Annotated in this window: 99 protein-coding genes and 2 pseudogenes (1 of these 101 running past the window's edge); 54 read left to right on the forward strand and 47 right to left on the reverse strand. The window is 64.6% G+C overall.

The window, feature by feature from the left end; translation table 11 throughout:
* Positions 1-293: transposase (locus tag ACP7BZ_RS17070; RefSeq protein ID WP_426115308.1), on the reverse strand; the 293-nt coding region annotated here is incomplete at its 3' end.
* Positions 294-737: 444 nt separating this feature from the next.
* Between ACP7BZ_RS17070 and ACP7BZ_RS17075 the strand changes: the two genes are divergently transcribed.
* Positions 738-1499, forward strand: a complete 762-nt coding sequence (locus ACP7BZ_RS17075; protein WP_426115310.1) for an ice-binding family protein — start codon at positions 738-740, stop codon at positions 1497-1499.
* Between the two features lie 713 nt (positions 1500-2212).
* Entirely contained in the window at positions 2213-2614 is a 402-nt protein-coding gene (locus tag ACP7BZ_RS17080) for a hypothetical protein (protein WP_426115312.1), read from the forward strand.
* A gap of 37 nt (positions 2615-2651) precedes the next feature.
* Here the strand turns inward: ACP7BZ_RS17080 and ACP7BZ_RS17085 are convergent, their stop codons facing one another.
* Positions 2652-4412: an Eco57I restriction-modification methylase domain-containing protein gene (locus ACP7BZ_RS17085; RefSeq protein ID WP_426115314.1), complete on the reverse strand. Its 1761-nt coding sequence runs from the start codon at positions 4410-4412 to the stop codon at positions 2652-2654.
* A gap of 169 nt (positions 4413-4581) precedes the next feature.
* On the opposite strand from ACP7BZ_RS17085, the gene ACP7BZ_RS17090 reads away from it, so the two are divergent.
* A complete protein-coding gene (locus ACP7BZ_RS17090; protein ID WP_426115752.1) occupies positions 4582-5277 on the forward strand; it encodes an SDR family NAD(P)-dependent oxidoreductase in 696 nt (231 codons plus the stop codon).
* An 18-nt stretch (positions 5278-5295) separates the two neighbouring features.
* Here the strand turns inward: ACP7BZ_RS17090 and ACP7BZ_RS17095 are convergent, their stop codons facing one another.
* Complete coding sequence (locus ACP7BZ_RS17095) at positions 5296-6402, reverse strand: hypothetical protein (protein ID WP_426115316.1); 1107 nt, start codon at positions 6400-6402, stop codon at positions 5296-5298.
* A gap of 123 nt (positions 6403-6525) precedes the next feature.
* Between ACP7BZ_RS17095 and ACP7BZ_RS17100 the strand changes: the two genes are divergently transcribed.
* From ACP7BZ_RS17100 to ACP7BZ_RS17115, 4 genes are all read left to right on the forward strand, one after another.
* On the forward strand, positions 6526-7104 hold the full coding sequence (locus ACP7BZ_RS17100) for a hypothetical protein (RefSeq protein ID WP_426115317.1): 579 nt from the start codon (positions 6526-6528) through the stop codon (positions 7102-7104).
* Between the two features lie 142 nt (positions 7105-7246).
* Positions 7247-8053: a mechanosensitive ion channel family protein gene (locus tag ACP7BZ_RS17105; protein ID WP_426115319.1), complete on the forward strand. Its 807-nt coding sequence runs from the start codon at positions 7247-7249 to the stop codon at positions 8051-8053.
* Between the two features lie 29 nt (positions 8054-8082).
* The gene (gene aqpZ / locus ACP7BZ_RS17110) at positions 8083-8874 is read left to right on the forward strand and encodes an aquaporin Z (protein ID WP_426115322.1); all 792 of its coding nucleotides are present in this window, start codon (positions 8083-8085) and stop codon (positions 8872-8874) included.
* Positions 8875-9303: 429 nt separating this feature from the next.
* Positions 9304-9942, forward strand: coding sequence for an NAD(P)H-dependent oxidoreductase (locus ACP7BZ_RS17115; protein WP_426115325.1), 639 nt, complete (start codon positions 9304-9306; stop codon positions 9940-9942).
* Between the two features lie 73 nt (positions 9943-10015).
* Here ACP7BZ_RS17115 and ACP7BZ_RS17120 read toward each other — a convergent pair whose 3' ends face one another.
* Positions 10016-13246: a response regulator gene (locus tag ACP7BZ_RS17120; protein WP_426115327.1), complete on the reverse strand. Its 3231-nt coding sequence runs from the start codon at positions 13244-13246 to the stop codon at positions 10016-10018.
* Positions 13247-13406: 160 nt separating this feature from the next.
* Between ACP7BZ_RS17120 and ACP7BZ_RS17125 the strand changes: the two genes are divergently transcribed.
* From ACP7BZ_RS17125 to ACP7BZ_RS17165, 9 genes are all read left to right on the forward strand, one after another.
* Positions 13407-13676 carry a hypothetical protein gene (locus ACP7BZ_RS17125; RefSeq protein WP_426115329.1) on the forward strand — a complete coding sequence of 90 codons (270 nt, stop codon included), beginning with the start codon at positions 13407-13409 and terminating at the stop codon, positions 13674-13676.
* Positions 13677-13851: 175 nt separating this feature from the next.
* A complete protein-coding gene (locus ACP7BZ_RS17130) occupies positions 13852-14478 on the forward strand; it encodes a TetR/AcrR family transcriptional regulator (RefSeq protein WP_426115331.1) in 627 nt (208 codons plus the stop codon).
* 68 nt (positions 14479-14546) lie between these two features.
* Positions 14547-15704, forward strand: a complete 1158-nt coding sequence (locus tag ACP7BZ_RS17135) for an iron-containing alcohol dehydrogenase (RefSeq protein ID WP_426115333.1) — start codon at positions 14547-14549, stop codon at positions 15702-15704.
* 57 nt (positions 15705-15761) lie between these two features.
* On the forward strand, positions 15762-16793 hold the full coding sequence (locus ACP7BZ_RS17140; protein ID WP_426115335.1) for an NADP-dependent oxidoreductase: 1032 nt from the start codon (positions 15762-15764) through the stop codon (positions 16791-16793).
* A gap of 76 nt (positions 16794-16869) precedes the next feature.
* Positions 16870-17547, forward strand: a complete 678-nt coding sequence (locus ACP7BZ_RS17145) for a type 1 glutamine amidotransferase domain-containing protein (RefSeq protein ID WP_426115337.1) — start codon at positions 16870-16872, stop codon at positions 17545-17547.
* Between the two features lie 251 nt (positions 17548-17798).
* Positions 17799-19037 carry a hypothetical protein gene (locus ACP7BZ_RS17150; protein WP_426115339.1) on the forward strand — a complete coding sequence of 413 codons (1239 nt, stop codon included), beginning with the start codon at positions 17799-17801 and terminating at the stop codon, positions 19035-19037.
* Entirely contained in the window at positions 19034-20248 is a 1215-nt protein-coding gene (locus tag ACP7BZ_RS17155) for a tetratricopeptide repeat protein (RefSeq protein ID WP_426115341.1), read from the forward strand. Before ACP7BZ_RS17150 ends, ACP7BZ_RS17155 begins: the two co-directional genes overlap by 4 nt.
* 10 nt (positions 20249-20258) lie before the next feature.
* Complete coding sequence (locus tag ACP7BZ_RS17160) at positions 20259-20549, forward strand: hypothetical protein (protein ID WP_426115343.1); 291 nt, start codon at positions 20259-20261, stop codon at positions 20547-20549.
* 4 nt (positions 20550-20553) lie between these two features.
* Entirely contained in the window at positions 20554-21372 is an 819-nt protein-coding gene (locus ACP7BZ_RS17165; protein WP_426115345.1) for a hypothetical protein, read from the forward strand.
* A 3-nt stretch (positions 21373-21375) separates the two neighbouring features.
* On the opposite strand, the gene ACP7BZ_RS17170 is transcribed toward ACP7BZ_RS17165, so the two are convergent.
* The 3 genes from ACP7BZ_RS17170 to ACP7BZ_RS17180 all read right to left on the reverse strand — a co-directional run bounded on the left by ACP7BZ_RS17170 (position 21376) and on the right by ACP7BZ_RS17180 (position 24886).
* Positions 21376-22833, reverse strand: a complete 1458-nt coding sequence (locus ACP7BZ_RS17170; protein WP_426115347.1) for an ATP-binding protein — start codon at positions 22831-22833, stop codon at positions 21376-21378.
* Positions 22826-23533 (reverse strand): response regulator, encoded by a 708-nt coding sequence (locus ACP7BZ_RS17175; RefSeq protein WP_426115349.1) that lies wholly within the window; start codon positions 23531-23533, stop codon positions 22826-22828. Before ACP7BZ_RS17175 ends, ACP7BZ_RS17170 begins: the two co-directional genes overlap by 8 nt.
* Before the next feature lie 63 nt (positions 23534-23596).
* Entirely contained in the window at positions 23597-24886 is a 1290-nt protein-coding gene (locus tag ACP7BZ_RS17180) for an ABC transporter substrate-binding protein (RefSeq protein WP_426115351.1), read from the reverse strand.
* Between the two features lie 416 nt (positions 24887-25302).
* Between ACP7BZ_RS17180 and ACP7BZ_RS17185 the strand changes: the two genes are divergently transcribed.
* The 5 genes from ACP7BZ_RS17185 to ACP7BZ_RS17205 all read left to right on the forward strand — a co-directional run bounded on the left by ACP7BZ_RS17185 (position 25303) and on the right by ACP7BZ_RS17205 (position 30890).
* On the forward strand, positions 25303-26550 hold the full coding sequence (locus tag ACP7BZ_RS17185) for a maltoporin (RefSeq protein ID WP_426115353.1): 1248 nt from the start codon (positions 25303-25305) through the stop codon (positions 26548-26550).
* 115 nt (positions 26551-26665) lie between these two features.
* The gene (locus ACP7BZ_RS17190) at positions 26666-27907 is read left to right on the forward strand and encodes an ABC transporter substrate-binding protein (RefSeq protein ID WP_426115355.1); all 1242 of its coding nucleotides are present in this window, start codon (positions 26666-26668) and stop codon (positions 27905-27907) included.
* A 76-nt stretch (positions 27908-27983) separates the two neighbouring features.
* Complete coding sequence (locus ACP7BZ_RS17195) at positions 27984-28868, forward strand: carbohydrate ABC transporter permease (protein WP_426115357.1); 885 nt, start codon at positions 27984-27986, stop codon at positions 28866-28868.
* Complete coding sequence (locus ACP7BZ_RS17200) at positions 28865-29722, forward strand: carbohydrate ABC transporter permease (RefSeq protein ID WP_426115359.1); 858 nt, start codon at positions 28865-28867, stop codon at positions 29720-29722. The genes ACP7BZ_RS17195 and ACP7BZ_RS17200 overlap by 4 nt, the downstream gene beginning before the upstream one ends.
* A gap of 55 nt (positions 29723-29777) precedes the next feature.
* Entirely contained in the window at positions 29778-30890 is a 1113-nt protein-coding gene (locus ACP7BZ_RS17205) for an ABC transporter ATP-binding protein (RefSeq protein ID WP_426115361.1), read from the forward strand.
* A gap of 15 nt (positions 30891-30905) precedes the next feature.
* On the opposite strand, the gene ACP7BZ_RS17210 is transcribed toward ACP7BZ_RS17205, so the two are convergent.
* Positions 30906-31844 carry a bestrophin family protein gene (locus tag ACP7BZ_RS17210; protein ID WP_426115363.1) on the reverse strand — a complete coding sequence of 313 codons (939 nt, stop codon included), beginning with the start codon at positions 31842-31844 and terminating at the stop codon, positions 30906-30908.
* A 124-nt stretch (positions 31845-31968) separates the two neighbouring features.
* Between ACP7BZ_RS17210 and hpaR the strand changes: the two genes are divergently transcribed.
* Positions 31969-32433, forward strand: a complete 465-nt coding sequence (hpaR, locus tag ACP7BZ_RS17215) for a homoprotocatechuate degradation operon regulator HpaR (RefSeq protein ID WP_426115365.1) — start codon at positions 31969-31971, stop codon at positions 32431-32433.
* Positions 32434-32724: 291 nt separating this feature from the next.
* Here hpaR and ACP7BZ_RS17220 read toward each other — a convergent pair whose 3' ends face one another.
* Entirely contained in the window at positions 32725-33261 is a 537-nt protein-coding gene (locus ACP7BZ_RS17220; RefSeq protein WP_426115367.1) for a DUF2058 domain-containing protein, read from the reverse strand.
* Between the two features lie 131 nt (positions 33262-33392).
* Here ACP7BZ_RS17220 and ACP7BZ_RS17225 point away from each other — a divergent pair, with 131 nt between their 5' ends.
* Together ACP7BZ_RS17225 and ACP7BZ_RS17230 are read left to right on the forward strand one after the other, a co-directional pair.
* Positions 33393-34355 carry a helix-turn-helix domain-containing protein gene (locus ACP7BZ_RS17225; RefSeq protein ID WP_426115369.1) on the forward strand — a complete coding sequence of 321 codons (963 nt, stop codon included), beginning with the start codon at positions 33393-33395 and terminating at the stop codon, positions 34353-34355.
* Between the two features lie 63 nt (positions 34356-34418).
* On the forward strand, positions 34419-35039 hold the full coding sequence (locus tag ACP7BZ_RS17230) for a flavin reductase family protein (RefSeq protein ID WP_426115371.1): 621 nt from the start codon (positions 34419-34421) through the stop codon (positions 35037-35039).
* On the opposite strand, the gene ACP7BZ_RS17235 is transcribed toward ACP7BZ_RS17230, so the two are convergent.
* From ACP7BZ_RS17235 to ACP7BZ_RS17245, 3 genes are all read right to left on the reverse strand, one after another.
* On the reverse strand, positions 35036-36328 hold the full coding sequence (locus ACP7BZ_RS17235) for an MFS transporter (protein ID WP_426115373.1): 1293 nt from the start codon (positions 36326-36328) through the stop codon (positions 35036-35038). The two genes, ACP7BZ_RS17230 and ACP7BZ_RS17235, sit on opposite strands and share 4 nt — an antisense overlap.
* Positions 36321-38885: a family 20 glycosylhydrolase gene (locus ACP7BZ_RS17240; protein ID WP_426115375.1), complete on the reverse strand. Its 2565-nt coding sequence runs from the start codon at positions 38883-38885 to the stop codon at positions 36321-36323. The genes ACP7BZ_RS17235 and ACP7BZ_RS17240 overlap by 8 nt, the downstream gene beginning before the upstream one ends.
* Positions 38886-38978: 93 nt before the next feature.
* A complete protein-coding gene (locus tag ACP7BZ_RS17245) occupies positions 38979-41630 on the reverse strand; it encodes a TonB-dependent receptor (RefSeq protein WP_426115377.1) in 2652 nt (883 codons plus the stop codon).
* 323 nt (positions 41631-41953) lie between these two features.
* On the opposite strand from ACP7BZ_RS17245, the gene ACP7BZ_RS17250 reads away from it, so the two are divergent.
* Complete coding sequence (locus ACP7BZ_RS17250) at positions 41954-42349, forward strand: DUF2177 family protein (protein ID WP_426115379.1); 396 nt, start codon at positions 41954-41956, stop codon at positions 42347-42349.
* Between the two features lie 15 nt (positions 42350-42364).
* Here the strand turns inward: ACP7BZ_RS17250 and ACP7BZ_RS17255 are convergent, their stop codons facing one another.
* A complete protein-coding gene (locus ACP7BZ_RS17255) occupies positions 42365-43513 on the reverse strand; it encodes a branched-chain amino acid ABC transporter substrate-binding protein (protein ID WP_426115381.1) in 1149 nt (382 codons plus the stop codon).
* Positions 43514-43591: 78 nt separating this feature from the next.
* A complete protein-coding gene (locus ACP7BZ_RS17260; protein ID WP_426115383.1) occupies positions 43592-44548 on the reverse strand; it encodes a MerR family transcriptional regulator in 957 nt (318 codons plus the stop codon).
* 207 nt (positions 44549-44755) lie between these two features.
* Here ACP7BZ_RS17260 and ACP7BZ_RS17265 point away from each other — a divergent pair, with 207 nt between their 5' ends.
* The 3 genes from ACP7BZ_RS17265 to ACP7BZ_RS17275 all read left to right on the forward strand — a co-directional run bounded on the left by ACP7BZ_RS17265 (position 44756) and on the right by ACP7BZ_RS17275 (position 46854).
* Positions 44756-45220 carry a fasciclin domain-containing protein gene (locus ACP7BZ_RS17265; protein WP_426115386.1) on the forward strand — a complete coding sequence of 155 codons (465 nt, stop codon included), beginning with the start codon at positions 44756-44758 and terminating at the stop codon, positions 45218-45220.
* Between the two features lie 588 nt (positions 45221-45808).
* Positions 45809-46681, forward strand: a complete 873-nt coding sequence (locus ACP7BZ_RS17270) for a CAP domain-containing protein (protein WP_426115388.1) — start codon at positions 45809-45811, stop codon at positions 46679-46681.
* Positions 46678-46854: a DUF2256 domain-containing protein gene (locus ACP7BZ_RS17275; RefSeq protein WP_426115390.1), complete on the forward strand. Its 177-nt coding sequence runs from the start codon at positions 46678-46680 to the stop codon at positions 46852-46854. Before ACP7BZ_RS17270 ends, ACP7BZ_RS17275 begins: the two co-directional genes overlap by 4 nt.
* Here the strand turns inward: ACP7BZ_RS17275 and ACP7BZ_RS17280 are convergent.
* From ACP7BZ_RS17280 to ACP7BZ_RS17290, 3 genes are read right to left on the reverse strand one after another with little or no spacing between them, the layout of a single operon-like run.
* Positions 46849-48420 carry a cryptochrome/photolyase family protein gene (locus tag ACP7BZ_RS17280; RefSeq protein WP_426115392.1) on the reverse strand — a complete coding sequence of 524 codons (1572 nt, stop codon included), beginning with the start codon at positions 48418-48420 and terminating at the stop codon, positions 46849-46851. The two genes, ACP7BZ_RS17275 and ACP7BZ_RS17280, sit on opposite strands and share 6 nt — an antisense overlap.
* Positions 48417-48650, reverse strand: a complete 234-nt coding sequence (locus ACP7BZ_RS17285; RefSeq protein ID WP_426115394.1) for a TIGR02450 family Trp-rich protein — start codon at positions 48648-48650, stop codon at positions 48417-48419. Before ACP7BZ_RS17285 ends, ACP7BZ_RS17280 begins: the two co-directional genes overlap by 4 nt.
* Positions 48650-49693, reverse strand: coding sequence for a MerR family transcriptional regulator (locus ACP7BZ_RS17290; RefSeq protein ID WP_426115396.1), 1044 nt, complete (start codon positions 49691-49693; stop codon positions 48650-48652). The genes ACP7BZ_RS17285 and ACP7BZ_RS17290 overlap by 1 nt, the downstream gene beginning before the upstream one ends.
* 257 nt (positions 49694-49950) lie before the next feature.
* Between ACP7BZ_RS17290 and ACP7BZ_RS17295 the strand changes: the two genes are divergently transcribed.
* The gene (locus tag ACP7BZ_RS17295; protein ID WP_426115398.1) at positions 49951-52515 is read left to right on the forward strand and encodes a putative bifunctional diguanylate cyclase/phosphodiesterase; all 2565 of its coding nucleotides are present in this window, start codon (positions 49951-49953) and stop codon (positions 52513-52515) included.
* Positions 52516-52537: 22 nt separating this feature from the next.
* Here the strand turns inward: ACP7BZ_RS17295 and ACP7BZ_RS17300 are convergent, their stop codons facing one another.
* Complete coding sequence (locus tag ACP7BZ_RS17300) at positions 52538-52897, reverse strand: DUF1428 domain-containing protein (protein WP_426115400.1); 360 nt, start codon at positions 52895-52897, stop codon at positions 52538-52540.
* A gap of 163 nt (positions 52898-53060) precedes the next feature.
* On the opposite strand from ACP7BZ_RS17300, the pseudogene ACP7BZ_RS17305 reads away from it, so the two are divergent.
* From ACP7BZ_RS17305 to ACP7BZ_RS17315, 3 genes and pseudogenes are all read left to right on the forward strand, one after another.
* A pseudogene (locus ACP7BZ_RS17305) lies at positions 53061-53378 on the forward strand (PsiF family protein); the annotation flags it as partial.
* 27 nt (positions 53379-53405) lie between these two features.
* Positions 53406-53495: pseudogene (locus ACP7BZ_RS17310) on the forward strand (PsiF family protein); the annotation flags it as partial.
* A gap of 93 nt (positions 53496-53588) precedes the next feature.
* On the forward strand, positions 53589-55298 hold the full coding sequence (locus ACP7BZ_RS17315; protein WP_426115402.1) for a M1 family metallopeptidase: 1710 nt from the start codon (positions 53589-53591) through the stop codon (positions 55296-55298).
* 1 nt (position 55299) lies between these two features.
* Here the strand turns inward: ACP7BZ_RS17315 and ACP7BZ_RS17320 are convergent, their stop codons facing one another.
* Positions 55300-56286, reverse strand: a complete 987-nt coding sequence (locus ACP7BZ_RS17320; RefSeq protein WP_426115404.1) for an LLM class flavin-dependent oxidoreductase — start codon at positions 56284-56286, stop codon at positions 55300-55302.
* Positions 56287-56485: 199 nt separating this feature from the next.
* Here ACP7BZ_RS17320 and ACP7BZ_RS17325 point away from each other — a divergent pair, with 199 nt between their 5' ends.
* The 8 genes from ACP7BZ_RS17325 to ACP7BZ_RS17360 all read left to right on the forward strand — a co-directional run bounded on the left by ACP7BZ_RS17325 (position 56486) and on the right by ACP7BZ_RS17360 (position 63096).
* Positions 56486-57025, forward strand: coding sequence for a DUF882 domain-containing protein (locus tag ACP7BZ_RS17325; protein WP_426115406.1), 540 nt, complete (start codon positions 56486-56488; stop codon positions 57023-57025).
* Positions 57026-57078: 53 nt separating this feature from the next.
* Positions 57079-57927 (forward strand): hypothetical protein, encoded by an 849-nt coding sequence (locus tag ACP7BZ_RS17330; protein WP_426115408.1) that lies wholly within the window; start codon positions 57079-57081, stop codon positions 57925-57927.
* A complete protein-coding gene (gene bamE / locus ACP7BZ_RS17335; protein ID WP_426115410.1) occupies positions 57924-58271 on the forward strand; it encodes an outer membrane protein assembly factor BamE domain-containing protein in 348 nt (115 codons plus the stop codon). Before ACP7BZ_RS17330 ends, bamE begins: the two co-directional genes overlap by 4 nt.
* A gap of 135 nt (positions 58272-58406) precedes the next feature.
* Positions 58407-60350 (forward strand): putative bifunctional diguanylate cyclase/phosphodiesterase, encoded by a 1944-nt coding sequence (locus tag ACP7BZ_RS17340; RefSeq protein ID WP_426115413.1) that lies wholly within the window; start codon positions 58407-58409, stop codon positions 60348-60350.
* A gap of 31 nt (positions 60351-60381) precedes the next feature.
* Positions 60382-60825 (forward strand): thioesterase family protein, encoded by a 444-nt coding sequence (locus ACP7BZ_RS17345; protein WP_426115416.1) that lies wholly within the window; start codon positions 60382-60384, stop codon positions 60823-60825.
* A gap of 75 nt (positions 60826-60900) precedes the next feature.
* The gene (locus ACP7BZ_RS17350) at positions 60901-61512 is read left to right on the forward strand and encodes an RNA polymerase sigma factor (protein ID WP_426115418.1); all 612 of its coding nucleotides are present in this window, start codon (positions 60901-60903) and stop codon (positions 61510-61512) included.
* Positions 61513-61526: 14 nt separating this feature from the next.
* Positions 61527-62078, forward strand: a complete 552-nt coding sequence (locus ACP7BZ_RS17355) for a hypothetical protein (protein ID WP_426115420.1) — start codon at positions 61527-61529, stop codon at positions 62076-62078.
* Between the two features lie 52 nt (positions 62079-62130).
* Positions 62131-63096 carry a hypothetical protein gene (locus ACP7BZ_RS17360; RefSeq protein WP_426115423.1) on the forward strand — a complete coding sequence of 322 codons (966 nt, stop codon included), beginning with the start codon at positions 62131-62133 and terminating at the stop codon, positions 63094-63096.
* A gap of 41 nt (positions 63097-63137) precedes the next feature.
* On the opposite strand, the gene ACP7BZ_RS17365 is transcribed toward ACP7BZ_RS17360, so the two are convergent.
* Positions 63138-63641: a DUF3016 domain-containing protein gene (locus ACP7BZ_RS17365; protein ID WP_426115425.1), complete on the reverse strand. Its 504-nt coding sequence runs from the start codon at positions 63639-63641 to the stop codon at positions 63138-63140.
* A gap of 240 nt (positions 63642-63881) precedes the next feature.
* On the opposite strand from ACP7BZ_RS17365, the gene ACP7BZ_RS17370 reads away from it, so the two are divergent.
* The gene (locus ACP7BZ_RS17370; RefSeq protein ID WP_426115427.1) at positions 63882-65387 is read left to right on the forward strand and encodes an HD domain-containing phosphohydrolase; all 1506 of its coding nucleotides are present in this window, start codon (positions 63882-63884) and stop codon (positions 65385-65387) included.
* Between the two features lie 55 nt (positions 65388-65442).
* Here ACP7BZ_RS17370 and ACP7BZ_RS17375 read toward each other — a convergent pair whose 3' ends face one another.
* The 3 genes from ACP7BZ_RS17375 to ACP7BZ_RS17385 form a co-directional block, all read right to left on the reverse strand.
* On the reverse strand, positions 65443-66825 hold the full coding sequence (locus ACP7BZ_RS17375) for a GAF domain-containing sensor histidine kinase (RefSeq protein ID WP_426115429.1): 1383 nt from the start codon (positions 66823-66825) through the stop codon (positions 65443-65445).
* Between the two features lie 183 nt (positions 66826-67008).
* Entirely contained in the window at positions 67009-67509 is a 501-nt protein-coding gene (locus ACP7BZ_RS17380) for a hypothetical protein (protein ID WP_426115431.1), read from the reverse strand.
* Between the two features lie 67 nt (positions 67510-67576).
* Positions 67577-67834 carry a hypothetical protein gene (locus ACP7BZ_RS17385; RefSeq protein ID WP_426115434.1) on the reverse strand — a complete coding sequence of 86 codons (258 nt, stop codon included), beginning with the start codon at positions 67832-67834 and terminating at the stop codon, positions 67577-67579.
* A gap of 202 nt (positions 67835-68036) precedes the next feature.
* Here ACP7BZ_RS17385 and ACP7BZ_RS17390 point away from each other — a divergent pair, with 202 nt between their 5' ends.
* Positions 68037-68402 (forward strand): hypothetical protein, encoded by a 366-nt coding sequence (locus ACP7BZ_RS17390; protein WP_426115436.1) that lies wholly within the window; start codon positions 68037-68039, stop codon positions 68400-68402.
* Positions 68403-68413: 11 nt separating this feature from the next.
* Here the strand turns inward: ACP7BZ_RS17390 and ACP7BZ_RS17395 are convergent, their stop codons facing one another.
* A complete protein-coding gene (locus ACP7BZ_RS17395; protein WP_426115439.1) occupies positions 68414-69157 on the reverse strand; it encodes a metallophosphoesterase family protein in 744 nt (247 codons plus the stop codon).
* Between the two features lie 64 nt (positions 69158-69221).
* Positions 69222-69965, reverse strand: coding sequence for a 7-cyano-7-deazaguanine synthase QueC (queC, locus tag ACP7BZ_RS17400; RefSeq protein ID WP_426115441.1), 744 nt, complete (start codon positions 69963-69965; stop codon positions 69222-69224).
* 87 nt (positions 69966-70052) lie between these two features.
* Here queC and ACP7BZ_RS17405 point away from each other — a divergent pair, with 87 nt between their 5' ends.
* Complete coding sequence (locus ACP7BZ_RS17405; protein ID WP_426115443.1) at positions 70053-71945, forward strand: autotransporter assembly complex protein TamA; 1893 nt, start codon at positions 70053-70055, stop codon at positions 71943-71945.
* Positions 71945-76411, forward strand: a complete 4467-nt coding sequence (locus tag ACP7BZ_RS17410; protein WP_426115446.1) for a translocation/assembly module TamB domain-containing protein — start codon at positions 71945-71947, stop codon at positions 76409-76411. The genes ACP7BZ_RS17405 and ACP7BZ_RS17410 overlap by 1 nt, the downstream gene beginning before the upstream one ends.
* A gap of 21 nt (positions 76412-76432) precedes the next feature.
* Here the strand turns inward: ACP7BZ_RS17410 and ACP7BZ_RS17415 are convergent, their stop codons facing one another.
* The 3 genes from ACP7BZ_RS17415 to ftrA form a co-directional block, all read right to left on the reverse strand.
* A complete protein-coding gene (locus ACP7BZ_RS17415; protein ID WP_426115449.1) occupies positions 76433-76825 on the reverse strand; it encodes a tautomerase family protein in 393 nt (130 codons plus the stop codon).
* A gap of 48 nt (positions 76826-76873) precedes the next feature.
* Positions 76874-77290, reverse strand: coding sequence for a MarR family winged helix-turn-helix transcriptional regulator (locus tag ACP7BZ_RS17420; protein ID WP_426115451.1), 417 nt, complete (start codon positions 77288-77290; stop codon positions 76874-76876).
* A gap of 182 nt (positions 77291-77472) precedes the next feature.
* Positions 77473-78459 (reverse strand): transcriptional regulator FtrA, encoded by a 987-nt coding sequence (gene ftrA, locus ACP7BZ_RS17425; RefSeq protein ID WP_426115453.1) that lies wholly within the window; start codon positions 78457-78459, stop codon positions 77473-77475.
* A gap of 92 nt (positions 78460-78551) precedes the next feature.
* On the opposite strand from ftrA, the gene ACP7BZ_RS17430 reads away from it, so the two are divergent.
* Positions 78552-78956 carry a rhodanese-like domain-containing protein gene (locus tag ACP7BZ_RS17430; RefSeq protein WP_426115455.1) on the forward strand — a complete coding sequence of 135 codons (405 nt, stop codon included), beginning with the start codon at positions 78552-78554 and terminating at the stop codon, positions 78954-78956.
* 29 nt (positions 78957-78985) lie between these two features.
* Here the strand turns inward: ACP7BZ_RS17430 and ACP7BZ_RS17435 are convergent, their stop codons facing one another.
* The 3 genes from ACP7BZ_RS17435 to ACP7BZ_RS17445 all read right to left on the reverse strand — a co-directional run bounded on the left by ACP7BZ_RS17435 (position 78986) and on the right by ACP7BZ_RS17445 (position 82612).
* The gene (locus ACP7BZ_RS17435; protein ID WP_426115457.1) at positions 78986-79783 is read right to left on the reverse strand and encodes a hypothetical protein; all 798 of its coding nucleotides are present in this window, start codon (positions 79781-79783) and stop codon (positions 78986-78988) included.
* Between the two features lie 90 nt (positions 79784-79873).
* Positions 79874-80035 carry a hypothetical protein gene (locus ACP7BZ_RS17440; RefSeq protein ID WP_426115459.1) on the reverse strand — a complete coding sequence of 54 codons (162 nt, stop codon included), beginning with the start codon at positions 80033-80035 and terminating at the stop codon, positions 79874-79876.
* A gap of 108 nt (positions 80036-80143) precedes the next feature.
* Entirely contained in the window at positions 80144-82612 is a 2469-nt protein-coding gene (locus tag ACP7BZ_RS17445; protein WP_426115461.1) for a prolyl oligopeptidase family serine peptidase, read from the reverse strand.
* Positions 82613-82772: 160 nt separating this feature from the next.
* Here ACP7BZ_RS17445 and ACP7BZ_RS17450 point away from each other — a divergent pair, with 160 nt between their 5' ends.
* Together ACP7BZ_RS17450 and ACP7BZ_RS17455 are read left to right on the forward strand one after the other, a co-directional pair.
* Entirely contained in the window at positions 82773-83273 is a 501-nt protein-coding gene (locus ACP7BZ_RS17450) for a hypothetical protein (RefSeq protein ID WP_426115463.1), read from the forward strand.
* Positions 83274-83292: 19 nt separating this feature from the next.
* On the forward strand, positions 83293-83811 hold the full coding sequence (locus ACP7BZ_RS17455; RefSeq protein WP_426115465.1) for a hypothetical protein: 519 nt from the start codon (positions 83293-83295) through the stop codon (positions 83809-83811).
* A gap of 85 nt (positions 83812-83896) precedes the next feature.
* Here ACP7BZ_RS17455 and ACP7BZ_RS17460 read toward each other — a convergent pair whose 3' ends face one another.
* From ACP7BZ_RS17460 to ACP7BZ_RS17480, 5 genes are all read right to left on the reverse strand, one after another.
* A complete protein-coding gene (locus ACP7BZ_RS17460) occupies positions 83897-86722 on the reverse strand; it encodes an AAA family ATPase (protein WP_426115467.1) in 2826 nt (941 codons plus the stop codon).
* Positions 86723-86730: 8 nt separating this feature from the next.
* On the reverse strand, positions 86731-87471 hold the full coding sequence (locus tag ACP7BZ_RS17465; protein ID WP_426115469.1) for a hypothetical protein: 741 nt from the start codon (positions 87469-87471) through the stop codon (positions 86731-86733).
* A complete protein-coding gene (locus ACP7BZ_RS17470; protein ID WP_426115470.1) occupies positions 87464-88870 on the reverse strand; it encodes a hypothetical protein in 1407 nt (468 codons plus the stop codon). Before ACP7BZ_RS17470 ends, ACP7BZ_RS17465 begins: the two co-directional genes overlap by 8 nt.
* Positions 88871-89004: 134 nt before the next feature.
* The gene (locus ACP7BZ_RS17475) at positions 89005-89778 is read right to left on the reverse strand and encodes a DUF3108 domain-containing protein (RefSeq protein WP_426115472.1); all 774 of its coding nucleotides are present in this window, start codon (positions 89776-89778) and stop codon (positions 89005-89007) included.
* A gap of 26 nt (positions 89779-89804) precedes the next feature.
* A complete protein-coding gene (locus ACP7BZ_RS17480) occupies positions 89805-90938 on the reverse strand; it encodes a DUF3108 domain-containing protein (protein WP_426115474.1) in 1134 nt (377 codons plus the stop codon).
* Between the two features lie 162 nt (positions 90939-91100).
* Here ACP7BZ_RS17480 and ACP7BZ_RS17485 point away from each other — a divergent pair, with 162 nt between their 5' ends.
* Positions 91101-91616: a PhaM family polyhydroxyalkanoate granule multifunctional regulatory protein gene (locus ACP7BZ_RS17485; protein WP_426115476.1), complete on the forward strand. Its 516-nt coding sequence runs from the start codon at positions 91101-91103 to the stop codon at positions 91614-91616.
* A 38-nt stretch (positions 91617-91654) separates the two neighbouring features.
* Here ACP7BZ_RS17485 and ACP7BZ_RS17490 read toward each other — a convergent pair whose 3' ends face one another.
* The 5 genes from ACP7BZ_RS17490 to ACP7BZ_RS17510 form a co-directional block, all read right to left on the reverse strand.
* Positions 91655-91870 carry a hypothetical protein gene (locus tag ACP7BZ_RS17490; protein ID WP_426115478.1) on the reverse strand — a complete coding sequence of 72 codons (216 nt, stop codon included), beginning with the start codon at positions 91868-91870 and terminating at the stop codon, positions 91655-91657.
* A 96-nt stretch (positions 91871-91966) separates the two neighbouring features.
* Positions 91967-93673: a tetratricopeptide repeat protein gene (locus ACP7BZ_RS17495; RefSeq protein WP_426115480.1), complete on the reverse strand. Its 1707-nt coding sequence runs from the start codon at positions 93671-93673 to the stop codon at positions 91967-91969.
* Entirely contained in the window at positions 93670-94410 is a 741-nt protein-coding gene (locus ACP7BZ_RS17500) for a sensor histidine kinase (RefSeq protein WP_426115482.1), read from the reverse strand. Before ACP7BZ_RS17500 ends, ACP7BZ_RS17495 begins: the two co-directional genes overlap by 4 nt.
* Positions 94411-94482: 72 nt before the next feature.
* Positions 94483-96168, reverse strand: coding sequence for an FAD-dependent 5-carboxymethylaminomethyl-2-thiouridine(34) oxidoreductase MnmC (mnmC, locus tag ACP7BZ_RS17505; protein ID WP_426115484.1), 1686 nt, complete (start codon positions 96166-96168; stop codon positions 94483-94485).
* Entirely contained in the window at positions 96165-96728 is a 564-nt protein-coding gene (locus tag ACP7BZ_RS17510; protein WP_426115486.1) for a DNA-3-methyladenine glycosylase I, read from the reverse strand. The genes mnmC and ACP7BZ_RS17510 overlap by 4 nt, the downstream gene beginning before the upstream one ends.
* 78 nt (positions 96729-96806) lie before the next feature.
* On the opposite strand from ACP7BZ_RS17510, the gene ACP7BZ_RS17515 reads away from it, so the two are divergent.
* On the forward strand, positions 96807-97427 hold the full coding sequence (locus ACP7BZ_RS17515) for an FMN-binding negative transcriptional regulator (RefSeq protein ID WP_426115488.1): 621 nt from the start codon (positions 96807-96809) through the stop codon (positions 97425-97427).
* Between the two features lie 87 nt (positions 97428-97514).
* On the opposite strand, the gene ACP7BZ_RS17520 is transcribed toward ACP7BZ_RS17515, so the two are convergent.
* The 3 genes from ACP7BZ_RS17520 to ACP7BZ_RS17530 form a co-directional block, all read right to left on the reverse strand.
* Entirely contained in the window at positions 97515-97685 is a 171-nt protein-coding gene (locus tag ACP7BZ_RS17520) for a hypothetical protein (RefSeq protein WP_426115490.1), read from the reverse strand.
* A 33-nt stretch (positions 97686-97718) separates the two neighbouring features.
* Complete coding sequence (locus tag ACP7BZ_RS17525; RefSeq protein ID WP_426115754.1) at positions 97719-100568, reverse strand: diguanylate cyclase; 2850 nt, start codon at positions 100566-100568, stop codon at positions 97719-97721.
* A gap of 173 nt (positions 100569-100741) precedes the next feature.
* Positions 100742-101761: a LacI family DNA-binding transcriptional regulator gene (locus tag ACP7BZ_RS17530; RefSeq protein WP_426115755.1), complete on the reverse strand. Its 1020-nt coding sequence runs from the start codon at positions 101759-101761 to the stop codon at positions 100742-100744.
* A 407-nt stretch (positions 101762-102168) separates the two neighbouring features.
* Between ACP7BZ_RS17530 and ACP7BZ_RS17535 the strand changes: the two genes are divergently transcribed.
* The 5 genes from ACP7BZ_RS17535 (at position 102169) to ACP7BZ_RS17555 (ending at position 109215) form a co-directional block, all read left to right on the forward strand.
* Positions 102169-104580, forward strand: a complete 2412-nt coding sequence (locus ACP7BZ_RS17535) for a TonB-dependent receptor (RefSeq protein WP_426115492.1) — start codon at positions 102169-102171, stop codon at positions 104578-104580.
* A gap of 72 nt (positions 104581-104652) precedes the next feature.
* The gene (locus tag ACP7BZ_RS17540; protein ID WP_426115494.1) at positions 104653-106038 is read left to right on the forward strand and encodes a GH1 family beta-glucosidase; all 1386 of its coding nucleotides are present in this window, start codon (positions 104653-104655) and stop codon (positions 106036-106038) included.
* Positions 106016-107359, forward strand: coding sequence for an MFS transporter (locus ACP7BZ_RS17545; RefSeq protein WP_426115496.1), 1344 nt, complete (start codon positions 106016-106018; stop codon positions 107357-107359). The genes ACP7BZ_RS17540 and ACP7BZ_RS17545 overlap by 23 nt, the downstream gene beginning before the upstream one ends.
* Before the next feature lie 72 nt (positions 107360-107431).
* Complete coding sequence (locus ACP7BZ_RS17550; RefSeq protein ID WP_426115498.1) at positions 107432-107965, forward strand: PadR family transcriptional regulator; 534 nt, start codon at positions 107432-107434, stop codon at positions 107963-107965.
* Positions 107965-109215: an MFS transporter gene (locus ACP7BZ_RS17555; RefSeq protein ID WP_426115500.1), complete on the forward strand. Its 1251-nt coding sequence runs from the start codon at positions 107965-107967 to the stop codon at positions 109213-109215. The genes ACP7BZ_RS17550 and ACP7BZ_RS17555 overlap by 1 nt, the downstream gene beginning before the upstream one ends.
* Here the strand turns inward: ACP7BZ_RS17555 and ACP7BZ_RS17560 are convergent.
* The 3 genes from ACP7BZ_RS17560 to ACP7BZ_RS17570 all read right to left on the reverse strand — a co-directional run.
* Complete coding sequence (locus ACP7BZ_RS17560) at positions 109187-110245, reverse strand: AI-2E family transporter (protein WP_426115502.1); 1059 nt, start codon at positions 110243-110245, stop codon at positions 109187-109189. The genes ACP7BZ_RS17555 and ACP7BZ_RS17560 overlap by 29 nt on opposite strands.
* Positions 110246-110697: 452 nt before the next feature.
* A complete protein-coding gene (locus ACP7BZ_RS17565; RefSeq protein WP_426115504.1) occupies positions 110698-111474 on the reverse strand; it encodes an enoyl-CoA hydratase in 777 nt (258 codons plus the stop codon).
* Between the two features lie 70 nt (positions 111475-111544).
* On the reverse strand, positions 111545-112115 hold the 3' portion of the coding sequence (locus tag ACP7BZ_RS17570; protein ID WP_426115506.1) for an acetyl-CoA C-acyltransferase. The gene runs 626 nt beyond the window's last position; the window shows 571 of its 1197 coding nt (coding positions 627-1197); its start codon lies beyond the right edge, outside the window — the gene reads right to left on this strand; it ends in the stop codon at positions 111545-111547.

Here is a 112115-nt window from a genome sequence, read left to right on the forward strand (position 1 = left end):
ATTTGCTGGGGCGACCAGAGTTCCTTCAGATAGTGGCGCACCACTTGGAACAGCACGCCATCGGCGTGGAGTTTCGGTAGGCGGCGCGGTGCGACACGGCGCGCGCCGCTCTGCAAATGGGCCAGGTTGGCATCGTAGGCATTGCCACCGGGCGCACGGTGAAGTTCGCGACTGATCGAACTGGGAGCACGGCCAAGGCGCTTAGCAATGGATCGGATACTGCACTGGTCGTCCCGCATGGTCATCACGACGGCGCGCTCCTGTGTCGTCAGATGGGTATAGATTTTCGGCATGGCAGCACCTTACAGCAAAGGGTGTTGCACTTGGTTTTAGAGGCTGCCCTGACTTGTGACGTATAACTTTGATGGAAGCGCGAGTTCGTGAATCGAATAAATGAGACTTTTGATATCGGGGGCAACTGGGTTGGGCAACTTTGCCCGCAAAAATCCGGCAAACCCTTGCCACTACTGGGTTTCGCGGGCTGTTCAGTTGCGCCCCGGGCCACCAACATATAAAAACCAGGCCTGCGCGCCGGGTTTTCCCGGTCCCTGCGCCGATGGCGGCGCCGCTACACGCAGCTTCATGTGTAACTCTTGTAACTAAGCGCGCCAACGCACGCATGCATTGCTGGGCGGAACTGTATAACCAGCTGCATAGCCAACGGCCACAGCGCCGGCGCCTCCAGGCTGTCCTGAAAAACCAGGCACTGGATCCGCAACCACGACAAAGGAAGCACCATGAACCGATTCCAGACCACGCCACACGCCATCCTGCTGGCCACGATCGTAAGCGCTCTGCTGGTGGCACCGCTGGTAGCGAGCGCGGGCCCGTCGTCGCATGTGCAGTCACCGGTCAAGCTCGGCTCTGCGGCCACCTTTGCGCTGTTGAGCAAAACCGGCATCACCGATGTGTATGCCTCGGTCATTAACGGCGACGTCGGCACCAGCCCAATCACCGGCGCGGCAATCGGCCTGACCTGTGGCGAGATCGCCGCCGGCATCCTCTACACCGTCGATGCCGCCGGTCCGCTGCCCTGCAGTATCACGGCAGCGACCTTGCTCACTTCGGCAGTGAGTGACATGGAAGCGGCCTACAACGATGCGGCCGGCCGCAGCCGCCCCGACTTTACCGAGCTCGGTTCGGGCGAAATCGGTGGCAGGACGCTGGTGCCAGGCCTGTATAAATGGGGCACCAATGTCAAGATTTCGACCGATGTCACCCTGGCCGGCGGCCCCAATACCGTCTGGATTTTCCAGGTTTCCGGCGGTATCGAGCAGGCCAACGCCACCCGCGTCACGCTCACTGGCGGCGCCCTCGCCAAAAACGTCTTCTGGCAATCGGCCGGCGCGGTGTCGATCGGCACCACCGCCCACTTCGAAGGGGTGGTACTGGCCAAGACACTGGTCGCCGTCAAGACCGGTGCATCCGTCAATGGACGCCTGCTGGCCCAAACCGCAGTGACCCTAGAGAAAAACAGTATCACCCAGCCAGCGCCTTAGTCCCGCAGGCCTGTCACGCGGGCCTGCCAAACAGCCGGGCGGTCGTCTGAGGCCATTTAACCCATATCGTTATACACATCTTTTTTCACTAATAAAATCAATGACTTGCAGCCGAATTTCCTGGGCATCACGGGCATGGCGACGGACGCAGAATTGGTGCATTTGATACAAAATCCCCACTTTTTGCCCAATTTTTAGGCAAAACTTCACGAAAGTCTCCGCTCCGGGTTCAATTGGCGTTGAGCGAAAAAAGATGTGTATAACGAGGTGCATTTAACCCGCACCACCAGGAATACAAAAACCACCCGTGTTCGACTGGTTTTTTTTCGTCCATCGTGCAGCCAGATTTGCTCACATCCGCAAAAATAAGCCGATCGGATGAATCAAAAAATTCGCCCCAACCGACGCCGCTGGGACGTTAAAAATAAACGTTAAAAATAAACGTTAAAAATAAGCGTTAAAAAAGAAGCGTTACTACGGCGCGCGCCGGCGCTATTCGTTTCCCGCTGTAAGTGAGTTACTGCGAGACGCAGGAAATGTCCGTCACCGTAGCAGAGTATCGAATGATATTTCGTACTTGCAACTAAAATAATATCCGGTATACACTAGAAGGACGACTTACGTTACAGGGAGTACTGATTTATTATTTTAAATCACTGTCGATCACGACGTAACATTTAAGCCACTGGGGAAGGTAGTCCATAATGAAAAGAATGCTGCTGGGTTTCACCATCATCGGTGCACTGCAAGGCTGTTCGACCATTGGCGTTGACCAGATGACCATCGATAATGGCCTGGTGACGAGCGCGCACGGTGGCTACGGCTTCGATGAAATCCCGATGAACGAAATCCGCCAAAGTGGCGCTCTGGTCGTGATCACGCATGTGAAATGGGACCCGTTGGTGGCGGATGCCGGCATGCATGAAGTCAATTGGACCTGGTATGCCGATAACAAAGTGGTGGCGATCCGCAAGGCCGACATGCGATTCAAAAAAAGCCCGTTCCGCCTGTTTTGGCGAATTCCAGCGGCCGATTTTGAGCCTGGCCACTACCGCGTGGCGATTGCCATCGACAACAAGGTCGTCGATACACGCGAATACGATATCGTCAAATAAAAACACGGATCGCAGCGCCGCCGACTGCGTTGCTGAATCAGCGGGCCGCCGCCGCTTCGAGTCCGAAGGCCCGCCAGACCAGTCCATCGAGCTTGAGCGCCAGCTGGTCGGCCTGCCTGGATGGGGTTTTCGCATGGATTAATTTGGCCATGGCGATGATCGCTTTCGATGCCTCGAGCAAGGGATCGGGCAGCGGAAACAGCTCGACGTACTGGGTGATAAAACGCCGCCGTCCCGCATACAGCTTGTTATTGAAGCGGTGATCGTAAAACCGTTCGATGAAGGTCGAGTTGCCAACCGCGATCGCCAGCCACAGCAGGTCCTGTTCGGCGGCGTCGTCACACTGCAGCCAGTAACACTCGCCGTTGACCACGCCGCCATCGGTGTCGATCCAAAAAATCGGCTTGTCGGCAATGTCGGGAAAGACGATCTTCGGCAATGGCCAGGCGGCCGGGTTGTGCGGCACCCATAGCTCATACCATTGACGGCCGGCGTCGATCAGATAGCTGCGTGCGCTCAAGGTGTCGCGGTGTGCCGCCAGGTAGCGCGCCGCGCGCGGGTAAAGCGACAGATCGACCGCGGCGCGGCCCTGTCCGACCGACTCATGCGGGTAGAGTATTTCCTTGATATGACTGGCCCTGGCCGGCACTGCCGCCTTGAAGCGGCGCGCGCATTGTCGCGTGATCAACGGGCGCAGCAGTTCGGGCCGGCCACCAGCGAGCGCGTTCCAGTCGCTGCGCACAAATACTTTGTCGGCCGTCGATTTGACACCCACCCGGATTTTTCCAATTCGCCTGAAGGTATCCCAGGTATGGGCGGCGACGGTTGCTAACCAGTGATCGGTTGCCCCGGTGGCGACGCGCCAGGTGCCTTCGGCGTCACCGCCATTGTCAAGCAGGCCGTGACGCACGCGAAAACGGCGGCCGTCAGCCAGTGCAACGACGGTGTCGTCGTCAACGCGCAAGGCGGTGAGCGCATCGGCGACGTTCGCGCTGGCGGCGTCACGGGTCGCATAAATCGACGAATAGCGGACGCCGTCAGTGTGGGCTGAGTGCGCATCAGCGCTGCCGCGGGCGATGAGCAGCGACGGCAACACGGCCGCACCGAACAGTTTGGTGTCGCCCAGATCCCACGCCTGCAGCAGCCGGAAACGCGACAGCAGGGCCCGCCGTACCGCTTTGCCCGAGCGCGTGGTCATGAAGCGATTTGACGTGATCACGCCAGCCACGCCGTTTTCCGCCAGCACTGCAGAGATGCCCAGCAAAAACGGGTAGTAGAGGTCGACCCTGCCGGTCAGACCGAAATTGCGCGCCAGTTGCTGGGCCTGCTGAGCGCCGATGATCTGCGTGCGCACATACGGTGGATTGGCAATGACCAGGTGGAACGGTGCCAGCGTTGCTGCGGCCGGCTGGCTGCGGCCCTGCAATTCGATCACGCGGAGCAGAAAATCCTGCTGCTCAAGGCGCACCGCCAAGCCAGGAAAATGGGTGCGCAAGCGCAGTCCGGCCGCTTGCAGGGCGGGACCATCGATATCGTAAGCGAGCACGTCGATACGGCTTCTGACGGCGGCCGGCAAGCGCGCAATCAAGGCGTGCAGCAAGGCACCATCGCCGCATGCGGGATCAAGGATGCGAATGGGGCCAGTGTCGGGCAACTGCGCCACCTGCACCATGTGGTCGGCGACAAACGCAGCAAACGCCATCGGTGTATAGGTAGCGCCGGACGACTTCTGCTGCGTCACCTCGCCGTAGCGGCGACGCGGACCGCTGGCGACATCGAGGTGAGGTGGGCTATTCATTGCTTTAATTTTACGCGAAAGCGTCAGCGCCGCGCATGGGCTGCCCGCCGCCGCCAGCGCTGCAATGACATGGCATGAAACGCTGTTTATTACGCCACACGAGCGCGAACGGCAATCTGGGTGCATGATCGGGCTTTGCCTTCATTTGTGAACGGAGCAGCCAAGCATGATGTCCAGCCTTCCAGACCAGTTCCATGCCTTGGTGATCGGCGCCTCGGGAACCATAGGCGCAGCGTTCGTCGAGTTGCTCAGCGCATCGCCACGCTGCGCCTCGGTGACCGGCCTGCAGCGCCAGCTACCACCGCACCTCGACTTTGCCCACGAACACAGCGTCGCCCATGCGGCCAACGAGCTCGCGGCCGGCCCCCGCTTCCATCTGATTATCAATGCCGCCGGCCTGCTGCACAGCGAAGACTTCATGCCCGAAAAACGGCTCGCCGACCTGCATTACGCGCAGATGCACGCCACCTTCCAGGCCAACACCTTTGGGCCGGCGCTGGCGCTGCGCTACTTCGTGCCGCTGCTCGACAGCGAACGGGCCATCATGGCCATGCTGTCGGCGAAGGTGGGCAGCATCGGCGACAACCGGCTCGGCGGCTGGTACAGCTACCGCGCGTCAAAAGCGGCGCTCAATATGCTGATCAAGACGGCCGCCATCGAAGTGGCGCGCAATCAGCCGCGCAGCGTGCTGGTCGCCTTACACCCGGGCACGGTCAACTCGCGCCTGTCGCGCCCGTTTCGCGGCGACAGCATCGGCCGCCCCGCCAGCGTCGCCGCCGCCGACATGCTGCGCGTGCTCGACACCCTCACGCCCGCTGACAGCGGCGCCTTTCGCTCCTATGACGGTGCCGAACTGCCCTGGTAGCAGCAGGCCCGGGGCCGCTTAAAATAAGTGGCGCTCGCCAAAGCCAAAGCGGGGGGCGGGCTGATAGCGCTTGAGCCACATTTTCAGCTTTTTGAGGTCCTGAAAATTTTCGAGCTGGACCGTGATGGCATTCAGGCAGCGCCTGGCCCTGGCAATATCGGCGTTGAGGTTACTCTCGAGCGATCGGGGCGTCGGCCGCTGCATCGCCGCTGCGTCCACCGGCACGCTGACGCCGAAGATGTAGAGGTCGATTTCGCGCGCAATATCGCACAGCTGGCCATCGAGAATCTTGACGTACTGCTTGATTTGATCGACGCTGAGCCGGTCCAGACCGGCCTGACCGTTCTGTTCAACTTCGAGCTGCAGCTCGAGCAGACCAAGCAAATCATTGGCGGCATTCGCCACATTCACCCGCTGCATCAGGGCGGTCTTGCGGGCCCGCTCGCGCGGATCGCGCTCGCGGTCCGGATGCAATTGACTGACCAGCTTGCGATAGATATCGCGCACCGACTGTTTCAGCTTGAGCGCTTCGGCCGCCTGGCGCGCCAGCGCACTGGCGCTCGGCGGCCGCGGGGCGGGGCGCGGGCCGGCCCGTCCTGACTGCCCGGCACGCTGCTGCATTTGCGCCGCCAATGCTGCCAGCAGGGCTTCCGGCGAGCGCGCATCGATGCCGTCCTCGAGTGGCGCGCCCAACGCTGTCTCGACCATGGTCCTGAAGGCGTCGTCGGCGGTGCAGATGTCGGCAGCGCCGTCGCTGCCACTGTGCTGCTGATAGATCTGCATGACTTCCGGGTCGTCGTGCTCGGCAAGGATAGCGCGCGCCGTCTCACAGATCGCCTCGCTCAAGCTGGCCTGTTCGCGCTCGCTCAGCATGGCGTGGCGGCTGGCCTGATCGAACAGCATCAGCAAGGCCCGCTGTTGCACAGCCAAAGCCTGTTCCAGGGGCCGTAACTCGCGCTCGGCACGACTGTGCAGGGCCGGTATCGCCTCTTTCCAGACAGCCAGTTGCAGCCGCAAGGCCTCGAGTTTTTTGATGCGCGCATTGAACTGCTTGCGCACCCGCGCCTCGGCGCTCTTGCTGGCGGCATCGCTGCTACAAACGACAGAGTGCGTGGGCGGCTTCATCCGGGACGCTGGCACCAGGTGCGCGGGAGCTGTGCTGCCATCATAGCGCGCTGCGGCGCGGTCGGCACCGGGTTGTGCGTGTGCGTGCGCGCGCCGGCGGCGCTTGGGTTACTCTATACAGATATGACACTTGGCCACCCTCCCCTGGCAACGCTTGCACTGCGCGTCGACAAGCTCGATCAGCTGTTCAACGCGCTCGATCCGTCACCGTTTCTGACCAAGGACCTGGCCCATTCGACCGAGTCTTACATCGAACGCTGGGCGCTGCCGCTGCCCTCGGGCTGTCGGCTGCAGCTGACCATCGAAGTGGGCGAAGTCGACTGCGCAGAAGCCGCAAGCGAACTGATCGAAGACGCCATTCACCATCATTTCGGCGACAAGGCCACACTCGAGCGGGCAGAATTGCGCCTGCTGTTGCGACACGGCCGTATCAGCCTCGTCATCGGCCTGCTATTCGTCGCCGGCTGCCTGCTGGCGGCCGAAGCATTGACATCACCGGGCCAGGGCACGGCGCGCAGCATTGCCCGCGAAAGCCTGACCATCATCGGCTGGGTGGCGATGTGGCGGCCCGTACAAATTTTTCTGTACGACTGGTGGCCCCTGCTGGGCCGCATCAAATCGTTCAACAACTTGCAAGGCGCGCGGATTCGCGTGGTGGCACGGGCGACGGCTGGCCACCACGCCGATCAAGCCGCACAGTAGAAGATCAATTTCAGGGAACCCCGCACCGCCTGCGCTGTCTTACCCAGGGAGCCGCTAAAGTCTTCATGATGCGCTTACTTTCTGCAGCCTATCTACACCACACCACACGCCGGACCACACACCAGACGATTTGGGAGGCACCATGCAGCAACTAACGAATTGGAGCGATGCGCTGATCGCGTCGCTGACCGGGGCAGCTTCAATGTTCTTTGTTGCCGTCCCCCGCCTCATCGGCTTCGCCATCATCTTGATCGTCGGCTGGATGATCGCTTCGCTGATAGAAAAAGCCGTGGTAACAGCGCTGCGCGCGGTGCGCTTTAACGTGCTGGCCGAACGCGCTGGCCTGGTTGGGTTCATCCAAAAAAGCAATATGCAGCACGATGCGGCCAGCGCCATCGGCATCGTCAGCAAGTGGTTCGTGCGCTTGATGGTGCTGGTCGTCGCGTTCGACGCGCTGGGTCTGCCGGCCGTCTCCGCCATTCTGCACCAACTATTGATGTGGCTACCAAATCTGGTGGTCGCGCTGGTCGTGCTGGTCATTGGCGGTATCGCGGCAAATACCGTGAGCAAGCTCGTTCTCGGCAGCGCAGCGGAGGGCGGGTTGGACCGCCCTGCGCTGCTGGCCAGGGTCGCCAGGGTCGCCGTCTGGACGTTCGCCATCATGGTGGCCATTAATCAGGTCGGCATTGGCACCTCGCTCATCAATATCTTGCTGATGGCCGCTGCCGGCGCCGTGGCGCTGGCGCTGGGCCTGTCGTTCGGACTGGGCGGGCGCGACACGGCAGCCGGCCTGCTGCGCAAATGGTACGAACAGGGCACGGCCAATGCGGGACAACTGCGGCGCGCGGGCGACGACGCCACCGGTGACATCGACCTGCTGCGTCGGCAAGCTGGCATCGAACGACGTTCGCTGTCCGCCGATCGCCGCGGCGGCAGCGTAATGAAATAAGCCCGCCATCGTTCCAACGAGGAGTATTCATGAAATCCTGTGGCGCAGAGTTTCTTGGTACCTTTTGGCTGGTGATGGGCGGCTGCGGCAGCGCCGTGCTCGCTGCCACGTTTCCGCAAGTGGGCATCGGCTTGCATGGGGTTGCCCTCGCCTTCGGCTTGAGCGTGCTGACGATGGCCTACGCCATCGGCCCCATCTCCGGCTGCCACTTGAACCCGGCGGTGTCGGTCGGCCTGTGGGCGGGCGGGCGCTTTCCCGCTAACAAACTGCTGCCTTACATCATCGCGCAGGTAGCTGGCGGCGTTGCTGCCGGCGGCGTGTTGTACCTCATCGCCAGCGGCGCTCCCGGCTTTCAGGTCGCCAGTGGTTTTGCAACGAACGGCTATGGCGCCCATTCGCCGGGAGGTTATTCGATGACGGCGGCGCTGCTCAGCGAAGTGGTCATGACGACCTTCTTCCTGCTCATCATCCTGGGCGCCACCGACCAGCGCGCGCCGCCGGGCTTCGCCCCCATTGCCATCGGCTTCGCGCTGACCCTGATACACTTGATTAGCATTCCCGTGACCAATACCTCGGTCAACCCCGCGCGCAGCACCGCCGTGGCAGTCTATGTGGGCGACTGGGCCATCGCCCAGCTCTGGCTATTCTGGGTGGCGCCCATCGCCGGCGCCATGCTGGGCGCTGCGATGTACCGCAGCATCGGCGCCGGGAAAGCGGCACCCGTGGTCACCAATCCACGCCCGCCCGGCCACGCCGAGCGTCGCCAGCGACAGGTGCGCGGCAACAGCGGCCAGCGACAGGACCTCAATCCTGGTGCTTGATTCGCGTGCGCCTCGGATCGGCTGATCGGCTGATCCGACACCAGCCACCTTCTACCAGCTGCGCGCCTGAGGTGACGCCGCCAACGACCTCGCGCGAGCAGCGCCGGTCGGCGCGACCGCCTCAGTCGGGGCTGGGCAGGCCTGCCGCGATCGCCCCCCCAAAATTCAGTCCGCTGGTCCAGCGCCGCCGCGGACACCGTTGCCTGGCATTGCCAATTAAAAAGAGAGCAAAGACGGTCGCGGCGGGGCGCCATGCGCGCTCGGCCGGTCGTGCATGCCCGTCACCGCCAGCTGTTGCGACACGATGGACGGGCAGGCCTGCCGCCGCAGAGACTGCGGCCCGGCTCAATATAGCCGCCTGGCAACGTAAAATTGTACAGTCAGCTAAAATGGGAGGCCCTAATTTCTCCTCATTATGAAAGAGCTTCCATGTCCGATCTGATGCAAGCATTACACTGGCGCTACGCCACCAAGAAGATGAACCCGGCCAAAGTTGTGCCACAAGAAAAAATTGAGCACATCCTCGAAGCAGTGCGCCTGACGGCCAGTTCGAGCGGCCTGCAACCCTACGAACTGCTGGTCGTCACCAACCCGGCACTGCGCGCACAAATTCAGGCCGTCGCCTGGAACCAGGCCCAGGTGACCGAGTGCTCGCACCTGCTGGTGTTTGCCGCCTGGGACAACTACACCGCAGCGCGCATCAATGAAATGTTTGACTTGGTCAACACCGAACGCGGCACGGTCAATCCTGGCTGGGAAGCCTACCGCCAGCAGTTGCTCAACTCCTATCCGCAGCGCGATGCCGAAACCAACTACCAGCACGCCGCCCGCCAGGCTTACATTGGCCTGGGCAGCGCACTGATCGCAGCGGCCGAGCAGCACGTCGATTCGACCCCCATGGAGGGCTTCGACCCGGCCAAGGTCGATGAGATCCTGGGCCTGGCGCAGCGCGGCCTGCGTTCCGTCATCATCTTGCCACTTGGCTATCGTGCAGACGAAGGCGACTGGCTGGTCGACCTGAAAAAAATCCGTCGTTCACGCGCCCAGTTCGTCACCGAACTGGCGTAAACGCCGCAGTCAAAGCGGGCGCCGCTGCTGGCGCCCGCCGCGCAGCTCACCGCAATAGCAACCATTGCAGCGACTATGCCGACGCACGCAGCGCCTCGTGCTGCGCCATCGCCGGCCGCACGGCATAGTTGGTGACATCACGGATGAGTGCGATCGCCGCCTCCACATCAAACGGTTTGGACAGAAAGCCGTTCATGCCAGCCTCGCTGGCCAGCGCCTGCTGATCGACAAAGGCCCCCGCGGTCAGCGCCACGATGGGCAGGTTGGCCAGCGCGGGCAGGCGCCGAATTTCTCGCGTCGCTTCATAGCCATTGAGCACCGGCATTTGCACATCCATCAGCACAACATCGACCGTCGCGCCGTGCACGTGCAGCCAGTCAACCGCTTGCTGGCCGTTGCTTGCCTGCGCCACCTGGGCGCCCTCGGCCGCAAAGATGCGCTTGGCGACCTCGCAGTTGAGCTCACTGTCATCGACCACCAGCAAGCGCAAACCGGCCAGCCGCATGGCAACATGGCCGGGCCGTTGCGCCGGACTTCCATTGCGCGCTTGCATGGCCCGCGACACCGCGTTGTAGAGCGCCGAGGAGGTCACCGGCTTGTGCAGGATGGCATCAGCCAGTTCAACTTGCGGATGATGCAGCAAGGCCCGGCTGGTAAATGCCGTCACCAGGATGACGATCGGCTTGCTGCCATCGGCAAACGTGTGGCGCGCGGCCTGCGCCGTTTGCAGGCCGTTTTTACCGGGCATCTTATAGTCCAGCAATAAGACATCATGGGGCTGGCTGTCGGCCTGCTGCGCTGCCAGGTGCGCCACCGCGTCATCGCCCGACGTGAAGGTGGCGGCGGTCCAGCCGAGGGCGTCAACGACGCCATGCAGCGCTTCGCGCGCCACCGCATTGTCGTCGGCGATCAGCACCGACAAGCAGGCCATCTCGGGCGTGGCGACCCAGGTATCCTGGGCGCGCTGGAAGCGCAATTCGAACCAGAATTCGCTGCCATGGCCAAGTGCGCTGCTGATATGGAGCTCGCCTCCCATCGCCGCCACCAGACGGCGACTGATGGTCAGTCCCAGTCCGGTGCCGCCGTATTTGCGGCTGGTCCAGCCATCGGCCTGGGAAAATTCAGAAAAAATATCGGTCTGCTTGTCCAGCGCGATGCCAATGCCCGTATCGTGCACGCTAAAGCGCAGGCCCACGGTGTCGCCCTTGTCAAACACCTTGCGGATGGCCAGTGCTACCCGGCCCTGTTCAGTGAACTTGATGGCATTGCCGGCCAGATTGATCAGCACCTGTTCGAGGCGCAGCGAATCGCCGATCAACTGGCCGGTACCGTCGGGCGTGGCAGCAATGATCAGCTCGAGGTCTTTTTCCTGCGCGCTGGCCGACATGATGGTGGCCAGGTTGTCGAGCACGTCGCCGAGACGAAATGGGCTGGACTGGATGTCCAGTTTGCCCGAATCGATCTTGGAAAAATCGAGCACATCGTTGAGTATGCCCAGCAGCGAAGTACCCGCCATGCGCATTTTGACCACCATGTCGTGCGCATCATCGGGCAAGGCTGTGCCCTCGAGCAGATAGGACAGGCCCAGGATGGCGTTCATCGGCGTGCGAATTTCGTGGCTCACATTGGCAATGAAGGCACCCTTGGCGATGGTCGCCGCCTCGGCCACACTGAGGGCGGCATGCAGGGCTTGCTCTGCCTGCTTATGGGCGGTGATATCGGTGTAGGTCAGCAGCGTCCATTGGTTCTCCAGCGGCTGGCTGCGAATTTCCAGGTACAGGCCATTGCCCTGCTGCCGCTCGAAACAGACCGGCTGCCGCGCCTCCATGTAGCCGCGATGGCGTTGCAGTACCTCGTCCAATGTTTCATCGGGAAAGTCGCCCCTCGCATGCGTGAAGCGCAGCCAGTCTTCAAACTGCAACGGCATCGCGCCCTGCGTGGCATCGGGATAGGACAGCAAGGTGCCGATCAGCTTGTTGCGAAGGGTTACCTGCTGCTGCCGGTTTAATACCAGCACCCCAAACGGCAGCATTTCGAGCACTTCATTGAGCAGCGCGTTCAATTCGAGCAGCTTGTGCGAGCGCTGCGCCACCTTGGTCTCGAGCTCCTGGTTGAGCTGCCGCAGTGCATCCTTGGCCACCAACAGCGCATTGCGTTCTTGGTGCAACTCGGTCTGCTGACGGATCACGCTGTCGCTGAGCCGATTAAAACTGGTCAGCAAGCCGCGAATTTCGCTGTCTCCCGTCTCGTCCACATGTTGCAGCGCTTCACGGCCGCTCGACATCGCGTCCATCCGCAGTCCTGCGCGCAGAATCGGCCGCACCATCCGTCGGGTTAATAGAAAGGCGGACACAATCACCAGCAGCGATGCCGCCAGTGCCGCCAGCTTGAGCTCGAGCACGCTCGTCCGCACCGGGGCATAAGCGATCTTGGTGGGCAAGCCCAGCACCAGCGCCCAGCCGGCCACCGGCACCGCCACGCTGGCATACAGTTTTTCAACGCCGTCGACGTTGTTTGCTACAAAGGCATTTCCCTTACCCATAATTAATTGCTGGACCAAAGGAGTGTCCGGCAAGGGCGCCATCAGCCGGCGACGATCGGTGGAGGCGATCAACAGGCGGTCGCTGGTTCGAATCAGAAAAAAGCCGTTATTGCCCATGGTTGTTTGATCGGACAGGCGACCCAGAAAATTGTTCGATCGCATGTCGAAGTTACCGCACAATGCTCCCACAATGGCCTCGCTGGCGCCGGCAATCGGCACACACATGCTCATTCTCAGCCCGTTGACAGGGCGGCCGACGAATGGCTGGCTGATCGTCGCCTTGCCGGTGGCAAACAAGCGCTGCAGAAATTCGCGGTCCGCATAGTGAGCGCCCGTGCGTCCCGGCACCACGGGAAAATCGCCCAGCGCCGTTCCCGCGCGGTCAAAAATGACGGCCCCACCGGAAAACAGGGGGGTAAGCGAGCTGCGATGGCGCAGATAATCGGTCGCATAGCCTGGCTCGCTCAAGCGGCGCGCATCGAGCCCACTGGCATAGCCCGCCAGCACAGCGAAGCGATCGCCGATCTTTTCGTTGAGGTCGGCCGCTTGCAGCGTGGCCGCCGATACTTGCTGCTCACCGACAAAGTTCTGCTGGCGCTGAAGCATCGACGCCGACACAAATAGTACAACGCTCCAGATTGCCAGGATTGGCAACAGCAGCATCAGCATCAGCTTCGCCTGAAACGATTGCCGCAGCATGCTCAAGCGAATAATCGGCGTGGTCGGCACGCGGTCGGGCGACTCCATTGGAAGAAATTTCAAGTGCCGTCTCCATGACTGCTGCGGCACGGTGGCGCGCGGTGGTGGTTTTCTCTGTCAGTGGCGCGGTGCAATCGCAGCGCCGCGCTACTACGGCAGCAGGGATGCGCGGCCGCCTCGTTGAATGCGAATGTGTCGACGGATCGCGGCGCCAGCAAGGAACATGCACACCGACTTTGAAAGTGACATGGCAAACAACATCCTGCGCACCCGAGCAAACCAGCTTGCCAAGGGCGCCATGATGGCGGAGGGCGAATATCGACTTGGTGCGGTAGCGAGCTTGTTTTTGGCTGCCACCATGCGCAATTGCCGCCGCGATCACGCGAAGGCGGCAACTGCCGAGAACTACCAGCGCCGCCCTGTCGCCCGCACAGGTGCGTGGCGGTGGCGAAACGCAGTGGCTGCGTTGCAAGGGTCTGTGCAACTTTTTTGACAGAAGGCCTGACCGATAGTTACACATTAGCATTATTTAATCTGACTAGCTAGACTGTGAATGTCAACTTTCTGAACGATCTACAACACCCCCTCCATCGCGCTGATACGAGGCCGGCATTGTGTCGTCAAGCCACCACAAGACGACTGGTCTAATTTCAGCTATACTGCTTGCCATGAGCACTGACCCATCCAGCGTACGCCAGCACATTCTCGACACCGGTAAAGCCATCATCACGGGCAAGGGCTATAGCGCCGTCGGGCTCAATGAAATCCTGTCGGCGGCCGGCGTACCCAAGGGATCGTTCTATCACTACTTCAAATCGAAGGAACTGTTTGGCGAGGCCATGCTCCACGACTACGTCAACGCCTATCTGGCCGACCTCGACACCATGCTGGCCGCCAACGGCACGCCGGCAGCGGCGCGCCTGATGCGCTACTGGGCTGGCTGGCTGGCTGAATCGGGCGATGAATGCGCCGGCTGCAAGTGCCTGGTAGTCAAGCTCAGCGGTGAAGTGGCCGACATGTCCGAAGCCATGCGCGCCGCGCTGCTAAATGGCACCAACCAGATCGTGCAACGGCTCGCTGCCTGCATCAACGAAGGCCAGGCCGATGGCTCGATCGGCGCCGCCGCACCAGCACAGCACACCGCGCTGGCACTGTACGAAATGTGGCTGGGCGCGGCCTTGCTGACCAAGCTGCGGCGCGAACCGAGCGCGCTGCACGGCGCCACCCGCACCACCCGCACTCTGCTGGGCCTGGCGGAGGGCGACCTGATTCGCGCCGGCGCTAGCCGCCAATAAGCAACCAGCGCTGTCCCCACCAATTTTTTGATCATTTTATAGACGACCAGTCTAATACAGGAGCAAGCATGCAGAATTTTAACTTTTACAATCCCACCCGCATCGTTTTCGGTGCCGACACCATCGCTGCGCTGTCCGACCTGGTACCGCCGACAGCGCGCGTCTTGATCCTGTTTGGCGGCGCCAGCGCCGAAAAAACCGGCACCCTGACCGAAGTGCGCAAGGCCCTGGGCCAGCGCGCGGTGCAGGAATTTGGCGGCATCGAACCGAATCCCAGCTTTGAGACCTTGATGCGGGCCGTGGCGCAAGTGCGCAGCGAAAAGATCGACTTCCTGCTCGCCGTCGGCGGCGGCTCGGTCATCGACGGCACCAAGTTTGTGGCCGCCGCCGCCCATCACCAGGGTGATCCGTGGGACATCATGCTCACCGGCGGCGCCAGCGTCAGCGGCGCGCTGCCGTTCGGCACCGTCTTGACCTTGCCAGCCACCGGCTCGGAAATGAACAACGGCTCGGTCATCACGCACAAGGCCAGCCACACCAAGCTGCCATTTAGCAGCGCCCACGTGTACCCGCAGTTTTCCGTACTCGACCCCACCAAGACCTACACGCTGCCAGTCAAACAGGTGGCCAATGGCGTGGTCGATGCGTTCGTCCACATCGTCGAGCAATACCTGACCTACCCGGTCCAGGCCCTGCCGCAAGACCGTTTTGCCGAGGGCCTGCTGCAAACGCTGGTCGAGATCGCCCCGCAAGTGCTGGCCGAACCGACCGACTATGCCAGCCGCAGCAATCTGATGTGGACTGCCACCCTGGCGCTCAATGGCCTGATCGGTGCCGGCGTGCCGCAAGACTGGGCCACTCACATGATCGGCCACGAACTGACGGCGCTGTATGACATCGACCACGCCCGCACGCTGGCCATCGTGCTGCCTGCCCTGCTCCACGTACAGCGCGACAGCAAACGGGCGAAGCTGCTTCAATATGGCCAGCGCGTGTGGGGTATCAGCAGCGGCAGCGACGATGCGCGCATCGACGCCGCCATCGCCGCCACCCGCACCTTTTTTGAAAGCGTTGGCATTCCCACCCGTTTGTCCGCCTACGGGCTGGGGGCGCAGGCCATCAATGACGTGCTGGCCCAGCTCGAAGCGCACGGCATGACGGCGCTGGGCGAACACGGCGACGTCAACCTGGCCCGCAGCCGCACCATTCTTGAAACCGCGCTGTAAGGCCAGCGCACGCCAGCGCAAGCAAGCGCCGTTCCCCCAACCGCACAAGGACATGCCATGCCACAAACCGCTGACCGCAACCGCAGCATCGTGCTGCAACAACGCCCGCACGGCGCACCCGACGCCGCCACCTTCTCTCTGACCGAAACGGCGCTGCCCGCGCCGCAGGAAGGCCAGCTGCTGCTGCGCACCGTGCTGCTCTCGCTCGATCCGTATATGCGCGGGCGCATCAGCGACGCGCCGTCGTACGCCGCGCCGGTGGCGGTCGGTGCGGTGATGGTCGGCGCCACCGTCGCCCGCGTGGTCGCCTCGCGCCATGCCGGCTTTGCCGTCGGCCAGCTGGTGCTCTCGTACAGCGGCTGGCAGGATTACGCGCTGTCGGACGGCACCGGCCTGACCGTGCTGGCCGACGATGGCCATGCCGTGCGCGCGCTGGGCGTGCTGGGCATGCCCGGTTTTACCGCCTACATGGGCTTGCTCGACATCGGCCAGCCGGCCGCCGGCGAGACGGTGGTGGTGGCCGCCGCCAGCGGCGCGGTCGGCTCGCTGGTGGGCCAGATCGCCCGTCTCAAAGGCGCGCGCGTGGTCGGCATTGCCGGTGGCGCCGACAAGTGCCGCTACGTGGTCGACGAACTGGGCTTTGACGCCTGCATCGACCACCGTGCCGCCGATTTCGCCGCCCAGCTGGCAGCGGCCTGCCCGGCCGGCATCGACGTGTATTTTGAAAACGTCGGCGGCGCCGTGTTCGATGCCGTGCTGCCGCTACTAAACAGCAAGGCCCGCGTGCCCGTCTGCGGCCAGATTGCCAATTACAACGCCACCGCCCTGCCCGCTGGCCCGGACCGCCTGGGCCTGCTGACCCGCACCATCTTGACCAAGCGCATCCGCATGCAGGGCTTTATTATTTTTGACGATTATGGCGCGCGCTTCGGCGAATTCCACGCCCAGATGAGCGCCTGGCTCAGGGATGGCAAGATCAAGTTCCGCGAAGACATCGTCGATGGCCTCGAAAATGCGCCGCAAGCCTTCAGCGGCCTGCTCGAAGGCAAAAACTTCGGCAAGCTGGTGATCCGCCTTGCCAGTGACTAAACGACGATGAAGCAACGACGAAGCAACGACGAAACAACGACGAAACAACGACCAAATTCACCCACAGGAGCAACACATGAATGTATTGATGGTACTGACCTCGCACGACCAACTGGGCAACACTGGCAAAAAAACCGGCTTCTGGCTGGAAGAATTCGCCGCCCCGTATTACACGCTGAAAGACGCCGGCGCCACCCTTACCCTGGCCTCGCCGCTGGGCGGCCAGCCGCCGCTCGACCCAAAAAGCGATGAGCCCGATGCGCAGACGGACGCCACCCGCCGTTTCAAGGCCGATAGCGCCGCCCAGGCGGCACTGGCGGCCACCATCAAGCTGGCCACCGTCAAGGCAGCCGACTTCGACGCCGTGTTCTACCCGGGCGGCCACGGCCCGCTGTGGGACCTGGCTGAAGACCGCGACTCGATCGCCCTGATCGAAGCGATGATCGGCGCCGGCAAGCCGGTTGCCGCCGTCTGCCACGCGCCTGGCGTGCTGCGCCACGTCAAAGCCGCCGACGGCGCGCCGCTGGTCAAGGGCAAGCAGGTCACCGGTTTTACCAACACGGAAGAAGATGCCGTCGGCCTGACCGCTGTCGTCCCTTTCCTGGTTGAAGACATGCTCAAGGAAAACGGCGGCGTGTATTCGAAAGGCGCCGACTGGGCATCGTATGTGCTCACCGATGGCTTGTTAATCACCGGCCAGAACCCGGCGTCGTCGGAAGCCGGCGCGCACGCGCTGATCAAGCTGCTGGCCTGATCCGCCGCCACCGTGCACGGGATCGCCCGTGCACGCGCGCACATGCACCACGCCCACCGCGCAGTGGGCGTTTCCATTTGTAGAGGCCGTATTGCGCTGCGCTGCCTTGATCTCCCATAAAAAATCGTTAACTTAATTTGAGCGAAATCAAACGTCATTTGTGACGAACGACTAAATTCACATTATTGAATGTTGCAATTTGGAAAGATGAGTCTGCTCTTTTCGTCACATGCGTGTGGAAGACCGTCGTCATGGCAACCGCAGACCCCCTGCTGTATTGGCAAGACCCGCAGGTCGACATCGGCTTGCATGCGCTGCTCGTCGGTGTCGATCACTATCGATACGGCAGCGGGGGTGCCAGCGCCAGCAGTGACGGTGATGGCGCTGCGCCGCCGGCCTTCAACATTGCCGAGCTGGCAGCGCCGGCCCGCACGGCATGGGACCTGGCCCAGTGGCTGATCAACAACCGCGACAGGCTGTCCGTTCCCCTCAAGTCGATTCGCTTGCTGGCCTCACCGGCAGCCGCGGAGATCGCGCGGGAAGCAGCGCTGGCGCAGCTTCCCGCAGCCAACTTTATGAACGTGCGCGCCGCTGCCCACGCCTGGCGCAACGCCGCCGCGACGTCGCGCGCCAACGTCACCTGGTTTTATTTTGGCGGGCACGGCATGCAGCGCACCAAGGACGCCACGGTATTACTGCTGGACGATTTTCAAGATCCGCTCGGCGCCCCGCTGGCGGGAACGATCGAAGAACGCAATATCTATGGCGGCATGGGCAACCTCATCAGCTTGCCGGAACTGGCCCGCACGCAATGGTATTTTATCGATGCCTGCCGCCTGGATATGCCCAAATTGAACCGATTCGAGGGCCACTACTCGCCCACCGTGTTCGACGTCGAACTGCACGGTAAGGATGACCGCAGCGCACCGATCTTCCATGCGGCAGCGCCCGGTTACCCCGGCTGGGCGATCAAAGGCGCGCAAACCCGGTTCGGCAGGGATCTGCTGGCCTGCCTGGGCGGCATGGGCGCCGAAAAATTGCGTCACCCCGATGGCACTGCCGGCTGGTATGTGACGGCCACCAAGCTGTATGACGCGATGGCACAGATGAACCAGGCGTTCAACCGCGACTACGGCGATGACGCCCGCACCTTCACCATCGAAAACTTCAATGCGAAGGCGGTGACGCTGCAGATTTGCGCCATCGACGGTACCCCGCAAGTGCCGTGCGTACTGATGCTGGCGCCGCTGGAGGCGGCAAAACTGGTGTCGATCACCCTGGCGGTGGTGCAGGATCCGTCGAAGGTCCGTGTGATTGAGCCGCCGCTCAGCTCGCCCTGCGCATTTACCCAGGATGCCGGTTACTACTTCATCGGTGGCGACTTCAGTGCCCACCCGAAGCCGCCTTACCACAACTATCCCAGCGAACCGGTGTCAGTGATGCCGCCGTCGTTCGATTTCCCACTCCATTTTCAGCGAGCCAGTCCATGAGTGTCCTCGAACAAGGTCTCGGCGACAGCAATCTGTACAGCGCGTTGAAACACGCGCCCGTTGAGATTCGCGACGCCGAGGCAGTCCTGATGGGCAGGTCATCGCTCGCCACGCTCATCGAGCATGGCCGCATGGCAGGCCAGCAAGCGCTGCCCGCCGGCGCCTACATGGCAAACATTGGATTGCCGACCGGTACCAGGCTGGTGGCACCCCTGGAGATCGGGCACGACGGCGCCGTCAGTGAAGCCGCCACCAGCAAGTTGCTGGCGCTGCTGCGCAATGCCACGCAAACGACGGCCAGTGTCGCTGTTGCCGGGCGCGCGCCAGCACAGGCGGCGCGCCAGCGCTCAGCCGATCGCGCCAGCGCCGTGTTCATGTGCCTGTTTCGCGGCACCTCCGACTTCCTGGGCTGCCAGCCGGTCGATGAAATCAATCTGCACGACCTGTCGCCAACCGAACTGGCAACGCATGCGCAAGGACTCAGCCTGACCAACCGCGGGCAGATCAGTCTGACCATGCAGTTGCTGCAGAGCGGCGCGCCGCCATGGCACATCCTGGTACCGCCCGGCTGCACGGTGTCGGTGCTGCGCCAGCCCGATGCCGCGCGGCCACGCATCACCATGCTGCTCAATGTACCCCTGATCGATCAACTGATCGCCCTGCGCTCGAACGGTGCCTTGAGCGAAGCGATCGGCGTGGCCGGAACGCTGCACGTGGCCGACGTCCTGGACATTGCCAACAGCCATCCATTTGCCGCCATCGCCGCTGCCTATGTGCTGCTGCGCACCGGCGAACTGAGCGACGCTGAGCAATCCATCGCTGCGCTGGCAGAGCAGTGTGGCGCGCAGCCAGACCTGACCATCCTGCTGGCCGAGCTGTGTGCCCGCCAAGGTCACCACGCCGAGGCACAGCAAGGGTTTATAAAGGCAGCGGGGCAGGGCCTGCCGCTGGCCTGCACTGGCTTGACTTACCTGGTGGACCGCCTCAGTTTTTACGCCTGCGCGCAAGGGGCCGATGGCTACGCCCAGCGCAGCGTGCTGCGGCAGGCCTTGCTGGCACCGGAGCGCTTTGCGCTGCGCTGCGACTACCGAATGATATTTACCAACTATACCGGAGCGGCGCCGGGAAAGCCCGGCGACGAGGTATGGAATCGCAACGCGGTACCCCCACCGTTTGAAGCGATTATTTCTCGAAGTACCCCAACGATATGAGGAGAACGTCATGAATGACAACAACACGCCCCGTCCATCAGCACACGACGATGCACTGGCTGACAGCCTGTCCGTCTCACCAGCGCAGATTGCTGAACTGACCAGCATCATCGCTGCATCGAAAGACCAGTTGATGGCGCCGACCGAATTTTGCGAGGTGTGGCCCAAAGTGCAAAATGGCTTGTCCACGCTGAAAGACGTACTGCAAGTGGTACCCGGCATCAGTGGCCTGGTCGTTCCCGCCATCGTCATCGTACTCACGGCCGGCAGCGCTGCAGCGAGTCATTACTGTCCAAAATGAGATCGTGGATCGATTCGTGGACAAGTTCGATCAACTGCTGGCCGAGGCGCGCGCCAGCGCCGATCTGCAGCACAGCGCGCCGAACGCGGAACGCTTGACGCTGACCATCTACAGCCCCGCTGCCAATGATGATCTGCAGGGGAACACGGCCATGGGCATGCTGCCGTCCATCTCGGCGCGTGCCATCGACCTGATCGTCGCCTTCGAAGTGGGCGGCGAACAGCCGTATAACCAGCGCTATCGCCACCCCATCTGGCCGCGGGGACAGTCGGGCATCACCTGCGGCATTGGCTATGACCTCGGCTATGTGACGCCGTTGCAGCTGGCGGCCGACTGGCGCGGCCACACATCAGACGCCAATCTCGCGCTGCTGGCCAAAGCCTGCGGCATCAAGGGGAGCGCCGCGCTGCTGCTGCCGCCGCTCGCTGCCGTCGATATTGGCTTTGCCAGCGCGATGGCGGTGTTTCAAACCACCGTGCAGCAGACCATCGTCCAGACGCTGCGCGCCTTGCCGAATGCGGCCGCACTCGATGGCGATTGCCTCGGCGCGCTGGTGTCGCTGGTGTACAACGGTGGCGCCTTGTTTGCGCTGCCGGGCGAGCGTTACCTGGAGATGCGGCAGATCCGCGAGGATGTCGCCGCCCGCCGCTTCGCCCTGGTGCCGCAGCGTCTGCGCAGCATGAAGCGGCTGTGGCAAAACATCGCGGACGCGCGCGGGCTGCTGCGGCGCAGGGAACTCGAGGCGCTGCTATTCGAAGCCGGATTGACGCAGGCGCCGTCAATGGCAGGCGCCGAATCCGGGCGCACGCCAGCGCCGCCCTAACGATTAAGCGGGCAGCGCGATGGTGGCCACCACCCCACCCTGCGGATGATTGGCCAGCCGCAGTTCGCCACCGTGTCCTTGCACGATGTCGCGCGCGATACCGAGCCCCAGCCCCATGCCGCCGGCGTTCTGGTGGCGCCCATGGTCGAGCCGCACATACGGATCGAACAGGCTGCGCAAGGCTTCCTCGGGCACGCCCGGTCCATGGTCGCGGATGCGGATTTCCAGCTTGCCGGCGTGCGCGGCGACGGCGATTTCGGCGCGCTGGCCGTAGAACAGGGCGTTGTCGAGCAGGTTGCCGATGGCCCGCTTGAGCGCCAGCGGCTTGGCCGTCACCGCCAGCCCCGACTCGGCAAACGCCACCTCGTGCGACGCCAGGCGGGCGCCGCGCACGATGCGGCCGATCAGCACGTCAAGCCGCACCTCGGTCGGATTTTCATAAATGTCGCTGTCCTTGACGCACTGCAGGGCGCCCTTGACCATCATGTCGAGATCATCGAGGTCGTCGTGAAATTCGTCGCGCAGGGCGTCGTCGTCGAGCAGTTCGGCGCGCAGTTTCAGGCGCATGATGGGGGTGCGCAGGTCGTGCGAGATCGACACGAACAGGCGCTCGCGATCTTTTAGATAGCACTCGATGCGCTCGCGCATGGCGGCAAACGCGCGCGCGGTGTTGACGAATTCACGACTGCCCGTCTGCGGCAGCGGCGCCGCATTATCACCATTGCCGATCGCCTCGGCCGCATGCGAGAGTGCTTCGAGCGGCCGCGTGATCGAGCGCACCACCAGGATCGTCAATAGCAGCACGGCCAGCAGCGACAGTACCTGCGGCTGCAGGCGTTCGAGCGAAATCGGGTTGGAGGCGTCAAGAAAATACGGGTTCGGCATCAAGCCGGCCAGGTACAGCCAGTTGCCCGGCTCCAGTTCGACCTGCACCACCATGATGGGCGCCGGCTTGGGCGCCGTCAGCAGGATGTGCTGGACCCAGTTATCCGGCAGGCTGGCGACACGGGCGCCGTCGTTGGCGACGGTGAGGGTGTCGGGCCAGGCCAGGCCGACCCGTACATGTCCCACATGCGGCAAGTCTTGCGCCATCACGCGGCCGACCTGGTCGACGGCGATGGCCGCCAGCGGGTTGTCGTCGATGCCGCGCAAGGCCACCGGGGCATTATTCAGATTGACGAAAAAACGCGTGCCGCCCATCTCGCGGAACTGCTGGATCACCAGCGGCCGGTAATTCGGCGGCAAGCTCAAAAAATACCGCACCGCGCGGCTGGCACTGTGCGCCAGGTGGCTGGCGGCGGTGCGCGTCTCGACATCCGATTCGGCGCGCAGCTGGCGCGCCCAGATGGCGTGACCGGCCAGCTGCGCCAGCATCACACCGACCACCATCACCAGCGACAGGCGGCCGAGCAGCGACTGCGGCAGCGGCGACCAACGCTGCCGGAGAGCCCGTTCAGGCATGCGAGGCGCTCACTTCGGCCGAGAACACATAGCCGGCGCCGCGCACCGTCTTGATCAACAGCGGCTGTTTGCCGGCGTCATTGAGGCGCAGGCGCAGGCGGCTGATCTGCACGTCGAGCGCGCGGTCGAGCGGGCCGGCATCGCGCCCGCGCGTCTCTTCGCACAGGGCGTTGCGGTCGAGGATATCTCCGGGGCGCTCGACAAAATAGCGCAGCAGCTGAAAATCCAGACCGGTCAGCTGCACCAGCTGGCCTTGGCTATCGGTGACGGTGCGCTCGCGCGTGTCGAGCGTAAAACCGGCAAAACGATAAAAACGGTTAGCCGCATTTTCCATGCCGGTGCGGCGGTGAATCGCCTTGATCCGCGCCAGCAGTTCGCGCGGGCTGTACGGTTTGCCGATGTAGTCGTCGGCGCCCAGTTCAAGTCCCACCACGCGGTCGGTCTCGTCGGAGCTGGCGGTGAGCATGATGATGGGGACATTCGAACGGCGCCGCACCAGCTTGCACAAGGCAAAACCGTCGGTATCGGGCAGCATGACGTCGAGGATCACCAGCGACAGTTCGTCGACATGGCGGTTAAATTCAGCCTGAAAACTCTCGCCGTTGTGCGATAGCCGCACCTCGTACTGGTTCTTTTCGAGGTAGGCCTTGAGCAGGGTCCGGGTTTTCTGGTCGTCGTCGACGATAAGTATTTTGCGCATGCGGTCAATCTGCTTTATTCATGGTTTACACGGCGCCGCTGACGACGCCTGCTCGGCGCAGCATCACTTTCGGCTGGTGGCGGCGGCAATAAGCGCCAGCTGGCGCTGGGCTTCGGCCACGCTGACCGTGTCGGTGACGAAGAAGCGGTGCACCGCGCCCACCATGGCGTCGCGCGTGAGTTCATCGGTGGCCATGCGGTGCGTCAGGCTCGGCACCTGCACCGCGCTGCCGCGCGCATACAGCTTCCACGAAGCGCGCGACCAGCTGTCCATCTTCGCCAGATCGGGATTGCGCAGCGCCGGAATCGAGCCCTTGATCTGGTTGTAGTCGGCCTGGATGGCTGGCGACGTCACTGCCAGCGCCAGCTTGTCCTGCGCGCGGCGGTCGGCGCCGTCGCCCGCCAGCATCACCAGGGTGTCTACATCATACAGAAACAGCTCGGCCGTCCCCGGCACCGCCACGCAGCCGAACACGCCGTCGAGCGCATAGCCCCAGGCATTGAGCTCCCCCTTGCCGAAGTCGCCCATCACCATCATCGCCGCACCGCCCTCGGCGAGCTGGCGCGCGCTGTCGGTCCACGGCCGTTCCTGCAGCGGCGCGGCGATCCATTTTTTCATGGCGCGCAGGCGCTGCAAGGCCTGCGCCAGGCGCGGATCGGCGAACGAGCGCGCATCCTTGCGCACGAACAGGTCGCCATAAAACTGCGCGCCGCCTTCGGCCAGCACCAGCGTTTCGAACAGCGTGGCGATCTGCCACGGCTCGCTGCTCTGCGCCAGCACCGCCACCCCGCCCTGCTGCAGGCGGGTGGCGACGCGCTCGAACTGCGCCCAGTTTTGCGGCGGCGCCAGGTTGAAGCGGGCCAGCAGCTTGCGGTTGTAAAACAGCGTATTGATGCGGTGAATCCCCAGCGGGGCGGCAATTACGTGGCCGCGCCGCTGCACCATGGCCATCAGGGAAGGCTGCAGCAGGCGTTCCCATTTGCCAGCCTCGGCGACGGCGTCCAGATCGTGCAGCAAGCCCAGGTCGGCCCACTCGCCCTGGGTGACGGGGCCATTTAACTGGGCCACTTGGGGGGCCTGGCCGGCCAGCACGCGGCTTTTCAGGACGATGCTGGCGCCGACCCCGGAGCCCCCCGGAATGAGCACGCTTTTCCACTCGAGATTGTCGTCGCGCAGGCGTTCGCCAAGCAGGCTGATGGCCTTGTTTTCGCTCGTTGAATTCCACCAGTGCAGCACTTGCAGGGTCTGCGCCTGGGCTGCCGCGCTGGCGGCGAGCAACACGGGCAGGGCCAGCCGGGCCAGCCGCGAAGCGGCGACCGAAACGCCCCCACGCGCCGTATCTGATCTGTGCAAAGTGTCCCCTTCCGCCGCGGCTTGTGAAATTGCCGCGCGCCTGCCGCCCTTTTTGGGTCATTGTCAGGCGTGACTATAGCCCATATCGGCAGGGCCCGACATGTTAACAAACCGCCCTGCTGTGTAATGTTTTGTAATGTTGTCTGCCGTAGTGTTACAGCGCTCTTTTTGCACCGACGCGGGGCATGCACCAGCGTGGCGATCCGACAACGCTTAGGTTTGCACCACTTCGGCACATTTTGAATGTAAGGAAACGTAAGCGCTCATCAGCGGCGCGTATACGCATTATTCATAACAATCAATTACTTAAGCGCTGATGCGGGGGCTGCACCCGGCGCCAGTGGTGTCACATTGATTGCGCTGCTAGTCTCTGGTCCGTTGTACACAAACCATCAAAATAATAAACGAGGAGACCCATGAAGATCATCATGCTTGCCGCAATTCCCGCCGCCCTGGCCATGGCCCTGGCGCCTGTTTCCGCTTTCGCCGGCGATGAGCCCGGCTTTCACGGTTACCTGCGCGCCGGCGCCGGCAGCAGCTCGGTCAAAGGACCGCAAAGCTGCTATGGCCTCGGTGGCAACACCATGAAATACCGCCTCGGCAACGAATGCGACGCTTACGGCGAATTCGGCTACACCCAGGCGCTGGTCAAGACCGACAACGGCGTCACCTTCCTTGGCACCATCTGGGCCGACGTCTTCAGCCCCAAATCGGACTTCGGCGACGCCAAGCTGGGCATCGCCAAGGCCTACGTCGAAGCACGCGGGCTCGACTTCCTCAACGGCGGCACCGCCTGGATGGGCAAGCGTTACTACTACCGTCCCGACATCCACATGCTGGACTTGCAGTACATCAACATGAACGGCACCGGCGCCGGTATCGACCAGTACCCTGTCGGTCCAGGCAAGCTCAGTTATGCCTTCTTCAAGGATAACGACATCAACCAGACCAATGCAGCCGGCGTCCTCAGCGCTGCCTCGGCCACCCGCCAGAACCTGATTTACGGCGACATCCCCGTCAATCCGGACGGCACGCTCGACGTCGCCACCTCGCTGATCACCGCCCAGGGCGGCAGCGACACCCACAATGGCTACCAGGTCACGCTGCTGCACAAGCAGGCCAAAGTCATGGGCGGCAACAACGTATTCGGCGTGCAATACGGCGTCGGCCCTGGCACCGGTGTCGGTGGCGCCTGCTGCGACCGGATCGGCGCATCCGGCAGCACCCTGCTGGGCTCGGATGTGACGCGCACCCGCATCTTCAATGACCTGGCGATCCAGCCAAGCACCAATTTTGGCATGGAATTTGTCGCCCTGGCGCAGCGCGACAAGTCCGATGCCAACGGTTCCTCGACCTGGACCTCGCTGGGCGTGCGCCCCGTGTACGCGGTGCATAAAAATGTCAAACTGGCGCTGGAACTGGGCACCGACCGCGTGACGGTACCGAACGGCCCGGCCATGCGCCTGACCAAGATCACCTTCGCCCCGTCGATCTCGGCCGGCCCTGGCCTGTTTGACCGTCCGGAACTGCGCGCCTTCGCGACCTACGGAAAATGGAACGATGCAGCCACCAGCGCTGTCAATGCTAATAACAACTCCGGTCCCGTGTACGGCAGCCGCACCAGCGGCTTCTCCTACGGTGTGCAGCTGGAAACCTGGTTCTGATACGTTGAAGCCTGGGCAGTAAGGCGCTTGAGCTGGTCCCCCCGCCGGGTGAGTTGCACGTCGCACGTCGCGCATCTCACCTGGCTATGAGAAAACACCAACAAGGAGTCTGGAGATGAAACTGAAACACATCGTTGCGCTGACCACCCTGGCGATCGCCAGCAGCGCGTATGCCACCGACGTCGAAGTGCTGCACTACTGGACCTCGGGCGGCGAAGCCAAGTCGGCTGCCGAACTCAAACGCATCGTCAAGGAAGCCGGCTATGGCTGGAAAGACTTCGCCGTGGCTGGCGGCGGTGGCGAAAACGCCATGACGGCGCTGAAAACCCGCGTCTTTTCCGGCAACCCGCCGACCGCCGCCCAGATCAAGGGGCCATCGATCCAGGAGTGGGGCCGCGAAGGCATGCTGGCCAATATCGATGAAGCGGCCGTGGCCGGCAAATGGGACGCCGTGCTGCCGAAAGTGGTCGCCGACGTCATGAAGTACAAGGGCCATTACGTGGCGGCGCCGGTCAATGTGCACCGCGTCAACTGGGTGTGGGCCAATCCGGAAGTGCTGAAAAAAGCCGGCGTGGTCGGCGTGCCGACCACCATCGACGGCTTCCTCGAGGCTGCTGAAAAGATCAAGAAATCGGGCGCCATCGCCATCGCCCACGGCGGCCAGCCGTGGCAGGATGCCACCCTGTTCGAAACCATCGCACTGGGGGTGGGCGGACCGGCGTTCTACCAGAAGGCCCTGGTCTCGCTCGACCAGAGCGCGCTGACCAGCCCCACCATGGTCAAGGTGTTCGATACCCTCGGCAAGGTCAAGGGCTACATCGACAAGGATGCACCGGGCCGTGACTGGAACCTGGCCACCGCCATGATCATCAATGGCAAGGCTGGCTTCCAGTTCATGGGTGACTGGGCCAAGGGCGAATTCGCCGCTGCCGGCAAGGTGCCGGGCAAGGATTACCTGTGCGCCGCCGCACCAGGGACCGCCAATGCCTACACCTTCAACATTGACTCCTTCGCCATGTTCCAGCAAAAGAGTGCCGATGCCAAGAAAGGGCAGATCGCCCTGGCCAACGCCATCATGAACCCGGCCTTCCAGTCGGTGTTCAACTTGAACAAGGGCTCGATCCCGGTCCGTTCGGGCGTCTCGAAAGACAAGTTCGATGACTGCGCGCTCAAGTCGATGGCTGACCTCGATGCGTCCAGCAAGAGCGGCACCCTGGTGCCGTCGCTGGCCCACGGCATGGCGGTTCCTTCGGCCACCCAGGGCGCCATTTCCGACGTCATCGCCAAGTTCATGAATACTTCCATGAGCTCGGCTGACGCCGTGGCCGCACTGGCCAAGGCAGCCAAGACCAAGTGATCTAAGTGATCGAACAGGGCGGCGCGCAACTGGCGCCGCCCGCCTGGTTGATCCATGTAATTCCACCGGTATGACCATGTCGCTCAAAAATGTGTTTGAAAAGACGATACCGAAACTGGTGCTGGGGCCCACGCTCCTCGCCAGTTTGCTGTTCGTCTACGGTTTCATCTTCCTCACCGGGTATCTGTCGCTGACCGAATCGCGCATGATGCCCAACTTCGAATTCGCCGGCCTGGGCCAGTACATCACCCTGTTCGACAATGAACGCTGGTGGACTTCGCTGGCCAACCTGGGCATCTTCGGCACCCTGTTCATCGGTTTTAGCGTGGCCATCGGCCTGTTCCTGGCCATCCTGCTCGACCAGAAAATCCGCGCCGAGGGCGCCCTGCGCGCCGTCTACCTGTACCCGATGGCGCTGTCCTTCATCGTCACCGGCACTGCCTGGAAATGGATGCTCAACCCCAGCCTGGGGCTGGAAAAGGTGATGCATGACTGGGGCTGGACCTCGTTCCACTTCGACTGGCTGGTCAATGCCGACATGGCCATTTATACGGTCGTCATCGCCGGCGTGTGGCAATCGTCCGGCTTTGTCATGGCGCTGTTTCTGGCGGGCCTGCGCGGCATCGACGACGACATCATCAAGGCGGCCCAGGTCGACGGCGCTTCTCTGCCCACCATTTACCGCCGCATCGTTATCCCCGCCATGCGCCCGGTGTTTTTCAGCGTGCTGCTGATCCTGTCGCACATTGCCATCAAAAGTTTTGACCTGGTCATTGCCCTCACTGCGGGCGGCCCCGGCAACGCGTCGTCGGTGCCGGCCATTTTCATGTACCAGTTTTCCTTCACCCGCGGCCAGCTGGGACTGGGATCGGCGTCGGCCATGATGATGCTTGCCACCATCGTCGCCGTGCTGGTGCCCCTGATGTATCTCGAAGCGCGCAGCAACAAGGCCATGCGATGAAAGCCACTCTCACCCCTGCCCGCCTGGTGTTGTACCTGCTGCTGGCGCTGTTCGTGCTGTATTACATCGCGCCGCTCTACGTCATGCTGTCGACCTCGTTCAAGACGCTCGATGAAATCCGCAGCGGCAACCTGCTATCGCTGCCGCACGGCGTCAACACCGAAGCATGGCGGCGCGCCTGGTCGTCTGCCTGTACCGGCACCACCTGCGACGGCCTGCAGCCGTTCTTCTGGAACTCGATCAAGATGGTGATCCCGGCGGTGGCCATCTCCACCCTGCTGGGCGCCTTCAACGGCTACGTCTTCGCCCACTGGCGCTTTCGCGGCTCCGACACGCTGTTTACCATGCTGCTGGTCGGCTGCTTCATTCCCTTCCAGGTGGTATTGCTGCCGATGGCAGGCCTGCTGGGCCAGTTCGGCCTGGCCAACACCACCACCGGCCTGGTGTTCGTCCACGTGGTGTATGGCACGGCCTTCACTACCCTGTTCTTCCGCAATTACTACGTCGGCGTGCCGGAAGAGCTGATCAAGGCGGCGCGCATCGATGGCGCCGGCTTTTTCCTCATTTTCCGCAAGGTGGTGCTGCCGATTTCCGGACCGATTTTTGTGGTGTGCGTGATCTGGCAATTCACCCAGATCTGGAACGACTTTCTGTTTGGCGTGGTGTTTGCCAGCGGCGAAGCGCAACCCATCACGGTGGGCTTGAACAACCTGGTCAATACCTCGACCGGGGTGCAGGAACACAACGTCAACATGGCAGCGGCCATCATCGCTGCCCTGCCGACCTTGCTGGTGTACCTGGTCGCCGGCCGCTATTTTGTGCGTGGGCTGACGGCCGGCGCAGTCAAAGGTTAATCAAGTAAGTACGTCAGTACGCTTGTTCGAACGCTTCAAGAATCAAGGAAATACTATGTCCAGTTTATCGATCCGACAGATCCGCAAGGTCTACACGAATGGCGTCGAAGTGCTCAAGGGCATCGACATTGAAGTCAAGGATGGCCAGTTCCTGATCCTGGTGGGCGGCTCCGGCTCGGGCAAATCGACCCTGCTGAACATGATCGCCGGTCTGGAGAGCGTCACCTCGGGCGAAATTCGCATCGGCGATCGCGTCGTCAATGCGTTGCAGCCGAAGGACCGCGACATCGCCATGGTGTTCCAGTCGTACGCGCTGTACCCGTCGATGACGGTGCGCCAGAACATTGCGTTCGGCCTGGGCGTCAAAAAAGTACCGAAGCAGGAACAGCAGGAGATCGTCGAACGGGTGGCGCAAACCTTGCAGATCACCCATTTGCTGGACCGCCGGCCAGCCCAGCTGTCGGGCGGCCAGCGCCAGCGCGTGGCGATGGGCCGGGCAATTGCCAGGAAGCCGTCGTTGTTCCTGTTCGATGAACCGCTGTCAAATCTCGACGCCAAGCTGCGCGTGGAAATGCGCGCCGAAATCAAGCGCCTGCACCAGCGCCTCAAGTCGACCATCGTATACGTCACCCACGACCAGATCGAAGCGATGACGATGGGCGACCTGATCGCGGTGATGAAAGACGGCGTGGTGCAGCAACTGGGCACTCCGCAAGACATTTACGACAACCCCGCCAACCTGTTCGTGGCCGGCTTCATTGGGTCGCCGTCGATGAATTTTATTCACGCCACGCTCGCCATCGATGGGGCCGGCGCCCCTTACGTCACGCTGGAAAATGGTGGCCGCAGCATGCAGCTGCGTTTACCCTTCGATGCAGCGCGGCTGGCGCGCCACGTCGGCAGCGCCGTCATTCTGGGTATCCGTCCGGAACAAATCACCGATCTGGGCACCGCCCACGGCGTCAACGGCCAGGAACTCGACTGCCTAATCGACCTGGTCGAGCCGACCGGCCCCGATACCCTGCTCACCACCACCATGAACGGCGCCGCCGTCACCTGCCGCGCCCACCCGCGCGAAGCGGTCTCGCCGGGGCAAAGCATGGCGCTGTCGTTCAACCTGTCGAAAGCCACGCTGTTCGATCCGGCCAGCGGCGAGCGCCTCGTCTAAGACAGGGGTGCACGGTCAGGTCAGGCAAAAGTTGACCGGTTGCAGCGGCGCCGGTCCCGCTTCCCCCAGCGCCGCGCGCACCTCGATTTCAATGGCGCGGCAAATGGCGTCGAGCGGCAAGTCGTTCGAATCGAGGCCAAACGGCTCTTCGATCTCGTCGCCGAGGGCATCGAGACCAAAAAAGGTATACGCGACGATGGCCACCACGAACGGCGTCATGAAGCCGATCGAGTCGACCAGGCCAAACGGCAGCAGGAAACAGTACAGGTAGGCAGTACGGTGCAGCAGCAGCGTGTAAGAAAATGGTACCGGGGTGTTGCGGATGCGCTCGCAGGACGCGGCGGCCGAGGTCAGCGCCGACAGCGTGCTATCAATCGAGGCCGCCAGGCAGGGATCGATGCGGCCGTCCCGGATGCACAGCCCCAGGTCCTGGCCCATCTGCTGCATGAGGAAATCGGGCTTGTGCGGGGCGCTTTGCAAGCGCTGCCATTCGTCTGGCAGCAGGCAGGCCTGCACGGCGCCATCGGGCGGCAATTCGCGCAGCAACTGGCGCACCGTGTGATTGAAGGCAATGGTGCGGTGCAGCAGGCGCACGCGCACATCGCCCAGCTGCGCTGCACCCGCTGGCAGCGCGCGGGGATCGATGAGGCTCAGGCACTGGCGCGCCATGTTGCGGCTGCGTAGCAACAGTTCACCCCACAGCTTGCGGCCTTCCCAAAAGCGGTCATAAGCGGCATTGTTGCGAAAACCGAGAAAAATCGACAGCGGCAGGCCGATCAGGGTGAACGGAATCGTCGTCAGCGTGATTTTCAGCTGGAACAGGTCGCCGTGCGACCAGGTGACCAGGGTGGCAATGGCGATATTGACGAGCAGCGCAGGCAGGATGCGCGGCAATACCGAGCCGTGCAGTGCGAGAAACAGGCTGGCCCCGGAAGGCCGGTCGCGCACTATCATGTGGTTCTTTCGGATCGGTTGACGTTGATGGGAGTAACATTTACTAGCATGTGAGTGATTTAATCACTAGCATCCTGGTAAGTCAAGCCATACTGCCCTCTGATCCCTACTAACAGGAGTGTTCGTGCCCAAGCGCTTTACCCATCGCAACCTGCCGCAACAATTGCTCAATGCGCGTGACGCGCTGATGGCGCACTTCCGTCCCATCCTCCAGCATTTCAATTTGACCGAGCAGCAGTGGCGCATCCTGCGTGCGCTCGACGAGCAGGTCCAGCTCGAGCCGCGCGAGCTGTGCACGTTGTGCCAGATCCACAGCAGCAGCATGGCCGGCATTCTGGCAAGGATGGAAGAGACCGGCTTACTGCAGCGCAGCGCGGTAGAAGCCGACCAGCGCCGCGTGCTGATCGGCCTGTCGGCGGCCGGCGACGCCCTGATCGACCAGATGGCGCCGCTGATCGAAGCGCAATACCACTATCTTGAACAAGTCTGCGGCAGCGCTGCGCTGGAGGCGCTGTCAGCGGCGCTGGGCAGCTTTCTCCGCGCCCAGGCCGGCCCCGTGCAACGGGTGCTGCTGCCGCCGCGCGAATGATGTTCGCGCCTGTTAGTGAAAGAAGAAAAAGATCAGCGCCAGCACGATCGCCGGCACGCCCAAAATCCACGCCAAAAAATATTTTCCCATGATGGTTCTCCGAGTGCGGTTGATAAGATGTGTTAGGCACAATCATGGTGCCTGCACCACAGCTGGTCAGTTCGCTATTTCACGTTGGAGAACGTTGGTCAAGCGCGCCAAACGACACCTTCAGGACACGGCGCGAGGGCGCATACAGTACGACGGCACGGCAGGGCGGAAACGCCGTCATGGCGGTGGTTGAGGCGCGCCTCACCACATCAAATCATCGGGAATCTGGTAAGCCGCGTAGGGATCGTCTTCTTCCACCGGCGCTGCCGTTTTATTGACCCGCACCACCAGCGCAGCATCGCGTTCGGCGATCTTGTCAGCAATCACGCGCGGCACCAGTTCCACCACCGCTTGCAGCACCACGATCACCAGGCGGCCGGCCGTCAGATGGTCGCGCACGGCGGCCGACACATAGATCCGTTCGATCTTGCTGCCATGGGTGAAGTTATAGGCGATGTCGCCGTTGCCCTTGGACTGGCGGTTTTTACTGACCAGCTGGGCGATCTGCGCCAGGATGGCTTTTTGATTGGCGGCAGCGTCGCGCTGGGCATTCGCTTCGCGCGCCTTCTCGGCATTTTTACGCTGTAATTCGAGGGCGGCGGCGCGCACTTCGTCGACCCCCTCGACACCGCTGCGGCGCTCGACTTTTTTTTGTTGCTGCTGCTTTTGCGCAGCGAGCTTGACCTTGTTTTTGTCTACCAGACCGGCTTTGAGTAACTGCTCGTGCAAGGACACCATGTTCTGCTCCAATAAAACGCCCCCGTGGGCAGTCGACAGCATAGCAAATTTGTAGCACGCCATTGCCAGGGAAGTCGCCAAGCGATGCCATTTGCGCCATAATTGGCGCACCTTGCCCAGCGATCGCAACGATGTCCTCTTACCCTGTGCCCGACCTGCTCTCTGCGCCGCGCCCCCCGCGCAAGGGAGCGGTGAAGGCCAGCGCGCGGGTGTCGCGCCTGTGCGAAGTGATGGACCTGATGCTCGACTCGGTAGGAGACCCGCTGGCGCTCGAGACGCTGGCGGCGTCGGCCAGTTATTCGTCGTTCCACTTCGACCGCATCTTTCGCGAGCTGACCGGCTTTTCCGCCGTCGAATACCAGCGCAAACGGCGCCTGCGCCGCGCCGCCCACCTGCTGCGCCATGAACCCGATGTCGCTGTCATGCGCATCGCCCAGGATTGCGGCTTTCCCTCCAACGCCGCCTTTGCCAAGGCTTTCAAGCAGCAGTTCGCCATGTCGGCCAAGGCCTGGCGCGACGGTGGCTGGCGCACCTACATGGACCAGCAGGTGGGCCGCGAAAGCGATGTCAGTTTTTTCGTCGCTGAACCCGACAACCTGGCCGTGATCCTGGCGCCCTACCGCGCACCGGCGCCGGGCAGCGTGGCCGCGCGCATCCGCGTACGCGCGCTGCCCGCCGTATCACTACGCTATCAGCGCTTTTTCGGCCAGTCGGGCGCCGCCCTGTCGATCGCCTGCAACGTCTTTATCAGCGAGCGCGAAAGCATCGATGGCGCGCCCACCAGCACGGCGTTTTATGGCGTCTTCGATGAAGACCCCGGCTTTACCGGCGAGCGCGAATACTGCTACGACTTCGGTGTCGCCGGCATTGACGTGGCCGACCCCAACCTGGGCCTGCGCCTGCTGCCGGCGGGCGAGTATGCGATCCTCGATTTTCACGGCGAGTGGCCGCGCTTTCGCTCGATCTACGAAGACTGGCTGGAACAGCAAGCCCTGTGGCGCCTCGACAGCACCCGCCCGCACATCCAGAAAGTCGAACGCGACGGCGCCGGCTTGTGGCAGGGCTGGCTGGCGCTGCCGGTCAAGAAGCGCTGAGAGCACGACCGGACAGGCACACCACGAATCGGTTATCGTGACGGTTTTCCCAAGGAGTCCGCCATGCCTGGTCCCAGCCATTTTTACGAACCGCACGCCGGCCACGGCTTGCCGCACGATCCCTTCAATGCCATCGTCGGCCCGCGCCCGATCGGCTGGATCGGCAGCACCAGCAAGGCCGGCGTACACAACCTGGCGCCCTACAGCTTTTTCAACGCCTTCAATTACATCCCGCCCATCGTCGGTTTTGCCAGCATCGGCTACAAGGATTCGGTGCGCAATATCGAAGAGACCGGCCAGTTCACCTGGAACCTGGTCACCATGCCGCTGGCCGAGGCGATGAACCAGAGCTGCGCGGCAGTGCCGCCCGAGGTCGATGAATTCGCGCTGGCCGGCCTGACCGCGCAGGCCGGACGCATCGTCGGCGCCCCGCTGGTCGCCCAAAGCCCGGTGGCCTTCGAATGCCGCCTGACCCAGATCGTCCAGCTGCAACGGGCCGATGGCGAAACCGTGCCGACCTGGCTGGTGCTGGGCGAAGTGGTGGGCGTGCACATCGCCACGGCACTGCTCAAGGACGGCATCTACGATACTGCCGCTGCCGGCCACGTGCTGCGCGGCGGCGGCCCGGCCGATTACTTTACGGTCGGCCCGGAGCAGCTGTTTCGCCTGCACCGCCCACGCTAAGCCTGGGGTTCAAAGCGCATAAAACGCGACAGCAGCAGCACCGGCACGGCAGCGACCAGCACCCACACAAAAAAGTGGCTGTAACCGAGCGCCTGCTGGATGTCGCCGCTGATGAATTTAAACAGCACGAAACCGAGCTGCATGAAGCCGGTGCCCAGCGCGTAGTGAGCGGTCTGGTAAGGGCCGCTGGCGACCACCTGCATGATGAACAGGATCACGCCGACAAAACCAAAGCCGTAGCCGAACATCTCGGTGCCCAGCGCGGCGGCGATGACAGCCAGTGATGCTGGCTGCGCCGCGCTGAGGTACCAGAACACCAGGTTGGGCAGATTCATCGCCAGAATCAGCCACGGCATCGCGCGCCGCAAGCCGATTCGCGCCGTAAAATAGCCGCCGCCGATACTGCCGGCCAAGAACGCCAGCGTGCCGGAGGTGCCATAGATGGCGCCGACGGCAGCAGTTGACAGTCCCAGTCCGCCGAGCGCTCTGGCGTCGCGCAAGAACAGCGGACCGATGGTCTGGATCTGCCCCTCACCGGCGCGAAACAAAATGATGAACAGGATCGCCATCCAGATGCCGCGCTTGGCGAAAAACGCCCGGATCACGTCGACCAGGGTGGCGGCGACAGCGCGCGCGGCGCCGGCGCTGACGGCAGTGTTGCGTACCATTGGCAGCGCCCACTGGTGATACGCGGCCAGCGCCGCCAGCAGGGCGCCCAGCAGGCCAAATATGACCGACCAGGCGTTCGCCACACCGATGGCCGGTTCAAGGACCCCGGCGAGGATCACCAGGCCGCCCAGCGACAGAAATTTGGCGCCATTAAAAAACGCCCCCTGCCAGCCGGCATACGCAGCCTGCTCTCGCGCCGACAGGCTGGCGATATATAAGCCATCGGCGGCGATATCGTGGGTGCTCGATGCCAGCGCGACGACGCCAAGCAGGGCGATGCTGGCGGCGAACCAGGCTGGCAGCTGCAAGGCCAGCGCCACCCCGGCCAGCGCGCAGCCGCCGCTCAGCTGAAACAGCACCACCACCATTTTTTTGCTGCGCGCCAGTTCCAGGAAGGGACTCCACAAGGCTTTGAAGGCCCACGCCAGTCCCAACAAACCGGTCCAGTGGGCGATGGCATCGTTGGCCACCCCCATGCTCTTGAACATCAAGCCGGCCACCAGCGCCACCGCATAAAACGGCAGGCCCTGCGCCAGGTACAGGGTGGGCACCCAGGCCAGCGGGTGGCGGGCGCCAGCGCCAGCGCCAGCGCCCAGGGAAATCGGTTCCGGCTTATTCATCGGCGGCAGCTTTCAGGTCGGTGGTGAGGTCGGTGGCAAGGTCGATGGACACGACGCGGCTGGCCCGGCCGCCGCTGTCAAAACAGCTAATCCGGAAAACGACCGCGCCGGGCGGCGGCACAAGCGGAACGGTATAGCGGTGGCTGGCCGCAGTGGGCATGCTGCCATCGACAGTGTAATGCAGGGCCAGACCGGGCAACGCCAGATTGGCATCGATCAGCACGCGGCCATCGGTCTGGACGATTGTCTGCACACCCGGTGGCGGCAGCCGGTAGCCGAAACCGAGCAGCCGATCGAGTTGCGGCAGCACGCGCTGGCCAAGGCGGTTGGCGAACTCGTTCCAGGCGGCGGCGACAGCATGCGCGCGCGCGGCCGCTGCCAGCGTCTGCCAGCCGGGATCCGGCGCCCAGGCCCGCTCGGCCAGCGCAATCAGGCGCGGCGCCGCCAGGTATTCGATGCGCTGGCGCGAGTTGGCGTTCTCCCCCCACAGCTGCCCTTGCAAACCGGCGATGCGGCGGCGGCCAGCCGCGCTGAGCGCCTCCATGGCGTTGATGGTGGCAGCGGCCACCGGTGCGCCCATCGGCTCGACACCGGCGGTGGCGCCAGCGTCGAGCGGACAAAAGATAAAGGTGTCGCGGGTGTCGACGAAACCGGCCCAGTAATAGCCCGGTTCGGCGCCATCCTTGGCGTGGGCCAGATCAAAATACAGGTTGGCGGCATTGGCCAGCACCACCTGGTAGCCGGCGTTGGCGAGGCGGTAAGCGAGATCTTCGCGGCCCCAGCCCCAGGCATTGTTCCAGGCGTAGACTTGCAGTCCCGCCTGCGCGAAACGCAGGTTGGGGGTCGGTGCGCCGTCGCGGTGTTCGAGCGCCGTCTCTTCCCAGCCCGCATACGCAATGCCGTGGCGGGCCAGGATGGCGTGGCAGCGGCCGATAAAGTCGCTGCGCAGCTGCGCCAGGGTGGTCCAGCCGCGCTGCGCCATCAGTGCACGGCACAATGGTGAACCCAGCCAGGCACCCGCGGGCACCTCGTCGCCGCCCGTGTGAATGGTGCGCAGGGGTACGCCGGCGGCGCCGAACAGGGCCACCAGGCGACTGACCACGGTCTCAAAAAAACGCTCGACCGAGGGCCGCGCAATGCAGACAACATTGTCGTGCCATAGCTGCACCGATTCGTAGACCGAACGGTCATCGAGGTCATCGAGCAGATAGCGCTCGGCGCCTTCGACGTCGCCCGCCGCGCGCAGGCGCTCGTGGCGCGCGCGCATGGCGACGATGGCGGCGCGCGCGTGGCCGGGCAGATTAAATTCGGGGATCACTTCGATGTGGCGCTGCTGCGCGTGGCGCACGATGGCGATGAAGTCGTCATCGCTGTAGTAGCCGCTGCCGGCCGAACCGTCGACGGCAGCGCCCGAGCCGAACGACGGCGGCAGGCAGGCGCCGTCTAAGCCTTCTACGCCTTCTACGCCGTCTACGCCATCTGCGGCCACACCGCGACGGGCGCCAATCGCCGTCAGTTCCGGCAGCGCCGGCACCTCAAAGCGCCAGCCTTCATCGTCGGTCAGGTGAAAGTGAAAACGATTGAGTTTGTAGAGCGCCATGCAGTCGAGCAGGCGCAGCACCGTCTGGCGGTCGGCAAAATGGCGGGCGACGTCGAGCATCAGTCCGCGATAGGCAAAGCGCGGCGCATCGACGACCGTCCCGCGCGCCACGCTGGCGCCATCGATCAGCTGGAGCAGGCTTTGGATGCCATTAAAGACACCGTGGGCACCGGCGCCGCGAATGTGAATGGCGTCGCCGCTGATGTCGAGACGGTAGGCTTCGTCGGCTGATGCCGTCGCTTGAATGTCGACAGGGCCGGTATCGAGCACGATGCGGCTGATGGCGCCCGTCTCTGCACTGGCCGGCAAGGCATCGAGCATCGCGCGCAGCAGCGCCGCCTCGCTGGCCAGCCCGGTCGAAAAGACGATCGAGGCATGGCGCGTCAGGGTGGCGTGGGCGCCGTCGAAATGGGCACTGCACGGTGTGGGCGTAATGCGGCCCAGCTGCGCCGGCGCCAGCAGATGCACGTCGGCGTTGGCGCGGTGGCGGCCGGCGGCGTCGGCGGCGGGGGCCTGATCAAGGGCGCCACGCTGGCGCTGCGCTGGCGTGGTGAAGGGAGCGATCTGCGGGTCGCCCAGGTCGCAGACGGCGCCGTCGGCGCAAACCAGATAAAACCCCAGCGGCGCATCGGTGATGCTGATGGCCCAGAATTGCGCCTGGTAGTCGACGGTCAGGGTGACCCCGGGCAGCCAGTCGGCCGTCGCGGCCGAGCGCAGGCGAAACAGGTCGCCATTGAGATGCTCGATCGTAAAGCCGCCCTGCACCGAACCGGCGATGGTCTTGCGGCAGCTGTTGAAGTACAGCGTCCAGCCGGCGCCGATGGCGCGGCCCGAGCGATTGGTGAGAGTCAGGCGGGCGGCGAAGGCGTTCGGCTGTGCGAGGTTGGACAGGCACGCCCAGTGCAGCGCCAGCGCTGCGGCGGACCGGGAGGAAGGGGGAACAACGTCAATCGGCATGGTGGTCCTTGGCGGGCCGAAAAAAATGGGCAAGGCCGGCGACGGCCTTGCCCCAAGCACTACTGGAATACGGGCGAACGACGAATCTGTCGCTTACAGCTTGGCGCGCAGCCCCACATAAAAGGTGCGGCCATTCGAATAAAAGGCGCGCGGACGGTCCTTGTTTTCGGCGTACATCTTGATGGTTTCATTGGTCAGGTTGAGCGCATCGAAGGTCAGGCTCAGCTGCTCGGTCAACTTGACGTTGAACGACGCCGCCAGCGACGGCATGCTGTCGACGTGCTGGCTGGCGCCGCGGTCAACCCCCGCCTTGTAGGCCGAGCGGTAGTTGTATGCCAGCCGCGCGCTGAAGCGGTCGCTCTCGAAATAGCCGGTGACGTTATAGGTGTCTTTCGATGAGTTGAGCAGTTCGCCGCCGTCATCGAGTTTGCCGTCGGCGTAGGTGTAGTTGACCAGCGCACCAAAACTGCCGGCGATCGGCTGCTGCCAGCTCAGTTCAAGTCCCTTGTTGCTGCCGCTGGTGTTATATGGCGAGGTGATCTGGTAGACCGTCTGGGTGTTGCGCTTGTTGTTGAAATAGCTGCCGCTGGAGGTCCCCTGCGCCACGATCGAGCGCAAGTCCATGTAGAACAGGCCCGCCGAGAGCAGCGATTTTGGCGCGTAATACCATTCGGCGCCCACATCGACATTGGTCGAGCGCACCGGATTGAGATTGACGTTGCCGCCGCTGCCGCTCAAGGCGTCGTCGTTAAGCGAGACCGAGCCGCCCAGCGCGCTGTAGTCGGGGCGCGCCATGGTTTTCGCCAGCGCCGTGCGCAGCACCAGGTCCGGCCGCGCATCCCACTTCAGGTTGGCGCTGGGCAGATAGTCGCGGTAGCTGCGCTCGAAGGTGGTGGGGGTGTAGGCGCCGAAGGCCGAGCCGGTGATTGGCGCCGGTCCGCCAGCGAGGTTGACGATGGTGCTCTGGCGCGTGTCGATGGCGCGCAGGCCCAGGTTGCCGTGCCAGCGTTCACCGCCAAAATCGGCCATCAGGTAGAGTGCCGCGGTTTTTTCCTTGACCTGGAATTCATCGGTCCAGTTGTGGCGCACCGTGTAATCGAGCAGGCGGTTGCCGGGCACCGCGCCCCACGCAGCGAGCGCCGCGCCGTCATATTTAAAGTAATTCGAGGCCAGGTTGCCACCGAGGTTGTTGGCAAAATCGGAGGGATAGAGCTGGCCATTCCAGGCCGGACCCGGGTTGGAAAAGCCCAGCGCGCCGGGCCGGGTTTCAAGTGGATGCTCGGCAGTGCGCTGGTGGTCGGTGAAGCGGGTGCCGAAGCGCAGCGCCTCGATCATGCTGTCATGCAGGCGCCATTCGCCATCGATTTGCGCGTACTTTTCCTGGTCGACCGATTGCGCTTCGCCGCCGCCGGCCCAGGCGGTCGAGCCGGGCGAGGTGGTGTTACCACCGGGGTAGCTGACGGCGGCCGGCGACAGGCCGTTGAGGGCGTAGTTCATGCCGCCGTTGACGTTGTTCTGGTAGTAGACATCGCTGCGGTCGTAGCCGACGCCGTGGGTTTTGCCCAGCTTGCCGGTAAAGGACAGATCGCTGTTCACGCGCGCCTTGCCGTTGACATCGAGGTACCACGATTCGCCGCCGGCGTCGGGCCGGTAGATGTTATCGACCTCACCGCTGTTGACGGCAAAGCCGGCCGCCACCAGGGTGGTATTGCGCACCACCGGGTTGGACGGCAGCTGGTTGGCGCTGTTGATCGAATTGGCCGGTGCGGCCAGCCAGTTGGTGTTCTGGTGGGGCGCTTTCAGCTGCGAATAAAAGCCGTTGACGTCCAGCGCCAGATCGCGCGACGGCCGCAAGTCGATATCGAAGGCGCCGCCGCTGCGTTTCTTGGTCTGCTCGAACAGGCTCGCGCCGATAAAGGTGGGCACTGCCACGCCGGCCAGCGCCGGGTTGGCCAGCGCCGCCGCGCTGGTCGGCGAGATGGGCGCGTAGCCAAGGATTTCCTGGCCATCGCGGCGTACCGCCTGCTTCTCGGAGAAACCCTGCAGCAGCACGCCGAAGGTATTGGCCGGATTCTTCCACGCCACCAGGGCGGAAAATTGCGGCTCGGTCTTGTTCGACAGGTCGTTGTAATTGGCTTGTACCGCGCCTTCCACCGTCAGCGCCTGGCGCAGGTCGAGAGGACGGCGGGTGATGACGTTGATGGCGCCGGAAACACCCCCTTCGACCAGATCGGCGGTGGGGCTTTTTTGCACCACGACAGAACTGACCAGTTCCGATGGCAGCAGCGAAAAGCTGCTCGAGCGGCCGACGTTGCCACCGACCTGATTGAGAATGAACCAGTCACCGGTGCTGATGGCATGGCCGTTGAACAGGGTTTGCTGCAGGCTGGGACTGGTGCCGCGCAGGCTGACGCGGTCGTTCTCACCGAAGCCGCCTTCGCCACCGGCGGACGACTGCGTGTTCACGCCCGGCAGGCGCGAAATGGCATCGGCGACGTTCTTGTCGGGCATTTTGCCGATGTCTTCGGCGGTGACGACGTCGACCACGGCGTCGGCACTGCGCTTTTGGCGCAGCGACTGTTCGAGAGCGGCGCGCACACCGGTGACCACCACGGTGGCGACGGCGCCGTCGCTGCCCCCGGCCTGGGCCTGGGCCTGCGCCTGCGCCGTCAATGCGGCCATCATCATCACTGCGGTGGCAATCGCGGTGCGCCTGTGTTGCTGCCGTGCCTTCATCTCGTTCATTACTTCCCCCAAAACTGTGTGGTGGTCGGCGCTGGCGTCAAGCGCGCGCCGGATCCGGTTCGATGTGTTGTGCATTCCAGTCTTGATTCGGCGGACGCTTGTGCGTCTCTCTGGTCGATGGCCGATTGTGGTGCCAGCGCGGCGCCGATGTTTGTCAAATCTTGCTAAGAAGCGCAGTGCTGTCGTATTTTTGACATCCGTATAAACCGTACAAATGCTTGGCCGAGTACGTGCGCATGCGGTCGCTGTGTGCGTGGTTCAACCGACACCGGGTGGCGCCGCCATCATCATGTAAGCTCTTTCTTCGACCCTCGAAAGCTGCCATGTCCCGCCTGCTGATCGCCTACGCCAGTACCCTGATTGCATTTCTCGCCATCGATGCCCTGTGGCTGGGCGTGCTGATGGGATCGACCTATAAATCGTACCTGGGCGAGATGATGCTGGCGCAGCCAAAGCTGGCGCCGGCGGCACTGTTCTACCTGATTTATACGGTGGGACTGGTGGTGTTTGCCATCATGCCGGCCCTGCGCGAGGGCGACTGGCGCTATGCGGCAGCGCTGGGCGCGCTGCTCGGACTGGTGGCCTATGCGACCTATGACTTGAGTAACCTGGCCACCCTGCGCGGCTGGCCGCTGCCGCTGACGCTGATCGACATCGCCTGGGGCACCGTGCTCTCGAGCGCAGCCGCCAGCATCGGTTTTGCGGTGGCCAACCGCTAAGCCAGTTCCGGCGAACTAACGCACTACCTGCAGCTTGGTCTTTTTGCCGAGGCGGTAGGTGTACAGGGTGAGCGCGGCGTGATCGAGGTCGCCGTTGGCGTCAAAGGCGATGGCGCCGGTCACGCCCTGGTAGCGAAGCGCCCGCAACGCCGGCAGGTAGCGCGCCGGCTCGGCCGATTTGGCCGCCTGCATGGCGGCCGCAAAGGCCATCACGGCGTCGTAGGCATACGGTGCATAGGTCTGCACTGGCAAGTCAAAGCGCTGGCGATAGCGCTCGGTGAAGGCGGTGTACGCGGTCTCCTGGGCGCCGCTGACGCCACCGGCCACCACGCAGGTGACCAGGTCGTCGACCAGGGCGTCGCCCGCCAGCAGCGGCAGCTTTTCCGAGCAGACGCCGTCGCCGGAGACAAATTTGGCAGCGATGCCGAGGGACTTCATCTGCTTGAGCATGGGGCCAGCCACCGCATCCATGCCGCCATAAAAAATCACATCGGGTTTAGTGGCGCGGATTTGCGTGAGGATGGCATTGAAATCGGTCGCCTTGTCGGTGGTGAACTGGCGGCTGCTGATGGTGGCGCCGCCGGCCGCCCTGATCGCTTTGACGAACTGGTCGGCCAGGCCCTGGCCGAAGGCGGTGCGGTCATCGATGACGGCGATTTTTTTGGCGTGCAGGGTGGTAACGGCGTAGCGTGCCAGCGTGCGGCCCACCAGATCGTCGTTGGCGACCACCCGGAACGCTGTATTAAAACCCTGGTGGGTGTACAGGGGCGTGGTGGCAGCCGGCGAGATCTGGCCGATGCCGGCGCTGTAATAAATTTTTGAGGCCGGCACCGTGGTACCCGAGTTGAGGTGACCGACGACGGCGACGACACCGGCATCGACCAGCTTTTGCGCCACCGCCGTGCCCTGCTTGGGGTCACTGGCGTCGTCCTCGGCCAGCAGCTCCCAGCGCACTTTTTTACCGTCGATGAGAACGCCCCGTGCATTGAGGTCTTCGATGGCCAGGCGGGCGCCGTTCTCGGTGTCCTTGCCCTGGTGGGCGCCGGGGCCCGACACCGGCGCCGCGCTGCCGATGCGCACCACGCTCTGCGCCTGGGCGGCGCTGGCCAGGATGGACAACGCCAGCACGGACAACGACAGGGGAGCGCAGAATGGCACGGACATGGCGGCACTTTCGGTAGCAGGAGAGCCTGATTGTAAGGCCAGCGCTGCCAATCGGCCGCGCTGCTTGCCTTGTCCGCCCTACTCGCCCGCCCGCAGCAGACGGCCCATGGCCTGTTCGAGCAGCGCGCGGGCGCGGCCGGCGACGTCTTCGAGCTCGCGGTGCAGCACGGCGTCGAGGCGGGCGGCGGACAGATCGGCGTCGGCGCAGGTGGCGCTGTAGCGTTCAAAGCTGCCCACCTGCAGCAGCATGTCAGCCAGCGCGCGCGCACTGTCGCGGCGCGGGTCGGTGCCGGCGCTGCCGTCGGCGCTGATGGCGGCCAGGGTCAGCGCATCGAAGCGCGCCGGTGCCCGATTCGCCGGCGCCGGCGCCTGGTGCCGGTGCAAGGCGGCGCGGCACAGCAGGGGTAATTCGCCCATCTCGGCGGGAAAACGCGCCACCATGAAGCCGGCGCCGCGCAGCGTGCGCACGGTGGCGCTTGAACAAAAGCGGTACAGCACCACCACCGCGCTGGCGCCGCTTTTTTCGCGCGCCGCCATCAGCCGGGTCACTTCGGCGCCATCCGGTTCGGCCATTTCGACCAGCAGCACGCGCGCTGCCGCGCCGACCGCCGGCCCGCTGTCGGCGCGGTGCAGGATCAGCGGCAAGCCCTGCTCGATCGCCGCTTCCAGGCGCCGCACCAGGCCGGCGCCGATGGCGGCCACTTCGGTGACCGGCGTGGCCGTACTGCCCACCGACGTCGCCACCGCGCCACCGGCCGCCATCGCCTGCAGGCGCTCCGGCGCCAGCGCCGCCAGCGTGCCGATCGGGTGGCCCTGGTCGACCAGCTGCTTCAACAGGCCCAGCCGCCTGACCTGCTGCTGGGTGTACAGGCGCTGGCCGTTGGCCGAGCGCGAACTGTCGGTGAGCTGGTACCGCCGCTCCCATACGCGCAAGGTGGCGGCGCTGAGACCGGCCAACCGCGCCGCCACCCCGCTGCGGTAGCCGCAATGGCTGGCGGCGGCGCCGGTATTCGATTGATCGTGATTATTTAGCATTGCAATGACCCGTTATTGAACCGCTTTAAGTCGAGCATATCGACGTACACTCTTGGACAAACGCCAATTTACACTATAACTTGATTGCACACCGGTTCAACCCAGGTTCGTTGAAGCAAGAGTATGATTAAAACAACCCGGGTCGCTTGACCGGCACATCCGTCGCGTTGTTAGCGCTTCGGCACAACACCACCAGGAGCCCTACCCATGAAAAAATTATTCGTCGCAGCAGCCATGACCCTCGCCCTCGGCGCCACCAGCGCCCGTGCCGCCGACATCGTCGACACCGCCAAGGGTGCCGGCACCTTCAACACCCTGACCGCTGCCATCGAAGCGGCCGGCCTGGTCGACACCCTCAAGGGCCCCGGTCCGTTCACCGTGTTCGCACCAACCGACGCCGCCTTTGCCAAGATCCCAAAAGCCAAGCTCGACGCTCTGTTGAAAGACAAAGCCGCGCTGACCAAGGTGCTGACCTATCACGTGGTATCCGGTAAAGTAATGGCCGCCGACGTCAAGCCAGGCAAGGTCAAGACCGTTGAAGGCGATTCGCTGACCGTCAAGGCCAGCGGCGGCAAAGTGATGATTGACAAAGCCACTGTCAGCAAGACCGACATCGCTGCCGACAATGGCGTGATCCACGTCATCGACACCGTGCTGATGCCAAAAATGTAATATCAGCTGTCACGCTGGTGACAAGGCCACCCTGTCCTGCAGGGTGGCTTTTTTTCGCCTGTTGTTTTGCGCCCTTTTTTTGCGTTCTTTTTTTGCGTTGATTTATTTGGCGGCAAATTTTTTTGCTCATGCGACGATCGCGCGCTTCACCGAATTGAACCTTTTGCCCGCCTCAGGGTATATACGAAAGGCGAAGACGCCACCGAAGTGGCGCCGCCAGCGACGCTGTGCACCCACCAATGCCAGGCGCAGAACCAGACGCGCGGGCAGTCGACGATGCCGGGTGCGCCGTTTCCGGTGGCCGATGCGGATCGCCTCAAGCCGCGCCTGCCGCAGTAACCGGTGACGTGGGACAGGCCGGGCCACGAATGGCCGGGCCACGAATGGCCGGGCCGCGAATGGCCGGGCCACGACAGGCCGGGCCACGACAGGCCGGGCCTGTCGCCTGCTGCTGGCGTGATCTGCTGAGCGATGCCGTCCTTGCGACGGCTTTTTTTCATCTTGTTACATGCGGCGCCGCGCCGGGCGGCTCACGCGCGCTACAATCTGATCACCAGTTCCCGCCTGCTCACCCCACCGAATTCTCCCGTGCCTGATTCCCTGTTTTCTACGGCCCTGATTGCCGCAACCCTGCTGATCGCTGCCCAGCTGGCCCACGCCGGCGACGCCGCCGACCTGGCTTACCTGATCAACGATCTGCGCGCCAATCCGCCCGCCTGCGGTGGCCAGCGCGGCGCGCCGGCGGCGCCGCTGCAGCTGCAGCAGCGGCTCTTCGAGGTGCGCCTCGAGCGCGGCCTGCTACTCGAAAACGCCATGCAGCGCGCCGGCTACCGCGCCGAGTACGCGGGTGCGGTGTCGGTCAGGGGACCGCTCGACGCCGGCGCGGCGCTCGCTGCCATCGAGCGGCCCTACTGCGCCCTGCTCACCAGCAGCCGCTTCGCCGATATCGGCGTGCTGCAAGATGGTGACGACTGGGTGGTGCTGCTGGCCGCGCCCTACCAGACGCCGCTGCTGGCCGACTGGCCCGACGCCGGCCACACCATCCTCGCCGCCGTCAATGCGGCGCGCGCGCGGCCGCGCCAGTGCGGCGCGCGCGCCTTCAAGGCAGCGCCGCCCCTGACCTGGAACGAGGTGCTGGGCCAGGCGGCGCTCGGCCACAGCCGCGACATGGCCGAGCAGGTGTATTTTGACCACCACGAGCGCGATGGCAGCGACGCCGCTGAACGCATCGGCCGGCTCGGCTACCGCTGGTCGCGGGTCGGTGAAAACATCGCCTCGGGCCTGGGCACGCCGCAGGCGGCGGTGGCGGGCTGGATCGATAGCCCTGGTCACTGCGCCAACTTGATGAACCCGCAGTACACCCAGATGGGGGCGGCCTACGCGGTCAACCGCGCCAGCGAAAACGGCACCCTGTACTGGACCCAGGTGTTCGCCACCCCGAAAGAGGACGGCAAGCGATGAAGATGCGTAAAAAAGCGGACTTGCCCAGCAAACTGTGCGCCAGCTGCGGCTTGCCGTTCGCCTGGCGCAAAAAATGGGAGCGCGACTGGGACAACGTCAAATTCTGTTCCGAGCGCTGCCGCCGCCAGCCGGCTGCTGCTGCTGCTGCTATCATCAGCAAGCGCGCTCTATAAATCGTCGAGCTGGGCGCGCAGGCTGTCGGCCTTGGCCGCCAGTGCCACCCGCGCTTCCGGCGCCATCTTGCGCAGCTGCGGATAGACCATGCCGATGCGGGGGTTGCTGCCCAGGCGCGCTTCATTGCGGGCAAAAAAATCCCAGTACAGGGCATTGAAGGGACAGGCGCGCTCGCCGTTGCGGTCCTTCTTGTCGTAGTGGCAGCCCTTGCAATAGTCGCTCATGCGGTCGATATACGCCGCCCCCGATACATACGGTTTGGTCGCCAGCATGCCGTTGTCGGCGTACTGGCTCATGCCCAGCGTGTTGGGCAGCTCGACCCATTCGAAGGCGTCGATGTACACCCCCAGATACCACTGGTGGACGGCGTTCGGCGCCAGCCCCGCCAGCAGCGCAAAATTGCCGATCACCATCAGCCGGTGAATATGATGGGCATGCGCGTGCTCGAGCGACTGGCCGATGGCGTGCGCCATGCAGCGCATGCGGGTATTGCCATCCCAGAACCAGCGCGGCAGTTCGCGCCGGTGCTCGAACACATTGTGCTCGGCATAATGGGGCATCTTGGCCCAGTACACGCCGCGCACGTATTCGCGCCAGCCGAGAATCTGCCGGATAAACCCTTCGGCGGCAGCCAGCGGCACGCTGCCGGCACGCCAGGCCGCTTCCACCCGCGTGACCACTTCGTGCGGCGAGAGCATCTTGACGTTCAGCGCAAACGACAGCAGCGAGTGAAACAGCCGCCACGCGCGGCTGCTCATGGCGTCCTGGAACTGGCCGAAATGGGGCAGCGCCTCGTCGATGAAGGCGGCCAGCTGGGTCAGCGCTTCGGCGCGCTCGCGCGGCCACCTGAAGTGGTCGGCCTGCGGCTCGCCAAAACTGGCAACGCCCGCCCCTTGAATGCTCGCCCACAGCGCCGTATGGTCGTGCAGCGGGCGGATATCGCGCGGCGCCGCCGGCAGGCCTGGCCACTTCTGGCGGTTGTCGGCATCAAAATTCCACTGGCCGCCCTGCGGCTTGCCGGCGTCGTCGAGCAGCACCTGGTGGGTGCTGCGCATGTGCCGGTAAAAATGCTCCATCAGCCATTTGGCACGGCCTTCGAACAGGCGGGCGGCATCCAGGCGGCCCGTATAAAAATGCTCGCTGCTGACCATCCGTCCGACCACCGGGGCCGGCAGGCTGGCGCACCAGGCGGCCAGCTGGGCGTCGACGCGCCATTCGTCGGGCTCCTGGTATTCGATCACGCGGGCGCCGCAGCGCGCGCGCAGCAGGTCGAGGTTGGCGGTGAGCGAATGGCAGTTGTCGGCGGCGTCGATGGTGAAGTATGCCACCCGGTGTCCGGCCTGGCGCAGGCTGGCGGCCAGTGCGCGCATGGCGGCAAAGATGGCGATCAGCTTTTGCGCGTGGTGCAGCACGTAGTCGGTTTCCTGGCGCACCTCCATGAACACCAGCAGCACGTCCGCATCGGCAGTGTTGAACCATGAGTGACAGGCATTGAGCTGGTCGCCCAGCACAAGGCGCAGCGTGCCAGCCGGCTGCTGCGCCGCCGCGTGGTCAAGCGTCGTCACACCCAGCCCTGACGCCAGACGGCGCTCTCGCGCAGCGCCTGCCAGGCCAGCGCGAACTGGCGGCCCGAGTGCAGCGCTTCCATGGTGACGCAAACGATCGGCGCGCCCGGCTGCGGCTCGATCAGCGCCACCACCATAAAATGCTTTTCCTTGTTGACGGGGACGCAGGCAGTCCACTTGCTGCGCAACAGCTTGGCGGGATTGAGCCGCAGCGCAGGGGCGCCGTTCATCAGGCGCCCCGCACCGGCAAGGCCAGACCCTCGGCGCGCGCCAGCCGCTCGAGCGCATCTTCGAGCAGCAGGCGGGCGTGGCCGGCGCTTTGCTGCAGGTCGCGGTGCAGCGCGGCGTCGGCCGGGCTGCGGTTGGCGCATTCGCCGCTGTAGCGCTCGAAGCTGGCCAGCATCAGCAGCAGCTCGGCCAGGTGGCGCGGGCATTCGCACGCCACCGCGCTGGTGATGGCGCTCAGCGCCGCCAGGCTGGTGTCGTCGAATCGGGGCGCCGATGCCGGCACGGCAGCGGCGGCGACGTCAGCGAGCTGCCCGCCGGCCGCCGGCCGCGCCGATTCGCACAACAGCACCAGCTGCGCCAGATCGGCCGGCGCCTGGGCGACGATGCAGCCATCGGCGCGCAGCCGCGCCAGGGTGCCGCTGGCGGCAAACCGGTACAGCACCACGGCGGCAGCGCCCAGCTGCGCGCGCAGCGCGGCGATCGGCGCCAGTGCAGCGTTGCTCAATTCGGCCAGCTCGATGAGCAGCACTTCGGCACCGGCCGCCGCCAGGCTGCCAGCCTGCTCCAGGCCGGCGCAGGCGGCGACGATGTCGAGGGCGAACAGCTCGCGCCCGCCGGCGGCCAGCCGGCGCACCAGGGCGTCGCCTACCAGCGCAACCCTGACCGGCAACGGCGGCGCCCCCGCGTGCTCGGCCGCGCCGCCGGCCGGCGCCGGCAGCAAGGCATGCAACTGCTCCTCGGACAGCTTGGCCAGCACCCCCACCGCGTGTCCCTTGTCGACCAGTTGCTTGATCAGCGCCAGCCGGCGCACCTGCTGGTCGGAGTACAGCCGCTGCCCGCGCGCCGAACGGGCGGTATCGGAAATGCCATAACGGCGCTCCCACACGCGCAGGGTTTCGACCGGCAAGCCAGCCAGGCGGGCGGCGGTGCCGGTGCGGTAATCGCTGGAGCTGGCGCTGGTGGCAGCAGGGGCAGGCGCAAGGGCGTCACCAGCAGCGGCGGCAGAGTGGGCGGGCATCTCGCCTGTGCCATACTTGAGAGTCATGATGAACCGTTTCACATCGGGTTGATCATTATAGCGCTGCGTAATTACCTGGCAGGCCAGAAAAGCGTGACGCAGCGCCCTGCCCAGCGGGTCAAATTGGGCGCCGTGAACCGCTAGCACAGGCGTGTTGTTACTGCAACGATACAAATGTATGAAAAATGTACTACCAGCAAGTTTCCTCAATCCATTGTCATGTTACTATTAAGTAATAGATAACGGGTGGCGCGCGGCGCGCGGCCTGACTTGATGGAATTGACATGACAACAATGGGATCGCGCCTGATGCGCCGCTACATGGCGGGCATCCACTGGTTCATTCCGGCGCGGCTGCAGCAGACGCCGGCGCTGCAAAGCCGCGCGCAAAACATCATCAATGCGGTTGTCATGGCGGCGCTGACCGGGCCGCTGTTTGCCGCCCTCTATGCATCGCTGGGATTTACCAGCGGCGCCCACATGATCCTGCTGGCCATCGTGCCGATGCTGGCGGCCCCCTTCGTGATGCGCTGGAGCGGCAGCATGCGCCTGTCGTGCGAAGTGTTCATCTGCGCCTGCTATGGCATTTTTACGTGGCTCAGCGCGCACCTGGGCGGCGTCGTGGCGCCGACCGCGCCCTGGCTGATCGTGCCGCCCATCGTCGCCATGCTAATCGCCGGCATGCGCAGCGCGGTGTTCTGGAGCGGCGCCAGCTGCGCCGCCCTGGCGCTGCTGTTCGTGCTGCCGCGCATGGGTGTGGTGCTGCCGCTGGTGGCGCTGGCCGACATGCGCGCGTTGTACCTGATCTCGCACGCCGGCCTGATCGTCATCGTGGTCAGCTTCGTGCTGCTGTTTGAAATGACCCGCACGCAGGGCTTCATCAAGCTCGAACGGGCCCTCAATTTCATCAGCGAGCTGGCCATCCGCGACGAGCTGACCGGCGCCCACAACCGCCGTCACCTGCTGGCGCTGATCGAAACCGAGCGCGCCCGCAGCGCGCGGGCGGCCCGGCCCTTTTGCCTGTGCCTGCTCGATATCGATTTTTTCAAGCGCATCAACGACACCTACGGCCACTCGGCCGGCGACGATGTGTTGCGCGCCTTCGCCAGCGCCGTCCAGACCCAGGTGCGCGACACCGACAGCTTCGGCCGCTACGGCGGTGAAGAGTTCCTGCTGATGCTGCCAGAGACCTCGATCGACGCCGCCAACGCGCTGATCGAACGGATCCGCGCTGCCGTCGAAGCGCTGCGCTTCGAGCAGGTCGACCCGCTGCTGACGATGACGGTGTCGATCGGCGTGGCGCAGTTTCACCTGGGCGAGAGCATTGCCCAGACCATCGCCCGCGCCGACGAGGCGCTGTACGTGGCCAAGGCGCGCGGCCGCAACCGCGTGGTGTTTCATGGCCAGGCGGCGGCGGTACCATCGTCGCCGCCGCTCGATGTGCGCCACCTGCCTTCGAGTATGGCGATCGTGCGCCCGCGCGCTGCCAGCGCCCAGCGCGACGAGCTGACCGGTTTACCGAAGCGCGCCGTGCTGCGCGAACGGCTGGCGGCGGCGCTGGCGCACATGCCACGCGCCGGCCGCGGTGGCGCCCTGATGCTGCTGAACGTCAACAAATTCCGCGAGGTCAATGAGGCGCTCGGTTTTGCCGCCGGCGACGCCGTGCTGGTGCAAACGGCGCGCCGCGTGCGCGCCTGCCTGCACGACGCCGACACCATCGTGCGCTGGGCCGGCGACGAGCTGGCGGTGGTGCTGGAAAACCTGGTGCGCGAAGACGATGCCCTGCGGGTGGCCGACAAAATCCTGGCGCAGTTTGGCAGCGCACTGCAGATCGATGAACGCGAAGTGTTTGTCAGCCTGTCGATCGGCATTGCCGCCTTCCCCGGCGCCAGCGACATCGATATACTGATCAAGCGCGCCGACAGCGCCATGAAGACTGCCAAGACCTGGGGCGAAAACAAGACCCAGCTTTATCCAAGCGAAACGGTGATGCCGCCGAACGAACGGTTTACCTTGAAAAACCAGCTGCGCTCGGCCCTGCAAAATGGCGAGCTGTTCCTCGAATACCAGCCGCAGATCGACCTGCAAAGCGAACGCATGATCGGCGTCGAGGCGCTGGTGCGCTGGTCGCATCCGCTGCTGGGGCGGATCGAGCCGTCGCGGTTTATTTCGCTGGCCGAGGAGACTGGCCTGATCGTGCCGATCGGCGAATGGGTGATGCGCACCGCCTGCCTGCAACACCGCGCCTGGGTCGATGCCGGCCTGGCGCCGCTGACGATGGCGGTCAATGTGTCGGCACGCCAGCTGCGCCACCCGCAGCTGGTCGAACGGATCCTGCAGATCATCGCCGACACCGGCATCGATGCGCGCTGCCTGGATCTGGAAATCACCGAAGGCATCCTGATCGATGATTTCGCCGCGCTGCTGCCGGGCCTGGCCATGCTGCGCCAGGCAGGGGTCAAAATTTCGATCGACGACTTCGGCACCGGCTATTCGAGCCTGGGCTATCTGGCCGAGCTGCCCGCCGACATCCTCAAAATGGACCGGTCGTTTGTCACCCGCCTGGGCGAGGCGGCGGGGCGCGACCAGGCCGGGCGCGAGCGCTCGTATGCGCTGGCCCGCTCGATCGTGCAAATGGCCCACGGCCTCAATTTAAAGGTGGTGGCCGAGGCAGTCGAGACGGCGGCGCAGTGTGCCGACCTGATGGCGATGCACTGCGACGTCGCCCAGGGCTATCTGTTCGACCGCCCCCTGCACCCGGACCAGATCGCGCAGCTGCTGCTGGTGCAGGCCGGCGGGGGCATCCACGCGGCAGCGCCGGCGGTGGCGCCGGCGCTGCAGGTGGCCTGACCGCCCCAGGGGAGTTGGCGGCCTACAGGTCGACCATCGACTCGAAGCCGCCGTAAATCATGCGCTTGCCATCGAAGGGCATGCTCTCCGGGCGCAACAGCACTTCGAGGCGCGGGTCTGCCATCACCAACTGGTTAATGCGGTCGCGCTCGGCGCGCGAATCGTATTCAATCCACGAGAACACCACCACCTCGTCCTCTTCCAGCTTGACGCTCTGCGGAAATGAGGTCCACTGGCCCGACTTGACATCGTCGGCGACGCATTCGCGAAAGCGCAGCGCGCCCAGTTCGCGCCAGATGGCGCCAGCCTGCAGTGACAGCGCGCGATAGGCATCGAGCTTGGCGCGGGGAACGGGGACGACGAAACCATCGACGTAAGACATGACTGCCTCCTGATCTGCAATGATGAAAAGTTCAGGGTAACAGGCGTGGCAAAAAATACAAGCGGTGCGACCCGTGGCGGGTCAACGTATTCTCCTTGAGATTTTACGACTTTGGTTGCATCATGCCTTTCGGCATTTTGCCCATCAAAATCGGGGAACCCATATGAAACGAATGCTTATTGCCTGTATCGCTGTTGCACTGTCTGCCAGCGCGCTGGCCGCACCTGCCGCACCTGCCGAAGCGTCTACCAAGACGGCCCAGCAAAACAAGATGACCACCTGCAACGCCGATGCAGCCGGCAAAAAAGGCGACGAACGCAAGGCCTTCATGAAAACCTGCCTGTCCGCCAAATCTGAAAAAGTCTCGCTGGACAAGCCGGTCACCGCGCAGCAGGACAAGATGAAAACCTGCAACGCCGACGCCACCGGTAAAAAGGGCGACGACCGCAAGAGCTTCATGAAAGCCTGCCTGTCCGACAAGCCGATGGCGGTTGCCGCGACGCCGCAGCAAAAAATGAAGTCCTGTAACGCCGACGCCAGCGGCAAAAAAGGCGACGAGCGCAAGGCGTTCATGAAGACCTGCCTGTCGGCGAACTAAACCCAACGGGGGGACCGGCACCGCAGGGTGCCTGTCCCATGCATGCCTAACTGAACAGTACCACCTGCCCTCCTCTTTCCTCACTCACCACCGATGAAATCACCGCTGATCCTCGCCGCCTGCCTCGCCCTCACCGCCTGCGCCACCACCCAGATCCCGCTGACCGCCCGCACCGAAGCCTCCGGCGCCGAACGCGCCCCGGAACAACTGGCGGTGGTGTTCGAGCGCGCCGACCTCGGCCTGCGCATCGAGCCGGCCAGCAAAACCATCCGCGGCGACGCCACCCTGACCTTCCTTGCCACTGCCAGCCTGGCGCGCGTGGTACTCGACCTCGACAGCCAGTTGCCGATCGACGCCATCGCCATCGATGGCCAGGCGCTGCCGGCCAGCGCCTGGAGCAATCCCGATGGCCGCCTGACGATTACCCTGCCGACCGCGCTGGCAGCCGGCGGCCGCGTCAGCGTCCGCGTGCAGTATCACGGCGCCCCCCATGTGGCAAAGAAGGCGCCGTGGGATGGCGGTTTTGTGTGGTCGAAAACGGCGGATGGCCAGCCGTGGGTGGCCAGCGCCGTCCAGGGCGAGGGGTGCGATCTGTTTTGGCCCTGCATCGACCATCCGCAGGGCAAGGCCTTGCAGGTCGACCAGCACATCAGCGTGCCCGCACCGCTGGTGGCGGCCGGCGCCGGTGTCGCCATGGGGATGGACGAAGCGAACGGCTGGCGCACCTATCACTGGCGTGCCAAAAACCCCAGCACCTACGGCATTTCCATCAACGTCGGGCCGTATCAACTGCTGTCGGAAGACTACCGCAGTCGCTACGGCAACACCATCCCGCTGCGCTTCTGGTATCTGCCCAGCAGCGAAGCGAAGGCGCGCGAGCTGCTCAAGGAATTCCCGCTGGTGCTCGATTTCTTTGAATCGACGATCGGCCCCTACCCGTTCGGCGACGAAAAAATGGGGGTGGTCGAAACACCCCACAAGGGCATGGAACACCAGACCATCAATGCCTACGGCAACGAGTACGCCAAGACCATGTACGGCTACGACGACTTGCTGCAGCACGAATTCGCCCACGAATATTTCGGCAACCAGGTGACCAATGCCAACTGGGACGACATGTGGATCCATGAAGGCCTGGGCAGCTACATGCAGCCCCTGTACATGCAATACCTGCGCGGCGACCAGGAATATTACGCCGCCCTGATGCGCATGCGCGCTGGCATCGACAACAAGGCGCCGCTGGTGTCGGGCACGCCGCGCACGGAAGAAGAAGTGTATGACCAGAAGCGCGGCGGCCCTGGCCAGGATATCTATGTCAAGGGCGCGCTCGTCATGCACTCCCTGCGCGCGCTGGTGGGCGACCGCGCCTTCTTCCAGGCCGTACGCGAAGAAGTGTATGGCACCGCCACCCCAGTGCCTGGCGCGCTGCGGCCGCGCTACGGCAGTACCACCGAGTTCATCAAGCTGGTCAACCAGGCCAGCGGGCGCGACCTGAACTGGTTTTTTGATGTCTATATGTACCAGAAGGACTTGCCGGAACTGCTCACCAGCAAAGATGGCACTCGCGGCACGACCATCACCCTGCACTGGAAGACCGAAAAAAACACGCCGTTCCCGATGCCGGTCGAGGTGCGCGTCGGCGAGCGCATCGAGACGCTGACGATGGCCGATGGCAGCGGCACCTTTACATTGCCGGCCGGCAGCACCTACACCATCGACCCCCACTCCAAGCTGCTGCGCCGCCTCGAACACATCGAAGCGTTTCAAGCCTATGAAAAAGGGCGCCGCAAGAAACCCGGCTGACCTACAGCATGCCGTGCACCTGCGCGGTAATGGCGTAGGAATGCAGGCGCGCCTGGTGATCGAAGATTTGCGATGTCACCATCAATTCGTCGGCACCGGTGCGGGCGATAAACGCATCCATGGCGCGCTTGACGGTGATGGGCGAACCGATGGCCGAGCAGGACAGCACCGACTCGAGCATCGTCCGCGCATCGTCCGGCAGCCGCTCCAGATAGCCGGCCTCGGGCGGCTGCAATTTGCCGGGCCGGCCCGTGCGCAGGTTGACAAAGGCTTGTTGCATCGAGCTTGCCAGCAGGTGCGCGCCAGCGTCGGTGTCGGCGGCGAACACATTAAATCCCAGCATCACATACGGCTTGTCGAGCTGGGCCGATGGCTTGAAGTTGCTGCGGTAGATGTCGATTGCCTGCATCATTTGCTGGGGTGCAAAGTGCGAGGCAAAGGCATATGGCAGCCCCAGGTGGGCAGCGAGCTGCGCGCCGTAGGTCGACGACCCCAGTATCCACAGCGGTACTTGCAGCCCCGTGCCGGGCACCGCGCGCACGCGCTGCTGCGGCGCCGCCGACAGATAATCCTGCAGCTCGAGCACGTCTTGCGGGAACTCGTCGGCATCGGCCGCCAGGTTGCGTCGCAGCGCGCGCGCCGTCAACTGATCGGAGCCGGGCGCGCGGCCCAGGCCCAGATCGATGCGGCCCGGATACAGCGAGGCCAGGGTGCCGAACTGCTCGGCAATCACCAGCGGCGCGTGATTGGGCAACATGATACCGCCGGCGCCGACGCGGATGCGGCTGGTGCCGGCGGCCACATAGCCGATCATCACCGCAGTAGCAGCACTGGCGATGCCTGGCATGCCATGGTGTTCGGCCAGCCAGAAACGCTGGAAGTTGAGGCGCTCGGCATGGCGCGCGAGGTCGCGGCTGTTATGTAAAGCCTGCGCCGCGTCGTTGCCTTCGGCGATGGGTGCCAGATCAAGCACGGACAAGGGAATCATGGGAACTCACGGTGGGATAGAAGATCGCCCATTTTATGCCCGCAGAAAAAATCGTGCCGGCCGCGGCCGCTGTCGCGAACGCGGGCGATGGCCGGCGACCCTACAGCCGCATGGTGCCGTTTGCACTCATGCAACTTCTGCGTGAAAAGGCAAACGCCGCTACACTGAGTGGCTGGTAACAGCTGCGAGGAGGTTTTCCATGACACACCGTCGCGATTTTTTCAAACGTTCCGCCGTGTTCGCCACGGTACTGGGCGCCCCTGCGCTGGGCCTGGCCGCCACCGCGCCAGCCGTGCGCGAGCGCACCCTGCGTATGTACAACACCCACACGGGCGAATCGATCCGCAGCACCTACTGGGCCGATGGCCGCTTCGTGCCGGACGCCATCAGCGACATCAACAAATTGCTGCGCGACCATCGCAACAACAAGGTGGCCCCCATCGATCCCACGCTGTTGCTGCTGCTCGACCAGATCAGCACCGACGTCAAGGCCGGCAGCGTGCTGCACATTATTTCGGGCTACCGTTCGCCGGAAACCAATCAGCTGCTGGCCGACACCACCGATGGCGTCGCCCGCCACAGCCTGCACCTTGACGGCCGCGCCATCGATGTGCGCATGCCCGGTTCGCCGCTGAGCAAGCTGCGCAAGGCCGCCCTGCACGCTGGCGGCGGTGGCGTCGGCTATTACGCCGACTCGCAGTTTGTCCATCTGGACACGGGCCGGGTGCGCCACTGGTAAGCCGGTAATTCAGGGGTGCGGCGATCGACGGCCGATCGGCGTACCATCGGGGCATGTCAACATTATCTTATTGCCTTGCCGTGCTGCTCGCAGCGGCTGCCGGCGCCGCCAGCGCTCAGAGCGTGCAGCCGCAGTCGCAGCCTGCACCACCACCACCACCCCCACCAACAACAGCGAGCGGCCCCATCCAAAGCGTCAGCGTGTCAAGCACCCGCGATCCGGTCGACAAGTCTTACCGCCGCATGATCAAGGGCATGGACCGCTTCGAGCGCGAACACGCGCTGGCACCGCAAGCGACTCTGCGCTTTCGCCTGCTGCCGCGCCTGTCGACGGCAAAGATGAGCGGCATCAGCCTGCGCATTGCCGGCGACACCGTCACGGTGCCGGTGCCGGTGGCCGAGGACAATAGTTTTGTGCTGCCGCGGGTCGACGCCGCCCTGCGCGAAGACGCCGCCGTGCTGGCCAACCGCAAGACCAACAGCATGACCTGGCGCGTCTCGGTGCGCACGCCCGGCTTGCCCGACCATGTACGGCGGCTGGGCGACCTGCGCCTCGAATGCAAGGTGGGGATGGATGCCGGCCTGATCTCCAACAGCGCGCCGGTGTTCGGCTGGCTGTCGAACCTGCTCACTGACACCGACCAGGTGTGTTCCAGCCCTGACGGCAATTACCTGTTTTTCGCCGAGCAGCCCATCTATGGTGTCACCATGCGCGACGGTGCGCGCAGCATGGCGCTGCCTTTTAAGTTGCTGTACGCCGCCGGTGACCAGAGCGCCGAAACGCTGCCCTTTTGCGATTGCCAGGTGCTGCTCGAGCGCAGTTACTATGCGCCCATCTGGGATGCGCGCTGGCCCGACGACACCCTGGTCGAATTCGACTTTATCGATGGGAGCGCCCCATGAACGCCCTGCTGCACATGACCCGGCTGGCGCTCGCCGCACTGCTGGTGAGCGGCTTGCTGGTCGCCTGCGCCACCACCCCGGCGGCGCCACCCGGCACCGTGGTGACCGACGAACAGGCTGCGCAGGTGCAGCCGGGCAGCAGCCGCGCCGACCTGCTGGCCCGGCTCGGCCCCACCACCTCGATCCGCTTCACCAGCGGCGTCGAAGTGTGGCGCTACCTGCTGCCGCCGGCTGCAGCACAAGCGGGCGCTTACGGCGAATACGTGGTGGTGCTCGATGCACAGGGGCGGGTGATCAAGACCAGGCGGGCCGCTGTTGTCTACCAGATCTCAGCAAAAAATTAAGCGCCGCGTGCCGCATTCTTGCACGCCAATCGGGGCTAAACTAGCACGCTTGTACACCAACTGACGCCCGCGCTGCATGGGCGCCGTGTTCAATTTCAGCGAGCGTGATTTGCCCTTTTTTGTTCTACTCTGGGTATGCCAAGCCACACTGTGCAGTTTTACGAAGACGGGCAATCGCTGGTCACGACCATGGTCGCGGTCATCGGCCCCGCGCTCGCCAGCGGCGCCACTGCGGTCGCCGTGGCCTCGGCAGCGCACTTGCGCGCTGTCGAGGCGGTACTCAGTCGCCACGGCTTGCTCGACGCCCAGGCATTGGCCACCTCGGGCCACTACCACGCACTCGATACCGAACGGGTGCTGCCCCTGTTCATGATCGATGGCCTGCCCGACCGCCAGCGCTTCGAGCGCAGCGTGGGCGTGCTGCTGGCCGATGCAGCGGCCAAGGCCGGTGGCGATATGGTGGTGGTGGGCGAAGCGGGCGCGCTGATGCGCACCGGACAGACGCCAACGGGTCCGACGCTGACCGACCCTGCGGTGATGCTGGAACGGCTGTTTCTGGCGCAAATGGCAGTCACCCCCTTCACGCTGCGCTGCCTGTATCCGCTCGATGTGTTTCCGGCGGCCGATGACGGCGCCCTGTTCGAGCAACTGTGCGCCATGCACGATGGCGTCAATCCGGCCGCAAGCGTCAACCTCGATGGCGGGCGCGACACCCTGCAACGCAGCATCGCCATGCTGCAACAACAAGCGCACGCGCTGCGCCGCGAAGTGCACAAGCGCAAGGTGGTCGAAAAGGCGCTGCACGAAGTCAATATCGACACCTTGACGGGCCTGGCCAACCGCCACGTCTTCCATGACCGCCTGGAAATTGATATCAAGCGCGCCCTGCGCAGCGGCTTGCCGCTGGCCCTGCTGTTCATCGATCTGGACCACTTTAAGGAAATCAACGACACCCGTGGCCACGAAACGGGCGACGCGCTGCTCAAGGCGGTCGACCGGCGCCTGCAACGCCACGTGCGCGGCAGCGACACCGTGGCGCGGCTGGGCGGCGATGAATTTACCATCACCCTGGCCGAACTGCACGATCTCGACTCGGTGACCGACCTGGCGCAAAACCTGTGCGACGACCTGTCCCGCCCCTTCATGGTTGGCGACGAGCTCACGTATATCTCGGCCAGCATCGGCATCACCATTTTTCCGCGCGACGCCACCACCGTCGGCGAACTGCTGCGCAATGCCGACCAGGCCATGTACCGCTCGAAAGAACGGGGGCGCAACCGCTTCGCCTATTTTACAAGCAGCATGCAGGACGATGCGCAAAACCGCATGACGATCAGCAACGAGCTGCGCCGCGCGCTCGACGAGCAACAGCTCGAAGTGTTTTACCAGCCCATCGTCGATCTTAATAGTGGTCGCATCCGCAAGGCCGAAGCGCTGCTGCGCTGGATTCACCCGGAACGGGGCGAAATCAGCCCGCTCGAATTCATTCCCATCGCCGAGCACACCGGACTCATTACCACCATCGGCGACTGGGTCTTTCAGCACGCGCTGGTACAGGCGCGCCGCTGGCGCCAGTTCGATCCGGGGCTGACCATCAACGTCAACGTCTCGCCCGTGCAGTTTTACGAGGGCGACGGCCAGAACTGCCGCCGCTGGCTCAGTGAGACGGCATCGATGCCGGAACTGGGGCTGGAAATCACCGAGGGCCTGCTGCTGACCTCGGACAGCGAAGTGCTCAAGCAATTGCTGGCCTTCCAGCAGGCGGGCATCAAGATTTCGCTCGATGACTTCGGCACCGGCTATTCATCGCTATCGTATCTGCGCCGCTTCGCCCTCGATTTTTTAAAGATCGACAAGTCCTTCGTCTACAACCTCGAATTCGACGCCGCCAATGTCGCCCTGTGCGAAGCGATCATCGTCATGGCCCATAAACTGGGCTTGCGGGTGGTGGCCGAAGGGGTCGAAACGGAGCAGCAGGCCGAGCTGCTGCGCGAGGCTGGCTGCGACTTTGCGCAGGGCTTCCTGTTCGGCCACGCCATGCCGGCGCCGCAGTTCGAAGCGATGCTCACTGCGCACTGAGCGCGAGGAACGGCGTCGGCTAAAATACCGCATGACCAGACTCCGCCTCGCCTTCCCCGAAGACCAGTTTTATTACAGCACCGCCCTGACGGTGCGGGTCACCGACATCAACGGCGCCAACCACCTCGGCAACGATTCGATGATTTCCATGATCTCGGAAGCGCGCGCGCGTTTCCTGTTCGAATTCGGCGTGCCAGAAACGGCGCGCGACGGCAGCGGCATCATCGTCACCGACCTGGCCACCACCTACCGCGCCGAAGCGCATGCGCGCGACCAGCTGCTGTTCGAAGTGGGGGTGATGGATTTTAATAAATATGGCGGCGACATTACCTTCCGCATCACCCGCCCGCGCGACCAGACCCTGGTGGCGATGGCCAAATCCGGCTTCGTGTTCTATAACTACAAGCTCAGCCAGGTGGTCGACATGCCGCCCGAGTTTCGCGCCAAATTTACCCGGGTCAACTGGCTCGACTGAGTCCATCGACGCAGCGCCGCAAAATAGTCGGAACTTTTTGCGGCAATAACGGCAATACGTGCAAAGATCATGCCGATGCCGACCTCCCCCGCCCCCCACGCCGCCAGCGGCACCGACAGCGAACTGCTGCGCCGCATGCAGGCCGGCGACAGTGCCGCCTTCGATGCCCTCTACCGGCGCCACCAGGGCCCGCTGTTCCGCTTCTGCCTGATGCGCAGCGGCGCGCCGGGCACGGCCGCCGACGTGGTGCAGGAAACGTTTATCGGTTTACTGACGGGCGCCCTGCAATTTGATCCGCTGCGCGGCAGTCTGGCCAATTTCCTGTTCGGCGTCGGCCGCAATCTGCTGCTCAAACACCAGCGCGGCAACGGACCGGCGCCCTTCGCCAGCTTGCCGGACAGCGCCGAATTCGACGACGACATTGACGACACCATCTGCACCGCGCCCACGCCGCTGCAGCGGCTGCTGCTCGACGAACAGGCCGAGCAGGTCCGGCGCGCCCTGTCCAGCCTGCCACCGCATTACCGCGACGTCCTGATCCTCTACGAACTGCACGAGCGCTCCTACCTGGACATTGCCGCCATCTGCCAACTCGATATCGGCACCGTGCGCTCGCGCCTGTCGCGCGGCCGCGCCGCGCTGGCGCGCCGCCTGCAAGCGTGGCGCGCACCGCTGAGCACGGCCTGAACCGAGACCCCACCATGCCCCTCCTGCCGCCTCCCCCCTGCGTGCCGCCCGGCGCAATGCCAGCGCCAGCGCCAACGCCAGTGCCGCCACGCGATCCGCTGTTCGACCGCCTGCGCGCGCAACTGGCCGACCACGACACGCCGCCCGCCGTGCAGCGCCACTTGCAAGCGGCATTTGCCCGCCAGCACGCGCCGGGGCAGCCGCGGCGCTTGCTGCGCTGGTGGCAGCGGCTCGGCGCCAGCGGCTGGGCCCTGCTCGGCTGCGGCGCCAGCGGCGTACTGGCGCTGGCGCTGCTGCTGGTAGTCATGTTGCGTCCGCCATCGGCGCCTGACGCGGCCCTGAACGACGCCGGCGACGACAGTGGCAGCGCCTTCATCGCCCTCGATACACTCGAACGGATCGAAGACGATCCCGCTCCCACCCTGCTGACCACCCGCGTGCCGCGTGCCTCGCTCAGTGCACTGGGCGTGGCCGTCAGCCCCGACAACGCCGGCGACATGGTTGAGGCAGAAATGCTGGTCGGCGCTGATGGCAGCCCGCTGGCCTTGCGGCTGGCCCCCGAATAACTACTTGCCGTTTCGCGGTATCCGACACACCGTACTTTTTTATGAGGATTTGATGACCATGCCGACTTTCCCTTCCCGCGCCCTGCTGGGCTGTCTGGTTTTTGCAAGCGCGGTTGCAAGCGCCGCCGACGCCGCGCCCCAGGCCGAGCGCGCCTTTGGTGACGCCCCGCTGGCCATGGCCGCCGCCCACCGTGGCGGCGCCATGGTCAAACATTTGCCGTATAGCGCCGAGGTGATCAGCGAGCGCCAGCACAACCTCGCCGACGGCAACCAGATCGTCAACAAGCACAGCTCCATCAGCTACCGCGACAGCGCCGGCCGCACGCGCCAGGAAATGCGCGACGACAAGGGCGAATTGCGTGCGATCACCATCCACGACCCCGTCGCCGGTGCCAGTTATTTTCTCAATCCGCGCACCAAGGTGGCCACCCGCCTGGCACCACCCATGCGCTTGGGCGAGGCCGCGCGCGCACGCATGGAACAGTTGCGCAAGGACGGCAAATTGCCGCCGCCGCGCAATGACATTGTCATCCGCCGCGCCGACAGCGACGAAGCGGTACGGGTGACGGCCGACGGCAACGCAGCGCTGCGCATCGAGGCCGAGACCATCAGCATGCGCGCCGGGCGCCCCCGCGAGCTGCTGCTCGGGCCGCTGGCCGGCGCCTTCAGTGACATCAAATGGTCGCGCAACGCGGTCAGCCGCGAGCTGGGCGTGCGCGACATCGATGGCGTGCGCGCCGAAGGCAAGCTGCGCAGCTACGAAATTCCCGCTGGCGAACTGGGTAACCGCAACGCCATCGTCGTCAGCGACGAATCGTGGTTTGCAACGGAATTGCAGATCACCGTGCTGAGCAAGCACAGCGATCCCCGCTCAGGCGAACACACCTACCGGCTGACCGCCCTCAAGCGCGATGAGCCGGCCGCCAGCCTGTTCGTCGTGCCCGCCGATTACACGCTGCGCGAGATGGCGGCCGACGGCCACGGCCCTGAAAAACGGCCGGAAGCGCCGGCCCGCTGAGGCCCGCTGGTGGCGCGCGCCGGGCCCTCGTCCGTCAGGGTCTAGCCTTTGTGGCCGGGCGCGAATTTGTTTTGAAACCAGTCGTCAACCATGCGCTTTTCGTAGCGCAAGCTGTCGCCGTCCGAATAGCGGTTGATGCGCTCGAGGTAAGCCATGTCGCGCAGCTGTTCTTCGCCCGCCGCCATCTGCTGGCCATTGACCGACAGCCGGTAGCGCAACTGCATGTGCGGCCAGTCGGCGCCGCCGCGCATCACCCGCAAGTCCTGGCCGGCACGAAAATTTGGCACGATGCGGCCGGCCATGTCGAGATCGATGACCTCGATGGCCAGGTCCTGGCCGGGCGGCAGTAATTTGTTGAGCTGGACCATGTGTTCGCCCAGCTCTTTGAGCACCTGCGCGCGCTCGATTGGCGAAAATGGCAAGTCACGGAAACGCTCGGGCTGCACAAACGTCACCGTCACTGCCGCCATGGCCGGCATACATACGGCGCCCATGCTTAGCAGAACCGCAAGCGCGCTGCAGACCGCGTATGGTCGATGTTTCATGCTGCTCCCCTTCTTGCTGTGATGACAGCGAAATCGCATTCTGAACGCCAAATATACGCCGATTCGCCGGTCACCGTCAGGCCGCGCGCGTGTGAGTAGATGTCGCTAACACATGTTGCAGTCAAGTCACTTTTAATGGCATGGTTTGTTGTTAATGAGCATTTCTAGTACTACAATCATTTTGTAGCTTCCATTAGGCAATAATTTGCCCACGATTCACGAAATGTATCGGAATTGTTTATGTCTTTTTTGAGTTCCACCGTGCCCAAACCCGCTCCGTGGAAAATACTGCTGGTCGATGATGAGCCGGATATTCACGACATCACCAAGCTGACGCTGTCGCGCTTCCGCCTCGACGAGCGCGCCCTGACCTTCCTGCACGCCTACAGCGGCGCCGAAGCCAAGCAGATCCTGGAACGCGAGAGCGACATCGCGCTGGTGTTTCTCGACGTCGTCATGGAACGCGAAGACAGCGGCCTGGAAGTGGCACGCTGGATGAGAAAGGAACTGGACAACCAGTTCACCCGCATCGTGCTGCGCACCGGCCAGCCCGGCCAGGCCCCTGAAGAGCGCGTGATCGTCGATTACGACATCAACGACTACAAGGAAAAAACCGAGCTCGACCGCACCAAACTGTTTACCACCACCTTCGCTGCCCTGCGCGCTTACCGCGACATCATGAAGGTGGAAGAAGCGCGCCGCGCCCAGACCAGCTACCGCGAAGGCCTCGAACGGGTGATCGCGGCGTCTGCCCACATTTTCCAGCAGCGCAACCTGAAAGATTTTGCCAGCGGCTTGCTGCAGCAAGTGGTGGCCCTGTTGCGCCTCGAGCAAAGCATGCTGCTGCGGTTGTCGGGTGCCAGCGTCATTGCCGGCGAAGCGCAGTACGAAGTGCTGGCGCAGATCGGTGAGCTTGACAGCGACGTCATCACACCCGAACTGGTGGCCCAGCTCGACGACGCCCGCAGCAACCGCATCTCTCGCCTGCACGGCAACACCTATGTCGGCTATTTCCCGAATGCCAGCGGCAAGGCCTCGCTGCTGGTGCTCAAAGGCGTCGAGGAAATTTCCGAAATCGATACCCAGTTGCTGCACGTGTTTTGCTCGGGCGTGGCGATTGCCTTCGACAATATCCTGCTCAACCAGGAAATCACCGATACCCAGGCCGAACTGATCTTGCGGCTCGGTGACGTCGTCGAATCGCGCTCGCACGAAGCGGGCAACCACGTGCGCCGCATGGCCCAGGTGTGCCATTTGCTGGCGCAAGCGTCCGGCCTGCCGGAAGATGAAACGGCGGTGCTGATGCATGCCGCCCCCATGCACGACATCGGCAAGATCGCCACCCCCGATGCGGTGCTGCTCAAGCCCGGCAAGCTCACGCCCGAAGAATGGGAAATCATGAAGCAGCACCCCACCGTCGGCCTGTCGATCCTCGATGGCTCGACCCGCCCGATTTTAAAGGCGGCGGCGGTGATCGCGCACCAGCACCACGAAAAATACGACGGCAGCGGCTATCCGCAAGGTTTAAAGGGGGAACACATCCACCGCTACGCCCGTATCGTGGCGGTGGCCGATGTTTTCGATGCGCTCTCGCACAGCCGCTGTTACAAGGCGGCGTGGCCGATCAGCCAGGTTACCGACCATTTACGCGAAGTGGCCGGTCATCACCTCGATCCCTACTATGTCAAACTGCTGATCGAAAACATCGACAAGGCGCTCGACATCAACCGGCGCTGGCCGGACTGAGGTCCAGCCAGTACAACCCACGGGGGCCGGCAGCAACTGCCGGCCCCCGCCGCGTTTACCGAGCGCCGGTTCGTATCGGCCGCCGGTTGCGCGGAATGCGCAAGGCGTAGTGCAAGCCGGCGCCCGGCGTGCTGGTGGCGCGGATCGAGCCGCCCAGCGGTCCCGTGACCAGGTTGAACAGGATATGCGCGCCCAGGCCGCTGCCGCCGCTGCCGCGTCGGGTGGTAAAAAACGGATCGAACAGTTTTGACAGGGTATCGGCGTCCATGCCGGCGCCATCGTCGCTGTAACTGAACACCACGTGGTCGCCATCGAGCGCGGCGCTGATGACGATGGTACCGGCCTGCTCGTGGGTGTAGCCGTGCACCAGCGAGTTCATCAGCATGTTGGTGACGATCTGCGACACGGCGCCGGGAAAGCTTTCCATCACAATGTCCGGCTCGCACTGAACGGCCACCTTGACCGGCCGTCCCTTGAGCTTGGGCTGCAGCGACAGCAGCACTTCGTGGATATACGTGTTCAAGTTAAAACTGCGGATATCGTCCGACGACTGGTCGACCGCCACCTGCTTGAAACTGCGCACCAGCGCCGCCGCACGCTGGGTGTTGGTGGTCATGATGCGCAGCGACTGGTCGACGATGTCGAGGAACATCGCCAGGCTGTCGGCGGTCAGGCTATCGCTGGCGATTTCCTCGCGCGTGAGCTTGAGTTCCTGCACCAGGTGACTGGTGGCGGTCACGCAAATGCCCAGCGGCGTATTGATTTCGTGGGCGACGCCGGCCACCAGCCGGCCCAGCGATGCCAGTTTTTCCTGGCGCACCAGTTCGGACTGGGCTTCCTGCAGGGCGAGGTTGCGCTGCTCGAGCAGGGCGGTGCGCTCGAGCACGGCCTTTTCCAGCCGGTCCATGCTTTGCATCCCCTGCAGGGCAATCGAGACGTGACCGGCCAGCAAATTGAACAGCTTCTGGTCTTCCAGGCTATAGCGGTGCGCCGGCGAATAGCTCTGGATCACGATCGCGCCCAGCACCGCGTGTTGCGAATCGAACAGGGGGCAACCCATCCAGTGCTCGGCGACGCTGCCCAGGCCCCAGCCGACCCGCTCCGGGTGGGCCCGCACATCTTCCTCGGCCGCCATCACCAGCGCACGGCGATTCAGAATGACCCAGGCGGTGGGCGATTCGTTGGGCGAGGCCAGCGCCACCACTTCGTGCGGATCGGGGGTGGCGTCGATCTCGTCGACAAAATAGACAAAGCGCACGGTGTCCTGGCCATCATCGCCGCACAGCGCCACATAAAAATTGGCGGCATACATGACGCGGCCCAGCGCCTGGTGCACCGCGCCGATGAACTCAGTAACATCGCCGCCGGCAGTCGACATCTGCCCCAGTTCGAGCAACATCGCCTGAACGGTTTCCAGGCGGGCGAGTCGGCGTTCCATGGCATTCCTCAGTTAATGCAGTAGAGAAATATTAACAGTTTCCGTGCTTGTACTGTAGGCTGGGGAGAAATAATGTGGCGGGCAGTGATGCTGTGCGTTGATGCGTCCATCGGACAGGCACCCTGCGGCGCGCGCCGCAGGGTGCCTCTCCCCAGTGTGCTCCGACAAAGCGCACTACTGCCCTCACACCCCGCGCGGTGCCGGATACTCTGCCTCCACCCACTCGGTCGCCTTGGCCGGCGACAGCTTGTAATCAGCGCGCACGCGCACCTGCGCCAGCCGCTCGCCGGAGGTATCGAAGGCGCTCAGCAAGGCATACGGATGCTCGTCATCGGGCACGATGTCGAGGGTGATTTTCAATTCTTCGCCATTGGAAAACAGAATCACATGCTTGTGCAGTTGGGCATGCAACTGCTGCTCGTGGCGGCGCAGCACTTCGGAGGCCGTCTTGACCAGCGTATTGAACGCCGACATGTCGAGCGGCTTGGGGTTTTTCTTGTCGCGTCCCATGGTCCAGGGGCCGACCAGGGCCGGTTCCGGCTCGCCGTCCTTGATCATCGCCACGGCCCAGCCTTCATCCTCGTCGTTCTTGATCACCTTGGCGGTCCAGCCCATGCCTTTCCACAAGCGGGGTTCCTGCACGGGGGCGTCGTCGGCGTGGTCTTCGAGTGGTTCATCGATCATTGCGGTGCTGTGCTTTCGTCGGTCGGGGCGGGGCCGATAACAGGCATCGGCCAATCCGCGATTTTACCTAAATGGCGCGCAGTTGGTGGGCCGGCTTGGCCGCGCACGCCTGCAAGCGCTGACGCGGCCCCGGCAACGGCGCCACCGGCGGGCGCGGCGGTGCATGCAGGGGATCGATGGCCGGTGCCGGACTCTGGTAGCTAAACGGACTGATGATAATCGGCGGGATCGCCGGTGGCGCCGACGGCGGATTTTTCGGGCCGCAGCGGGCCTGCCACCGCTGCTCTGGCAGCAGGTCGTCGAATACATTGGATTGCTCGCGCATACAGCCTCCGTAGATGAGGACTAAGTATAGGAAAGCTGCGCGCTTTTACAAGCATGCAGATGGCCGCCACGCGAGGCCGACGCTGGTCGGCCGATTTGACAGGTTGGCCCCGCCATTCGTGCAGCCTGTCGCAATCGGCTGGGCGCCGCCGCCGCGCATGCCTACAGTAACAACATACCAACCCGCCACTGAGAGGCATCCCATGAAACGCATCGTCCCCATCGTCATCCTGTTGCTGTTCGCCGTGCTTGCCTGGAACATGGTGTCGCATGCCCACGGCATCGATCTCGACGTCGATGGTGACCACTTCGACGGCCCGCTGGGCGCCATCGTCGGTCTGCTGTGTGCCGGTGGTGGCCTGCTGCTGGGCGGCTTGAGCGTGCTGCTGGTGGGCGCCGTGCTGGCGCTGGTGTTTGCCGGTGTCGGCGTGCTGCTGATGGCGCTCATGATGCTGGTGGCGCTGGTGGTGGCGGCGGCGCTGATGCCGGTGCTGCTGCCGCTGCTGCTGCCGCTGGCCCTGCTCTGGTGGCTGCTCAGCCGGCGCAACAGCAAGCCGCTCGCTCGCTGAAGGTCGATGCCCTACAAGCCCTCGATCAGGCGCATCGCGAACACGATCGGTAAACCCGACGCAATCACCCGCCGCGCCGCCGCGCCGTGATCGTAGTCGATACGGTAGTACACCAGCGTGCGGCTGACGTCGTCATATATTGCGTAGCAGGCACTGCGATTGCCATCGCGCGGCTGGCCGACGGCGCCGGGGATGATCAGGTGCTGATGCTGCGGTAGCAGCGCGATTTTCACACCGGGACGCGGCACATGGCTGCCCATGGCGCCATCGTCGGCGCGGCGGTACAGCGCCGGCGTGTGCATGTGACCGCAAAATACCAGCCGGCTGCGGGTGGCGCGCAAGTGGCGCTCGGCGTCGTCGACGGTGTTGACGTATTCCCATTGGGCGGGATCGGCGGCCCCCGCATGAACGAACAGCATGTTGCCGCGCTGTTCGGTCAAAGGCAAGCCGGCCAGAAAGGCGCGCTGTTCGCTGCCGATCTGCTGGCGGGTCCAGGCGATCGCTTCACGCGCCTCGCCATGCATGAGCGGACCGGGACCGACATCGACCGCGCGGTCGTGGTTGCCCTGCACGACGATGGCGCCGCGCGCCGCGTGCGCCATGACGATATCGATGACGGCCGCCGGATCGCCGCCATAACCGACCAGGTCACCGGTGAAGGCATACTGGTCGGCACCCTGTTGTTGCGCATGCTGCAGGCAGGCCTGCAAGGCTTCGAGGTTGGCGTGGAGGTCGGTGAGGAGGGCGAAACGCATGGCAATGCAAAATACTTGAGGAAACATATTTTACCATGCGGCACTAAATTGACAGTCGAACTGACTAACTCTTAGTAATTACCTCTTTGCTCGCCGCCTGTTGCACATACTGCGCATAGCCACGCGCGCGCAGCGCGCAGGCCGGGCAACTGCCGCAGCCATAGCCCCAGTCGTGCAACTGGCCCCGTTCGCCCAGATAGCAGGTATGGCTGTGTTCGCGGATCAGGTCGACCAGCGCCACCCCGCCGCACTGCTCGGCCAGCTCCCAGGTCTGCTTTTTATCGAGCCACATGAGCGGCGTTTCCAGCCTGTTGCGGGTGGCCATGCCCAGGTTCAGGGCCACTTGCAGCGCCTTCATGCTGTCGTCGCGGCAATCGGGGTAGCCGGAAAAATCGGTCTCGCACATGCCGCCGACCAGCACCGTCAAGCCGCGCCGGTACGCGAGCGTGGCCGCCACCGTCATGAACAGCAGGTTGCGGCCAGGCACGAAGGTATTGGGCAAACCGTTTTCCTGCATGGCGATTTCGACATTGCTGGTGAGCGCCGTATCGGAAATCTGGCCGATGATGCCCAGGTCGATCATGTGGTCTGCGCCCAGCCGCGCATCCCACGCACCGTTGAGCGCGCGCACCCCGGCCAGCAAGGCCGGGCGCACCGTCAATTCGATGGCGTGGCGCTGGCCATAGTCAAAGCCGAGAGTTTCGACGTGACTGAAGCGCTCGAGCGCCCAGGCCAGGCAGGTGGTGGAATCCTGGCCGCCGCTAAACAGCACCAGCGCGCCGTCGTTCGCAAGATTGTTATTGATCATGACTAAATGTTTCCTCAAAACTTAGGCGTTCGCCATCCTTTTCGCCATTCCGGTAAGATGCCTGAGCATTTTTCCGAATGGAGCAACATGGCTTTCGTACGACCTCGAATTTTGGCACAGATCGGTTTGGCCGTGTGCACGCTGCCGCTCGCTGTGCTGGCGCAGGAGCTGCCGGCGGTGGTGCCGACGGTGGTGCCGGACGACGCCGTCAACACCGCAGCCACCACCGCGCTCACCTACACGGTACGCATCGACGCTCCCGATCCCATCGACACCCTGTTGCAGGATAATCTCGACCTGGTGCGCTGGCGCGGCAATCCGCGGCTGGACCGCAACCAGCTGCAACGGCTGATCAAGGCCACGCCCGACCAGGTGCGCACCCTGGTGGCCACCGAAGGCTATTATTCGCCGACCGTGACGGCCGGGCTGGACGCCGGCGCTGGCGTGCCGCAGGCGCGGGTGACGGTCGATCCCGGCCGGCCGGTGCTGGTCGGTGACATCGATCTGGTGCTGCAAGGGTTTGAACCGCTCGCTGACACTGGCATCAAGTTCGACGGCGACGCCCTGCGCGCGCGCTGGGCACTGCCGGTCGGTGCGCGCTTTCGCACCGCCGACTGGGAAGATGCCAAGCGCGCGCTGCTGCGCCAGGTGATGCAGGTGCGCTATCCGCGCGCCCAGTTGCTCGACTCGCAAGCCGTGGTCGATCCCGACCAGCTGCGCGCGGTGTTAAAAGTGGTGCTCGACAGCGGTCCCGAAGTGCACCTCGGCGAACTGCGCATCGAGGGCTTGAAACGCTATCCTGCGGTGATCATCACCAATCTGAACCCCATCAAGCCGGGCACCGAGTACAGCGAAGCGACCCTGCAGGCATTCCAGGCCAAGCTGCAGGACACCGGTTACTTCAGCGGCGTCGAAGTGTCGGCCGACATGAGCGCCATGCTCGACGATAAAATCGAAGCGCTGACCGATGACCAGGACGCCCCGGCCACAGCAGCGCCGCCGCGCCCGCGCGCAGGCGGCCTGGTGACCACGCCGGTGCTGGTGCGGGTGACCGAAAACAAGCAAAAAAATGTCAGCGCCGGTCTCGGTCTGTCGACCAATACCGGCAAGCGCGCCCAGCTCACTTACGACGACCTGGCCGTGCTGGGGCTGCGCTTTAAAAGCGCGCTCATTTTCGAGACCCTGCGCCAGAGTGCGCGCGGTGACCTGTACTGGCCGACCACGGCGCAGGGCTACAGCGACAGTGTCGGCACCGGCTTCGAGCGCACCGACCTGCAGGGCGAGCGCACCAGCGTATCGACGGTGGCCGCCAAGCGCGCCTGGGGCACGCCGCTGCTCGAACACAGCGTCACCCTCGAATACCTCAACGAATTGCGCAACGTCGATGGCCAGCCCACCAGCTCGAGCAAGAGCGTGCCGCTGACGTACAACCTGACCCGCCGCAAACTCGACAACCTGCTCTCGCCCACCGTCGGCTACGCCTTCAATGCGCAGCTGGGCGGCGCCGTGCTGCCGCTGCTGACCGACCAGCGCTTCCTGCGCGCCACCGCCCGCATCGTCACCTACCGACCGCTCGGCAGCAGCGGCACCCTGATCCTGCGCGCCGACGCCGGCGCCGTCGCTTCGCGCCAAAAAGCGGGCGTGCCCAGCACCTTCCTGTTCCGCGCCGGCGGCGACCAGTCGGTGCGCGGCTACGCCTACCAACAACTGGGGATCGCCCAGGGCAGCGCCATCGTCCCCGGTCGCTACCTGGCCAGCGCCAGCGCCGAATACCAGTACTGGTTCAAGCCGCCGTACGGCATCGCCTTTTTCTACGATGCCGGCAATGCCGCCGACAGCCTGCGCGAGCTCCATCCAAAATCCGGTTACGGTGTGGGCGGCCGCTGGCGCTCGCCGGTCGGTCCGATCAACGTCGACGTCGCCTATGGCCACGCGGTCAAACAAGTGCGACTGCATTTTTCGCTGGGATTTACTTTCTGATGGCGCTGCGCGAACCTCCTCCCCACCCCCCCGCCGGGCGTGCCCTGCCCCCCGCGCGCGGGCGCCGCTGGCCACGCCGGCTGGCCATTGCCATCGCCATTTCTGCCGCACTGGCCGCCGGCGCTTACTGGGTTGGCGGGCGCGAAGCGACCCTGCAAACGGTGGCCCGGCGCATCGCCACTTCGAGCGGCGGGGCGATCGTCATCAGCGGCGTCTCCGGCTCGCTGTACGGCGCCATGCACATCGATCACCTGGTATTTAAAAGCGCCAGCGAGCAGATCGACGCCGACAATATCGACATCGCCTGGTCGCCGTTGCAGTATTTTTCCAAAGGGGTGGCGGTCAACCAGCTGTATGTGGCCAGCCTGCGCACGCGCGCACTGAAAGAAAGCGCGCCGGCCAGCATGCCAGCCTCGCTGGCGGCGCCGTTTAATTTATCGATCGCTGACGCCCGCCTGGCCACCGTGACGATGTTCGGCTACCAGCAGACTGCCGGCACCGCACTGACGGACGTGCGCTTCAAGCTCGACGGCGGCAGGCAGGCCTGGACCTTGCGCGAGGCCAGCGCCGTCAGCGCCGCCGGTCTGATTAAAGCGGCCGGCAGCATCAACGCCGTGCGCCCGTTCAAGCTCGACGCCAAAGCCAGCCTGACGCAGCTCACCGTAGCGGCCGGTCAGCCGGCCGCGCAACTGGCGCTGCGTGCCAGCGGTGACTTGAGCGCCACCAGCATCGTCGCCAGCGGCCAGTCAGGCGCCGCCAGCGGCAGCGCCACGCTGGCGCTGGCGCCGTTCGACGCCATCGCGCTGCGCGCCCTGCACATCGAAGGGCGCGATATCGACCCCGGCTTTTTCAATCCGGCCCTGCCGACGGCCAAGCTGGCGCTGACGGTCGATGCCACCATCGATGCCAGCGAAGCGGTGGCCGGCAAGGTGGTACTCGAGAACACCGGCGCGGCCGGTACCCTCGACCAGCAACGACTGCCCCTGCGCGCCATGCGCGGCACCCTGTCGGGCAGCCTGACGCAGCTCGACATCGGCGCCGTGCTGGTCGACTTTGGCGCTGCCGGTGCGTTTACGGGCAGCGGTACGCTGGCGCGCGCCGGCGACCAGCAGGGACTGGGCACGGCGCGCTTCGTGCTGCACACCGACCGCCTCGACCTCAAGGGGCTGCACGGCAGCCTGCGCAGCAGCGCCATCGCCGGCGACATCAAGCTGGCCACCGCCGATAAAACGCAGACGCTGGTCGCCACGCTGGCCGACAAGGGGTTACAGCTCGATGCGCGCGCAGCGCTGACCGACAATGTGCTCACCATCGAGCAGGCCAGCCTGCGCGCCGGCCGCGGCGTCGTCAAAGTAAGCGGCGTGGCCAGCCTGGCCGGAACGCGCAGCTTTCAACTCGACGCCAGCACCAGCCACCTCGATCCGGCCGCCTTCGGCAGCTATCCGCTGGCCGACCTCAACGCCGATGTGCACGCCGCCGGCCAGCTCAATCCGGCCCTGCAGCTGAGCGGCACGTTTGCGCTGCGACCGAGCCGGCTGTTCAATCAGCCGCTGTCGGGCAAAGGCAGCGTGACCGCCGACGCCAGCCGCGTGAGCAGCCTGGCCGCCAGTGTGGCGCTGGGCCAGAACACCGTCGACGTCAAAGGCGCGTTCGGCGGCGCCGGCGACGCCCTCAACTGGCGCGTCGACGGCCAGCAGCTCGCGGGCGTGCGCGCCGATCTGTATGGCGCGCTCAAGGCGAATGGCGTCATCACCGGCAGCGTTGCCGCCCCGCGCAGCAGTTTTACGGTCGACGCCACGGGCCTCGGCTGGGTGGCGGCAAATCGCCAGCAGGGCAACGGCAATCTGCACGCCAGCGGCGACGTCGCGCTGGGGCCAGCGACTGCCGGCGGCGCGCGCGCCGTCGAACTCAAGGCCAGCGGCACGGCACGTCAATTCAACCCGGCGGCTGTCGGCTCGCCGCTGCCCGGCAATATCAATGGCGAGTTTGCCGTCAACGGCAGCGCCGCCGGTGCTGCTGCCCTGCGCGGCACCCTCGACCTGAAGCTGCTCGACTCGACCCTGTCGAACGCGCCTCTGTGGGGCACGGCGCATGTGGCGGCCGACCAGCGCCACGTGGGAGCGGCGAATGTCGAGCTGCACCTGGGCGCCAATGTGCTGTCGGCCAAGGGCGCATTCGGCGCCGCCGGCGATGTGCTCGACTGGCGGCTCGACGCCGGCGCGCTCGGCGCGCTGGGCACCGGCTACGGCGGCACCTTGCGCGGCGCCGGCAGCATCGCCGGCACCTTGCAGGCACCGTCGTTCACCGCATCGCTGCAGGGCGACAATCTGCGCCTGATGGGCAGCGTGTCGCTCAAAAGCGTGAAGGCCAGCGCCAGCGTCGGCACCGGCCTGGGAGCGGCCGATGCCGTCACCAGCGACATTGCGATCAGCGATTTTGCCAGCGGCAGCGGCAGCGGCAGCGGCAACACCAGGATCGCCGCCGCCCGCCTGCAAACGGGCGGTACCCGCGGCGCCCACACGATTGCCCTGGCAGCGCGCGCCGACAGCTTTGAGGCCACCCTGGCGATGCACGGCGGCTGGCGCGAAGGCGTCTGGAGCGGCGTCATCGACCAGCTGCAAAACCAGGGCCGCTACGCCATGAAACTGGCGGCGCCGGCCGCATTGAAACTGGCGGCGCCGGCTGGCAGTGGCGTCGGCGGGCTGGCCAAACCGGCGCTGCTGGCGCTGTCGAATGCCGTCATCGAACTGCCGCAGGGTCGCGTGACGCTGCAAACACTGAACAAGACGGCCGGCCACTGGGTCAGTCGTGGCAGCGCCAGCGGCGTGCCGCTCACTTACCTGACGCAATTCTCGCAAGGCATGCGCGACAACCTCGCCGGCGACCTGACGCTGGGCGCCGACTGGGCGCTCGACCTGCAGGCGCCGGCCAGCAGCGGCGCGGCGCCGGTCATCAATGGCGGCCTGCACGTGTTCCGCGAAAAAGGCGACCTGGTGGCCGGCAGCGAAGTGCCGGTGGTGCTGGGCCTGCGTTCGCTCGACGCCCGCGCCGACGTCGCCAACGGCGCGCTGCGCATGCGGCTCGACATCGATGGCAGCAAACTGGGCAAGGCCACGCTTGACGCCAGCGCCGGCCTGCTCAATGGCCGCATCGGCAACGACAGCCCGCTGCGCCTGCAAGCGGCGGCCGACATGGGCTCGATCGCCTGGATGGCGCCACTGACGGGCCAGAGCGCGCTCGAACTGGACGGCACCCTGAAATTAAATCTGGCCGGCGCCGGCACGGTGGGCACGCCCACCCTGACTGGCAGCGTGGCCGGCGACAACCTGGCGGTGCGCTGGGCCGACCAGGGTGTCAAGCTGCGCAACGGCCAGATGCGCGCGCAGCTGGCCGGCGACCAGCTGCTGGTGCAGCGCCTCAGTTTCGATGGCCAGCAGGGCAAGGTGGTGGCCGATGGCGCGGTGCGCTTTGCCGGCGGCGAAGCGAGCATGAATATCAATCTGGTGGCCGACAAGCTCGAAGCACTGTCGCGCCCCGACCGCACCGTCGTCGTCAGCGGCAGCAGCACGCTGGTGCGCGACGCCAAGCGGTTTGAGCTGACCGGCAAATTCAAGGCCGACCGCGCCCTCATTGAACTGGCGCCGCAGGGCCGGCCGACGCTGTCGGACGACGTGGTTGTGCTGGGCCGCGACAAAAAAGGCCTGGTGGCCAAGGATGCGGCGCCGTCGATGCCGCTGTCGGTCGATCTCGAAGCCGACCTCGGTGACGCTTTCCGCCTGCGCGGCATGGGCGCCGACGCCCAGCTCGGTGGCAGCGTGCGGGTGCGCATGGCCGGTGGCCGCGCGCCGCGCATCAATGGCACCATCCGCGTTATAGAGGGCAATTACGCCGCCTACGGCCAGAAGCTGGCGATCGAGCGCGGCGTGATCACCTTCAGCGGCGCCTATGACAATCCGGGCCTGAACATCCTCGCCGTGCGCAAGCGCCCCGAGGGCGAGCAGCTCACCGACACCAACGTCGAAGCGGGCGTCGAAGTGCGCGGCAGCGCGCTGGCGCCGGCGGCCCGACTGGTATCGACGCCGACCGTGCCGGACAGCGAAAAGCTGGCCTGGCTGGTGCTCGGCCACGGCCTCGAAGGCACCTCCGGCACCGACACCGGGGTGCTGTCGGCCGCCGCCGGCGCGCTGTTGGGCGGCAGCGGCAAGAGCGGCGGTTTTCAGTCGCGCCTGGCCAATTCGCTGGGCGTCGATGAACTGGGCGTGTCGCAGGCGAAGGGACTGGAAACGACCGTCGTCACGGTTGGCAAAAAAATCTCCTCGCGCACCTACCTCAGTTTCGAGCAGGGCGCGTCGACTGCAACGAGCCTGGTCAAACTGCGCTACAAGCTCAATCCACGCGTCTCGCTGCAGCTGCAGGCCGGCACCAACACGGCGTTCGACGTGCTCTATTCCTGGGCCTTCGATTAAGACGAATGAATCAGTGCCTCCTCAAGCTGCGTGGTACCGGCGCTCCTGCGTCTGCCCGCCATAACCATAGGCGGTCGCCCTGACATCCTGCACGTAGATGTAGCTCTCTTCGTGCAGGTTACCGAGCAGCTGCACGAAGGCGGCAAACGCTTCGGCGATGTACTGGGCCTTTTCCCCTTTACTGTTGGTCTCGTCGGTGATCTTGATATCGAAATACACGCTGCTCTTGCCCTGCTCGGCGAGCGAGCGGCCGCCGACAATCCAGTCGGCGGGGTCGATGTAATCGATGGCGATCGAGGTCAGCGCCGGGTCCTTGCGCAGGATGCGGGTGGTCAGCTCGAGCAGGATGGTGGCAATCGTCTGGCTCATCGCCGGCGATTTGTCGGCACTGATTTTCAGGTTCAGGATAGGCATGTGGACTCCATTGGTTAGCAATACAACTATCAGATAAAAATCGGCCATTTACTCGAATGCGGCGCGCACGCCTTTGACGGTGGCCACGCTGTCGGCAAACACCGCCTTGCCCAGCAGCTTGTTCAGACGGGTGGTAACGGCGCCGCTGGCCTGGTCAAGCGCCGGGCCAATGACCAGCGCCTCGGCAGTGGGAAAAATGGTTTTTTCGCGGCCATCGCCCTGCCCTGGCCGGCGCTCGATGTAGCCCTTGGCAGCGAGCACGTCGAGGGCGCGGGTGGCGGTCGACTTGGCAATCGCCAGGTGCTCGGCTAACTGCCGTTGCAGCAGGCCGGGATGGGCCAGCACGCAGCGCAGCAGGAACGCTTGCGGCGGCGTCAGGTCATACGCGGCGAAGGCACCGGCCCACTCCTGCTCGAGGCGGCGCGCAAGGGCGGTGGTGTTGAAGTAGAGGCAGTGATCAAACATGATCAGAATATAGCGCGCATTGGTTCGCAATGCAACCATAACGCGCGACGACGCCCTGTTTTGGTTGGAACGGCGCCGCCAGCCCTCTTCCGACGATGATAGCGCGGCCTGCTTCAAGGCGATCGGCTGTACCCCGCGCACCATCGCCGAACCGGCCGACCATCAGATCGCGGCGGACTTGATCACGCCGGCAGCACTGACACCAGCTGCTGGCGCCGTTGTTGCCGGTAACGCGCCGGCGCCGCCAGCCCGTGGATTCTAAAATGTCGGCGCAGCGATTCGGGCGAGCCCATGCCGGCCAGATCGGCCACCGCCTCGATGGCCAGCGCCGGCCGCGTTTCCAGCAACAGCGACGCCAGCGCGATGCGCTCGCCGACCAGCCAGGCTTGCGGACTCAAGCCAGTGGACGCCTTGAACTTGCGCTGCAGGGTGCGTTCGCCCATGTGCACACGCGCCGCCATCGACGCCACCGTGTGCGGCGCACGCAGGTTTTCGCGCACCCAGTCCATCAAGGCGGCGATCTGGCTACTCGTCTCGTCAGCCAGTGGCCGCTGCACCAGCTGCGCCTGGGCACCGTCGCGGTGCGCCGGCAGCACCAGCCGCTGGGCCACGCGGTTGGCGACGGCAGCGCCAAAATCCTTGCGCACCAGGTGCAGCAGCATGTCCAGACCGGCGGCCGAACCGGCCGAGGTGATGATGGCGCCATCGCCATCGCCATCGTCCACGTACAGCGCCAGCGGGTCGATCGCGATCAGGGGGAAGCGGGCGGCCAGCTGCGCCAGGTAGCGCCAGTGGGTGCTGGCGCGGCGGCCATCGAGCAAACCCGCGTGAGCCAGCACGAACGCGCCCGAGCAGATCGCACAGATGCGCGCGCCACGCGCGGCAGCGGCGCGCAGGGCCGCGATGAGCGCCGGCGCCGGGGCATCGTCGATATCGCGCCAGCCGGGTATGACGATGGTGTCGGCACGCGCGAACGCTTCGAGGCCATGCTCGACCAGCACCTGCACGCCGCCGGCGGCGCGCAAGAGTCCCGGCTCGAGTGCACAGACGGCGTAGTCATACCAGGCCACCTCCAGTTCGGGCCGCGCCAGCGCGAACAGCTCGACGGCGCAGCCAAATTCAAAAGTGCACAGACCGTCATAAGCGAGGATGGCGACGAAATGGGGCATGGCCGGATGTTACCAGTTTCTGTCGTATTTACCACTGCCGCGCTGGCGGTGGCGCCCTCAGACTGTCAGTCTTGATGAACGAGGAGGACAGCATGGCATCGACCGTTTCAGCAATCGCGGCGGCAGCGAGCAGCGACGCCGCGCGCCATTTTGGCAGCGCCTTTGCATACGACACCGACTGCGCCGATGTGTACGAAGCCATCAGCACCGGCCAGCAGGATTTCGTGCTGCTCGATGTGCGCAGTCCCGCGCTCTACGCTCTCGGCCACGTGCCGGGCGCCATCTGCCTGCCACACGGGAAAATCATTGCCAGCAAACTGCGCAACTACGCAATGGACACCCTGTTCGTGGTGTATTGCGCCGGCCCCCACTGCAACGGCGCCCAGCGCGGCGCGTTGCGGCTGGCGCGGCTGGGGCGGCCCGTCAAGCTGATGATGGGTGGGATCAGCGGCTGGCGCGACGAACAGTTCGAGCTGGCCAGCGGCGCTGACAGCTAACTGGCAGCTAACTGGCAGCTAACTGGCTGCTAACTGGCTGCGCGGCTCGCCGCCAGCGGACCCGCCTTCAGCTCGGCCCAGATGGCCAGCAGCCAGGCCAGCAGATAGGCCAGCGTCAGCGTGACGAACAGCGCCATCCCACCGGCTGGCAGGCTGGCGGCCAGCAAGCCAAACAGGGGCACGCACTGCTGCACATGGACCCCAAGAAAATGAGCGGGCCGCAGGTCGGCGCGGCGGTGCCAGCCCATCAGCGGCATGCCCATGCCGGCCGGCGCCCGCTTGCCGCCCAACATGAAACCGCTGGCGGTCGCCAGCAGCCAGGTCAGCATCAAGCCGGTCACTACCGCCAGCGTGGTGACCGACGCCATCCAGTGCCGGTCCTGGCCGACGATCACCAGCGCCAGCCAGGCCTGCGACGCCGTCATTCCGACCGCGCCGACCGCCATCAGCACGTTCATGGCGAGGTGGAAGGGGTCGCGGATGTTGTAGTGGGACTCTTCGGCGCGGCTGGCTTGAACGGTGATGTAGCTCACCTCGAAGGTGGCGGTGGCGATCAGCAGCACGGAGAGGTGGCGCAGCGGGGCTGCCGCCGCCACAGGGTCCGGCACGGCCAGCATCAGCAGCGCCGTGGTGAAGGAAAACAGCGCCACAGCCGCCATGAACTTGAGCGGCTTGACCCACACGCCGACGCCGCGCAAACGCCGGCTGTCGCGACCGGCGCGCAGCCATGCGGGCGGCATACACAACAGCATGAGGGCGGCGAAGACCAGCAGCGCCAGGCGCGGACCGGACAACAGCAAGGCAGTGGCATCAGGTGGCAGCGGCATCTGCTATCTCGGCGAGCATGTTGATATGACAATTGTACGCAGGTGCCGTCGCCGTATCCAGTGTTTTTAGCGCGCCGTATCTATCCCTCGCTAATGTAACAGCTGCGGATTGTGGTCCGGTACCGGGTCATCGTTTTGCGGCATCTGCACGGGTGGATGGTGCGGATGGGGATGGTCGAACGGCTCCGGCGTCGGCTGATCGGCCGGCAGCGGATCGGGGGCGCGGTGAAACTGCAAGGTCGATGCGTGCATGGTGTGCTCCAGCGGGTTGGATGACGACCTTACCATGATTGCGCGCCGGGCCGCCGTCCGCAAACACGGCACAACGCGGCACAACGCGACACAACGCGGCACAACGCATCACGGCGCCCTGGCATTCTTCACATATTTTTCAAGCCAGTTATTCGTCTCGTACAGCATGTGCATGATCGACTCGCGCGCCCGGTACGCGTGGCTTTCATTGGGCAGCATCACCAGCCGCGCCGTGCCGCCCAGCCCCTTCAGCGCCTGGAACATCCGTTCGCTCTGGATGGGGAAGGTGCCGCTGTTATTGTCCTGCTCACCGTGGATCATCAGCAGCGCGTCCTTGATCTTGTCGGCGTTATTAAACGGCGACATCGCCTGGTACACCGCCTGCGCTTTCCAGAACGGCCGCTCTTCGGCCTGGAAGCCAAACGGCGTCAGGGTGCGGTTGTAGGCGCCGCTGCGGGCGATGCCGGCCTTGAACAGGCGCGTGTGCGCCAGCAGGTTGCCGGTCATGAAGGCGCCATACGAGTGGCCGCCGACGGCGATGCGGTGGCGGTCGGCGACGCCGCGGCGCACCACTTCGTTGACGGCCGCTTCAGCGTTGGCCACCAGCTGCGGCAAATAAGTGTCGTTCGGCTCGGCGTCACCGGCGCCGACGATCGGCATCGATGGATTGTCGAGCACCGCGTAACCCATCGCCAGAAACGCCGCCGGTCCCCAGTAGCTCACCGCATTGAAGCGGTACGGCGAGCCGGTGGTCTGGCTCGCCGCGCTGGCGCTCTTGAACTCTTGCGGATAAGCCCACATCAACAGCGGTAGCGGACCGTCGCGTTTGGCGTCGTAGTGCGGCGGCAGCATCAGGGTGGCGGTCAGGTCGACGCCATCGGCGCGCTGGTAACGGATCTGCTCCTTCTGCACATCCTTCAGTTGCGGGGTCGGATGGGGAAAGCGGGTCAGTGGCGTCAGCTGGGCGTCGGCCCCTTTGCGCAAGTCGCGGATAAAATAATTGGGCCGTTCAAGGGGCGATTCGCGCGTGGTCAGCAGAACGCTGCCATCGGCGCTCAGCACCGCCATCGGGTTTTCATAGTATGGCGGGGCGCTCTGGAACAGCCGTTCCTTGTGCCCCGTGAGCAAATTAAACCGGTCGAGGAAGGGGCGGTCGCCTTCGCTGGAAGCGCCGGCGCCATCGAGCAGGATGCTGTTGTCAGCACCAATCAACAGGCGCTGCAGGCCGGCGCTGTCGGGCTGGGTGACGGGCTGGCCCGGATGGTCGTAGCGGTCTTCGGCCGAGTAGGCAAACAGGGAAACGGGCGCGCTGCCAGGCTGGTCGGGGTTGATGCGCCAGGTTTGAATGGCGCGCGTCTTGTACCACGCTTCGGTCAGCAGGGCGAGGTCGCCGCGGCCCCACTGCACGCCGCTGTAGCGCGACGACAGCCGCGCCAGCACAGCGGGAGCGGCGTTGAACGGCGCTGCCTGCATGTAGACGATATCACGCACGCCATCAGGCGCCGGCCGGGCCGGGTCGCCACCGTCCTGCGCTTCGGCCCACACCAGCGTGGCGGGGGCGTCGACACGCCACGACACATCGCGCACGCCGGCCGACACCGCGTCGTTACCGGGCGGCAGACCCTCTTCCAGCGGACGGTCGACCACCAGGTGCAATGGCGTGCCGGCCAGATCGCGCACGTCGATGCGGCGGGCAAAATCGGACGCCGGCACGATGAAGGAAAACGGCCGCTTGAGCGCCTGCGTCAGAATGAACTTGCCAGCGGGCGCCAGGCGGGCGCCAATAAACAGGTCGGGTTTGCCCACCAGCCGGGTTTTGCCGGCCAGGTCGATCAGTGCCAGCTGCACGCTGGCGTAATGCTCGAACAGGCGGGCGTCGGTTTCATTCTTGAGCAGGTCGGGATAGGTGCGCAACTGGCGCGCGCCGCCGCTGGGGTCACTGTCCTGGGTGCTGGGACCGGACGGGATGGCGGTGAGCGGCGGCGCCTTGCCCAGCGCCGCCGGCTTGAGCTGGACCAGCAGGCCGCTGCCGTCCGGCAGCCAGCTAAAGCCAGCACCACTGACGTACGACAGCGGCTGCGCACTGAGGCGGCGGGCGGCGCGCGTGGCGATATCGACCACCCACAGTTCGACTTGCGGACCACTGCCCTTGTCGGCCAAATTGACGTGGGTGAAAGCGAGATGGCGCTGGTCGGGCGACCAGGCGCTGTCGGCCAGCCGCAGCGGCTTGGGCAAGCCGCTGATGCGGCTTTCCTGCTGGGTGGCGATGTCGAGCAAACTGAGGTCGGTGCCGAAACTGAAGCGGCTGGGGGAATAGGTACGCGGATTCAGCCGCAGGCCGGCCAGCTTCAGTTCCGGCTGGGCCACCTCGACAATCGACGGCAGCGCCGGCGTGGCCACCATGGTCAACAGGTCACGCCGCGGCGACAGCGACAGGCCGGGCGCGCGCGGGGCGTCGACGATCGCTTGCAGCGGCGCCGGTGGCAGCTGGTACTGGGCATGGGCGGGCACCACGGCCAGCAGGGTCAGGGCCAGCGGCACAGCGGCGGAGCCGCTTGCAAGGAGGCGTTTGCGCATGGGGACTTTCGTATGAGATCGGGTGTAAACATGGTGGCCATTCGGCGCAGGAATGTCAACCGCAGGTCCACTGCACCTGCACGGACAGCGCCGGGCTTCGCTTACAATAACTGCTCTAATCGTCTGCTCCCATCGCCATTCCCCTTTTCGAGGACACCACATGGTCATACCGCAACCCGTTGTCGCCGCCGTCATCATCCCCTTCGTGCTGTGGCGCGTCTACCAGCGCATCAAGCGCCTGGTGGTGCGCCAGCATTCGCAAGCCTGGCGGCACTGGGTCGGCGTGCTGCTGTTCCCACTGTTGCTGGTGGTGCTGGGCGTGCTGGCCGCAGCGCACCCGCTGTCGCTGGCGGCGATGGCCGGCGGCGTCGCCATCGGCGTGGTGCTTGGCCTGATCGGTTTGCAGCGCACTGTCTATGAACGGATCGGCAGCGATTTTTATTACACCCCCAGTGCCCATATCGGCATCCTGGTGTCGCTGCTGTTCATCGGCCGCCTGCTCTACCGCGGTTATGAATTTTATGTCGCCAACGTGGCGCGCCCCGACGACTTTGCCAACAGCCCGCTGACGCTGCTGGTGTTTGGCATCCTGGCCGGCTATTACTGCAGCTACGCCGCCGGCATCCTGCGCTGGCGCCGCCGCGCCAGCCTGGCCGCTTGACGCCGATCGCTTGACACCGATGAATATCACCACCCTCACCCTGCTGGTGCTCACGCCGTTCCTGGTCTGGCGCATCTACTCTCGCCTGCGCACGGCGATGGCGCGCCAGCGCTCGATCGTCTCGCGCCACTGGACGGGCTTGCTGGTATTTGCCGCCATGGTGCTGGTGCCGGCCTCCGAACTGCTGCGCCGCCCGGACATGCTGGGCTGGCTGGCAATGGGGACCGCCGCCGGTCTTGGCTACGGCGTCTGGGCTTTTCAACACACGCGGCTGGAAGCGACCGCAGAAGGCTATTACTTTACGCCGCCGGCGCGGCTGGGGATTGCCATTGCCATGCTGTTTACGGCGCGCATTCTGTATATCGGCTTTGAGATGTATGCCAACCAGGGCAGCAACGTGCCGACGCCGCGGTTTACCGACAGCCTGCTGACGATGCTGGCGGTGGGGCTGACGGGCGCGTATTTTGGGACCCTCAGCGCTGGCCTGGCGCTGTGGCGGTACCGGCTGCGCAAGGCGATTGGGGCGGTGGAAAAGTAGGCGCAAGGTGGTCGCAACGGGGGTAGCACCGCTGGGACAGTCACCGCAGGTGACAGTCCCAGCAGGTGACAGTCCCCCCTGCGTTTTAGGCCGCGTTTTTTTGCGGCGTGGTGCGCCGCTGCAGCACGAAAATCGGCTGCGCCCACTGCGTGTCCTTCTTCTTTTTGCTGGTGATCAGGGTCAACTCGGAGGGGTCGTAGACGTCGGTGTTGTGGGTCAGCGGCGTCGTCATCAGGTACTGCGCTTCGGTGTTTTTCAGGAATTCACCGACCAGCTGGATGTTGCGGATGTCGAGGTGGGCAAACGGTTCATCGATGAACACGAAGCCGCCCGAGCCTTCTTCCGATTTCAACAGGCCGATCAACAGCACCAGCGACTTCATCACCTGCTGGCCACCCGACGCTTCGCCGTCATTCATGCCAATCTGGTCCTTGCCATCGAACTTGAAGCGCACGTGCAGGCCGGCCTGCGCCAGCTGGACATCGTCGTTTTCCAGCCGCACCGGGTCGGCGTGCACATCGATGCCGGCCAGTTCGCCCAGCTCCTTGATGTTCTTGCTGTAGGTTTTGATGGTGTAGCGCAGCCGCTCCATGTAGGCGGCGCGGGCATTGCCGGTCGCTTCGATGGCGCGGTTGTTCTGGTAGCGGCGCTCGTCCGTTTCGCTCTGGCGGCCGTGCAGCTGATCCGACAGGCGCTGGTGCTGGTCGATCACGGTGGCGTCGAGTTCCCAGTCATCGCGCGCCAGGCTGTGTTGCAGCGAAGTGACGCGCAGGTCGACCTGGTGGCTGTTCTGGTGTTCCGACACCAGCGCGGCGCGTCGTGCCGGCCGCCGCCAGCCCTGCGGCAGGTGGCGCCAGGTGCGCCGCAGGGACGCCAGTACGACCGCATGTTCATGGCGCTGTTCGATCTGCCGTTTAAAGCCGAGCCGCTGGCCGGCCTCCGCTTCGGCCAGTGCCATGCGGGCATTTTGCCAGGTGGTGTCGGCGCGCGTGCGCGCCACCGTGGCGGCCTTGGTCAAGCCTTGCAGTTCACCCAGGCGCGAGCCGACCTCGAGCCGCTCGGCTTTCAGCGGCACCGAGGACAGCGCCGCTTCGTCAAACTCTTCCTGGCGCGCCGCCAGTTCCTTGGCGGCGTCGACCCCGGCGATACGGGCTTTTAATACACCCACTTCGGCGGCCAGTTTCGAGATCGCCAGCGTCAGCGTGTCTTCCTGCGCTTCCAGGCCAGGAATGGCGCGCTGCAGGGCGTCCAGGCGCCCGCTGCGACCGGCGTCGCCGAAGCGGTAACGCGACGCTTCGACGAACAGCGAGCGGCCGCCGCGCCGTTCGCGGTGATAGGCGTCCGGCGTGATCCATTCTTCACTGGCCGATTTAAAACCGGCATCGACCGATTCGACCCGCTCGATGCGCTGCAGCTGGTCGATCAGCCAGGCTGGCGTGGCGGCGGAAAAGCGCACCACCGACAGCAGGCTGCTGTCCTTGCGCACCGGCGCAGTGACGCAGTCGGGCACAATAAAATGGCGGTATTTTTGCTGCTCGGCCAGCCGATAGGCGCTGGCGGCATCGCTGGCTTTTTCCAGCAGCACCACCGAGGCATAACCACCGAGCACGCCTTCGACGGCGCCCTGCCACTTCGGATCGAGCACTTCGACGATATCAGAGAGCATGGCGTGGCCGATGCCGGCCTCGCGCAGCGCGCGGCGCATGGCGCGCACCGGTTCCGGTTCCGGCATCGCGCTCTTGCCCTGCAGCGCAGCGATGGTGGCCTGGTCGGCGCTGATGCGGCTCGTCAGCGTCAGGCGCGCCTGCTTCTGGCGATTCAGTTCGGCTTCCTGGGTGGCTAACAGGGCCGATACTTCGGCGATGTCGGCACCCGCTTCGGCCGACAGCTTTTGCAGGCGCTCTTTTTGTTCGAGCAGGCTGTCGAGCGGTTTGAGTTTGCCGTTGATGTGCGCCAGCCGGCCCGCCAGCATGGTCGCTTCGCGCTCGAGCAGGGTTTCCTGCTCCTGCGCGTCGGTATGCAGGCGCGCCTGGTTGGCCACCGCATTTCTCTTGTCGGTCAGCTGGGTGTCGGCCAGCGCCATTGGCCGGCGCGCTTCGCGCAGCTGGCGGCTGACGGTGGCCGCTTTTTCGCGCGCCTCGTGGTATTCGAGGCTGGGCAGCACTTCCTCGAGCAGGTTGCGGCGCTCTTTGTGCAAATCTTCCCACTGGTGGTAATTGGCCACCCGCAGGCGCAAGCCTTCGAGGTTGGTGCGCGAGGCTTCCAGCTCGGTTTCGAAGCGCTTCAATTCCGTTTCGGTGTCGCGCTGGTGGCGCTTGGCTTCGTCGTAGGCATCGAGTACTTCCTTGTCGCCAAACACCTGGAACACCAGGTCGAGCAGCTGGCGCGGCGCGTATTCGCACAGTTTATCGGTCTCGCCCTGCTCGAGCGCCAGCACTTTCGCCATGGCCGGCGACAGGCCCGCATTGGCCAGCCGCTTGCGGTAGTTTTCCACGCCCAGCCAGTCGCTCGCCTCGGTGACGTCTTCGATCTGCACGTTCCCCGGTCGCATCAGGTACTGGCGCTTCCAGTCGCCGCCGTTTTTCTGGATCTGGCAAAACAGCGTCACTTCGTCGTCGCTAAAGAAACCGGAGCTGCGAAACGGCCGGTTCGACAGCTGGCGGCCGACCGCCTTGTTGTCGACCACCGAGCGGATCCATGCCGTCTGCTGGCCCGAGTGGCGCGCATAGTGCTTGTAGGTGCGGCCCATCGAGCAATCGAGCCCGAACAGGGTGCGCAGGGCGTCGAGCAGGGTCGTCTTGCCGGAGCCGTTCTGGCCGGCGATGGTGATGATCTTGGCGTCGAGCGGGATGTTCTTGATGCGCTGCCAGTAGTCCCAGTGGACCAGCTCGAGGGATTTAATGTGGAACATGCTGACTCTCAGAGTGGTTGGTCGTCGACGTCGTCGACGTCGGCAGGGCTGGTGGCGACGTCAAGGTCAAGGTCGGCATCGGCGTCGGTGTCGGCCACTGCCTTGCGCGGCACTGTCACCGTGATCGGCGCGCGCTGAAACACCTCGGCCAGGGCGCCGTTGATGATGCGTTCCTTGAGCACGTCGGTATCCATCATCAGGTCGAGCAGCGGGCCTTCGACAATCAGGTCAGCGCGCCGTTCGATGAAGCCCAGTTTCGACAGCGTCCCCAGGTTCATGTCCATGCGCGTTTTCTTGCCCAGCTTTTCGCCGAAATCGGCCAGCAGCGCCGTGTAGGAAATGCCGATCGAACTGTCTTCGGCACGCGGCAAGGGGCGGTCCTTGTCGAACAGGTCGTTCTGCTCGTCGTCGGCGTTTTGGTGGGTTTCCTGGCGCTCGCGCTTGGGCAGGATGATCTGCGCCCACAGCACCACCAACAGCGCCACGCCATCGCGGGTCAGGCCAAAATTGTTGTTTTGCCAGATGTCCTTGGCGCCAAAAATCTTCGGCTCGACGGCGCGGTGCAGGGCCAGCGTGACATGGTCGGCATACACATTGTCGAGCAGCTTGAGGCCCGTATCGAGCAGGCGCTTGTCCACTTCGGCGCGAAACTGTTCGTCCGACAGCACGCGCTTGACCATCTTGTCGTCGCGCCGCAGGGTCTGGTGCGTGAGCAGGCGGGCGATCAGGATTTGGGAATCGTCATTCATCGAGCGGGCCGCTTTCGAGATCGAGTGAGAGGTTGGCGAGGGTCAGGCTAGCGACCGACATCGCCGCCACATGGGGGTCGCTCAGGGTCACCATGGCGTCTTGCGCAGCAAATTCGATGGGCAGGCGCGCCAGCTGCGCGGTGGCGCCCTGCAGGCTCGCTTCGGCAGCGTCGCCCAGCAGCGGCAGCAGCGAAGCGCGGTAGGAGGCGATCGCAAAGCTGGCCGGCAGCAGCGAATCCTGCACCGGCACCGAGCTTGGCGCGGCGTCAGAAAAGCTGGGGAAGTTACCCAGGTTGGCAAAATCGGACAGGCGCGCCAGCCAGTCGTCCAGTTCGACCTGCATGGCGGGGGCGTCGTTGACCGTCAGCGGCGCATCCTGGCCGGCCGGCAGGCCGCCGGGGCCGACTGCCGCGGCGCGCTCGCTGAGCAGCTCTGTTTCGGCGACGTCGATCATTTCGGCGGGGGTGCCAAACAGTGGCACCAGCGGGCGGTCGATGGCGCCCACCGCCAGGCTCGATAAATCATCGTGCGCCAGCAACCAGCGCTTGACGTCGGTGGTCGACAGGCCGGACTGGCCCAGGTGCACGCGCTGGCGCTCGATCTGGTTCAAGGCGCGCGAGAACATGCCCTGCATATTGAGCAGGGCGCTCTGGGCGCGGCCGATTGCCTGCGCTGCCTTGTGGGTGGCGGCGTCGGCCCGTTCGTCGGCGAGGATGGCACGCAGGATCAGCGAGCCCTTTTCCACCCAGTCGCAGGCGGTGTGCCATTTCGACTGCGAGGTACGCAGGCGAAATTCGGAACCGGAGGCGATCGCATCGCGAAATTCTTCGGTCAGGTCGACCAGCCGGCCAAGTAAATGGCGCAGCTGGTCGACGGTGACGCCGCCGACCGCCTGGGCGCCGGCCACCTGCGAGAGCAGAAAGCCCATGTCGGCCTGGTCGTCGGCCTGGCCGACTGCCAGCAAACCGTCGAGCGCGGCGAGCACATTGCGCGCCAGCGGCGTGACGCGATAGACGGCGCCCGGTGCATCCCAGGCCAGCAAGCCGTGGCTGCGCAGGCGGATCAGCACCGTTTCCAGGCTTTCCGGCAGCAGGTAAGCAAGGCGGGTATTGATGTCGGCCCGGCTGAAGGCGGACACGGCGCTGTCGGCGGCCAGTTCGCGCAGTACCAGCAGGCGAATTAGCACGCCGTCGGCGCCGCCGTGGAACAGCGCGGTGAAGGCCGACAGGGTCGGCTGGGCGCGCTTGAGGTGAAATACCTGCTCGATTTCGTCGGCAGAAATATCGGCGTGGAAGTGCGACTGCAGACTGTCGGCGCTGTCGCTGCCAGGGCCGCTGTCGGCTTGCTGCTGCGGGAAATACATGTCGGCTGCTGGCGCGGCGGCAGTGGTGTCGGTCATCGTGTGCTTGCTGAATATTGCTGAAGTTGCTACTCCGCAGCCGGCAGGCGGCGGGGCGTCAGTATATCAGCTACAGATGAGGCGGCAAAAAGAAAGGCGGTGGCCAGCTGATGCGCATGAACGCATCAGCTGGCTTATTTTTTGGTGATGCTCTGCAAGGTCTGTTCGACATACTCGTCATCATTGTCGGTGAACCGCAGCCGCACCGGGTACCACTCCTTCGATGGCGCCAGCCAGATGTCGAGCGCCTGCTCCTTGGCGTCGGGCGGTGCCATGCGCATCAGGTGGACGGTGTCGAGCGTGCCGACGCCCGTCTGCACGGTGTCGAGCTTGACCACGCGAAAGGTCCAGACATCGGCATCGCGCCGGCCGGCGACGAAAAACTTCCATTCGGCACCCATGACGAATTTTTCCGGCGCCGCCCGCGCCACCGCCGCCAGCTGGAACAGCACGCTGTTACGGTCCTGTTCGCCGCCCTTGAGGGGGTAATTGACCTCGCTCTCGGTGAAGCTGATCTGCTGTTTGCTGCGATCGAAGGTGGTGGTCCAGGGCTCGTGGCGCAGGCGTTTTTCGACGAACTGGGTGGGCGCCAGCCCATAACTGTCAACCGCGCCCTCGCTGCGGTTATCGATCAGGGTGCCAAACAGGGCAGCGCGCGTTACCGAGCGAAAACTGTATTTGCCGCCACTAAAACGCCAGTTGGCGGTGGCGTCGCCACTCAGTGCGAAGCCTTTTTGGCGCGCTTTGATGATATACGTCAGATCGGCCGATGGCGGCAAATCGATGGCGCGCTTGACCGCTTCGGCGGCGGCCGGCGGCACGCCAAACGCGGCCAGCGTGGCACACAGTGCGAGGGCGATGGCCGCACGGCGCGGTAGGGACAACTCGATGACGGGACTGCTTTTCATAATGCTTCCTTGGTGATGCTTTTCATTCAACCCTGCTCGGGTGGGCCGATCTGTTTGACAGTCTGGCTGGTGGTGGCGCCAGTCGATTCGATATTGTCGATGCGTACCGGCAGCCAGCCCAGGGACGGCGCCAGCCAGACGTCGAAGCGGGCGTTGTAGGCGCCGAAACGGGGCGGCCGCGCCAGGTGCCAGGTGCGCAGTCGCCCCATCGGGGTGTCGATTTCTTCCTGCCCCACCAGCACAAAGCGGAACACGCTGGCGTCGCGGTCTTCGCCCACCAGGATATCGATGTTGCCATCGAGCTGGGCACTGTCGGCACGGGCGATGGCCGCCAGCTGCAGGGCAATGGTGGCCTTGTCCTGGGTGCCGGCGGCCAGATCGTAGCTGGCCGGCGAGGTCGAAAAGGTGATCTTGCTGCCCGCCTGGCCAAATTCGGTGGTGGTGAGCGCCCTGCCGCGGCGCTTTTCCGTCATGCGGCGCGGCACAAAACCGCCGCCGTCGATCTCCCCGCTGCTCTCGAGCACCACCAGGTTGACGCGCGCCACCAGCACGCGAATGCCCGCTTCGAGCTTCATGCGGTAGCGGCCATCGGCCAGTTGCCAGGCCATCACCGCTTCGCCGTGCCACAGGGTGCCATCGGCATCCTTGCGCGCCACATCGAGCACCATGCGGGCCGCTGGCGGCACGGCGGCGCGGTAGGCCTTGCCGGCTGGCGATGCTGGCGTTGCCGGTAGTGCTGGCGGTGCTGGCGGTGCTGGCGTTGCCGGTATGGCTGGCATTGCCGCGGTCGGCGCCATCCCGATCGATTCTACGTCAGCGAGCAGCGCGGTGGCGCCCGCCTCAACCGGCAAGGCCGCCAGCACCGGTGCGCCGGCCGCCGCGTCGAGCCGCGCTGCTGCTGGCAGCGCCACAGTGTCGAGGCGGGGCAGCGCCGGCGGCGGCGCCAGCACCAGCGGCGGCGGTGGCGCCGGCGCCGGCGGCAGCACTGGCGCCGCGATCAGCCGCGCCGTCAGCGGCGGCGCGACCGGCTTGACGCGCTCGCTGCCAAAGCTGCCCGCTTGCAGCACCAGGGCGCGCAAGGCCAGCACGTGTAGGCCAACAGTAAGTAGCGCCAGCGCAAACGTGCGGCGGTGTCTGGCGCTGAACATGCGGTTTGTCATGGCGGCAGTGTAGCGCGTTTGCAGGGAGCGACGGCGGCATGCAGGGTCGCGTGCAGTGTCAGCTTTGCAGCGGACTTTGCCATTTATTTTGCCGTTTATATAACATCCTTGGTCATGCCCCCGTTATCTGCTACGCTAAGCTTTCACCTAGTGGAGGCCCCCATGTCGACTACCCCTTTTCCCAACATCCCTGGCGCCGGCGCCATGACCGATTCACTCGAGTTCGTTAAAAACTTGTGGGGAAGCATGGGGGTGCCTGGCATGTCGATGCCCAGCTTGGCCGCGCCGGCCATGTCGGTGGAAGATCTCGACAAGAAAATTGCCGATCTCAAAGCCGTCGAGTCCTGGCTCAACGTCAATGGCGCCATGTTGCGCGCCACCATACAGGGCCTGGAAGTACAGCGCGGCACGCTGGCAACCCTGAAAACCATGAGCGCATCGTTTGCCGACGCCATGAAAACCATGGCGCCCGATGCCACGGCCAAGCCGGCTGCGGCAGCGCCAGCCATGCCTGACCCCACCGTCTGGTGGAATATGCTGCAAGACCAGTTCAAGCAGGCCGTGGCCAGCACGGTGCCGGCAACACCGTTCGGCGCCGAAGCAACGCCGGCGCCGGCAGCAGCCGACGCCGGCGAAGCGGTGCCGCCACGCACTGCCAGGAAGCCGGCCAAAGGCTAAGCAGCAAGCGGTGACTCTCTAGTCCATGAGCTGCTACCTCAGGCCAGCTTCAAAATCCGGATAGCGTCGATCAAGCCATCTTCCGAGCGCTTGACGGTGGCGATATTGATCAAGCCTTCGTCAGCGAGTTGCCGGGCCTGTTCGTGGGCGATCTGAAAATTCTCGATGGTATCGCCCTTGGCGGCAACGGGCCGAATCCAGGCTGTGCTACCAACCTTCATTTTTTCGTAAACTTCGTGTGCAATATCGCGCATGAGTGTGCCTTTCCTGGACAATCCGGGTCGTGTTTCTCCCGCGGGGTGAGCAGTTTAGCACTCACCATCGCGCTACGGGCAAGCACGGGCGCAAAACTAGGTCGCTGTCGTGGTCACTGGCGTGGCCACTGCGGTGGCCGGCACCAGCCGCGCCAGCTGCTCCATCAGCTGGGCAAACCGCTGCTGCCCAGGTCCAATGCGGTCGATCTGCAATAACACCTCGGCCGTTTCGGCGCCGAGAGCGGCCTCATAGCCCGACTGTTGCATATGCGATAACTGGATCTGCGCCGCATTGAACAGGATCCGCATATTGTTCGGCAAGGTGAGGCGGGCATGGCGCATCCACTCGATCGCTTCCTGCAGCTTGCCGCTGCGCCACAACAGCACGCCCTGGTTCATCAGGTCAGTCGCCTGTTTCTTGGCATCGCGGATCAGGGCGATGCCCTCCTCGCCCATGCGCGCCTTGTCGAAAATACGCTGCACTTCGTCGAGCAGCACGCTGTTGTCATGGTTGTTGCGCGCCACGTAGCACAGCAGCTCGACGGGCGCTTCCTTCACCCCCACCGCCAGCAGCAGCGTCGCCATGTCGAGGCACACCGCCACCGCCGGCCGTGCCGGGTCGGCATTGAGCAGCGCTTCGAGCTCGTCGCCGGCCTTGCGGGCACGCCGGTAATCGCCGCTTTCGTGGTACACCAAGCCTTCGGTGATCTTGGCGCGCAAGCCTATCAGTTCGTCGCCGGCGAATTCCTTCTGCACCGCCTGCAGCAGCGCCAGCGCTTCCTTGACTTCATTCTTTTGGCCGCACACGCGCGCCAGACCCAGATAGGCGTCGGCGCTTTTCATGACCGAGTATTCACCAATGGCGATGCATTTCCGAAACGCCTTTTCAGCCATCGGCAACTTGCCCAGTTTTAAGCAAACCTGGCCCAGGCTGCGCTGGCGCAGCACCGAGTTGGGTGACAGCTTGGCGGCCCGCTCGAGCACCTTGCTCGCTTCCTCGAGCTGCCCCATCAACTGGTGGGTGGCGGCCAGCTGGTCGTAGGCATCGATGTAATAGCGGTTTTCCGCAATCACGCCCTGGAAAATCTGGCGTGCCTGTTCGTATTCACCATTGGTCATGCGGATTTTTGCCAGTCCCGAGCGGGCCCACTGGTATTCGCGCTCGGCCACCACGCGCTCGTAGGCCTCCCTCGCCTTGTCCGGCTCGCCGCTCTTGAGCATCAAATGGGCCTTCATGCGCAGCAGTTCGATGTGGTGCACCTGGTCGACGTCGATCTGGGCGTCGCACAGGGCGGCGGCGCGCAAATAATCTTTTTCGCCGTACGCCAGGTCGATCATGCGAAACACCTGTTTTTTGTGCCACACCCGGTTCAGGCGCGTCAGCAGCACGCCCTCGGTGATCGGCTTGATCAGGTAGGCGTCGGGCTGGTGCTCGGCCGCACCGATCACCGATTCCATGCTTTTTTCGGCCGATACCATCAGCCATACACTGCTGGGCAACAACAGCTGATGCACGCGCGCTTCTTCCAGCACCTGCTGGCCGTTCTTGCCTTCACCGAGGTTGTAGTCGCACAGCACGACGTCATAACGGATGCGGCTGAGCAGAGCCATCGCTTCGCCGCCGCTCGATGCCTGGTCGATATTCTTGGCGCCCAGATTGCGCAAGCTTTCGCGCAGCAACTGGCGGATGCCAATAAAATCGTCGACCACCAGATAGTTTTTTGAGGCCCAGTCGACATCGGCGAGGGTGGCCCGCGCCGCCGGTGCGGCCGCAGCGGCAGGCGCGCCGGGCGGCGCCGTCATGGCAGGGTCAAAATGAAGCAGCCGCCGCCCAGCGTGCCGCCATTTTCCAGCCGCACGCTGCCGCAGCGCTGGCGGTGCCGGTGCATCTGCGCCACCTTGCTGGAAAAATACAGGCCGAGGCCGGTGCTGTTGGTACGAAAATTCATCGCCTTGGGCGCGCCCCGGCTGGTCGCCAGCATGGCGGCCGGATAACCGTCACCATTGTCTTCCACCCGCAATTCGAGCTGGCCATCGACCACCGCTATGCGCAAGGCGATGCGGTCGCGCGTGTAGTGCACGGCATTATTGATGGCGTGGCTGAGCACACCGATGATCAACTCTTCATCGAAGTGCCAGACCAGCTCGGCGTCAAGCGCGGTGTCGAAGGCGATCGCGCGCGCGGCCAGCAGCACGCGCGCGCCCGACCCCACCTGTGCGGCCAGGTTGGCCACGGGCAGCGCTTGCAAATCAAAGGGATAGGCCTGCTCGCCCACCTGCTTGTACAGGGCCAGCAGGTGCATCAGGTTGTCGTTCAGGCGGCGCGTCTGGTACAGCATGTGCGCCAGCTGGACGGTGGCGGCGGGCGCCGGCGCAGCGGCGCCATCGAGCAGCGTTTCCAGCGTGCCCGACAGTACCCCCAGCGAATTTTTCATGTCGTGCGCGGTCGACGCCAGAAACAGCGACAGCTCGCCCACGCCGGCATTGGCGTCGGCGTCGGCGTCCGCGTCCGCATCCGCCGCGTGGTCGTCGATGGTCATGGTGATCCTGCAAAGCCTGGCGAAATATTGCCGTGAAACAATTATACGCCCACTTTTCGCGCGCTCTCTTGATTAGCGCAGGCGTGCGGCCCGACCGCGGCGTTCGCGCAACAGAAAGCGGCCGGGATCGAGCGCGGCGCATAACTCGGCTTCCAGCGGCAGCGGTTCGCCCTCCAGGGTGGCGGCCAGCAGCTCGGCCGCCAGCGGCGCCCAGGTCAGCCCGCGCGAGGCGTAGCCCAGCAGCGCGTACAGGCCCGGCTGGCGTGGCAGTTCGCGCAGGCGCTCGACGCCGACGGCCAGGGCGGCGGCGGGGACGGCGCCGGCCATCGGCAAGCGGTCCGGCGCCACCGCGCGAAAGCCGACCCGCCCTGCCAGCGGGGCGTCCAGCGCCAGGCCGGGATCGGCCAGCATCGAGCGCATCTTGTCGAGGTTGTGCGCCTGGCTCGATTGGCGCAAGGCGCGATCGGCATCGCTGTCATAGGTGGCGCCGGCGCTGCGCAGGCCGGCCGCCGCCGGCGTCAGATACGCTTCGCGGCACAGCACATAGCCCAGTTCGGGCGCGGCGGCGGCAGCCAGGTGGGTCACCTGGCCGCGCACGCGCTCGAACGGCAAGCCGGCCGTTTGCACGATGGCGCCGGCGCCGCTGGCGACGATGACGGTGGCGGCGCTGGCGATGACGGCGCCGGCCGCATCCTGCACGATCCAGATGTCGCCCTCGCGCTGCAGGCTGACGGCGCCCACGTCAAAATGGCGCTGCAGGGCGCTGCCACAGGCGCCCAGCATGGCGGCAATCGCACTGGCCGGGCGGATCCAGCCGCCGTCGGCGAACCACCAGGCGCCGTGCGGGGCGACGGCGCCAAAGCGCGCGCGCGCTGCCGGCGCTGCCAGCCATTGGGCATAATCGGCTGGCAGCGCCCGCGCCTCAGCGATGGCCGCCTGCAGGCTGGCGTGGGCGGCGTCGCGCGCCACTTGCAGCACGCCGCAGGCGGCGCCATCGATGGCGCTGCCCAGACCACCGAGCCGCTGCCAGTAGGCGCGGGCAAACAAAAAAGCGGCGCGCGACAGGCGCGAGGCCTGGTTGTCGTCTTTCGACAGCAGCGGCATGGTGATGCCAGCGAGGTTGCCGGACGCTTCCATCGCCGGCGCCGGATGGCGTTCGACCAGGGTCACCTGCCAGCCGCGCGCGCACAGGCGCTCGCAGGCAGCAGCGCCAGCCAGGCCGGCACCGATGACGATGGCGCACCGCAGCGGCGGCGCGGGCGGCGGCGCGATCGGCTTGCGGCTGGCGTAGCGCCACAGCGACGCAGCGGCGCTGGCGCTGGTGTCAGCGTCGGTGTCGGCGCCGGTCTCGCTGACCCAGCCGGTGGCCGCCAGCGCCCGCGCCAGCGCCGGCTGCAGCTGCGCCGCCTGCAGCACGGCGCCCTTCTCCAGCAGGCGCGCCAGCGCGCGCGGCACGCTGGCGCTGTCTTCGTCACCGGCCAGCGCGACACCATCGATGCGCGCCTGCAGCTGCGCCAGCGCAGCCGCCAGCGGCGCGTGCAGCAGGTCGACGGTGACGCCATCGTCTGGCGCCGCCTGCAGCATGCGGGCAAAGCCGGGCAAAGGCCCGCTGGCCAGCGCGATCAGGTGCAGGTGGGGCGGCCGCGCCGGGTCGGCATGCCAGTGCGCCAGCGTCGTCGCGATCTCGTGCGCGCCATTGGTGCCGATCAGGACAACGAAGCGTTCACGCCCGCGCCAGTGCGGCCGCCAGTCCATCATCGGGCGCGCTTGAAGCAGCAGCGGTCATGGTCATCGACCATGCCGATGCCCTGCATGAATGCATACATGATGGTGCTGCCGACGAACTTGAAGCCGCGCTGTTTGAGGTCTTTCGACAGGCTGTCCGACAGCGGCGTGCTGGCCGGCCGCGCGCCGCTGGGCCAGTCATTGACGAGGGGGACGCCGTCGACAAAGCCCCATAAATAAGCGTCAAGGCTGAGACCCTGCTCGCGCATGCGCAGATACGCCTGGGCGTTACCGATGGTCGCCGCCACTTTCAGGCGGTTGCGCACGATGCCGGGATTGGCCAGCAACTGCGCCACCCTGGCGGTGTCGTAGCCGGCGATGACGGTGGCATCCCAGTGGTCGAAGGCGGCGCGGTAGCTCTCGCGCTTGTTGAGGATGGTCTCCCAAGACAGGCCGGCCTGCGCCCCTTCCAGGTTGAGCATCTCGAACAGGGTGGTCTCGTCGTGGCAGGGCACGCCCCACTCGGTGTCGTGGTAGGCAAGGTAGGCGGGATTGGCCATATTGGCCCAGCTGCAGCGCGTGGTCATCGTCATCGTCGTCGGAAAGGAAAAGTGGGCATGTCGCCCGCGGTTCGATGCAATGTGCGGGCGCGCAGCCATTATAATTTACCGATGTACACTCCCAACCACTTCAAGGAAGCGCGGCTGCCCGTGCTGCAGGCGCTGATCGAGGCGCATCCGCTGGGCGCCGTGGTGACCCACACGGCGGCCGGCCTGGATGCCAATCACCTGCCGTTCGACTACCGCCCGCCCACCGCCGGCGCGCCGTTCGGCACCCTGCGCGCGCACGTCGCCCGCGCCAACCCCTTGTGGCAACTGGCGGGCAGTGAAGTGATGGTGCTGTTCCAGGGACCGCACGGCTATATTTCGCCATCGCTGTACCAGGAAAAACCCGTCAGCGGCAAGGTGGTACCGACCTGGAACTACGCGGTGGTGCACGGCCACGGCGTGCTGCGCGCGCTCGACGATCCGCTCTGGCTGCGGGCCCTGCTGGAACGATTGACCGGTCACCATGAAGCGCCGCGCGCGCAGCCATGGGCCGTGGCCGACGCCCCCGCCGACTACCTCGACAAGATGCTGCGCGCCATTGTCGGCATCGAGATCGTGTTGACTGGGCTCGATGGCAAGTGGAAGATGAGCCAGAACCGGGTGGCGGCCGACCAGACGGCCATCGCTGCCGAACAGCCGGCGCTGGCCGCCTGGATGGCGCCAAACCCGACGTCGGGCGCCTGACAAAACCTTCGGCACAAGGGCGACGGCGAACGCAGTGCCACCGGCACGGCAAGCCGAACACGCAGTCATGGAAGTTTTGTCAGGCGCTCAACCACGGCGTCCTTCGGCATCGCTCAAGCTGTCGAGCAATCCGGGTGCCTGACGCAGCAGCTTTTCTTCAGCACTGAGTCTGGCCGCCAGCAGCTGCGCCAGGTAATCGGTGCGTGCAGACTGCGCCGCTTTGACTTGTCGCTGCCCCTGGCGCGTCAGCGCAATCAACGTGCTGCGCCCGTCTCCTGTTGCGTCGCTTTGTCAGGCGTTTTTAGTCGCCGTCGCGGCGCTGTGGCTGTCGGCAGCGGCGATGTCTTTGCTCGACAACAGCGTCACCTCGCCGTGTCGGAGCGCGCCCGCCAGATCGTGCATCAGGTGCGCAAACAAGCCCTGCTGGCGGCCGCTGGCGCTGCTGTACAGGGCAGCCCAGGCATTGCGGCCACCGTGCTTGGCCAGGTACAGCGCCTGGTCGGCCAGTTCGACCACTTCCGACCACGACAGCAGGCGCGGCGCTGCCGGCACGAACGGAAAACAGGCAAAGCCGATCGAGCAGGTCTTGTCGATGGCAGCGCCGTCGGGCAGCACGAACGGCCGGTCGGCCACCGCGCGGCGGATGCGCTCGGCCACCGCCCTGGCCTCGTCGCGGCGGGTGGCGCGCGCCAGCACCAGGAATTCTTCGCCGCCCCAGCGCACCAGGTAATCCGATTCGCGGAATACTTCGCGCAGGCGCTCCTGCATCTGCACCAGCACGGCGTCGCCAGCGGCGTGGCCGAAGCGGTCGTTGACGTCCTTAAAATGGTCGAGATCGACCATGAAGAACACCAGATCGTGGGCATCAGCGCGGGCAGCACCGGCCGCGCGGCGGCCAGCGTCATCGTAGCTGCGCAGCGACAGGCGCACATCGGTGTCGACATGCTGCAGGAAAAAGCGGCGGTTGCGCAGCCCTGTCAACTGGTCGGTCAGGCTCACTTCTTCGAGCGCCTGGTACGCTTTTTCCAGTTCCAGATTCTTCTCGAGCAGTTCGGCCTGGGTCGCCGCCACCTGGCGGTAGGCGCGCGCGTTGTCGAGGGCGATGGCGCCATACGCACACAGGGTGCGAAAGATCAGCCGCTCACGCTCGCCATAGGCTGCGGCCTGCATCGATTGCACCGTCATGGCGCCGAGTACCCGCTCGCCCACCTGCAGCGGCGCGAACATCACGCTGCGCGGCTTGATGGTGCCGGGGATCAGGCCCGGCGCCGGGGCGTCGGCGGCCGCCTCGATGACGATTTCGCGGCGCTCGCGCACGCAGCGCGCCGAAATCGCATTCGGGTCCGACAGCAGCACCCGGGTGGCCGGCAGCACCCGCCCCGCCTCGACGCCAAAGGCGCAGCGCAAGGCGGCACCATCGGCGTCGAGCAGGAAAACGGCAAAGTGCGTGGCGTCGAGCAGGCCGTGAACGTGGCGGTCGAGCGCGCGAAACACGGCGTCGGCATCGAGGTGGGTAGTGATTTCCTGGCCAATTGCCGACAAGTGTTCGAGCGTGGCGCTGATCTGCTGCTGCACCTCGGCGCGGCGCGCTTCGGCGGCCGCCAGCTGGCGGTGATGCTCGCCCTCGGTGTGCGCGCGCTCGGTCTGGAACTGCACCTGCATGGCGATGGCGCGGTTGGTCGCCTCGTGGCTGTTGATCTGTTCGCGCGCGGCCACCGATTCGAGCGCCACCTCATAGGCGCGGGCGAAATTGCCGACCTTGGCGTACTCGCGCCCCATCGCATCGAGCGTGCCGCCGGGGACAATATAGCCGTCGATGGTGGCCGCCAGCGCCTGCGCCTGCAGCAGGTAATGCAGGGCCGGCGTGGCTGCCTGCATGGGCGCCGGCGCCGCCAGCCGGTGCCGGCTGTGGATATCGGCCAGCACCTTCAGGGCGGCGATTTCGGCCGAGGTGTCGCTGTGTTCGCGCGCCAGCGTCAGCGCGGCATCGGCGCGTGCCAGCGCATCGACGGGGCGCTGCAGGTGCGACAGCGCATGCGCCTGGCCGCGCAGCGCGCCGCTTTCGAAATCGGCCTGGCCGAGGGCGGCGCCGCGCTGTTCGAGGCGCTTGAAATTGGCCAGCGCGCCGGCGTGATCGCCGCTGTCGAGGGCGACGTCGCCGAGGTATTCGAGGGCCACCGCATAGGCGCGCGAATCGGCCAGCGGCGCCATGGTCGCCAGCGCCTCGTCGAGCAGGGCGCGGGCGGCATCGCGCTGACCCAGCTGGCGCAGCGTTTCGGCAGTCTGCATCAGCCCCAGGCCGATGCTCAGCGGCCAGCCGGTGGGGCGCGCCAGATCGAGCCCGCGCTGCATCCATTCGAGGGCGGCATGGTGGGCGTTCAGACTGGTGAACGTGTTGCCGATGTTGGTGGCGAGGTTGACGGCGCGCCGCACCTGGCCGGTCATCATGGCGATATCGTAAGCGGCGATCATCAGGCCGATGGCGCGGCCAAAGTCGCTGGCCTGGAAAGCGGTGGTGCCGGCCAGGTCGTCGATCCAGCCGCGCGCGGCCAGGGAGCGGCTGCCGCCGCCGTCAGCGTCGGCAAAGCGGCCGCCCCAGCGGGCCTCGGCGGCGTGCAGATCGCGGAACACGTCGGCCAGCGCAGCGGCGGCGTCGCAGATATCGCGCCGCACCGGATCGGCGGCGGCGACGGCAGCGCCGGCAGCGGCGGCAAAATGGCCATCGCTGGCGGCGGTTTCGCCGCGGTCGACACTGATCCAGGCCAGCAGCCAGTGGCCGTCGGCGCGGCAGGCGTGGGCGGCGCTGGCTTGAGGCTGGACAGCGTGCTCGCTGGCGCCAGCGCATTCGGCACAGCGTGCGAGGGCGGCGCCGGCCTGCTGGTGCGCACGATCGAGTTGACCGAACAACCATAGGCGCTCCGCCTCGACCAGCAGGCAGCGCGCCTGCGCCAGCGCGCGCGCCGGCGCCGGCAAGGCCTCGATCAGGGCAGCAGCGCTGGCGGCAATCGCCTGCGCCTGCGGCGGATCGCGCTGGCGCAGGTGCCAGTTCAGTTGCAGCAGCAGTTCACAACGACGCTCGTCCAGCGGCTGACGCGCCAATTCGGCGTGCCAACGGGCAACTTCCTCGTCCAGCGCGAACATCTCGATCACTATGGTCCTCGTCGATGCGAGCGCGCAGAAAGGGGCGCGCCTAGCGCCTTATTATTTCACATTTCAGGCAATTCTCTTTATACAAATTGGTAATTGCGCAACTTAGTGGCGATTCGAGCAACGGCAAATGCCCGGGCATCCTTGGAACCTAGCGGGACAGCTTGTCAGCCGATGCGGCGCACCGATTCGCGCACCACCAGCGCCAGCGCCGGCACGTCGACCGTAAACGGCTGGTGGGCGATCATATTGAGGATGCCCTGCCCCAGGCAGCGGCCCACTTCGAACAGCGGCTGGCGCACGGTGGTCAGCGGCGGCGTGGTGCAGCTCGAGCTGTGCAGATCGTCGAAGCCGACGATGGAGACGTCGTCCGGCACCCGGATATTACGGCGGTACAGGCCCAGGCGGGCACCGTAGGCCGACAGATCGTTGGCGGCGAAGATGGCAGTAAAGCGCTGCCCCGATTCGAGCAGCTGCTCGACCGCCTGCAAGCCGCCCGATTCGTGAAAGTCGCCATCGACGATCAGGCGCGGATCGAGCTTGATCTGCTGGCGCTGCAGCGTGTCCTGGTAGCCGGCCAGGCGCGCGCGCGCATCATCGTGATCGGCCGGGCCGGCGATGAAGGCGATGTGGCGGTGGCCCTGCAGCAGCAGGAATTGCACCGCTTCGCAGGCGGCCCGGTAGTGGTCCTGGCAAAAGCCGAAGGCGCGCGGGGCGTCGAGCTGGCGGCCGAATACCATGATCGGCAGGCGGCGCGAAAAGTCGACGATCTGGGCGTCGGTCAGGCGCCCGGTCAGGATCACCAGGCCGTCGACGCGGCGGGCGATCAGCAGCTCGATGCGCTCGGCCTCCTCATCGGCATGCCAGTGGCCGGAGACGATCAGCGGCGCGTAACCGGTATGTTTGAGGGCGTCCTCGATGCCGGCCATGGCGTCCGTAAAATAGCCGCTGATGAGCGACTGGGTGAGAACGCCGATGGTGCGCGAACTGCCCGTCTTGAGGTTTTGCGCCAGCACGTTGGGCTTGAAATTGAGCCGCTCGATGACGCTTTCGATGGCTTTTCGCTTGTCGTCGGAGACCCTGGCGGTGCCATTCAAAAAGCGCGACACGGTGGCGGCCGACACCCCCGCCTCGCGCGCGACCATGTGGACGGTGGGGGGAAGAGCAGCGTGGGTGACTGTTTTCATCAAGCGTGAAGCATACGGTAAAAAATACAGGAACACAAAAGACCGAAGACCGCGGGCCGACCATGGCGAACAGGGCGTGCGCACTATAGCATGTAATCGGTTTCTGAAAACCATGCGCCCTGCCTGTCCATGCAAGGCGCCGCGACCGGCCCTGGCGCCAGCCAGCGGGCGCCCCAGCGCCATCGCTGCGCACAGCGCGCAACGCCTGCTGCTGCAGGGCACAGCTTATCCATCCGCACTTTTCTGCGTGTTATTTTCGCCACCGCCCACAATTTTGTTTGACTTCAGATGATTTCAAAAATACTATGAAACCGATTTCAAAAATTATGAAATCGGTTTCATTTGGCAGCGACCGCAGTGTCGATCCGATTGCGACCCGCAGCGATCCCACAATAATTGGAGACAGAATGAAACCTACCGCCCCGGGTGCCCGTGCGCCTGCAATATCCCCCATCGCCCTCGCCGTTTTGCTGCTCGCCGCCAGCGTCGGCGCCCATGCGCAGAGCAGCAGCAGTAACAACAGCAACAACAGCACCGCGCCGGTCGCCAGCGCCGACGGCCCCATCGCCGAAGTGTTCGTCACCGCCACCAAGCGCTCGACGTCGCTGCAAAAAACCCCGGTGGCGATCACCGCCCTGAACGCCGCCGCGCTCGACGACGCCCACGTACAAACGATTGCCGACGTCGTCAACCTGGTGCCGGGCTTTCAAGCCACCGGCCAGGGCGACCATGGCGTCATCACCATGACCTTGCGCGGCGTCGGCAACGACAGCGCCAAGACCGAATATGCCGATCCCGAAGTGGCCCTGTTCATCGACGGCATCTATTCGCCGCGGCCGGAAGGGGCCAGTTCGCTGCTGTTCGACCTCGACGCCATCGAAGTGCTGCGCGGCCCGCAAGGCACCCTGTGGGGCCGCAACTCCACCGTCGGCGCCGTCAACATGCAAACCGTCAAACCGATCCTCGGCTCGACCTCGGGCAGTATCGAAACGGGCATCGGCAACTACAACCGGCTGGGCGCGCGCGGCGCCGTCAACCTGCCGCTGGGCGAACATGCCGCCGTGCGCGTGGCCTTCGTGCACGAGCAGCACGACGGCTACGTCGATTACCAGCAGCTGCCGATCCCCTCGCAGACCAGCCAGCGCGCAGCGTTTATCGCCAGCGGCGGCAACCCGGCCGCCTTCCAGCCCATCAATCCGAACCTGTTCGTCACCAGCGGTCCCAAATACAGCGCCCAGGACCAGAGCGCGCTGCGGGTGTCCCTGCTGTGGAAGCCGGTGCCGGCCATGACGTGGAACATCGCCTACGAAAAATTCGCCGACCGCGGCACGCCGTCGATGAATTTGCTGCAAACGCCACGCGCCGGCACCGACCTGTTCTCCACCCTGGCCGACGTCGCCCCCACCCTGGTACGCGACACCAACTCGGTGCGCAGCCGCATCGATTACCTGCTCTCGCCCGACCTGACGCTGGCCTACATCGCCGGCTGGTCGCGCTTTTCCGGCAGCTCCACCTTCGACCAGGATGGCGGCACCATGGTGCCGACCAGCTTCGCCACCGGTGCCACCTACCAGGCCAACAACACGGTGTCCTCGCACTACACCAACTACAGCCACGAACTCGAACTGCAGTCGACCGGCAGCCGCACCGTCGACTGGCTGGTCGGCCTGTACTACGCCAACGAAAAAAACGACATCCGCTTCGACATCCCCGTCTTTAACGGCACCCAGCAGGGCACCGTCGGCTGGCAGGGCTCCTTCATCCAGCCGAAGGAAACGGTCGATTCATCGGCCGCTTTTGGCCAGCTGACCTGGAATGCCAGCGACAGCCTGCACCTGACCGGCGGCGCCCGCTACACTTCCGACAAGCGCACCAATGAAGGCGGCAATGGCTATACCTGGAATTACGACCCCAGCGTGCCGCAGGTGCCGGTCAGCGGTTCGATTGATCCACGCGTTCCCGGCCAGGGCTACAGCCCCAGCGTGCCGTCCAACGACGGCGTCTACAAGGGCAACAAGACCACCTGGCTGGCCCGCGTCGCCTACGACCTCGATCGCCAGAACATGCTCTATGCCAGCGTCGCCACCGGCTACAAATCGGGCGGCCTGCAGGATGGCGGCCGGCCCTATTCGCCGGAGACGCTGACCAATTATGAAATCGGCTCGAAGAGCAGCTTCCTCAATGGCGCAGTTAAATGGAACAACGCGCTGTACTACGAAAAATTCAAGAACTTCCAGTTCAGCGCCCCGGTCACCAATCCGGACGGCTCGCATACCCTGGTCACCAACAACGCCGAGGGCGCCAACATCCACGGCTTTGAATCGGAACTGGCAGCCAGGCTGTCGGCCGACGACCGCCTGCAGCTGACCTTTGCCTGGACCCGCGCCAAGCTGGGCCAGCTGATCGGCGGCAGCAACGATTACGCCTTGCCAGCGTGCGCCGTGCCGGGCATCAGCACCTGCCTCGACGTCACCGGCAACCGCATGCCGCATGCGCCGAACGTCTCGCTGCAACTGCAGTACCAGCACGTGTTCCGGCTGGCCGATGGCGCCAGCGTGACGCCGCGCCTGTCGACCCACTACGAAACGGCCAGCTGGCTGTCGGTATTTAACCTGGGCGAGGGTGACCGCCAGAAGGCCTATACGCGCAGCGACATCGGCCTGCGTTACGCCCGCCCCCATGCGCTCTGGCTCGACGCTTTCGTGCGCAATGTCGGCGACACCAACGTCAAGACCAGCGCCATGAACGGCTTTGGCGCCTGGGTCGCCCAGTACCAGCCACCGCGCACGGTGGGCATCAACCTGGGCTACGACTTTTAATTTACCCTGACAGCGGCGGTCCCTCCTTGACTCGATGGCGGCCGCCGTTGCCATTTTCCGAATGCTGCGCACATGACTGATTTACTCACCAACCCACCGCGCTTTGCCGCCGACTTCACCTGGGGCGTCGCCACCAGCGCCTTCCAGATCGAGGGCGCCGCCAGCGCCGACGGCAAAGGGCCTTCGATCTGGGACACCTTTTGCCGCCAGAGCGGCGCCATCACCGACGACAGCAACGGCGACATCGCCTGCGACCACTACCACCGCTTCGAAGAAGACGTCGACCTGATCGCGGCGATGGGTTTACGGGCCTACCGCTTTTCGATGGCCTGGTCACGCGTGCAGCCGAGCGGCTCCGGGCCGTGGAATGAAGCGGGCTTCGATTTCTACGCGCGCCTGCTCGACGCCCTGGCCGCGCGCGGCATCGAAGCGCACCTGACCCTGTATCACTGGGACTTGCCACAGGGTTTGCAGGACCAGGGCGGCTGGCTCGAACGGACCACCGCCTGCCATTTTGCCGACTACGCCGCCGAAGTGACGCGCCGCTTCGGCCACCGGCTCGCCAGCATTGCCACCCACAACGAGCCGTGGTGCAGCGCCAACCTCGGTTACGGCAACGCCCAGTTCGCGCCCGGCGTGGCCGATGCCGGCGCCGCCATCCAGGTCTCGCACCATCTGCTGCTCTCGCACGGACTGGCGATGACGGCCATGCGCGCCGTCTGCAAGCAGCTTGGCTGCAGCCCCAAACTGGGCATCGTCCTCAATCAATGGTGCGCCGACCCGGCCACCGACAGTGCCGCCGATATCGCCCTCGCCGCCCTCGAATATGCGCGCTCGGTCGAATGGTTCATGGATCCCCTGTTCAAGGGCCACTATCCGGCGCTGGCACTGCAGGCGCATGGCGAGCATGCACCGCAGGTGGCCGATGGCGACTTCGCCATCATCTGCCAGCCGCTCGATTTTTTGGGGGTCAATTATTATTTTCGTGCCTGGTGCAGCGCCGCCATCCCGCCGCTGCCGCCGCCAGCGCTGCTGGGCCGCACCGCCATGGGCTGGGAGATCTATCCGCAGGGACTGACCGAGCTGCTGTTAAAACTGCACCAGCAATACGCCCTGCCACCGGTTTATATTACCGAGAATGGCATGGCCAGCGCCGACCTGCTGCGCCACGGCGCCATTGACGATGTCGAACGGATCGAGTTTGTCGCCAGCCACCTGGCCGCGCTGAAGGCGGCCATCGATGGCGGCGTCAACGTCGCCGGTTATTTTTTATGGAGCCTGCTCGATAACTTCGAGTGGAATTCGGGCTATGCCAAGCGCTTCGGCATCGTCCATGTCGACTATGCCAGCCAGCGCCGCACACCGAAAGCGAGCGCGCGCTGGTACCGCGATTTCGTGGCACAGCAGCGCGCAGCGACCAACGGCGAGGATAACCATGAAAACGATGAAAACCATTAATACAATTCCCACCCAACGGCGCTCGCCCCTGCTGTGGGTCACCAGCGGCTACTTCACCATGGCGCTCGGCTACGTCATGCTCACCAGCGTGACGGCGATCATGTTCAAAAATCTGGGCATGGACAATGGCCGCGCCGCCCAGTATTCGAGCATGCTCATTCTCGCCTACACCATCAAGCCGCTGTTCGCACCCTTCGTCGAAATGTACCGCACCAAAAAATTCTTCGTGCTGTGCGCGCAGCTGTTGATGGGGGTCGGTTTTGCCGGCGTCGCCCTGGCGATGGCGCTGCCCGACTACATGGTGGTGCTGATGCCGCTGTTCTGGCTGATGTCCTTCATCGGCGCCACCCAGGACATCGCCAGCGATGGCGTCTACGTCACCTCGCTCGACCAGCGCACGCAGTCGCTGTACTGCGGCATCCAGAGCCTGTCGTGGAATATCGGCCCGATCGTCGCTTCCGGTGGCCTGGTCTACCTGAGCGGCTACCTGCATACGCACGTGTTTCACCACGATGCCGGCCGCTTCGGCCCCGACTGGATCGATGCGTGGCGGGTGGTGTTCGCCATCGTCGCCGTGGTCACCCTGCTGATGGCCGCCTGGCACGCCAAAGTCATGCCCGATGGCGCCCGCGCGCCGTCAACGCCGACCAGCGTGGCGGCGGCCGCGCGCATCCTGGGCGACTCCTTCGTCACCTTTTTTCAAAAACCGCAGGTGTGGCGCATGGTGGCCTTCGCTTTCCTGTTCAGGCTGAGCATCGGCTTGCTGGAAAAAATCGGCCCGTTCTTCATGGTCGACAGCGCCGCCCAAGGGGGACTGGGCATGTCGAATGAACTGCTGGGCCTGATCTACGGCACCTACGGCCTGGCGGCGGTGCTGCTCGGCTCGCTCCTCGGCGGCATTTTTGTGGCGCGACGGGGCTTGCAACCGACCCTGTTCCTGCTGTGCTGCGCCGTGAATATCCCCAACGTCACCTTTTTGCTCATGAGTATCTGGCGGCCCGACAGCCTGCTGTTGATCAGCGCCGGCGTGATCATTGAGAAATTCTTTTTTGGCTTCGGTTCGGTCGGCTTCATGATTTACTTGATGCAGCAACTGGCGCCCGGCAAGTACATGACCACCCACTACGCCTTCGGTACCGGGCTGATGGGCCTGTGCGGCATGGTCACCGGCGTCATCAGCGGCCACCTCGAGCAGCGCCTCGGCTACGTCGGTTACTTCACATTCGTGATGGTGGCCACCATCCCCTCCTTCCTGGCGTGCTGGTATGCGCCGTTTAATATTGCGGAAGAAACCAGACCGGCACAGGCCCGACCGGCCTGAAAAAATCCGCTTGCAATCGGCGGCAAACAATTTAAGATATATCTCACTGCGATATATCTTAAGGAGTTTGCCATGGTCCTGTCCTTCGACCATCACCACCGTTTTCATGGTCCCCACCATGGCGGCCACCGCCACGCTCACGGCGGCGGCCCCGGCCGCGGTCCGAAAATGTTCGACGCCGGCGCCATGCGCTTCGCCGTGCTGCACCTGATTGCCGAAAAGCCCCGCCACGGTTACGAGCTGATCAAGGAAATCGAAGCGCTGGCCGGCGGCGCCTATGCCCCCAGCCCGGGCGCCATCTATCCACTGCTGGCCATGCTGCTCGACATGGGGCAGATCGACAGCACCCAGGATGGCAACAAGAAGTTGCACGCCATCACCGATGACGGCCGCGCCTTCCTCGCTGAAAACCGCCAGCTGGTCGATGCCGTGCTGGCGCGCCTGCGCAATCCCGGTGACGGGCACGACGATGCGCGTGCGCTGATGCATGCGCTCAAACAGGCCGTCATTGACAGCTACCGCGCCGCGCCCGACGACGCCGGGCGGCACGCGCAGATCCGCGCGATCTTGCAGCGCGCTACCATCGACATCGAGGGGCTGGCGTAATGGCGGCCGTCCTGACGGCGCGGCGCGAAACCATGCTGTTGTGGTTGCTCGCGCTGACGCAATTTACCGTCATCATGGATTTCATGGTGATGATGCCGCTCTCCCCCCAGCTGATGCGGGCCTTTGATGTGGGGCCGGCCGCCATCTCGGGGGCGGTATCGGCATATGCCTGGTGCGCCGGTCTGTCGGGCCTGTTTGCCGCCACCTACATCGACCGCTTTTCGCGCAAGCGCCTGATGCTGGCCATGTTTTGCCTGTTCACCATCTCCAACCTGGGCTGCGCGCTGGCGCCCACCTTTCATACGCTGGTGCTGGCACGGGCGTTTGCCGGCCTGACCGGCGGCGTGCTGTCGTCGATCACCATGGCGATCATCGCCGACGTCATTCCGCCCGAACGGCGCGGCGCTGCCACCGGCATCGTCATGACTTCGTTCGGCATGGCCGCCGTTGCCGGGGTGCCGGCCGGCGTCATGCTGGGCGCCCATTACAACTGGTCGGCACCGTTCCTGCTGCTGGTGTTAATGTCGGTGCTGATCTGGTGCGCCGCTGCCGTCATCCTGCCGCGCCTGGACGGCCACCTGGCCAATGGCGTGCGCCCCGTGCGCGAGATCTTGCCGGACCTGCTGGGCCTGTTCAAGGTACAGCGCCAGCGCGACGCTTTTTTACTTTCCGGCGTCAACATGCTCGGTTCGATGATGATCATCCCTTTTATTGCCCCCACGCTGGTGGGCAACCTCGGCGTGCAGCCGGTCGACATGACCTGGGTCTACCTGTGCGGCGGCGCCGCCACGCTGGCCAGCGCGCGCTGGCTGGGGCGGCTGGCCGACCGCGTCGGCGCGCTGACGATGTTTCGCATCGCCATCGCCTGGTCGATCGTGCCGGCCCTGCTGCTGACCCACCTGGTGCCGCTGCCGATGGCGCTGATCATCGGCAGCTTCGTGCTGTTCATGACGTCCATGTCGGCGCGCAATATTCCAATGCAAGCGCTCTTGACGACCATTCCCGCGCCCTCGCAACGGGGCGCTTTCCTCAGCGTCAATTCGGCGATCCAGCAACTGGGTACGGGCCTCGGTGCCTGGATCGGCGGCCAGTTCCTGGTCACCGACAGCGCTGGCCACATCGCCAACTATGGCGTCAATGGCGTGCTGGCGGCAGCGCTGGCGGTGGTCTCGTCGCTGTGGGTGCTGCGCCTGCGGCAAACGCCTGCCGCTTACCAAGCGATCACGCCTCGTGAAATTCCTCGGCCGTGACAAACAGGTCCCAGCAGGCCAGGAACAGGGCCGCCACTACCGGGCCGATCACAAAACCGTTCAGGCCAAACAGGGCCATGCCACCGACGGTCGAGAGCAGTACGACGTAATCGGGCATCTTGGTGTCCTTGCCGACCAATAAGGGGCGCAGCAGGTTGTCGACCAGGCCGATGACCAGCACGCCAAACACGCTCAAGGCCACGCCCTGCCAGATGGCGCCGCTGGCGAGAAAATACACCGCCACCGGTACCCACACGATGGCGGCGCCAACGGCCGGCAGCAGCGACAGGAACGCCATCAGGGTGCCCCACAGGACTGCCCCCTGCACGCCGAGAAACCAGAAGGCCAGGCCACCCAGCGCCCCCTGGGCAATGGCAACGAGTACATTGCCCTTGACGGTGGCGCGGATCACGGTGGTGAAATTGGCGAACAGCCGCTGCTTGTACTTGCGGCTGAGCGGCACGGCGGCCTTGATCCGGCCGACCAGTGCGTGGCCGTCGCGCATCAGGAAAAACAGCAAATACAACATGATGAACAGGCTGACCAGAAAATCGAAGGTGTAGCTGCCCACGTACAGGGCCTGGGTCGCCACCACCTGGCTGAGCTGCGCGGCGACGGCGGTGATTTTTTTCTCGATGGTGACCAGCGAAGTGAGCTCAAAACGCTCGAGCAGGCCGATCGCCCACTGCGGCAACACCGCCATCACGCGGGTGAACGACGACCCCACGCTGAGCTCGCCAGATTTCACCAGGTCGACCACGTGGGCGGCCTGGTTGGCCAGCGACACCGCCACCAGCGACAGCGGCAGGATGACGATGACGACGATCAGGAACAGGGTGATCAAGGACGCCAGATTGTGCCGTTGAGCAGTTTTCTTGAGCAGCCAGCGGTACACGGGGGCGAACAGAATCGCCAGCACCACGCCCCAGAAGACGGCGCCGGCAAACGGCGCCAGCACCCAGAAAAAGCCGATGGTGACCAGCACCAGCAGGGACAGAAAAGTTTTTTGGTGGAGAGAATATTGGTGCATGGGAGCGCGCGCAAAGTGGGGGTTGTCGCATCATAAACGATCGTCCGCAACGCTTGCGCACCAGAAGTGCTGGTACCACCAATTGCGGCCAGCGCAATCGTCCGCTTGCACACGATGGTGACAGGCACTCTGCGGTACCATTTCCAGCATTGCCCCGCTGAGCGCCATTCGGGGTCCGCAAGCGCAATGGGTGAGTCGGTGATTGGCAGGTCGCAGTGGCCCGACGAAGGCCATTTACGCGGCGCGTGTCGGGCTGGTCAGGCACACTGAGAGAACGACGCAGGACAGTAAAACGCGCACGGCAACTGCCGAAGCACAAAGTTATCCAGTTCAAGCAAGGGCGAAGCGGGGGTCCAGTAGACAGCACTGCGGCACTGCAGCGCTGCAGCGCTGCAGCGCTGCAACCTGCATCGTCTGCGACCAAGCGGTTCAAGCTTGACGCTATTGCTTGCTCAGGCAAACTTCGAAAAATCCGGCTTTCGCTTTTCAAAAAATGCCGTAAACGCTTCTTTCGCTTCGGGCGCGCGCAGCATGGCGCTAAACAGCTCGATCTCGGCCGCAATCGCCACCTCGATGCCGGCCTGCAAAGGCTGCTTCATCAGGCTCTTGGTGGCACGCACCGAGGCTGCAGGCAGGGCCACCAGCTTGGCTGCCTGGGCCATCGCGTAGGCCAGCAGTTCCTCGGCCGGCAGTACCTTTGACAGCATGCCCATGGCCAGCGCGTCGGCGGCGCTAAACGATTCGCCCAGCAGCAGTTTTTCGGCAGCGCGCGGATACCCGGCCACGGCCGGGAACAGCACCGAGGAGGCAAATTCGGGGCACAGGCCCAATTGCGCGAACGGCATGCTGAACTTGGCGTTGTCGGCGGCGTAGACCATGTCGCAGTGCATCAGCATGGTGGTGCCGATGCCGATGGCGGCGCCCGAGACGGCGGCGATGACGGGTTTGCTGCAACCGGCCAGCGCGCGCATGAACTGGTAGACCGGGCGCGCGGCGTCCGGCTTGCCGCCGGCGGGGGCGTTCTTCATGAAATCTTCGAGGTCGTTACCGGCCGTGAAAATCTCCGGCTTGCCGGTGAAAACGATGGCGCGCACGGCGCTGTCGGTGTCGGCGGCGACCAGCGCATCGGCCATGGTCTGGTACATGGCGCCGGTGATGGCGTTTTTGCGTTCGGGGCGATTAAAGGCAATAGTGAGGATGCCGTCGGCTTGGTGGGTCAGGATGTCCATCGGGGTCCTTGCGTGCGGTGGGGGAGTTCAAGAGGGGGGCAGGCACCCATGGCGCCCGTCCCCGTGCTGCTTACACGCGTTCAAAAATACCGGCAGCGCCCATGCCGGTGCCAACGCACATGGTCACCATGCCGTACTTGAGGTTGTTACGACGCAGCGCGTGCACCACGGTGGCGGCGCGGATGGCGCCGGTGGCGCCCAGCGGGTGGCCCAGTGCAATGGCGCCGCCCATCGGATTGACCTTGGATGGATCGAGACCGAGGTCGCCGATCACCGCCAGCGCCTGCGCGGCAAACGCTTCGTTCAATTCGATCCAGTCGAGCTGGTCCTGGGTAATGCCGGCGGCGGCGCAGGCGGCCGGAATGGCGAACTTCGGACCGATGCCCATGATCTCCGGCGGCACGCCCTTGACGGCAAACGATGAAAATTTGGCCAGCGGCGTCAGGTTATGCTCGCGCAGGATTTTTTCCGACACCAGGATCAGGGCGCCAGCGCCATCCGACATTTGCGAACTGTTGGCGGCGGTGACGGAACCCTTGGCGGCAAACACCGGTTTGAGTTTGCCCAGCGAGGCCAGGGTCGAATCGGCGCGCGCGCCTTCGTCGGTATCGACCAGGCGCGTGTGGATGTCGATCTGGCCA

Source organism: Massilia sp. PWRC2, from assembly GCF_049896725.1.
GTDB lineage: Bacteria > Pseudomonadota > Gammaproteobacteria > Burkholderiales > Burkholderiaceae_D > JAFCUW01.

What these genes read in the sequence shown, in the direction of transcription:
- ACP7BZ_RS17075 (WP_426115310.1), top strand. Translation starts at nt 738, where the DNA reads ATGAACCGATTCCAGACCACGCCACACGCCATCCTGCTGGCCACGATC.
- ACP7BZ_RS17080 (WP_426115312.1), top strand. Translation starts at nt 2,213, where the DNA reads ATGCTGCTGGGTTTCACCATCATCGGTGCACTGCAAGGCTGTTCGACC.
- ACP7BZ_RS17085 (WP_426115314.1), bottom strand. Translation starts at nt 4,412, where the DNA reads ATGAATAGCCCACCTCACCTCGATGTCGCCAGCGGTCCGCGTCGCCGC.
- ACP7BZ_RS17090 (WP_426115752.1), top strand. Translation starts at nt 4,582, where the DNA reads ATGTCCAGCCTTCCAGACCAGTTCCATGCCTTGGTGATCGGCGCCTCG.
- ACP7BZ_RS17095 (WP_426115316.1), bottom strand. Translation starts at nt 6,402, where the DNA reads ATGAAGCCGCCCACGCACTCTGTCGTTTGTAGCAGCGATGCCGCCAGC.
- ACP7BZ_RS17100 (WP_426115317.1), top strand. Translation starts at nt 6,526, where the DNA reads ATGACACTTGGCCACCCTCCCCTGGCAACGCTTGCACTGCGCGTCGAC.
- ACP7BZ_RS17105 (WP_426115319.1), top strand. Translation starts at nt 7,247, where the DNA reads ATGCAGCAACTAACGAATTGGAGCGATGCGCTGATCGCGTCGCTGACC.
- aqpZ (WP_426115322.1), top strand. Translation starts at nt 8,083, where the DNA reads ATGAAATCCTGTGGCGCAGAGTTTCTTGGTACCTTTTGGCTGGTGATG.
- ACP7BZ_RS17115 (WP_426115325.1), top strand. Translation starts at nt 9,304, where the DNA reads ATGTCCGATCTGATGCAAGCATTACACTGGCGCTACGCCACCAAGAAG.
- ACP7BZ_RS17125 (WP_426115329.1), top strand. Translation starts at nt 13,407, where the DNA reads ATGCACACCGACTTTGAAAGTGACATGGCAAACAACATCCTGCGCACC.
- ACP7BZ_RS17130 (WP_426115331.1), top strand. Translation starts at nt 13,852, where the DNA reads ATGAGCACTGACCCATCCAGCGTACGCCAGCACATTCTCGACACCGGT.
- ACP7BZ_RS17135 (WP_426115333.1), top strand. Translation starts at nt 14,547, where the DNA reads ATGCAGAATTTTAACTTTTACAATCCCACCCGCATCGTTTTCGGTGCC.
- ACP7BZ_RS17140 (WP_426115335.1), top strand. Translation starts at nt 15,762, where the DNA reads ATGCCACAAACCGCTGACCGCAACCGCAGCATCGTGCTGCAACAACGC.
- ACP7BZ_RS17145 (WP_426115337.1), top strand. Translation starts at nt 16,870, where the DNA reads ATGAATGTATTGATGGTACTGACCTCGCACGACCAACTGGGCAACACT.
- ACP7BZ_RS17150 (WP_426115339.1), top strand. Translation starts at nt 17,799, where the DNA reads ATGGCAACCGCAGACCCCCTGCTGTATTGGCAAGACCCGCAGGTCGAC.
- ACP7BZ_RS17155 (WP_426115341.1), top strand. Translation starts at nt 19,034, where the DNA reads ATGAGTGTCCTCGAACAAGGTCTCGGCGACAGCAATCTGTACAGCGCG.
- ACP7BZ_RS17160 (WP_426115343.1), top strand. Translation starts at nt 20,259, where the DNA reads ATGAATGACAACAACACGCCCCGTCCATCAGCACACGACGATGCACTG.
- ACP7BZ_RS17170 (WP_426115347.1), bottom strand. Translation starts at nt 22,833, where the DNA reads ATGCCTGAACGGGCTCTCCGGCAGCGTTGGTCGCCGCTGCCGCAGTCG.
- ACP7BZ_RS17175 (WP_426115349.1), bottom strand. Translation starts at nt 23,533, where the DNA reads ATGCGCAAAATACTTATCGTCGACGACGACCAGAAAACCCGGACCCTG.
- ACP7BZ_RS17185 (WP_426115353.1), top strand. Translation starts at nt 25,303, where the DNA reads ATGAAGATCATCATGCTTGCCGCAATTCCCGCCGCCCTGGCCATGGCC.
- ACP7BZ_RS17190 (WP_426115355.1), top strand. Translation starts at nt 26,666, where the DNA reads ATGAAACTGAAACACATCGTTGCGCTGACCACCCTGGCGATCGCCAGC.
- ACP7BZ_RS17195 (WP_426115357.1), top strand. Translation starts at nt 27,984, where the DNA reads ATGTCGCTCAAAAATGTGTTTGAAAAGACGATACCGAAACTGGTGCTG.
- ACP7BZ_RS17200 (WP_426115359.1), top strand. Translation starts at nt 28,865, where the DNA reads ATGAAAGCCACTCTCACCCCTGCCCGCCTGGTGTTGTACCTGCTGCTG.
- ACP7BZ_RS17205 (WP_426115361.1), top strand. Translation starts at nt 29,778, where the DNA reads ATGTCCAGTTTATCGATCCGACAGATCCGCAAGGTCTACACGAATGGC.
- ACP7BZ_RS17210 (WP_426115363.1), bottom strand. Translation starts at nt 31,844, where the DNA reads ATGATAGTGCGCGACCGGCCTTCCGGGGCCAGCCTGTTTCTCGCACTG.
- ACP7BZ_RS17220 (WP_426115367.1), bottom strand. Translation starts at nt 33,261, where the DNA reads ATGGTGTCCTTGCACGAGCAGTTACTCAAAGCCGGTCTGGTAGACAAA.
- ACP7BZ_RS17225 (WP_426115369.1), top strand. Translation starts at nt 33,393, where the DNA reads ATGTCCTCTTACCCTGTGCCCGACCTGCTCTCTGCGCCGCGCCCCCCG.
- ACP7BZ_RS17230 (WP_426115371.1), top strand. Translation starts at nt 34,419, where the DNA reads ATGCCTGGTCCCAGCCATTTTTACGAACCGCACGCCGGCCACGGCTTG.
- ACP7BZ_RS17235 (WP_426115373.1), bottom strand. Translation starts at nt 36,328, where the DNA reads ATGAATAAGCCGGAACCGATTTCCCTGGGCGCTGGCGCTGGCGCTGGC.
- ACP7BZ_RS17240 (WP_426115375.1), bottom strand. Translation starts at nt 38,885, where the DNA reads ATGCCGATTGACGTTGTTCCCCCTTCCTCCCGGTCCGCCGCAGCGCTG.
- ACP7BZ_RS17245 (WP_426115377.1), bottom strand. Translation starts at nt 41,630, where the DNA reads ATGAACGAGATGAAGGCACGGCAGCAACACAGGCGCACCGCGATTGCC.
- ACP7BZ_RS17250 (WP_426115379.1), top strand. Translation starts at nt 41,954, where the DNA reads ATGTCCCGCCTGCTGATCGCCTACGCCAGTACCCTGATTGCATTTCTC.
- ACP7BZ_RS17255 (WP_426115381.1), bottom strand. Translation starts at nt 43,513, where the DNA reads ATGTCCGTGCCATTCTGCGCTCCCCTGTCGTTGTCCGTGCTGGCGTTG.
- ACP7BZ_RS17260 (WP_426115383.1), bottom strand. Translation starts at nt 44,548, where the DNA reads ATGCTAAATAATCACGATCAATCGAATACCGGCGCCGCCGCCAGCCAT.
- ACP7BZ_RS17265 (WP_426115386.1), top strand. Translation starts at nt 44,756, where the DNA reads ATGAAAAAATTATTCGTCGCAGCAGCCATGACCCTCGCCCTCGGCGCC.
- ACP7BZ_RS17275 (WP_426115390.1), top strand. Translation starts at nt 46,678, where the DNA reads ATGAAGATGCGTAAAAAAGCGGACTTGCCCAGCAAACTGTGCGCCAGC.
- ACP7BZ_RS17285 (WP_426115394.1), bottom strand. Translation starts at nt 48,650, where the DNA reads ATGAACGGCGCCCCTGCGCTGCGGCTCAATCCCGCCAAGCTGTTGCGC.
- ACP7BZ_RS17290 (WP_426115396.1), bottom strand. Translation starts at nt 49,693, where the DNA reads ATGACTCTCAAGTATGGCACAGGCGAGATGCCCGCCCACTCTGCCGCC.
- ACP7BZ_RS17295 (WP_426115398.1), top strand. Translation starts at nt 49,951, where the DNA reads ATGACAACAATGGGATCGCGCCTGATGCGCCGCTACATGGCGGGCATC.
- ACP7BZ_RS17300 (WP_426115400.1), bottom strand. Translation starts at nt 52,897, where the DNA reads ATGTCTTACGTCGATGGTTTCGTCGTCCCCGTTCCCCGCGCCAAGCTC.
- ACP7BZ_RS17315 (WP_426115402.1), top strand. Translation starts at nt 53,589, where the DNA reads ATGAAATCACCGCTGATCCTCGCCGCCTGCCTCGCCCTCACCGCCTGC.
- ACP7BZ_RS17320 (WP_426115404.1), bottom strand. Translation starts at nt 56,286, where the DNA reads ATGATTCCCTTGTCCGTGCTTGATCTGGCACCCATCGCCGAAGGCAAC.
- ACP7BZ_RS17325 (WP_426115406.1), top strand. Translation starts at nt 56,486, where the DNA reads ATGACACACCGTCGCGATTTTTTCAAACGTTCCGCCGTGTTCGCCACG.
- ACP7BZ_RS17330 (WP_426115408.1), top strand. Translation starts at nt 57,079, where the DNA reads ATGTCAACATTATCTTATTGCCTTGCCGTGCTGCTCGCAGCGGCTGCC.
- bamE (WP_426115410.1), top strand. Translation starts at nt 57,924, where the DNA reads ATGAACGCCCTGCTGCACATGACCCGGCTGGCGCTCGCCGCACTGCTG.
- ACP7BZ_RS17340 (WP_426115413.1), top strand. Translation starts at nt 58,407, where the DNA reads ATGCCAAGCCACACTGTGCAGTTTTACGAAGACGGGCAATCGCTGGTC.
- ACP7BZ_RS17345 (WP_426115416.1), top strand. Translation starts at nt 60,382, where the DNA reads ATGACCAGACTCCGCCTCGCCTTCCCCGAAGACCAGTTTTATTACAGC.
- ACP7BZ_RS17350 (WP_426115418.1), top strand. Translation starts at nt 60,901, where the DNA reads ATGCCGACCTCCCCCGCCCCCCACGCCGCCAGCGGCACCGACAGCGAA.
- ACP7BZ_RS17355 (WP_426115420.1), top strand. Translation starts at nt 61,527, where the DNA reads ATGCCCCTCCTGCCGCCTCCCCCCTGCGTGCCGCCCGGCGCAATGCCA.
- ACP7BZ_RS17360 (WP_426115423.1), top strand. Translation starts at nt 62,131, where the DNA reads ATGACCATGCCGACTTTCCCTTCCCGCGCCCTGCTGGGCTGTCTGGTT.
- ACP7BZ_RS17365 (WP_426115425.1), bottom strand. Translation starts at nt 63,641, where the DNA reads ATGAAACATCGACCATACGCGGTCTGCAGCGCGCTTGCGGTTCTGCTA.
- ACP7BZ_RS17370 (WP_426115427.1), top strand. Translation starts at nt 63,882, where the DNA reads ATGTCTTTTTTGAGTTCCACCGTGCCCAAACCCGCTCCGTGGAAAATA.
- ACP7BZ_RS17375 (WP_426115429.1), bottom strand. Translation starts at nt 66,825, where the DNA reads ATGGAACGCCGACTCGCCCGCCTGGAAACCGTTCAGGCGATGTTGCTC.
- ACP7BZ_RS17380 (WP_426115431.1), bottom strand. Translation starts at nt 67,509, where the DNA reads ATGATCGATGAACCACTCGAAGACCACGCCGACGACGCCCCCGTGCAG.
- ACP7BZ_RS17385 (WP_426115434.1), bottom strand. Translation starts at nt 67,834, where the DNA reads ATGCGCGAGCAATCCAATGTATTCGACGACCTGCTGCCAGAGCAGCGG.
- ACP7BZ_RS17390 (WP_426115436.1), top strand. Translation starts at nt 68,037, where the DNA reads ATGAAACGCATCGTCCCCATCGTCATCCTGTTGCTGTTCGCCGTGCTT.
- ACP7BZ_RS17395 (WP_426115439.1), bottom strand. Translation starts at nt 69,157, where the DNA reads ATGCGTTTCGCCCTCCTCACCGACCTCCACGCCAACCTCGAAGCCTTG.
- queC (WP_426115441.1), bottom strand. Translation starts at nt 69,965, where the DNA reads ATGATCAATAACAATCTTGCGAACGACGGCGCGCTGGTGCTGTTTAGC.
- ACP7BZ_RS17405 (WP_426115443.1), top strand. Translation starts at nt 70,053, where the DNA reads ATGGCTTTCGTACGACCTCGAATTTTGGCACAGATCGGTTTGGCCGTG.
- ACP7BZ_RS17410 (WP_426115446.1), top strand. Translation starts at nt 71,945, where the DNA reads ATGGCGCTGCGCGAACCTCCTCCCCACCCCCCCGCCGGGCGTGCCCTG.
- ACP7BZ_RS17415 (WP_426115449.1), bottom strand. Translation starts at nt 76,825, where the DNA reads ATGCCTATCCTGAACCTGAAAATCAGTGCCGACAAATCGCCGGCGATG.
- ACP7BZ_RS17420 (WP_426115451.1), bottom strand. Translation starts at nt 77,290, where the DNA reads ATGTTTGATCACTGCCTCTACTTCAACACCACCGCCCTTGCGCGCCGC.
- ftrA (WP_426115453.1), bottom strand. Translation starts at nt 78,459, where the DNA reads ATGCCCCATTTCGTCGCCATCCTCGCTTATGACGGTCTGTGCACTTTT.
- ACP7BZ_RS17430 (WP_426115455.1), top strand. Translation starts at nt 78,552, where the DNA reads ATGGCATCGACCGTTTCAGCAATCGCGGCGGCAGCGAGCAGCGACGCC.
- ACP7BZ_RS17435 (WP_426115457.1), bottom strand. Translation starts at nt 79,783, where the DNA reads ATGCCGCTGCCACCTGATGCCACTGCCTTGCTGTTGTCCGGTCCGCGC.
- ACP7BZ_RS17440 (WP_426115459.1), bottom strand. Translation starts at nt 80,035, where the DNA reads ATGCACGCATCGACCTTGCAGTTTCACCGCGCCCCCGATCCGCTGCCG.
- ACP7BZ_RS17445 (WP_426115461.1), bottom strand. Translation starts at nt 82,612, where the DNA reads ATGCGCAAACGCCTCCTTGCAAGCGGCTCCGCCGCTGTGCCGCTGGCC.
- ACP7BZ_RS17450 (WP_426115463.1), top strand. Translation starts at nt 82,773, where the DNA reads ATGGTCATACCGCAACCCGTTGTCGCCGCCGTCATCATCCCCTTCGTG.
- ACP7BZ_RS17455 (WP_426115465.1), top strand. Translation starts at nt 83,293, where the DNA reads ATGAATATCACCACCCTCACCCTGCTGGTGCTCACGCCGTTCCTGGTC.
- ACP7BZ_RS17460 (WP_426115467.1), bottom strand. Translation starts at nt 86,722, where the DNA reads ATGTTCCACATTAAATCCCTCGAGCTGGTCCACTGGGACTACTGGCAG.
- ACP7BZ_RS17465 (WP_426115469.1), bottom strand. Translation starts at nt 87,471, where the DNA reads ATGAATGACGATTCCCAAATCCTGATCGCCCGCCTGCTCACGCACCAG.
- ACP7BZ_RS17470 (WP_426115470.1), bottom strand. Translation starts at nt 88,870, where the DNA reads ATGACCGACACCACTGCCGCCGCGCCAGCAGCCGACATGTATTTCCCG.
- ACP7BZ_RS17475 (WP_426115472.1), bottom strand. Translation starts at nt 89,778, where the DNA reads ATGAAAAGCAGTCCCGTCATCGAGTTGTCCCTACCGCGCCGTGCGGCC.
- ACP7BZ_RS17480 (WP_426115474.1), bottom strand. Translation starts at nt 90,938, where the DNA reads ATGACAAACCGCATGTTCAGCGCCAGACACCGCCGCACGTTTGCGCTG.
- ACP7BZ_RS17485 (WP_426115476.1), top strand. Translation starts at nt 91,101, where the DNA reads ATGTCGACTACCCCTTTTCCCAACATCCCTGGCGCCGGCGCCATGACC.
- ACP7BZ_RS17490 (WP_426115478.1), bottom strand. Translation starts at nt 91,870, where the DNA reads ATGCGCGATATTGCACACGAAGTTTACGAAAAAATGAAGGTTGGTAGC.
- ACP7BZ_RS17495 (WP_426115480.1), bottom strand. Translation starts at nt 93,673, where the DNA reads ATGACGGCGCCGCCCGGCGCGCCTGCCGCTGCGGCCGCACCGGCGGCG.
- ACP7BZ_RS17500 (WP_426115482.1), bottom strand. Translation starts at nt 94,410, where the DNA reads ATGACCATCGACGACCACGCGGCGGATGCGGACGCGGACGCCGACGCC.
- mnmC (WP_426115484.1), bottom strand. Translation starts at nt 96,168, where the DNA reads ATGATGGACTGGCGGCCGCACTGGCGCGGGCGTGAACGCTTCGTTGTC.
- ACP7BZ_RS17510 (WP_426115486.1), bottom strand. Translation starts at nt 96,728, where the DNA reads ATGACGATGACCACGCGCTGCAGCTGGGCCAATATGGCCAATCCCGCC.
- ACP7BZ_RS17515 (WP_426115488.1), top strand. Translation starts at nt 96,807, where the DNA reads ATGTACACTCCCAACCACTTCAAGGAAGCGCGGCTGCCCGTGCTGCAG.
- ACP7BZ_RS17525 (WP_426115754.1), bottom strand. Translation starts at nt 100,568, where the DNA reads ATGTTCGCGCTGGACGAGGAAGTTGCCCGTTGGCACGCCGAATTGGCG.
- ACP7BZ_RS17530 (WP_426115755.1), bottom strand. Translation starts at nt 101,761, where the DNA reads ATGAAAACAGTCACCCACGCTGCTCTTCCCCCCACCGTCCACATGGTC.
- ACP7BZ_RS17535 (WP_426115492.1), top strand. Translation starts at nt 102,169, where the DNA reads ATGAAACCTACCGCCCCGGGTGCCCGTGCGCCTGCAATATCCCCCATC.
- ACP7BZ_RS17540 (WP_426115494.1), top strand. Translation starts at nt 104,653, where the DNA reads ATGACTGATTTACTCACCAACCCACCGCGCTTTGCCGCCGACTTCACC.
- ACP7BZ_RS17545 (WP_426115496.1), top strand. Translation starts at nt 106,016, where the DNA reads ATGAAAACGATGAAAACCATTAATACAATTCCCACCCAACGGCGCTCG.
- ACP7BZ_RS17550 (WP_426115498.1), top strand. Translation starts at nt 107,432, where the DNA reads ATGGTCCTGTCCTTCGACCATCACCACCGTTTTCATGGTCCCCACCAT.
- ACP7BZ_RS17555 (WP_426115500.1), top strand. Translation starts at nt 107,965, where the DNA reads ATGGCGGCCGTCCTGACGGCGCGGCGCGAAACCATGCTGTTGTGGTTG.
- ACP7BZ_RS17560 (WP_426115502.1), bottom strand. Translation starts at nt 110,245, where the DNA reads ATGCACCAATATTCTCTCCACCAAAAAACTTTTCTGTCCCTGCTGGTG.
- ACP7BZ_RS17565 (WP_426115504.1), bottom strand. Translation starts at nt 111,474, where the DNA reads ATGGACATCCTGACCCACCAAGCCGACGGCATCCTCACTATTGCCTTT.